Raw genomic sequence first — 101,132 nt, forward strand, 5'->3', positions numbered from 1 at the left:
TGGCCGACTGGAGCGCCCGCCTCGAGGCCGGCGCCCTGCTGCTGATCGACTACGGCTATCCGCGCGCCGAGTACTACCTGCCCAGCCGCAGCAACGGCACGCTGCTGTGCTACTACCGCCACCACGCCCACGGCGACCCGTTCATGTGGCCAGGCCTGAACGACATCACCGCTTTTGTGGATTTCACCGCCATTGCCGAAGCCGCCTTCGAAACCGGCTTGAGCATCTATGGCTACACCAGCCAGGCGAGCTTTCTGTACAACTGCGGGGTGCTGGAATTGCTGGCCGAGCGCGGCGACCAGACGCAACCGGACTACATCCGCGCCGCGCGTGCCGTGCAACGGCTGACCGCGCCGCACGAGATGGGCGAACTGTTCAAGGTGCTCGCTATCGGCAAGGGCCTCGCCGAACCGCTACTCGGCTTCCGTCGCGGCGACCGCCTGCACGGCCTGTAGGCCGCGCGGCATCAACTCTGATTGCGATACACCGTCTGCAGGAAGGCGTCGGCATCTTCGCGGGCCGCCGAAGGCGACGCAGGCGGATGGCTTTCGGGCTCCGGCGCGACCGACTCGGGCTGAGGCAGCCAGCCGGCGTCGAGAATTTCGTCTTCGTAGTCGGGGCCGGGTACGCCCGGCGCGGGAATCACGTCCATGTCATCACCTGTCCGGGCGGGTACTGCCACATTAACAACGACTTTATCTTGGCGCGCGGCAGCGCCGCATGCGAGGCAATAACGCACATTCGACAAAAACCTGAACGCTACCTGGCCTCAATCGGCCAAATTCTCCTGAAGCCAGTCGCGAATCCGCTCAGCCACCGGCTCCCAGCCATCTTCGAGCATCATGGCGTGACCCATGTCGTCGAAAATCTCGACCTCGACGCCATACGACGAACCGGTCGAGCGGACCTCGGCCGGCGGAATCAGCTGATCGTGCTCCGCGCCGAGCACCAGCAGTGGTGTGGGCGCCATGCGTGAGCGCATCGGCAGATTGAACAGGGTCATGTCCCAGATCGCGCGGTGGCTTTCGGGCTGCGAAGCGCGCAGATAGCGGCGCATGTCATCGGGCGGGACCGGTTTGTGAAACAGCGCGTCATGCAGGGTCGAGGCATTCGCCAGCCCGCCCTCCAGCAGCTGATTCAGATCGGCCAGCAGCGCCGGCTTGCGGAACATCAGGCCCACGGCCGAGCTCCACAGGCCTTGCGGCGGCACCGAGGCCATCAACACGGCCGCCGGCGCGTCGGCCTGCTCCAGATACTTCTGCACCACCATGCCGCCCATCGAGTGGCCGATCAACGCCGGCGTCACGGGCAAAGCGGTCACCACTTCGGCCAGATCATTGACGTAGTCGCTGATGCTGTAGCTGTCGAGCTGGCTGCGCTGACGGCTCTGGCCGTGGCCCGACAAGGACACCGCGTAGCTCGAAAAACCTGCCTTGGCGAACCAGGGCATGAAATGCTCTTGCCAGCACCACGCCGCCGTATACGCGCCGTGCACAAACAGCAGTGGCACCGGGTGCGCCTCGCCCTCGGGGGCACAGGCCAGCACTTCCAGTTCGCCAAATCGACTTCGGTTCATACGTCTGATTCCTGATTCCATCGTCGCAGCGTTGCGCGACACACCGGCACCACGGTAACGGATTCGCCGCGCCGCGACCATGCACAATTGCCATCCGGGTCGCAATCCGTTGTAATCGGCCCCTTATCCGAGGCGGACAGGCGGCATGCTGCTCAAATGGCTGGTTTCAATCGTGATCGTGGTGGCCTTGCTCGGCGGCCTGCAACCACTGGTGGCCCGCTACCTGCCGCTCGGCCGCCTGCCGGGCGATGTCACGATGGTGCGAAACGGCCGCACCTGGCACCTGCCCTTCACCACCACCGTGCTGATGTCGCTGCTGGCCTGGCTGATCCTGCGCTGGCTATGAGCGGCCGCGCGCTCAGCGCCCACGCACGGCCACACTGAGCCGATCCAGGCGCTCACCGCGCGCGTCGAACAACTCAATGATCCGCAGCCCCGGCGCCGGGTGCACCAGCACCGTGCCGCCGGTGCCCACCTCCCGCCCGTCCATGCGCCAGCGCAGACGCGCATCGTCAATCGTGGCGCGCAGCAACACCCCCTGACCCGGCGGGCGAGACCGCAGATCGATAATCTCGCGCACCGCGGGCGACGCGATCTGCGCGCTCGACTGCGGCGGCGACACCACCGCCACCGCCGTGCCGGCCAGAAACCATTCGTCCCGCGCGTTCTCGAGCGGCGGATCGAAGCGCACCGGGCGACGCAGCACGCCGGCCGGCACGATGCGTTCGACGGGCCATACGCCATCAGCGGCGAGCTGATCGACCAGCCAGGCGCGCACTTCGATCAGTGCCGTCGGCCCGGTTTCCATCCACACCGCGATGGTCACGCTGGCATTGGCACCGGCCGCCCAGGCGGCGCGCTCGGGGGTCACCATGGCGGCCATCACCGGCGGAAAGAAATCGCTGCCAATGAAGGCCGCCGCCGGCGACACGACCGGCTCGGGCGCGCGGCGGCCATCGGCCTGCCAGTGTGGCGCGCGCCATTGCCCGTCGACGGCCAGCATGCGGGTCAGCCCCGCCAGGTGAGGCAGGTCGAGCGCGTGCGCCGAAACCGGCAAAGCGGGCACATCGCCTTCGGGCAAGCGCCGCGCCAGATCGGCAACCGCGGCCGCCTCACCGCTCACCATCGCGTTGCGTACACTCAGCCAGCGCGGCGCCTCGGGCGTGCCGGCATTGAGCAGGCTGGCCGCCGTCACCACCCGCTTGTCGACCGCGCGGGCACAGTACAGCGGCCACAGCAGGCTGGCGGCGGGATACGTAAAACTCGTCGCATCGGCATGTTCGGCACGCAAACCGCCGACCTCGGCCAGCACCGCGCCGGTGGCGTTATCGAGCACCACCACCGCCGCCCGCGCCGGCGACGCGGCGCGCAGCGCGGCCAGCATGCGACGCTGCCAGCGCGCATCCAAGACCGTGCTCACCGTCGTGCCCGGTTCGCGCAGCACGCGGGCGGCCAGATGCGGCGCCAGCGTCCAGCGCGAGGTGAGCGTGACCGGGTCCAGCGCGGCGGCCAGCGCCTGCACCCGCTCGCAGGCTGCCGGACTGCCGATCCGGGCCACCAGGGTGCAGGCGCGCCGGGAGAGCACCGCCGGGCTGGCGCCGGGGCCACGCAACAGCGCCGCCAGCACCGCCGCTTCAGGCCGGTCCAGCGTGTCGGCCGTCTTGCCGGTCAGGGCCCAGGCGGCGGCCGAGATGCCGCGCAGGCGACCGCGAAACGGCGCCAGATTGAGGTAGGCCTCGAGAATCTGCGCCTTGCTCCAGCGCGCCTCGAGCGCCTGGGCGGCCAGCGCCTGATCCCACTTCTGTTCGAAACTGCGGCGCCGCTGGCCCTGACCGGCAGGCTGCAAGGCCGGGTCGAGCAAGCCGGCCAGTTGCATGGTCAGCGTGGAGGCCCCTCGCGCATGCTCGAACCACAGGTTCTGCACCGCGGCGGCGGCCACGGCGCGCCAGTCGACACCTTCGTGCTGGTAAAAGCGCCGGTCTTCGGCTTCGAGCAAGGCTTCGAGCATGGCCGGCGACAAGGCGTCCAGCCCGACCCAGTCGAGACGGTCGTCGTCGAAGCGCAGCTGGCGCTCGGCCAGCGGCTCGCCATGGCGGTCGACCAGCTGCGCGACGCTGCTCACATGCGCGGCGCGCACCTCGGCAAACGCCGGCAGCACCTGCGTTTCGGCCAGCGCGGGCGTGGCCACGGCGACCCCCCAGCCCAGCGCGCACAACAGGTTTCGAGCCCAGCGATTCATACCTGAAAGTGTGGCACGCGCGGCCGCCTGCGTCGTGTGAGGAAAGGTGTCAGCCACGGCCGGCTGTGACGTCGGCTGCCTCGATGGCGGCCAGTCGGGCGCTGCGGATGGCCGCAGGAATCGCGGATTTGTCGGCACACTGGCGCGCGACGCCGCCGCCATCGACCGATTGTGCCGCCGCCAGCGTAGCCAGCCAGCGGGCGACGGCAGCGCCGGGCACGGGGTGGGCACAGGGGGCCGCTTCGAGCAGCGTGCTGAGGCGTTCGGGGCGGCGGAAAGCGTCGCAGCGGCTGAGCAAGTCGAGCCGTGCCACGGCCGAGCTGGCGGTGGACAGGGTTTCGCCCTCGCGGGCAAGAATCACCGCCTGATCGCGGCAGGCCATCGGCACCTTGAGCCGGGCGCTGGCCGACTCGGCGGCCGCCACGTCGTGACCGACCAGCAGGGCCCAGCGATGGGCCAGCGGCAGATCGCGCGCCACCGCGCAGCGCAGCACGCCGGGCAGCAAGGGGTCGATCCGCCGGCGCGCCACCACCTCGGGCAGACAGCGCGCCAGCGCGCCGCAGGCGTCGAGCACCTCGATCATGCGCATCGGCGCGGGCGCCATCAGACCACGCGAGATTTCCTGCCAGACGCGCTCGGGCACCAGGTGGTCGGCTTCACCGCCATCCACCATCTGACACATCAGCGCCAGCGTCTCTTCGGCCACCGCGAAACCGTCAAACCGCGCCGCGAAACGCGCCACGCGCAGGATGCGTACCGGGTCTTCGGCAAAAGCAGGACTGACATGGCGCAGCAGCTTGGCGGCCAGATCGCGCTGGCCGCCGTAGGGGTCGACCAGCGTGCCATCCTCGCCGCGCGCCATGGCGTTGATGGTCAAGTCGCGGCGCAGCAGATCTTCTTCAAGCGTCACATCGGGCGCGGCATGCACCACGAAGCCGGTGTAGCCGTGCCCGCTCTTGCGCTCGGTGCGCGCGAGGGCATATTCCTCATGGGTGTGCGGGTGAAGAAAGACTGGAAAGTCCTTGCCCACGGCCGTAAAGCCGCGCGCCAGCATGGCCTCGGCCGTGCCGCCGACGACCACCCAATCCTTATCCTGCACCGGCAAGCCGAGCAGCGCGTCGCGCACGGCACCGCCTACGATATAAGTTTTCATCCTGGAAACCGTAGTTGGACGCGCAATCGGGCGCGTAGCGCGATCACCCACCGGGTGATCGGCCTCGAAGCCGAAGAGGTTCGCATGTTCAATACCTTGCTCATGGGCACAAGCGGCCAACTGCGGTTTCTAGGATCATGCGCCCGGTCAGCGTTGGCAAAGCGGCATTATCGCCGCTCGACCGCCTTCAGCGCACGAGCCGGCGTCGATTGACCACGAAACGGCGACGACCGGGGTGTGACCCGAGGTAGTTCGGCGCCACCGCTTCGAGCGGGGTCGGGTTCATGCCGAAGGGCAGCGGCGGGCCGTCGGTAATGTTATCGACCCGCATCGAGCGCACGTTGTCGCGGCTCATCATCGGATTCGGCGCCAGCTCAAGCAGCCGCGCCTGCAGCATGGCCAGGCCTTCGGGGATGGGTATGATCGGCGGCCGATGGCCGACCAGCCGGCCCACATAACGCACCAGATCGGCCAGGGTGTAGACGCCCGGCCCGGCCAGATCGCAAGTCAGTCCAATCGCATCGGCGCGGTCCAGGCAGGCGACGACGACCTTGGCCACATCCTCCACCCACACCGGCTGGAAGCGACAGGTCGCGCCACCGAGCGGCATCACCGGCGCGATACGCACCAAGCCGGCAAACAGGTTGAGGAAGCTGTCATCCTGCCCGAAGATCACCGACGGGCGCAGGATCGTCCAGTCCAGCGACGGGTCGGCATTGCGGATCACGGATTCACCGGCGGCCTTGGAGCGCTGGTATTCCGACGGCCCCTGGGCATCGGCGCCCAGCGCGCTGATATGCACCAGCCGCCGCACACCGTGACGCTGGCAGGCCGCCACCAGTCGGGCGGGCAACAGCACATGCGCCCGCTCGAACGCCGGCCCGTAAGGCGTGCCCGGTCGCGAATGCAGTACGCCGACGAGGTTAACCACCGCGCCCACGCCGTCCATCAGACCGCTGAGCACGCCGTCGTCGAACACATCGGCCTCAATCACCTCCACGGTCGGCAGCAGCAGCAAATGCCGCGCCCGGTGACGATGGCGCGTCGGCACGCGCACCCGATAGCCGGCGGCCACCAACTGCGCCACCACCGAGTGGCCGACATACCCGCTGCCGCCCACTGCCAGAATGACTTTCGATCGATCCATGCGTCTGCCTCCCAGGCATTGTTAGCGCGGCGCCACCTGCCCCAGGCGCGTCGTCAGCGACTGCGGCTTGCCCTCCATCAGGGCAGCGTAGATCACCGCATTGGCCATCACCTTCTTCACATAGTCGCGTGTTTCGTTGAAGGGAATGGTCTCTACATAGATTGCGCCTTCCAGCATGCGTTCATCGCGCCAGCGCTTGGCGCGCCCGGGCCCGGCGTTGTAACCGGCAGCGGCGAGCACCGGATGGTCGTCCAGATCGTCGAGCACGATGCGCATGTAGCTGGTGCCCAGCAGCACATTGGTGTCGGGCTCCTGCAGGCGGCTGCGGCGGTAGTCGGTCATGCCGATCTTCTTGGCCACCCAGCTGCCGGTGGCCGGCATCACCTGCATCAGGCCTTGCGCGCCCACCGGCGAGGCGGCGCGGGTGACAAAGCGGCTTTCCTGGCGCAACACGCCATACACCCAGGCCAGATCCAGATTCAGCGACAAGGCCTGCGGCTCGATCAGATCGCGGAACGGGGTGAGGTAACGCAGGCCGAAGTTGTCCTGCGGATTGACCGCTTCGGCGGTGTTGATGGCGCGGTCGTAAATGCCCTCGTCGAGCGCCAGTCGCGCGGCAGCCAGGCGGAAGCTGTCGTCGGCGCTGCGCAGGCGCCACAGCCACTCGCGCGTGCCCTCGGTATAGAGCGCCAATCGGTACAGCGCCAGCGCCCGCCGGATGTCCGGGTCGGCCGCCACATCCGCCTGCACCGCGGCCGTTTGTGGCGTGTCGGGCGGCGGCGGGGTAAAAGCGCGGCCGAGGCGCTCGTCGGCCAACATGCCATAGAAGTCAGGATGGCCGGCGATGCGCTCGAGCAGCAGACGGCCGCCTTCGGCCTCGCCCAGCGCCTGCTCGGCGCGGGCCAGCCAGTAGGTCCAGCTGCGCTCGGCGCGTTGCTCGGGCGACATGGCCAGAATCGCGTGGCGCACGGCTTTCCAGTCTTCCTGACGCAGCGCGGCGCGCACCTGCCAGGCGCGTTGCTCGTCGGGCATCTGCAGCTTGCCGGCCGCGCGGAACCAGCGCACTGACTCGGGCAGGTGGTCTTGCGCGGCGCGCCAGCCGAGCAACATGTAGCCATAGGCCTGATCGTCGGCCGACAAGCCATCGTTGAGCCGGGCAAAGCGGGCGTAGGCGGCTTTCGGGTCGCCCACGGCCAGCCGACCGAGCGCGGCGAGCATCAATTCGCTATCGGCGCGGCGCTGCGCAAAGCCGGGGCGCAGGTTGTCGAGGTAGCGCGCCGGGTCTTTGACCATCACCTTCAGGGCCGCGCTGGTTGGCGCCTCGCCGGCCGGCAGACCGCTGACGATCAGTTCCAGATCGCTCGGTCGGCGCGACATCATCTGTTCGCGAAAGCGCGCCCAGATGGCCTCCGGCGCCAAGCGGCCCGAGGCCGCCAGCTGGCCAACCAGCGCTTCGCAGGCCTCGGCCCGCAGGCTGAGCCCGGCCCACACCGCGGCCGCCTCGTCCAGCGCCGTGCGGTCCCCGATGCGCGCCCGCGCCAGCCAGTGCTGGCAGCGCTGACCATCGGTCGGCGAGGCCAGACCACCCCAGGCGCCGATAAAGCCGATCCAGTTTTCATCCTTGGCCAGCCGGTTCAACCAGGCGCCGCGCAGGCGGTCGGCCAGCACGCTGCCGGCGTAACGCGCCAGAAAGGCTTCAATGCGCGCCGTGTCGGGCGGCTCGCTGCGCGCCAGCTGGTTCTGCAGATGCCAGCATTTAACGTAGCGCTCCAGCAAATGCGGCGAGCGCCCCGCGGCGAGCTGGTCGAGCGTCGCCTGATCGCCGGTGCGCAGCGCCTCCCGCGCCGCCAGAATACGTTCGTCTCCGGTTGGCGTTTGCGCCCACACCGGACTCATGCACACCACGCCGAGCCACAGGACGACCCAGCCTTTTGCTACCTTCATCGCTTACTATTCCTTCGCGCCCATGTCTTGCCGGGGCTGTTTGATGTGATCCCGGCCTCGCTGGGCCGACCTGCTTACTCTACACGGCCCGTGCCGCAAAAACCTGCTCTGGATAGCGAAATGGAGATCGCCCGCAAACACCTGCGAGACACCGCCATCCGCGCCCGCGAAGCGCTCGGCCCCGACGCGCGCGCGCCGCTCGAAGCCGCGCTGCAAACGCATGTCGAGGCGCTGCTCGCGCGGCTCGCGCCAACCACGCTGGCCTTCTGCTGGCCGTATCGCGGCGAGCCCGATCTGCGGCCCGTCGTGCAACGCTGGCTGGCGGCCGACGCGGCCCGTTCGGCGGCCCTGCCCATCGTCATCGCGCCCGGTCAGCCCATGACATTCCGCCAATGGACACCGGCCAGCGAGATGGTTCCCGACCGCCATGGCATTCTCATGCCCGCCAGCGGTGCCACGCTGCACCCCGAACTGATCCTGATCCCGCTCAACGCCTTTGACGCCGCAGGCTATCGCCTGGGCTACGGCGGCGGCTACTTCGACCGCACCCTGGCCGCCCTCTCGCCCGCGCCGCAGACCATCGGCGTCGGCTTCGAACTCGGCCGCGTCGACACCACCCACCCCCAGCCGCATGACCACCCCATGCACTGGCTGGTCACCGACACCGGCATCCACCGCGTCGACGCGGCATGAACTGGCGCGCGCCGCTCGACGTGTATTGCGAACGCACCGATGCCAGTCTGTGGGCCGAACCGGTCAACGCGCTCACCAACCTCGCCTTCATTATTGTGGCCGCGTGGCTGTTGCGCCGCATGGACCGCCGCACACCCGCCGACCTGCGCGCGCTGGCCGGGTTGATCGGGGCGGTCGGCCTGGGCAGCGCGGTCTTTCACACCGTGGCGCAAACCTGGGCCGCGGTGCTGGACGTGGTCTTCATCGCGATTTTTGTGGTCGTGTTTTTACAGCGCGCACTGGTGCGACTGATCGGCTGGCGCAACATGGCCGCCAATGTCGCGGTGCTCGGCATGCTCCTCGTCAGCGCGGCCATCGCGCTCACCGTGACGCTCCCGGCGCTCAACGGCTCGGAGCTCTACCTCGGCCCTTGGCTGGCGCTGATCGCGCTCGCCGTGATCTGCCCCACGCCGCACGCCCGTCGCTGGCTCGCCGCCGCGGCCGCCCTGTTCGGTGTGTCCATGCTGTGTCGGAGCATCGATCTGGTGGTGTGCGACGCCTTCCCGCTCGGCACGCACTTTGGCTGGCACGTGAACAATGCTTTGGTCTTGTGGTGCGCCATGCGCGCCTTGCTGCTGGCGCCGCGCCTCGCACGCTGACCCCCCTGGCACACCCGCAGTTCAGCGATCGCCAAAAGCCTCGTCACTGCGCCCCCGAACCGCCGCGAGCATGACCTGCGCCAGTTCCTGGCGGCTCGCTTCGAGCAGCTGCACCGCCGCCGACCGCTCCGCCGGGTTGCGGGCACCCAGCGCCACCTGACCGACCCGGCGGATCGCCGCGTCGGAATCCATCCGGCCCAGCCCACGCAGCGCCTCCAGCCGGACGCCCGCGTCGGGGTCGCCCAGCGCCGCATCCAGCGCCCGCAGACTGGCGTCGTCGGACTCGCCACTCAGTGCCGCGACGGCCTCGCGCCGCGCCATGGTCTCGGCGTCTGGCGCCGGCGGGCTCTGCCACACTTCATCGATTCGGCGCGCCGAAGGCGCGGTGACGGGCGCCGATACTGGCTGGACATCGGCGGCACCAAAAACAACGATCTCGCGCACCCCCCGCGCACCGCCCGGCACCACCAGAATATTCCACGGCCTGGCAATCTGGACCACCGCCTCGGCCACCGGCACCGCGTGCAACTGCCATCGCCGCAGCTCGGTCGGCAACGGCCCGCGAATCGTCAGACGTGCGCCTGTCGCCTGCGCGACCTGCGCCAGCACCACCGGCAGCGACGCGGCGTCCGCACTCAAGCTCAGCCGGCCGGCGGCAATATTGAGATCGACACCATCCTCGGCCGACAGCGCCCCCTCGGCACCCGACAGCGCCACAAAAATGACCGCAAGAAGCGGGCTTCGCCACGGATTCATGCTTCATTCTGGCTCAAGTTGGTCGGAATTGCGCGCAGCCGACGCGCCACCGCGATCGCCATGGGCGCAGACCACCCGCCACGATCTCGTATCGCTATCGCAGCGCAACATCACCACGCCATGACGCTGTCGAGATTTTTTACGCATTACCGACACGCGTCGACACACTTTTTTTCAAACCGCTGATTGTTATACAAATATCTGTTTTGGCTTGAATGTTGCTCGACTCCAGGCGCTGGACATCACACCGACCGCCCGCCCCAAACGCTGCGCAGCACAACCCCCCCTCATTTTTGTCGCAAGCTCGTACCAGGCTTCACCCGCGCAGATCGCTTTGGCTGCTCACTCCAGGAGAGGCCCACCACATGAAGCATCCCCTCAGCGCACTGACTCTCGCCGCCGGCATTCTGGCGGCCTCCAGCGGGGCATCCGCAGCCGTCATGACCACCTCGCTCGGCAACACCGCCCCGGGGTTCAATGATGGCGACACGCCGGCATTGGTCCCCCAGATTCTTGCCGCGCAGTCAGGCCAACCCGCCCCATTCAACGCCGGCCTGGGCAATGAGGTCATCGGCCCCAGCGCCACCGGCGCCTGGACATTCACCTACGCACCAATCGCCGACCCGATCATCAGCGCCACACTCGACATCGGCCTGGTGGACCACGACTCGGCCGCCGCGGGCGATCAGGTACTGCTGTTCACCGTCGACGGCATCGACCTGACGAGCAACCTCAATACGCTGTTCAATGCCTCCGGCGGCAGCAACAACGAATACAACGTCTACCAGCTCGATCTGCTCAGCCTGGCCGGCGCCCTCGCCGACGGCAGCGCGTCGATCGTGCTCAATCTGCAAGGCCCCGGATTGCAAGAGTGCCTCCCCTTCCTGCCCGGCTGCGACCCCAACAATCCGGTCAGCGCCACCACCTTCAATGGTGCGCACTACATCTTCTCGATGCTGACCATCGAGACCCGTGAGGGCATGCCCCCCAACCCCAATGACGTGCCCGAACCGGCATCGCTCGTCCTGCTCGGCCTGGGACTGTCGGCGCTGGCATGGCGTCGGCGCCGGAACCCTTGATCCCCGCCGTCGAATAGACCAGAACCGGTCGCCGGGGAGCCTCCCTTCCCGGACGACCGCGGCAACACCGCTTCATTGACTGGTCAGGTTTGGCCATCGCAACACCGCTCGACCGGCTCCGCCGGCGAGGCGCTCGCCACCACCCCCACAGGAGAAGCACCATGTCCGATCCCTTCATTGCCGAAATCACGATGTTCGGCGGCAACTTCGCCCCCCGCGGCTGGGCCTTCTGCGACGGGCAGTTACTCCCCATCGCGCAGAATACCGCCCTCTTTTCCATTCTCGGCACCACTTACGGCGGCGACGGCCGCACCACTTTCGGCTTGCCCGACCTACGCGGCCGACTGCCCATGCATCCGGGCAACGGGCCCGGTTTGAGCCCCCGACGGCTGGGCGAGAAAGCCGGCGTCGAAAACGTTACGCTCAACGCAAACCAGATCCCTGCCCACAACCACGCCGCCAACGCCGTTGCGCCAGCGGGCAACAGCAACGATGCGGCCGGCAACTTCTGGGCCGACGACGCGGGCGCTGCCTCAGCCACCTACAGCAGTGGCCCGGCCACCACCGCGATGAACGCCGGCGCGATCGGCAACGCCGGCGGCGGCCAGTCTCACACCAACGTACAGCCCTTTCTGTGCGTGAGTTTCATCATCGCCCTGCAAGGCGTCTTCCCTTCCAGAAACTGAGTCGCGGCATGTCGCCGACGAACAGCCGCCCGGCTGTCGCATGACGCATCGAAACACGATGCCCACACGGAGAAGACTCATGAAAGACCGACGCGATTTTCTCAACACCTGTGCGCTGGGGGCGGCAGCACTGGTGGCGCCGACCCGCCTGATGGCGGCCGGCAGCAACGACGCCCATCCCTCACGCAAGCTGTCAAAAGCGGGCTTCGAGGCCCTGATGGACGCGAATTTTCGCTGTCTGTCGGGTCGCGGCGAAGCCCTGCGGCTCACCCTGGCCGAGGTCCGTGACGGGCCACAGAGCCCGGGGCTGGAGCAATTCGGCCTGCTGCTGCGCGGCACCGACGATCTGGCGGCCAATCCGCTCACGCCCGCGCTTTACCGCCTCTACCATCCTGAAACAGGCGCGATGCTGGTGCACCTGACACCCTCCGATTCGGTCGCGGGCAGCTATATCGCGCAGTTCGGCCTGATGGCCTGAGCCGCTGACATCGCTCAGCCCTTTCCTCGATTCACAGGAGCCAGAACATGTCTTCGCCCTTTGTTGGTCAAATCAAGATGTTCGGCGGCAACTTTGCCCCGCGCGGTTACGCCCTGTGCGATGGCCAGTTGCTGCCCATCAACCAGAACCAGGCCTTGTTTTCCTTGCTGGGCACCATCTATGGCGGCGACGGCCGAACCACTTTTGCCCTGCCCGACTTGCGCGGGCGCATCCCCATGCAGCCGGGCAACGGGCCCGGCTTGAGCAATCGCAGTCTTGGCGAGCGCAGCGGCGTAGAAGACGTTACGCTGACAGCGCAGCAGCTCCCGACCCACAACCACGCGGCCAACGCCGTGGCCCCGGCCGGGAACAGCAATGACGCCGCCGGCAACTTCTGGGCCGATGACGCCGGCGCCTCGTCAGCCACCTACAGCAGCGGCCCGGCCACCACGGCAATGAATGCGGGCGCCATCGGCAACGCCGGCGGCGGGCAGTCCCACACCAACGTACAGCCCTTTCAGTGCGTGAATTTCATCATCGCGCTACAAGGCGTTTTCCCCTCGCGCAACTAACTCAGCGCGGCTCACCCGCTACCGGACAGGCCGGCGTTCGATAGCCAGATACACGCCATCGTCGCCGACCGCGTCGAAACCCAGGCGCTGCCACAGCCGCCAGGCGCGGCCGCCCTTGGCCACGTGGGCGCTAAGGCACAGGCCGGCGGCGTCCGCCTCGGCGATCAGGGCGCCGACCACGCGGCTGCCAATGCCCTGCCCGCAGTGTGCCGGCAGCAAGGCCACATCAATCAGCGCAAAGTGCGACAGCCCACGCAGCGCATACACATACCCGACCGCCACGCCATCGACCATCACCAGATCGAAATCCGCACCGGGAAACTGCGCACGGTATTGCGATTGTTGCGCGCGATACTGCTGCTCAAGCAAGGGCCCGATCACGCTTTCAGGCAGCCCGGCCTGGCGAAACGGCGCCGCCCGCGTGGCCGAAAACACCTCGAAAACGAAGGCGTCGTCGGCCGCATCAATGGCCCGCAGCGCCAGCGTGTCAGTGCTCGATGGCGTCATGCGTGGCCTCCTCCTCCCGCAACCAGCGGATCATGTGGGGATACGGGGCGATGCCCAGCGCCTCGGCATGTGACGGATCGGCGCTCAGCCCGATCCACTGCAGCATCGGCAGCGCAATGAAGGTGCCCGCCGAGTAGGTATCGATCAACCACTGCGCGTCGCCCTTGTAGCCGTCGGCATGAAACACCACCTCGGGCGATAGCGCCAGGTGGGTCAGCGCCGCCCACGACCAGGCGATAGCCATCATCTCCTGCGCGGGATCATTCGACACCTCGGCGCCCTGTTGGCAGCGCTGGTCGGGCGGCAACACCGCCAGATGGCCGGCCTCGTGCAACAGATCGCCGGGATGCTGCAGGCGCGACGGATCGACCCGCAGCCCCCCGGCCTCGATCTCGATCCCCGGCAGGAAGCTTTTCCCGGGCAGATCCGCCGTGCTGACACGCACGCCGATACGGCGCAAGAAATCCAGAATCCGTGGCGTGATGTCGTCGGGCTCGTGTGACACCCTCGGCCAGCCCGCCATCGGCTCGGACACCGCCGGCGCGTGTGCGCTCTGGGCCGCCGCCGGTGCCGGCTCGGCCGCCTGGAGCTGCGCCTCCAGCCAGTCATTCAGGTGGCAATCGACCACCAGATGCACCCGCGCCGCCGCCCCGTCGTTGCGCACCGCGTGCGGCTCGCTGGCGTCGATGTACCACAGCTCGCCGGGGCGCATGACGACCCGCGCGCCAGCCACCCGGAAGTCCACTGCCGCATTGGTGACAATGGGCAGATGCAGTCGCACCTCGCCAAAGGCATGGCCCAGATCGTGATCGCGATGCTCGGCAATGCGCGCGCCCGGCGCCAGTCGCAGCAAGCGCACCGCGCTGACCTCACACGCCAGTGCGTCGACCACCGCCTTGAAGTGCGGACAGCGGGCCAGCACCGGCAGGTCGGCGAAATCGTTCAGGCCGGGGGCGTTATGCAATACCTCGACCGCATGTCTGGCGCCCGCTGGCGCACGCAGCGCCAGGCCGCTCCAGTCGCCGTGGTAAAGATCGGTATTGAAATGCGGGGTCCAGGGGCTGGCTTGCAGGCGGGCGAGATCCCGTGCGAGGCCTTCGGGCGCAAACTGCAGGCCCAGGCGCAAGGCAGGCCGCAGCGGCGGCCGCTTGCGTGCGGGCGCTTCCTGTGATGGCGTCGGATCTCGCATGGGCATACTCCCAGTCGCGGGCCGGGCAGCGTCGCAGGCACGGCCGGCGGGTCAGCGACGAAACCAGTTTAGCGTAAGCTGTCGTCATCGCAAGGCCAGCCGGCGCCAACACCGACATCGGCGCCGACAATCCACCGCACAGGAGACGCGCATGCCCACCGCGATCACACTCGCGCTATTCACCCCCCTGATCGGACAGCCGTTCGCGCTGGACGGCCCCCACGCCACGGCCAGCCTTGCGTTGGTCGAAGCCGCCGCGCTACCGACCCAGCCGGGCGCGCCGCGCGCCGACCCGTTTTCGCTGGTTTTTCGGGCGGCCCGCGAACTCGGGCTGACGCAAGGCCTGGTGCGACTCACGCATGCCCGCGTCGGCACACTTGAGCTGTTTCTCGTGCCGGTCGGTCAGGACGAACAGGGCCAACACTTCCAGGCGCTGTTCACCTAGTGACCTCAGCCGCGGATCACACGCGCAACAGCACGACCTTCAAGGGCGGATTGCCATCCGGGCTCGGGAAATCGGATTCCGGTTCGATCCATTCCACCGCATGCACCGGTCGGCCGATCTTTTTCGCGCTGCGCTGGAGTTGGTCCACCCAGTCCTCACGCGCCACCTGCGCCACGTTATTGCAGCAGATCAGCGTGCCGCCCTCGGCGGTGGTGCGCAGCGCCAGATTGAACAGCGCGGAGTAGTCGTTGACCAGGTCCACCACGCCGAACAGGCTCTTGGCGTAGCGCGGCGGGTCCAGAAACACCAGATCAAACTGGCGCCCCTCCAGCGGCGGGAAGGGCGGCATGCGCTTGCCCCGCACGACTTTGGACTGCCCCTGCCCCGCCAGCTGACGCAGCGCCGGGAACACATCGCTCTTCACGAAACGCACCCGGATCGGCAGATCATTCAGGCGGGCATTGTCTTTGCCCACGGCGAGGCTGGAGGCGGAAAAATCCACATTCACCACATGCTTCGCACCGGCCTTGGCCGCGGCCACGCCAACACCGCAAGTGTAGGCAAACAGGTTGAGCACGGACTTGTCCGCGGCCTCGGCCATGACCCGCCGCCGCGCCGCGCGCAGATCGAGAAACAGCCAGGGGTCCTGCCCCTCGTGGCGGCCCTGAAAGCGGTACTTGACGCCCAACTCGGAGAACTCGCGCGGCAAGGCCGCGGCTTCGGACTGCGCGGCATTCAGTTCATTTGACACCCGTGAATTGCCCGCGCTGCGGTCGTTCCAGATCACCGGCAGGCCGGGGTAGGCCTTGGCATAGAACGTTTCAATGGCTGCCAGATCGTCTGCGCTCAGCGCCTGATGAAAGGTCTGCACCAGCAGGGCGTCTCCGTAACGGTCTACCGTCAGCCCGGGCGCGCCCTCGGCGCTGCCATGAAACACCCGGTAGGCCTCCGTACCCTCTTCTGCCAAACGTTCGAAAAGCGGCGCACGCGCCGACAAGGCGGTCGCGAGTTGATCAGTCAGGGGGGAGGTCATGGCGGGCGCCGGAAGCAGGAAAGACGACCATCATAGCGCCTTGCACGTGACCGCCCGAAGGAATCGATCGCGTTGGCCGCCTCAGCGCTGCGACCGATACGCAACGAGGGCGGCTCGCGGGCGGCGGAGGCCCGCCGCCACCGCGACCACCTCTCGCCGCCTAGTGTCCACTCAAGCGCTTGCCAAAGGAAATGGCATAGGTGGGCGAACGGAACAGCAGCACCGGGTCGTTTGTCGGCGCGATCCCATCAGACATCACCAGCGGATCAAAGTTGATTCCCTCGCAAGCCGCGCCTTTTTGCGGGGTCGCCGCATGGAGACTCAGCGTCCCCACGCTCACCTCCGGGCGCTCAGAGGGCCAGGCCAGCGTCGGGTCGTCTTCCGGATCGCCCGGGACGCCAACTGTGAGCATCATGTCCCAGCGCACCGGGCCACGCCGGGTCCGCTCGATCAATGCCTTCTCCAGGAAGTTCGCGCCTGCGGTCTTCAATTCGTCCGCTGACAGCGCTTGTTCGCCGTCCTGCGGCACAAAGCGCCAGCGAACGATCGTGGTCTCATCCTTGGTATTGAGGAACTTGAAGCTGTGAATGCCCCAGAACGCGGCATTGGCGTAACTGGTCGGCGGATTGTGGCTGGCCATGTACTCGCCGAGCGGGCGCGCGTCCGGGTGGCTGGCCTTGAAGTCGCGCAGTCGGTCCGGGTCGGGTTTGCCCGTGGCGGGATCCGGTTTCATCGCTCGCATCAGATCAAGAAAGGTCTGCGGATGCGCGGCGCCAAACACCGGTACATTCAACATCGTCATATGATGCAGCGATCCGTCCGGCAACTTGAACTCCAGCGCCATCCCGCGACCGCTCCGTGCAGTATCCGGCGCCGCCGGATTCCCTCCGGAAAGCGAGAGCCGCGCAACCACGGGCACCGCCGCACCGGAGAACAGCGCCGACCGCGTGTAGCGGGAGGCTGCCGGACGCCCGACGAATTCGCCCACGGCGCAACTACCTTTCGTGTGGTTGCGGCGCTCGCCCGGCACCGCGCCAAACACCGCCTCGATGGCGGAAATCACCTCGTCCGCCGACACCACATTGTCTGAGGCCAAGGCCGGTGTCGCTGCGGCGACCATCAGGCCGGTGAAGGTAAGAAGGTTTACGGTATGTCGTCGCATGCGAGAGTCCTGGTTGATCCGAGTGGGGGCCGCGCCGCCAAGGACGCGGGCAAGGCCAAAATGTGGCGTGCGTTGTGTGACAACGCCAACTCGGAGCAAACACCGGGCGGTGCGAATTTATTCCATCCAGGCGGCGTTGACGCGCAACGCAACGCCCGTCGCGACCGGCGAAGTGATCAGGGCGCGACCACCTCCAAACCGCTCGCCATCGCCATCCGGACCGCCCCTGGAGACCGGCGCGCTTCACTTGCCGTCATCAGAGGGGTCCTTTACCGGCGTATCCACATCCAGCCCCCAATCGCCGTGCTCGTACCAGTCGTCGCCCAGCATCTCGGCCGGATGCAGCGTACGGCCCGCGCCGTTACCGCACATCAGCGCGTCGGCGGAGCAGTATTTGTCGCAGCCCCAGCAGATGCGCTCGGGACGCTTGGGATGGAGCGGGAATTTTTTGGCCATGTCGCACACCTTCACGCCGCAGTCTCGCTGCACGGCGTACTCAGTCTCGCGATGTAAAGTCGATCAATTTACTCTGGTATTACCACAAAGGCTTTGATTGCTATCAATGGGCGCGCCGTCGATGCCCCACGCCGCGCAGCCGCTACAATGGCCCAGACTGCCCATCCCGCTCTCGCCATGCGCCCCAAGCCCCCACCCAACTACCTCGCCGGCTACCCCGCCCATCTGGTCACGCAAGTCACCGACCTGATCGCGGCCGACACGCTGGGCGAGGTCTTGCGCCGCAAATACCCGGACGCACATGCCGTACGCACCGACCGCGCGCTGTACGACTATGTGCTGGACGTCAAAAACACCCATCTGCGCACGGCCGGGCCGCTGAGCAAGGTGGCCTACGACAGCAAGCTGCAGGTCATCGCGCATGCGCTGGGTACGCACACGGCGATATCCCGGGTGCAGGGGGGCAAGCTCAAGGCGAAGCGGGAGATCCGCGTGGCGACGGTGTTTCGGGACATGCCGCCGGCGTTTCTGGAAATGATCGTGGTGCACGAGCTGGCGCACATGAAAGAGCGCGAGCACGACAAGGCCTTCTACCAGCTGTGCCGGCACATGGCGCCGGCCTACCATCAGTGGGAGTTCGATCTGCGCGCCTATCTGGCCTATCTGGCCGCGGGCGGCGCGCCGCTGTGGGCGGGCGCCGGCACAGCCGATGACTGACTGGCGCGCCAACCCATCAAATCAATACACCGGTGGCACGAACATCTCGTCCGGCACCGGATGCCGGATGTAGTTGCTGTTGTACACCCGCGCCGGCAGCTCGACCGCAGAATGCGGAATTTCCTGGTAGGGAATCTGGCTGAGCAGGTGGTGGATGCAGTTGAGCCGCGCGCGCTTCTTGCCGCCGGGCTGGATCACCCACCATGGCGCCTCGGGGATGTGCGTGCGCTCGAGCATCACCTCCTTGGCAATGGTGTATTGCTCCCAGCGACGGCGCGACTCCATGTCCATGGGGCTGAGCTTCCACTGCTTGAGCGGGTCGTGGATGCGCATCTGGAAGCGGCGGTTCTGCTCGTCGTCGGTGACCGAGAACCAGTATTTGACGAGGATGATGCCCGAACGAATGATCATCTTTTCGAACTCGGGCACGTCGCGGAAAAAGGCTTCGTATTCGTCGTCCGAACAAAAGCCCATCACCCGCTCCACGCCGGCGCGGTTGTACCAGCTGCGGTCAAACAGCACGATCTCGCCGCCCGCCGGCAGATGATTCACATAACGCTGGAAATACCACTGGCTCTGCTCGCGCTCGCTCGGCGCGGGTAGCGCGGCGACCCGGCACACACGCGGGTTGAGGCGCTGGGTGATGCGCTTGATCGCGCCGCCCTTGCCGGCCGCGTCGCGCCCCTCGAACAGCACCACCAGCTTGAGTTTGTGGTGCACCACCCAGTCCTGCAGCTTGACCAGTTCGCCCTGTAGCCGGATCAGTTCCTGAAAATACAGCCGGCGATCCATGTCGCGTTCGGCGCTATCGGCGCCCCGCGTGTCGTGATCGAGCAAGGCCTCCATACGATAGTCGTCGAGTTCCATCTCCAGCTCTTCATCAAAGCTGTCGAGCAACTCGTCATGAAGATGGGGGTCACGGGCAATATCACGCGTGAAACTATCGGCACTCATCGAGCACATCTCCGGTCAGGGGATGGCTGAGATGATAACCGGATTAAGAAGTTCCGAAGATGACAGACGTGTGACTGCGACGGCGCACGGCGCTATCGCCGCAGCTTGCAGCGCTTGCCTTCGTACTCGTGGCGATGCAGGCCGTAGGCCTTGCCATTCCAGCGATGGACCGGAAAGCAGAAGCCCGGCCCGCCAATCTGGATGTCGGGCCAGCCATCCACGCCCCGGCTGGCGAGAAAGCCCGGCAGACCGACCGACGCGGTGATCTTCTGCCAGCCACCGCCGGCTTGCTGGCTGACGATCCAGAAGCCGCTGCCGGTCATGCCGTAACAGTAGGTACCGCCCTCGCTGATCACCGCTTCGGGCCGGCCGTCGCCGTTGAGATCGACAATCTGGTCGATTTGTCCGGGGCTGTAGCTGGGCGTGCCGGGGTCATCGCAGCCGCTGCGCCACTGACCTCCGCGCTGGGTGAAGCCGGCGGCCTTGAAGGCGGCGGCTTGCTCGGCCGCCGATAAACCCGTCGGTGCGCTGACCACCGCGCCCGCGCCGGCGAGCAGTGTCAGCATCATGAAAAAAACGGGTGTGCGCATGATGAGCTCCGTCGGCATCCGGCCGGGGTTTCGATCCCAGCCTAGACGCCGCCGCACGCCGCTTCAACAGGCATTTTCGGCCCCCGCTCAATCGGTCAGCGCACGCACCTTCACGGACTTGCCCTTGACCTTGCCGCGCCCCAACCGGCGCACCGCCTCGTCGGCAATCTCGCGCACCACGGCCACATAGGTGCTCTGATCGGTCACGGTGATCTTGCCGACCTGCTCGCGGGTAAAGCCGGCTTCGCCGGTGAGCGCGCCAAGCACATCGCCGGGACGGATCTTTTCCTTGCGCCCGCCGAGAATCTGCAGCGTCACCATCGGCGGCACCAGCGGCGCGTCGTTACCGCTTTGCAGCGAGCCCAGCGTATGCCACTCCGGCTCGGTATCCATCTGCTGCCCCAGCGCACCGACCCGGCGCTTGTCGGCCGGGCTGCACAGGCTCAGCGCCCAGCCGTCTTCGTCACCACGACCGGTGCGGCCGATGCGGTGGATGTGCACCTCGGGGTCGGGCGTCACGTCCACATTGATCACCGCTTCGAGCCGCGCGATGTCCAGCCCGCGGGCGGCCACATCGGTCGCCACCAGCACCGAGCAACTGCGGTTGGCAAACTGGATCAGCACCTGGTCACGCTCGCGCTGATCCATGTCGCCATTGAGGGTGAGCGCATGAAAGCCCTGAGCCTGCAGCACCTCGACCAGATCGCGGCACTGCTGCTTGGTGTTGCAGAAGGCCAGCGTGCTGACCGGCCGATAGTGCTTGAGCAGCACGCCCACGGCCTGCAGACGCTCGTCATGCTTGATCTCGTAGAAACGCTGGCGGATCTTGCTGTCGGCGTGCTGCTCGCGCAGCTTCACCTCCTGCGGATTGCGCTGGAAGCGGCTCGCCAGCGCGGCGATCGCCGGCGGATACGTGGCCGAAAACAGCAGCGTCTGGCGCTCGGCCGGGCAATGCTTGGCCACATACACGATGTCGTCATGAAAGCCCATGTCGAGCATGCGATCGGCCTCGTCCAGCACCAGCGTATTGAGCCCATCCAGAGTCAGACTGCCGCGCTCCAGGTGGTCCATGATCCGCCCCGGCGTGCCGACCACCACATGCGCGCCATGCGCCAGCGAGTCGCGCTGCGGGCGCATCGTCGTGCCGCCGCACAGCGTCAGCACCTTGATGTTGTCTTCGGCGCGGGCCAGGCGGCGGATCTCCTGCGTGACCTGGTCGGCCAGCTCGCGCGTCGGGCACAGCACCATCGCCTGCACCGCAAACCAGCGCGGATTCAGCTTGGTCAGCAGCGGCAGCGCAAACGCGGCGGTCTTGCCGCTGCCGGTCTTGGCCTGGGCGATGATGTCATGCCCCGCCAGCGCCACCGGCAGGCTGGCTGCCTGGATCGGCGTCATGTTGAGATAGCCGAGCTGCACCAGCGTCGCCTGCAAGGCGGGCGACAAGGGCAGTTCGGTAAACGGGGTGGCGGGCGCGGCTGCCGGCGCGGCAAGCGGCTCGGCCGCGGTATCGGGGGTCGGGACAATATCGGTCATGCCGAATTATCCCGCCTCGCGGGGACAACACCGAAAAAAACTTGTGCGCCGCGCCAGACGGCGGGAGGCACGAACGAGCCGCCTGAAAAAAACGAGTGACTCAGTCCCGGCCGCGATGCGTCTGCGTACTACGCTGCGCGGCCTGAATCACGCCTTCCGACGGCTTAGCGCGCCGCCTTGCGACGACGCGCGGCAGCCGCGTGGCGCCACTGACCGGCGCGTTTGGCGGCGGCTTCGGCGGCCTTGGTCTTGGGCATCAGCATGTTGCGGCCGGTGCCGGATTTCGACGCCCTGTGCGTCTTGATGGCCGCATGAATGGCCTCGACCGTCAGCACCACGGCCGGGTGGTCATCGGCTTGCGGATAACCGGCGAGATCCTCGCGAATGCTGTCGACCCGTTCGTCCGATATAGCCTTCTTGGGCAGGCCGACCACCATTTTCTCGCCCTCGGCGGTGAGCACATAGCCCCCGTCAAGCTCGGCGATCAGACCATGCGTGGACAGGCGTCCGAAAGAATCAATCAGCTTGGGCGAGGGCGGAATCGCGCCTTCGAGGATCAGATCCAGCGCGGCGATCACACCAACCAGATCGGCCGCGCGGCGCTTGGACGCCATCAGCGTGGCCAGTAAAAGCGGGGCGTCCGCATCACGAAAAATGTGCATCTGAAAAACCTTTGTTTGCGCGCAAGCGGCGCATTGAACATCGAAGCGCAGCGGCGCGCGGCATCAAAAACGCCGCGTTCGAACACCGTAAACCCCTCGGAAGACGCAGAGTGTAATGCTTTGCCGCGCAATTGCCTTGCCCCACAAGCGCTTGCAGGACCAACGGCGGCATCAACGCCCACCACCACACTGCCCAACACACGGCTTGCCAGTACCCGCACCGGGTCTATGCTGACACTACGTCATCGCAGGCTCAGCACCGCTTCGCCGCGACGCAGCGCCTGTCTGCCCACTCGCATCGGGCGCCACAGGTTCGAACCATCCCGCGCCCTGATTGAGAGGTGTCTCATGCGGCGAACCCCCGCTCTCCTCGTGCTGTCGCTGGCCTTGTCGAACGCATTTGCGCAAGACCCCGTCGTCACCGACGGTGACAAATACACGCTGGTGCTCGAGAACGAACAGGTCCGCGTCCTCGAATACCGCGACCTGCCCGGCGAAACCACCCACCCGCATCACCACCCCGCCTTCGTGCTCTACGCCGTCAGCCCCTTCAAACGCAGCATCACCCTGCCCGACGGCAAAGTCATCCAGCGCGAATTCAAAGCCGGCGACGTGATGTATTCGCCGGCACAGACCCACATCGGCACGAACACCGGCAGCACCCCGACGCACGCCATCATGGTCGAGCTCAAGGCGCCCGCCAAACCCTAGCGACTCACTCCCCCGCCAACATGGCGTCCTTTTCTGCCCGCACGGTGGGGTGGTAGCAGTCGGCGGGCTGGGCGCCGAGGTGGCCGACGCAGCCGTTGCAATCCACGCAGCGCGGGCCGGGGGTGTTGTCGTGCAGGTGGCGGAAGAAATAGGGATCGGCGATGAAAGGCCGGCCGGCTGAGACCGCGTCGCACAGGCCGTGCCGCAGCGCGTCTTCCATGGCGGCGCGGGTGCGGAAGCCGCCGACGCAGATCACGGGAATGTTCAGCGCGGCCTTGAAGTCGGGCGTGTAGTCGAGGTTGAAGCCTTCGCGGCCCGGCCACAGCACGTTGGAAGCCAGCGCCACCAGCGGGCGAAACACGCGCATGGCCCAACGCCGCAGCCACGGCAGGTGCGCCATGCTGCCCTGCACCATGTGGCGCAGGCAGCGGCCGAAGCTGCCGCACACCATGGGAAAGCCCGATTCGTAATGGCCGACTGAGATCTCGACCGCGTCGACGCCGGCCGCTTCCATGATCTTGGCGATCTGCACCAGCTCATGGGTTTTCAGGCCGTCGCGCAGGGGGAGCTTGTCGGCGCCGTTCATCTTGATGATGACCGGGAAGTCCGCCCCAACCCGCGCGCGGATGGCGGCCAGCACCTCGCGACCGAAACGGGTGCGGCGCTCGAGGTTGCCGCCGTACTCGTCCTGACGGCGATTGGTGTAAGGCGTCAGAAACTGGCTGAGCAGGTAGCCGTTGGCCGAGTGCATCTGCACGCCGTCAAAGCCGGCCTTCTGGCAGCGCTCGGCGGCGGCGGCAAAGTCGGCCACGATCTGGCGGATCTCGGCCACGCTCATTTCGCGCGGGCGGGTGCCGGTGAGCAGGTCTTTGGTGGCGGAGGCGGACACGACCTCGGTGGCGCCGACGAAATTGGGCACCACCTGACGGCCGCAGTGATTGAGCTGGGCAAACATCCGCCCGCCGTGGGCGTGCACCTCGGCCACCATCCGCGCCAGGCCGGGGATCTTGTCGTCATCATCGGCGCCGAGCTGAAAGGGCGCGGACTTGCCCTGCCGGCTGACGTAGATATTGCCGGTGATGATCAGCGGCGTGCCGCCACGGGCGATGGGCCGGTAGAAGTCGAGCACCGCGTCGCTCACAAAACCGTCGGGCGTGGCCCGCGTTTCGGCCGTGGCGGTCTTGAACAGGCGGCCCGGCAGGTCGAGCGTACCGATGCGGATCGGTGAAAACAGCCCGCGCTGATCGGTGTCCATGCAAATGTCCTCCCCGGTATCAAAACGGTGTTCAGTCACTGCGTTATAGCCCATGCGCATGACGAACACCGGGCCGCCGCGGGGCGGCCGATCGGAGCGGATTTAACGCGCGATGACGGTAAAGCGCCGGCTGGGGGCGCTGCCGAGCGTACGCACCGGCTGCGTATTGCTGACCAGCTCAAGCTCCGCCGTGTAGGCGCCCGCCGGCGGGTTCAACCAGACCTGCGTGCGGCCATCCGCCAAGGTGATCACCTCGGTCTTGCCCTCGGCGGTGTGCAGCTTGACGCGAAAATGACCGGTTTGCGCTTCCTTGATGTCGGTGTGCGAGACGTTGAAACCGGAGGCGTGCACGCCGAGCAAGAAGGGCGCCGTGACACGCGCGCCATCGTTCGGCGTCAAGATCTCGACCGACTTCGCCGTAAGCGCAGCCTTGTCGTGCCCGCTCGGCCCGCGCACTTCGATGTGCAGCACGTCGCTGTACACAAAATTGGGAATGTGCTTGTCATCCGCGAACACCAGCCGCAGCGCGTGCCTGCCGGCCGGCAGCTCGAGCACCACCTCCATCTGGCCCTTGCCGAAGTGCACATACTGGTCGTTGAAGGGCAGCGGCTGAGTGAAGTCGAGCGGCAACTCGCGATCGATCATCAAGTGATGGTGGCCGGTATGCGATACCGGCTTGCTGACCCCCGCGATGCCAATGCCGGAGAGCCCGAATTTGACCAGGAAAGGGCTGTCGACCACGTCGCCGGATGTCAGGTTTGAAAAATAGGCGTTCTTCTCCAGCCGGGGCGACTCGGTCACCCACGGGTGGACGGCCTCGGCCCCGGCGGGCAGGGCAAAAACGAATGCAGCCAGGGCCAGAGCATGGCGCAGTGCACTCGCGACCGCTGGCAATTGACTTGCTCTCATGGCGCGAACTCTCAGGGGGTTGGGACGCTGAGCGTAGAGCGGCGGCGGGGTGGCGTCAATCGCGATGTGGCGGCAATCTTTGCGTCGTCACCCGATCGGTCGCTTGACAGAGCCTGACGGGCAGCGCACACACTCCGACAGCGGCGAGCCGTTTTCGGGCGTGCCCGGCAGGCGACCGCCGACTCACACCATGGCGCCGCCGCCTGTCAGATATGCACCAACCCAAGTGGAATATTTCCTTACTCTCTTAACGCGATATGGGTAATATTCTCCAACCACTTTTCCTCTGACAGGACGTTCCACAATGCTGCTCCGCCGCCTCCGCACTCTGCTGGCAATCCTCGCCTTGGGGTGTGTCATCCCCAGCCTCGCTCAGGCCGACACGGCCAATGAGCTCGAAGCCGCGTCCATAGCCGCTACGGCGGCGCAGATCACCGGCCCGCAACACGTCATGCTCGGCAATCAGGCCCAGTTGGCGCTACCCAATGGCTTTGCCTTCATCCCGGCGGCCGAAGGTGCCCGCCTGATGCGCGCGATGGGCAACCAGACCGACGACGGCTTCATGGGCCTGGTCATCGGCGAGCAGATGGCGGGCTTCATGAGCGTCCGTTACGACGCCGCCGGGTACATCAAGGACGACGACGCCCGCGACTGGGATGCCGAGGCCCTGCTGCAGAATCTCAAGGACGGCACCGAGGCCGGCAACGAGATGCGTCGCCAGCAAGGTTTCCCGGAATTCGTGGTAGACGGCTGGGTCGAGGCACCGCGCTACGACGCCGCCCACCAGCGCCTGGTATGGTCGGCCCGCCTGCGCGACAAACAACCGCCGGCGGAGCAGAGCAGTCCGGGGGTGAACTACAACACCTACCAGCTCGGCCGCGAAGGCTATATCTCGATGAATCTGGTCACCGACCTGGCCAACGTGGAGAGCCAGAAGCCGATCGCCGGGCAGATGCTCGATGCCCTGAGCTTTCACGAGGGAAAGCGCTACGCCGACTTCAACGCCGACACCGACAGCGTTGCCGCCTACGGTCTGGCGGCGCTGGTCGGCGGCGTTGCCGCCAAGAAAATCGGCCTGCTGGCCACGGCCGGGCTGTTCCTCGCCAAATTCTGGAAGATCGCCGCGATCGCCGTGTTCGGGTTCGGCGCGGGCCTGCGCAAGCTGTTCAACAAGAAATCGGCCGACTGAATGAAGGCGCTGATCGCCCTCCTGCTGGGGGGCGCCAAACTGGCCAAATTCGGCAAGCTGCTGACCACCGGCGGCACCATGCTGCTGTCAGTGTTCGTCTATGCCGGCATCTACGGCTGGCGCTACGCCGTGGGCTTCATCGCCCTGCTGCTGTGTCACGAGATGGGGCACTACGTTGCCGCCCGCCAGCGCGGCCTCGATGTCGGCGCACCGACCTTCATCCCCTTTGTCGGCGCCTGGATCGAACTCAAGGAGCAGCCGATGAACGCCGAAACCGAGGCCTACATCGGCATGGCCGGGCCGCTGACCGGCACCGTGGCGGCGCTGGCCTGCTATTTTCTGGCGCGCAACGAAGGCAGTCAGCTGCTGCTGGCGGTGGCCTACTCGGGCTTCTTCCTCAATCTGTTCAACCTGATCCCGGTGCCGCCACTCGATGGCGGACGGATGACGGCCGTCATCTCGCGCAAGATGTGGCTGCTCGGCGCCCCCCTGCTCATCGGCCTGTTCTTCTGGCGCCCCAGCCCGATGCTGATCCTCATCGCATTACTCGCTGCACCGCAGCTTTGGCGCGCGCTCAAGGGTGAGGACGCGATGCCGGCCGACTACTACGCCGCCACGCCGGCCGGTACCCGCGCCGAGTACGCGCTGATCTACCTGGGTCTGGTCAGCTTTTTGGCGGTGATGTCACACGATGTCTACGAAATGCTCGGCGGCGCCTGACAGGCCAGCGTTCCAAAAAAAGCCGGCAGCTGCCGGCTTTCTTCCGGCGCACCGCTCAGCCGAGAAACATCCGATACGCCGGGTTGGCGGTTTCGTCGGCGTATTCGTAGCCGAGCCGGTCGAGGAAGGTCTGGAAGGCGGCCTTGTCGCCCGCGGGCACCTGCATGCCAACCAGCACCCGGCCGGAGTCGGAGCCGTGGTTGCGGTAATGGAAGAGCGAGATGTTCCAGTCCGAGCGCAGGTTGGTGAGGAAATTCATCAGCGCACCGGGGCGCTCGGGGAAGACGAAGCGATAAAGGACTTCGTTGTCGGCTTGCGGGGCATGGCCGCCGACCATGTAGCGCACATGGCTCTTGGCCATCTCGTCATCGGTCAGGTCCATGCAGGGCAGGCCTTCGGCAACCAGATTGGTGACCAGCGCGCGAGACTCCTCGCGGTTGTGCACCGACACGCCAACAAAGATGTGCGCCTCGCGGCTGTCGGCGTAGCGATAGTTGAACTCGGTGATGTTGCGGTTGCCCAGCAGGCTGCAGAAGCGCTTGAAGGAGCCGGGCTGCTCGGGAATGGTGACCGCCAGCACGGCTTCGCGCTGTTCGCCGACCTCGGCGCGCTCGGCGACGAAGCGCAGGCGGTCGAAGTTCATGTTGGCGCCCGAGGCCACCGCCACCAGCGCGGCGTCGCGCAGGCCTTCGCGCGCGGCGTAGGCCTTGGCGCCGGCCACGGCCAATGCGCCGGCAGGCTCAAGAATGGAGCGGGTGTCTTCGAACACATCCTTGATGGCGGCGCAGATGGCGTCGTTATCGACCCGGATCATCTCGTCCACATACAGCTGGCACAGGCGGAAGGTTTCTTCGCCCACTTCCTTGACCGCCGCGCCGTCGGCGAACAGGCCGACCTGATCGAGCACCACACGATGACCGGCCGCCAGCGACTGGGTCATGGCGTCGGCGTCGATCGCCTCCACACCGATGATCTTGATCTCGGGGCGGACGCGCTTCACATAGGCCGCGATGCCGGCGATCAGCCCGCCGCCGCCCACGCAGCAGAAGATGGCCTCGATCGGCTTGGGGTGCTGACGCAGGATTTCCATGCCGACGGTGCCCTGACCGGCGATCACTTCCGGGTCGTCGAAGGGGTGCACAAAGGTCAGGCCCTCGGCGGCTTCGAGTTCTTTGGCGTGGGTGTAGGCCTCAGAGAAGCTCTCGCCGGCCAGCACCACTTCGCCGCCGCGGCGACGCACCGCGTCCACCTTGATCAGCGGCGTGGTGGTGGGCATCACGATGACCGCCCGCACGCCCTTTTTCTGCGCCGACAAGGCCAGACCCTGAGCGTGGTTGCCGGCCGAGGCGCACACCAGCCCGCGCGCCAGGGCTTCGGGCGACAGTTTGCTGAGTTTGTTGTAGGCGCCGCGCAGCTTGAAGCTGAACACCGGCTGCAGGTCTTCGCGCTTGAAGTAGATGTGATTGCCGGTCCGGGCCGACAGGCTGGGGGCAAAATCGAGCGGCGTTTCAATGGCGACGTCGTACACCTGCGCGTTGAGGATGCGTTCAAGATAGTCAGGGTGCGCGGTGCTCATCGTAAAAGCCTGTAACTTCAAGGGAAACGTGCACGGTAGCAGGGCATGGCGCAGCGCGGCAAGACACAATCCGCCGCCAGATCGGAGACAATCTCCTCCCCCTTGATCCGCGAGTCCTCATGGAAGTGCTCACCTGGCTCGACCCCGGCCCCGACGCCGGCCTCGGTGCGGTGTTTGTCGCCAGCTTTTTGGCGGCCACGCTGCTGCCCGGCGGATCGGAGCTGGTGTTTGCCGGCTTTCTCCAATTGCATCCCGACCAGGCCTGGCCGGCGCTGGCGCTCGCCACCGTTGGCAACACCCTGGGCGGCATGACGACCTACGCCATGGCACGGGCCATTCCGCACGGCGCCACGCCACCGCGCGCGGCGTGGATCGAACGCCACGGCGCGCCGGTGCTGATCCTCGCCTGGGCGCCCGTCGTGGGCGATGCCCTGTGCGCCGCCGCTGGCTGGTTGCGTCTGCCCCCGATCGCCTGCGCGGCATGGATGGCGCTCGGCAAACTGCTGCGCTATGCGCTGATTCAGGCCGCCACACTGGGCTGAACACCCCCGCGCCACACAAATTCACACTTGTTTCGCCGATTCCGGGCCCGCCGTGCAATCGGTCATGCGCTTGGCGTAGTCCACTCCGTATACTCGGCAGCCCATCCTGCCTGAAAGCCAAACGATGCCCCGCGCGCTCGCCTTTCTGTTGTCTATGCTCCCCTGCCTCATCGGCATGACCGAGCTGCAGGCCGCGCCGTTCTCGATCGCCTTCCACTACGGCAGCACCCTGCCCGCCGACGGCCTGCGTGCGCACGACATCGTGGTGGTCGAAGCCGACCACGGCCACGCCCCCGGCGCACTCGGCCCGGACACCGAGCTGTTTGCCTATGTGAGCGTCGGCGAAGTCCATCCGCAACGCGCCTATCTGGCCGAATTGCCCGCCGCGCTCAAACGCCAGATCAACCCGGACTGGGGCAGTGTGGTCATTGATGTCAGCCAGCCGGCCTGGGCCGAGTTCATGGCCGAGCGCATCGTCGGCCCGCTATGGCAGCGCGGCTATCGCGGCTTCTTCCTCGACACGCTCGACTCTTACCGCCTGCTCGATGATGTCGACCCGGCCGCCGCCCAACGCGGGCTCGAACAGCTTATCCAGACGCTGGCCAAGCGCTACCCCGGCATCCGGCTGATCTTCAACCGCGGCTTCGAATTGCTGCCGGCCGTGCATTCGCAGGTGTTCGCGGTGGCCGCCGAGTCGGTGCATCGCGGCTGGCGGGCTGGGCAGTCGCGCTATGTGGCCGTGCCCGAGGCCGACCGCCGCTGGCTGCTCGACCGCTTCGACGAGGTGCGCCAGCGCTACGCCCTGCCGGTGATTGGCATCGACTACCTGCCCGCCACCGCGCTCGACGAAGCGCGCGACCTGGCCCGCCGCATGCTGGCCGAGGACATCATCCCGTGGATCGCCGAGCCCTCGCTCACCACCCTCGGCACCGGCGCCAACGAGGCCCTGCCGCGCCGCGTGCTGGTGGTCTATGACGCCAACGAAGCCAGCGCCATCAACTACACCAACGCCCACCGCTACATCGAGATGCCACTCAACTACCTCGGCTACGTGGCCGACTATGTGACACCCGACGACGCACTGCCCGAACGGCTCGACCCGCGCCTCCATGCCGGCATCGTGACCTGGATGACCGGCGGCATCAAAAGCGGCGAGCGCCTGCATCGCTGGCTGCAGACGCAGATCGACGCCGGCACCAAAGTGGCGATCTTCGACGACTTCGGCTTCGAGCTCGGCCACAGCGCCGCCGCCCGGCTCGGGCTGCGCATCGCCCCGCCGCCAACCGCCCCGCTTACGCTCAGCGCCAGCGATCCGCTCATCGGCTTCGAAATGCCGCCGCGCCCGCGCGCCAGCGCCTTGCTGCCGATCACCGTTGCCGCCCCCGATGGCGTCGCGCTGGCCACGCTGACCGACGCCAGGGGCCAGACCTACCACCCCGCGGCCATCATGCCCTGGGGCGGCTATCTGCTCGATGCCTTTGCCGTCACCGAGCTGCCCGGCGTCGAAGGCCAGAGCCGCTGGGGCGCCGACCCCTTCGCCTTCCTGCAGCGCGCCCTGCGCCTGCCCCCGCGCCCCGTGCCCGACCCCACCACCGCCAGCGGTCGCCGCCTGTTGATGGTGCACATCGATGGGGATGGTTTCCCGTCGCTGGGCGAATTCCCCGGCTCACCGCTGGCCGCGCAGGTGCTGCTCGACGACGTGCTCAAGCGCTATCGCATCCCGCACGCCATGTCGGTGATCGAGGCCGAAGTCAGCCCCCAGGGGCTCTACCCGGCGCTGGCCACACGGCTCGAAAACATCGCCCGCCAGATGTTCGCCCTGGAACATGTCGAGATCGCCAGCCACACCTACTCGCACCCCTTCAAGTGGCGCAAGGTGTTCGACGCACGCGACGACGACCGCGCCGCCGACTACCACCTCGACATCCCCGGCTACACGCCCAGCCCCGAGCGCGAGATCCTCGGCTCCATCGACTACATCCGAAGCCGCCTCGCCCCGGCCGGCAAACCCGTGCGCCTGCTGCTGTGGAGCGGCAATGCCGCACCCGACGCCGACACCCTCAAGCTGATCGCCGATCACAATCTGCTCGACATGAATGGCGGCAACACCACCATGAGCCGGCGTCGGCCCACCGTGGCCGCGGTGTCACCCATCGGCGTGCATCAAGGCCCCTACTTCCAGCCCTACGCCCCGGTGATGAACGAAAATGTGTACACCCGCGACTGGACCGGCCCTTTCTACGGCTTTCGCGATGTCATCGACACCTTCAAGATGACCGGCGAGCCACGCCGCCTCAAACCGATCAACATCTACTACCACACCTATTCCGCCAGCAAGGTCGCCGCCCTCAAGGCCTTGCACACCGTCTACGACTGGGCCCTCGCCCAGCCCACCCAGCCGGTGTTTCCGAGCGACTACATCGCCATGGCGCACAACTTCAACACCCTGAGCCTCGCCCGCGCACTCGACGACCCCGACACCCTGCATATCCGCAACGCCGATGCCCTGCGCACCCTGCGCCTGCCGCCCGATTTTGCCACCCCCGATCTGGCCAACAGCCCCGGCCTGGCCGGCACCGCCAGCGGGCCCGACGGCCGCTTCGCCACCCTCGCCGCCTCGCGCGCCAGCCTGCGCACCGGCAACACGGCGGATGATCTCCCGCATTTCATCTCGGCCAACGCGCGCCTCACCCGCTGGCAGCACCACCCAAAAAGCATTATTTTTGCCCTAAAGGCGTACAGCCCCTTATCCTTCACCCTGTCTCACCCGGCGGGCTGTCGTCTCCAGACGGACAAGACGCGCGTCCAGCCGGCTCGCCGCGATGGCCACGCACACCACTATCAACTCAACACCCACCATGCCGAACTCACCCTCCACTGCCCCGGCTGAGCGACCCCGCGTCGTCTCGCTGCGCGCGCTGGTGATCTTCGGCGCGCTGGCCACCGCCGGCATGGTGCTGCTGTTTCCGTATGAGACCCTGGTCAAGGCCTCGCTCGGCGCCCGTCAGGGCGACGTGCTGGCCGCCGCCTACCTGCACAATCTGCTGCGCACCGAAACCGACAACGCGCAGATGCGTTTCGCCCTCGCCGCGCAACACCAGGCCCGGCGCGATTACCCCGCCGCCCGCCAAGCCATTGCCCCGCTGCTCGGCCACCCCGACCCGGCCATCGCACACCGTGCCCGCTGGCTCGACTGGCGTTTCACCGTCGACGACGCCCCCGACACGCTCACGCCGCGCGCGCTCAGCCTCGCCCAAACCCACACCCTGAACGCCCTCGCCGACGAGGCCGCGCTGTCAACGCCCGACCGGCTCAGCCTCATCACCTACGCCGCCCGCCACGCGCAGCCCGAGATCGCCGCCCACGCCATCGACACCCTGGCCGCCGACGCCCGCCTCGATGCCGACACCGCCCAGACGCTCGCCGACACGCTGCGACGCGACGCCCACCCGCACCTGGCCGCCCGCGCCTACCTGCTCGCCCGCGACCGCAGCGAAGGGCTCGCCGCGCAACGCCAGCACTTCCTCGCCGCCCTGCGCACCCTGCAAGCGATCAGCGACTTCCCGGCCGCGCTGGCCATCGCCGACGAAGCGCTCGGTGCGCTCGAGACCGACGCCCCCACGCTCACCTATCTCATCGGCCTCGCCCGCGCCGCCAACCGGCCCGACCGCGCCGCCGACTACGCCCGCCGCCTGATCCGCCTCAGCCTGCGCGAACAGCTCGACGGCGGCCTGCGCCTCGTTGCCCTGAACAGCGACGCCGACCCCGCGCTGCCCTTCGACGACGCGCGCTACCGTCTCGCCTACGACACCTTCCTCGGTGCCGGCGCGCTCGAAGACGCCTATGTGCTCAGCCTCTCCGCCGTACGCCAGGCCCCCGACAGCGCCGACTGGCGCCGCCGCCTCGCCCAGGTCGCCGAATGGCACGGCAAACCGGCCGACGCGCTGGCCCAGTGGTATCACCTCGCCCGCCACGGCCACACCGACGCCTGGGCCCAGGTGCTGCGCCTCGCCCCCGGCCTGTTCGAACACCGCCCGCTGCTCGACGCCCAGAAATTTCAGCTGCGCCAGGATCCACGAAACACCACCTTGCTGCGCGACATCGCCGCGCTGTATGAACGCCTCGGCGAGCCCGACGCCGGCATCGCCTATCTGCAAGCGCACACCGCGCGCCACCCCTCCGACGCCGCCTTCGATGCGCTCGCCACCCTCGCCGAGCGCGCCGGCCAAGGCGCCATCGCCGACGCCGCACTGGTCATGTGGGAACAGCACGCCGGCGTCTCCCCCGCCCTTAGCCAGCGCCGCGCGGCCGGGCTCATCCCCCGTGGCCAGCTGGAAGCCGCCCTGGCCGCGCTCGACACCGCCCGCAGCCACACCCCCGACACCGCCACCGACTACTGGCAACTGCGCGCCTCGCTCGCCGGCCTGCTGCAGCATCGCGACGCGCAACGCGACGCCCTGAACCGACTGGTGCCCCAGCCCACGGCCCGGCCCGACGACTTCGCCGACCTGATCGAACTGCTGCGCCCGGCCCACCCCGACCAGGCCGCCCGCCTCGCCGCCCAAGCCTGGGAGCGCCTCGGCACGCCCGACTGGCTGCTGCGCAGCCTCGACCTTCACCTGTCCACCCGCAACTACGCCGCCATGGGCGTGCTGATCCGCGGCCTCGACGACACCCGGCGCCAGACGCTCGAACGCAACGCCAGCTTCCTGCGTCTGCGCGGGCAATGGCATCAGGGCCTCGGCGAGTTCGACGCCGCACGCGCCGACTTCGACGCCGCGCTGACCCACGAGCCGGCCAACACCGCCGCCCGCGCCTCGCTGCTGTGGCTGCTGATCGACGGCGGCAAGGCCGACACCCTCACCGCGCTGCTCGCCCGCCACGAAACCCGCTGGGCACGCGACGGCGACCTGCACGACGCTCTGGCCGCCGCCAACGCCCTGCTGTCTCGCCCGCAGCGCGCGCTCGACCGCTACCTGCTGCCGCGCGCCCGCGCCAACCGCGACGATTTCCTGTGGATGATGGGTCTGGCCGACACGCTCGAACAGGCCGGCGAGATCGACCGCGCCTGGCATCTGCGCGAACAGCAGTGGCAACAACGGCCACGCACTGCGCCCACCGACGCCGAGACCGAGCTGGCCCGCCGCGCCGCCGAGGTCCGCCTGGCCCGCCAGCAACGCCCCGGCGACGCCAGCGACCAACTGCTGCGCGCGCTGATGCGCCAGGACGGTGAGACCGACCCGCTCGACACCCCCCTGCTGCGCGACCTGGCCATGAGCTGGCTGCTCGACCAGGGCGACATCGACGGCGCCCGCGGCTTTCTGTGGGAGCGCTACGCCCGCGCCCTCACCCGCCCGGTGTGGGCCGAAGCCGCGATCGCGCTGGCCCGCGACGAACACGCCACCCTGGCCGACATCCTCGCCCGCCACGACACCGCCCTGCCCGCCGCCCAGCGTGGCGAAATCGCCGAACGCCTTGGCCGGCCAGACGTCTCCGCCAGCGTCACCCATGCCGCCGCCGACGACCAGCGCCACAACGACGCCCTGCATCTGCAACTAAGCGAGGTACTGCTCGACCAGGCCCACCGCCTGCGCCTGGACGCCGCCGCGCACAAACTCGACGCCTTCAAAGAGCGAACCCAGCACGCCGAACTGCGCCTGCGCCTCGCCCCCCGACTCAAGCTCAGCCTCACCCTGGGCAGCATCCAGCGCCGCCTGAACGGCAGCGGCGCGCTCGCCGCCGCGCCCAACGAACGCCAGGCCAGCGTCGAAATGGCGTGGACCACCGACGCCGGCATCACCCGGCTCGGCGTCGCCCGCCGCCACGGCCTGACCGACACCACCCCCGTCTGGGCCGGGCACGACCTCACCCTCGACCAGCGCTGGGCCTTCGCGCTCGAGGCCGGCCTCGCACTGCCCGCCAACGAAAGCGCGGCGCTGCGCGTGGCCGGCATGAAGGACGAGCTGCTCGCCAGCGCCGCCTACGGCCTCAGTTCGCGCGAGCGCATCGCCGCCCAGTGGGCGCACAGCCGCTACAGCAGCCAGCACGGACTGGCGCTGGGTCGCGCCGATCGCTGGCAGCTCGACTACACTCACCGCCTGACCCGCGGCCGCCCCGAGATCGAAGCCGGCGTGTATGTCGGCGGCTATCGCTTCCGCGCCGATATCGGCGACAACGCCGGCGACCGCGCCGCGCTGGCGTCAATCCTGCCCGGCGGCCTCGCCCCGCTGCTACCCGACAGCTACCTGTTTCGCGGCGCGCGAATGACGGTCAACAACCGCCAGCGCCACGGCCTGCAACGCGCCCTGGTGCCCTATGCCACGCTCGACCTCAACCATGTGAGCGGCCGCGGCTATGGCTATGGGGTCGAACTCGGCCTGAGCGGCCGGGTCTTCGGCGCCGACCAGTTCCTCATCGGCGTGCAGCACGACAAGGGCGGCGAAGGCGACGCCGGCCGCAATTCCGCCCTGTTTCTCGACTATCAACTGTTCTTCTGAGCCCACGGGATCGACATGAAAACCTTGCTTGCCCACCCTGTCCTGCGCCTGATGTGCCTCGTCACCGTCCTCAGCGGCTGCGCCGTCACCGACCGCGTGCCCGACCGCAGCGTCACGCCCGACGCGCGCTGGGCCGTGCTCACGCTCGAAAACACCACCACCACACCCATGGCCGGCGCCCGCGCCGAAGCGGTGGCCCGTGCCCTGCTGCATACGCTGGGCGTCAAGGAGGTGGTGCGCCCGCCGGCAACGGCGCGCGACGCCTTGTTCGACCCGGCCCCGGCCGCCGACACCGAGGCGGCCCTCGCTTGGGCGCGCAGCGCCGGCGTGCGCTATGTGCTCACCGGCACGGTGGACGAATGGCAATACAAGGTCGGCGTCGATGGCGAGCCGGCGGTGGGTCTGGCGCTGCACATCATTGATGTCGAGGACGGCAGCACGGTGTGGAGCGGCGTCGGCGCGCGCACCGGCTGGGGCCGCGACTCGCTGGCCGCCGTCGCGCAAACGCTAATCAAGTCGCTGCTCGCACCGGTCGTCCGCTAAGTCGTCGCATGCCCTTTCGTCATTTGCTCGCACCCCGTCAGGTAACAAGCTCCGCACTGGCTGAGACCGTCGTCCTGCCCCTGCTGCTGCTCGCGCTGGCCTGGTGGCTCAACCCGACCGACCCGCTGTTTGCCTGGGCCAGCTTCCCCTGGCCAATCCTCGGCCCGCTGCTGCTGGCGCTTCGCTACGGCCCAATGATGGGTGTGATCGGCAGCATCGTGCTGCTCGGCGGCTGGCTCGGCCTGACCGGCACCGGCAAGGTCAGCGCGGCCACCCCGCAGCTGTATTTTCTGGGCACCCTGGTGCTGGTGATGGTCTGCGGCGAGTTCGCCTCGATCTGGCGCAGCCGCGTGCGTCGCGCCGAAACCCATGCCCGCTACGTGCAGGAGCGGCTCGACCACCTGACCCGCCAGCACTACCTGCTGCGCGTCTCTCACGACCGCCTGGAGCAGGACTTGATCAGCCGGCCGGTGTCGATGCGCGACGCGCTCACCGGCCTGCGCGAGTTGCTCGGCACCGACACCGCCGGCCCCCTGCCCGGCGCCGAGGCGCTGCTCAAGCTGCTGGCCCAGTTCTGCCAGATCGAACGCGCCGCGCTGTATCCGCCCGATACCACCGACACCCCGGCCGGCCAGCTCGGCGCGCCCTTTGCCTTTGCGCCCAAAGACCCGCTGGTGCTGGCCGCTGCCACCGAGATCGGCCTGTGCCATGTCGCCAGCGACGCGCTACCCGAACACCACGGCAGCCAGTATCTGGTGGTCAGCCGCCTGCGCGATCTGCGCGGCACGGACCACGGCGTGCTGGTGGTCGAGTCGATGCCCTTTTTCGCGCTGAACGAAGACAGCTTGCAGATCATCAATCTGCTGGTCGGCTACTACGCCGACAGCCTCGCCAGCCGCGACATCGTCCGTCCGGTGCTCGCCGTGGCGCCGGCCTGCCCAACCGAGTTTGCCCTTGAATTGCAGCGCATGTGGCATGTCACCCGCGACAGCGGCCTGCCCAGCGCCCTGGTGGTGCTGACCTACCGAAGCCGCCCGGTGCTCGACGACCTGCCCCTGCAATGGCACCGCCTGCAACGCACGCTGGATGTCATCTGGCACACCCACGAGGACGACCGCCACGCCTTGCTGGTGCTCATGCCACTGGCCGGCCCGGCGGCCATCGAAGGCTATCTCGACCGCATCGACGCCTGGCTCACCCAGCACCTGGGCGCACCGCCGGGCGAATTCGGCATCGCCTTGCACGCCTATCGGCTCGACGCCACACCGGCCACCGAGTTGCTGTCCACCCTGCTTGAGGATTGCCATGTTCGCCCTGCTCAGCGGCCTGTCAGCACTGCTGCTTGAAGCGCTGGCGCTGTGGCTGCTCGGCACCGCCGACAGCCGCACGCACCCGCTGGCCGTGGTCTTGCTGCCGCACCTGGCCGCCAGCGCACTGCTCGCGCTGAGCGCGCTGGCCCTCATGCCCGCGCTCACCGCCCGCTCGCGACGCGCCAGCGGACTGCTGATGTTCGCCCTGTCGGCCTTCATCCCCGGTCTGGGCTTCGCCGGCATCATGGCCGGCTTGTGGATCGGCCGCTACCGCCTGGCCGCCCGCCGGCCGCGCGGCCTGCGCACGCTTGAATTGCCCGCACTCGACCCGCATCAACGCGAACGCAGCGGCTTTCACCAGACCGGCGCGGGCGGTTTTTTGCGCAATCCGCGCGCCCCCACGCCGCAGCGCCTCAAAGCGCTGGTCGCGCTCCAGCATGTGCCCGGCCGCGTCGCCAGCCCGCTGCTGCGCGACCTGCTCGGCGATGACAGCGAAGACCTGCGCCTGCTCGCCTACGGCATGCTCGACCGCAAGGAGAAAACGCTCAACGCCCAGATCCAGGCCGAACGCCAGCGCCTCGCCAGCGCGCGCAGTGCCATCACGCTGGCGCTCGCCCACACCCGGCTGGCCGGCCTGTATTGGGAATTGATCTACCAGCAACTGGCGCAGGGCGACCTGCGCACCCATGCCGCCGAGTCCGGGCTGCATCATGCCCGCGAGGCGCTCGCCCTGCGGCCGAACGGCGCGGGCCTCTACCTGCGCTGTGGGCAATGTCTGCTGGCGCTAGGCAACACGACAGAGGCCGAGGTGGCCTTCGAGGCGGCGCGCGCGGCCGGCCTGCCCGACCACCGCGTCCTGCCCCATCTGGCAGAGCTGGCCTTCTTGCGACGCGACTTTGCCGCAGTCCGGCGCCTGCTCGCACCGCTGGCCAGTTGGCGCGGCATGATGGGCGTGCAGAAAGTCGCGCAATTCTGGAGCCCACGATGAACGCCTTCCCCACCGCCGCCGACGCCGATGTGGCGTTGCTGCTCGAAGGCACCTACCCGTTTGTGTCGGGCGGGGTGTCCTCGTGGATGCATCAGATCCTGCTGGCCCACCCCGATGTGCGCTTTGCGCTGGTGTTTCTCGGCAGCCGCCGCGAAGACTACCCGGCCATGCGCTACGAACTGCCGGCCAATGTGGTACATCTGGAAACCCATTTCCTTCACGACAGCCTGTCCGACGCGCCCGACACCCCGCGCGCCCGCAGCGGCAACGCCGCCGCCTTTGCCGACATCGACGCCCTGCACATGGCCTTTCGCAGCGGCCAGGCCGTGTCGCCCAAGCTGATGCACGCCGCCTGCGCCCACATCAAGCCGGGCGGCGCCATCCCCGAGCACGATTTCCGCCACGCCGAAGCGGCCTGGCAGCGCATTACCGAGCACTACCGCAAGCACTGCTCCGACCCCAGCTTTGTCGACTATTTCTGGTCGGTGCGCATCATGCACCAGCCGCTGTGGCAACTCGCGCGCATTGCCGACGCACTGATCCCGGTGCGGGCCTACCACAGCATCTCGACCGGCTATGCCGGCTTTCTCGGCGCGCTGCTGGCGCAGGCCACCGGGCGCCCGCTGATCCTCACCGAGCACGGCATCTACACCAAGGAACGCAAGATCGACTTGTTTCAGAGCGAGTGGATCCACGACAACCGCAACGCCTTTCAGCGCGATCCGACCGAGCTGTCCTACTTCCGCCAGCTGTGGATCCGCTTCTTCGAGTGGATGGGCCGGCTGAGCTATGACGCCGCCGACCCGATCATCTCGCTGTACGAAACCAATCGCCGCCGGCAGATCGCCGATGGCGCCACCGCCGAGCGCACGCAGGTGATTCCCAACGGCGTGTCGATCGGCCGACTGGCGCCGCTGCGCGCCCAACGCGTCGACGAGATCCCGCCCGTGCTGTGCCTGATCGGCCGGGTGGTGCCGATCAAGGACGTGAAGAACTTCATCCGCGCCATGCGCACCGTCATCACCCGCCTGCCCACGGCCGAAGCCTGGATTGCCGGCCCGCTGGACGAAGACCCGGCCTATGTGGCCGAGTGTCGCCACCTGATCGACAGCCTCGACCTGGGTGACAAAGTGCGCCTGCTCGGCATGCAACGCATCGACGCGCTGCTGCCGAAGATCGGCCTGGTGGTACTCAGCTCCATCTCCGAAGCCCTGCCGCTGGTGGTGCTCGAAGGCTTTGCTGCCGGCGTACCCTGCATCAGCACCGATGTCGGCTCCTGCCGGCAGCTGATCGAAGGCGGTGACGCCGAGGACCGCGCCTTTGGCAGCGCCGGTGCGGTGGTCGGCATCGCCGATCCGCAAGCCCTGGCCAACGCCGCGCTCGAGCTGCTCGGCCACCCCGAGCGCTGGCGCGCCGCCCGCGACGCCGGTATCCGCCGCGTCGAAGCGCGCTACAGTGACGCCCTGATGTTCCAGCGCTACCGCGACGTCTACGATCGCGCGCTAGCCCCCTCACTCGCCAAGGAGCGCCAATCATGAGCCTGACCCGTTACGGCACCACCACCCGCTACTCCGACATCGTGGTGCACAACCAGACCCTGTACACCGTCGAAGTGCCCGCCAGCATCGACACCAACATCGAAACCCAGACCAGCGAAATCCTCGGCAGCATCGACCGCCTGCTGGCCCAGGCCGGCAGCGACAAGTCGCGCATCCTGATGGCCACCATCTATCTGGTCGACATGGACGACTACACCGGCATGAACGCCGTGTGGGACGCCTGGCTGGCCCAAGGCACCGCGCCCTGCCGCGCCTGCGTTCAGGTGGCCGGCCTGGCACAGGCCGGCTGGCGTATCGAGATCGCGCTAACCGCCGCGGTGGACTGAGGGGAATTCGTGGCCGGCATCGGTTTCGAGCTGCGCAAGCTCTTGCGCAAGGACAGCCTGCTCGGGCTGGTGCAGGCCTATGCCTATGCCGGAGTGATCGGTTCGGGGCCGTGGGTGCTGTCGATTGTCGGCATCCTGGTCATCGGCCTGCTCAGCGCATCACTGGGCGCGTCCAGCCATGGCGTCACGCAGTTTCAGGTGTCGGTCACCTGGCTGATCGCCAGCTCGCTGATTCTCACCGGCGGCGTGCAGCTGGCCTTTACGCGCTATGTGTCCGACCGCCTGTTCGAGCACAAGCACGACACCGTGCTGCCCAATCTGCACGGCGTGCTGTGTCTGGTGCTGGTGGCTGCCGGCACGCTGGCCACCGTGCTGGCCTTTACCGCCTTTGCCGGTGAGAGCGTGCTCTACCGGCTGCTGATGATTGCCGGTTTCACGCAGCTGTGTGTCATCTGGGTGCTGACCATTTTCCTGTCCGGCCTCAAGCGCTATCGCGCCATTCTGGCAATGTACGCGCTCGGCTACGGCATCACCGTCGGCGCCGCGCTGCTGGCGCGCAACTGGGCGCTCGAAGGCTTGCTCGCCGGCTTCGTGCTCGGTCACTTTGCGCTGCTATGCGGCATGTGGTGGCTGACGGTGCGCAGCTTCAGCGCCACCGAAGCGGTGCGCTTCGACTTTCTTCAGCCCCAACACCGCTACCCCAGCCTGCTGATCATCGGCGTGCTCTACAACCTCGCGGTGTGGGCCGACAAGCTGGTGTTCTGGCTCTACCCCGACACCTCGGCCGCCATCATCGGCCCGCTGCGCGCCTCGGTCATTTACGACCTGCCGGTGTTCATGGCCTACCTGTTCATCATCCCCGGCATGGCGGTGTTTCTGGTGCGCATCGAGACCGACTTCGTGGACTACCACGAGCGTTTCTACAATGCGGTGCGCGAAGGCGGCAGCCTGGAGACCATCGAATCCATGCGCGACGAGATGGTGCTCGCCATCCGCCAGGGCTTCGCCGAAATCGGCAAGATCCAGACCCTCGCCCTGCTCGCCGCCATCATCGTCGGCCCCACGGTGCTCGCCGCGCTGGGCATCTCGGCGCTTTACCTGCCGCTGTTCCACATCCAGACGCTCGGCGCCAGCCTGCAGGTCGGCCTGCTGGCGCTGCTCAATGTGTTCTTCTACCTCGACCAGCGCGCGCTGGTGCTGCGCCTGTGTGCGCTGCTGTGCGTCAGCAACCTCGCCCTCACCACGCTGTCGCTCCAGCTCGGCGCTGCCTTCTATGGCTACGGCTACGCCGCCGCCGTGCTGCTGACCCTGCTCTACGGCCTGTTCGCGCTCGACCGCAAACTGCACCGGCTGGAGTACGAAACCTTCATGCTGCGTTAGCCACGCACGCGGGCCACGGCTTGGAGTAAATTAGTCCATCGGACCTCAAGGCGCCGACATGACTTCACCGACCGTGCTCACCCCCGCGCTGGCCGATTTCGTGACCAGCCACCTGTCGATCCATCTCGCCGCCAGCGACGATCGGGGCATTGCCACGCTGGTGCGCGGCCTGGGCTGCCGGCGCGACCCGGCCGCCACCAACCGCCTGCGCCTGCTGATCGCCGCCCCGCAGGCCGAACCGGTGCTGCGCGCCCTGACCACCAACGGCCGGATCGCCGTGGTGTTCAGCGAGCCGGAAAGCCACCGCACCGTCCAGCTCAAGGGGCGTGACGCCCACCGGGTCGAGCGCGACCCCGACGATACCGCGCTGCTGGCGCCCTACATCAACACCCTGGTCGCCCGCCTCGCCACCGTCGGCACCCCCGAAGCCTTCGTGCGCGCCCTGCTGCATTGCCCCACCGAGGCGCTTTGCATTGTCCGATTCACACCGGATGAGGTCTTCGGCCAGACTCCCGGCCCCCAGGCCGGGCAGCGTCTGGCCACCGGCAGCGCCCTGCCATGAATCCGGAGCTGAGCCTCGACACCCTGCGCAGTTGCCTCGAGGGCATCCTGCCGGCCGGGCTGGCCACCTGTGCACCCGACGGCACGCCCAACGTCACCTATGTCTCGCAACTGATGTATGTCGACCCGGAGCATGTCGCGCTGTCCTTCCAGTTCTTCAACAAGACCCGCGAAAACATTCTCGCCAATCCGCACGCCACGGTGCTGATGATGGACCCGGACACCGCCGCCCGCTACCGGCTGAGCATCCGCTACCTGCGCACCGAAACCGCCGGCCCGCTGTTCGAACGCATGAAGGCCACGCTCGCCGGCATCGCCTCGCACACCGGCATGACCGGGGTGTTCCGGCTGCGTGGCGCCGATATTTACCGGGTACTGGCGATCGAGGCCGTGCCCGGCCACAGCCTGCCACCGCCGGTCGCTCGCGCGCCACTGCTGCCGGCACTGCGCCGCAGTGTCGACGCCTTGTCGGCGTGCCGCAGCCTGGAGCACCTGATCGACACGCTGACGATGCGCCTTGAACGACACTTCGGCATTGACCATCAAATGCTGCTGATGGCCGACGACGCCGCCCAGCGCCTCTACATCATGGCCAGCCGGGGCTATGCCAGCTCCGGGGCCGGCGCCGAAGTGCGCTACGGGGTGGGCGTGATCGGCGTCGCGGCACGTGAGCAAACCCCTATCCGCATCATCTTTCCGGCCGCCGAATATGCCTACAGCCGCGCCATCCGTGAGCAACTCGAAGGCGGCGAACTTGCCGGCCAGCTCGAAGCGGGCATCCCCCTGCCCGGCCTGCCCGAGCCGTCCAGCCAGCTCGCCGTGCCGGTGCGCGCAGGCGACCGCCTGATAGCGGTGCTGTATGTCGAAAGTGCCCAGCAATGCCGGTTCGACTACGACATGGAAGATGCGCTGGTCGCCCTGTGCGCCATGCTCGGCCCCTGCATGTGCGCGCTGCAAGGCGATGCCCTCGAAGACGACAGCCCCGCCGCCGCCCACGATCACCCCGCGCCGGATGCCACCGCCGAACCGCTGCGGGTGCATTACTTCGGCCGCGACGGCAGCGTCTTTCTGGACGACCACTACCTGATCAAGGGCGTTGCCGGCAGCATTCTGCGGGCCCTGCTCGAAGACCACCTCGCGCAGGGTCGCAGCGAGTTCTCGAAACGCGAAATGCGCCTCGACCCCCGGCTGCGCCTGCCCGAGGTGGTCGACAACCTCGACGCCCGGCTCATCCTGCTCAGCCGGCGGCTGGCTGACCGCAGCACCGAGGTGCGCATCGAAAAGGCCGGCCGGGGTCGCATCCGACTGGTGCTCACCCGACCGGTGGTCCTGATCACCGACTGATGCTGAGCACCCACACCGCGCCCGGCATCGATCAACGCGTCCGTGCCCCGAGCACCACCTGGGTGGGCGGCTGCGGAACGAACACGAAGTGCGGCGTCGGAATCGGCGCGCCCGGCGGTAGCGCCGCCGGCGCCGCCTCACCCGCGGGGCCCAGCGCGCGCAGATAGGCATAGATCGCGTTCAGATCGCCATCGGTCATGGTCTTCAACGCAGCCCAGGGCATGGGCGGCAAACCGCCGGCGCGGGCCCGCGTGCGCCATTCGCGCTCGCTCAGGGTGCTGACCGACAGGCGCAGATTGGCCGGATAGCTCACCCCCCAGGGACCACTGAAGCCGACGCCCAGACCGGTCAGCCGGGCCGCTTCGGGCACCGCCTCACCCGCCTCGGCAAAGCCGGCGGTATGACAGCCATTGCAATCGGCCACCGCGACCAGGTAGCGCCCGCGGGCGACCGGGTCGCGCGCCTCGGCCGCCTGCACTGACACGCTGGCGCCGAGCAGCGCGGCCAGGATCATTTTTTGGAACCGTTTCATTGCCCACTCCGATGAATGAATCGAGCCTCCAGCGTATGGGCCGCCGGCGCGCCTCGCCCTTAAGAGTTGCTTCAGCAAATCCTCAAAAAATACTAAGTGCGGAATTCGCCCGATGCGGGCAGATAAACGCCGAAAATCAAAGCCTTGTTGGGCTCAGGGTTTTTCATTGGGGCTGCATGGTGCACCGCAGTTCGATAGAATGCATCGTTTCCCCCAACGCAACCGCAAGACACGCCGATGACCCAGCGCCTGCGAGAGATCCCCTATAACTACACCTCGTTCTCCGACCGCGAGATCGTGATCCGCCTGCTCGGCGAAGAGAGCTGGCAGGTGCTTGACGCCTTGCGCAGCGAGCGGGTGACCGGCCGCTCGGCGCGCATGCTCTACGAGGTGCTCGGCGACATCTGGGTGGTGCAGCGCAACCCCTACCTGATGGACGACCTGCTCGGCAACCGCGACCGGCGCGGCGCCCTGGTCGGGGCCCTGCGTCACCGCCTGAACGAGATCGACAAGCGACGCCTCGATTCGCAGTCCGAAGACCAGGACCGCAGCGAGAAGGTCGAACTGCTGGTGCGCGCGGCACGCGAGGCGGTCGCCCGCTTTGAAGTGCAGTTCGAAGAAACCATCGATCTGCGTCGCCAGGCCACCCGGGTGCTGACGCGTCACACCCGCAAGGACAACATCTGCTTCGACGGCCATGCGCGCGTCTCGCATGTGACCGACGCCACCGACTGGCGGGTCGAGTACCCCTTCGTGGTGCTGTATCCCGACACCGAGGCCGAGATCGGCCCGCTGGTGCGCGACTGTATCGAGCTCGGTCTGACCATCATCCCGCGCGGGGGTGGCACCGGCTACACCGGCGGCGCCGTGCCGCTGGATGCGCGCTCGGTGGTCATCAACACTGAAAAGCTGATCGACATCGGCAAGGTTGAAGAGACCGTGCTGCCGGGCCTCGACGGCCCGATGGCCGAGCCCTACGCCACCATCCGCACCAGCGCCGGCGTGGTCACCGCCCGCGTGGCCGAAGCGGCCTCGGCCGCCGGCCGGGTGTTTGCGGTGGACCCGACCTCGGCCAGCGCCTCGTGCATCGGCGGCAACGTGGCCATGAACGCCGGTGGCAAGAAGGCCGTGCTGTGGGGCACGGCGCTCGACAACCTGGCGTGGTGGAAGATGGTCACGCCCGACGGCAACTGGCTGGAGGTCGAGCGCCTCAACCACAATTTCGGCAAGATCCACGAGCAGGACACCGTGCACTTCCGCCTCAAGCGCTTCGACGCCTCGGGCACCAAGTCGCTGGGCGAAGAGCTGCTATCCATGCCCGGCGCGGCCTGTCGCAAGGACGGCCTGGGCAAGGACGTCACCGACAAGTTTCTCGGTGGCGTGCCGGGCGTGCAGAAGGAAGGCACCGACGGCATCATCGTCGCGGCGCGCTGGGTGCTGCACAAGATGCCGCCGGTCACGCGCACGGTGTGTCTGGAATTCTTCGGCCAGGTGCGCGAAGCCGTGCCCGCCATTGTCGAAATCACCGACTACTTCAAACCGGGCGGCGAAGGCCACGCCCTGGGCGTGCAGCTGGCCGGCCTGGAGCACCTCGACGAGCGCTATGTGAAGGCCGTCGGCTACACCACCAAGGCCAAGCGCCACGGCCGGCCCAAGATGGTGCTGGTCGGCGACATCGTCGGTCTGGACGAAAAAGCCGTGATGACGGCCACCTCGGCCGTGGTCCGCATGACCAATGCGCGCGGCTCGGAGGGCTTCATCGCCGTCAGCGACGAGCAGCGCAAGAAGTTCTGGCTCGACCGCTCGCGCACCGCCGCCATCTCGCGCCACACCAACGCCTTCAAGATCAACGAAGACGTGGTCATCCCGCTGCCGCGCATGGGCGACTACTGCGATCACATCGAACGCATCAACATCGAGCTGTCGACCCGCAGCAAGCTGGAATTGTGCGACGCGCTGACCGAGGCGCTGTCGGGCGAGCTGCCGCTGCACACCCAGGACGCCGACATCGACGCCGCCGAGATCATCGGCGACCGCCGCCAAGCCGCGCTCGACTATGTCACCCGCATCCGCGCGCGCTGGCAGTGGCTGCTCGACAACCTCGACACCCCGCTGGCCGAGGCCGAAACCCGCTTTGCCGAGTTCGGCATCACCGCCGGCGAACTGACCAACACCGCCGCCAACCCGGTGCTCTTCCACCGCCTGCAGGACTACTCGGTGCGCACCTCGTGGAAGACCGAGCTGCGCGCGCGCCTGATCAAGATTTTTGAAGGCGACGTGTTCCGCCCGGTACGCGAGAAGGTCGACGCCACCCACGCCCAGGTGCTGCGCGGCCGGCTGTTCGTGGCCCTGCACATGCACGCCGGTGACGGCAACGTGCACACCAACATCCCGGTCAACTCCGACAACTACGCCATGCTGCAGACCGCCAACGAGACGGTGGACCGCATCATGGCCATCGCCCGCGCGCTCGACGGCGTGATCTCCGGCGAGCACGGCATCGGCATCACCAAGCTGGACTTCCTCACCGACGAGGAAATGGCCAACTACTGGACCTACAAGCAGAAGGTCGACCCCGAAGGCCGCTTCAACCGCGGCAAGCTGCAGCGCGGCGCCAACCTCGACCGCGCCTACACCCCCAGCTTCGGGCTGATGGGCCACGAATCGCTGATCATGGAACAGACCGAGATCGGCGAGATCGCCCACGACATCAAGGACTGCCTGCGCTGCGGCAAGTGCAAGCCGGTGTGCTCCACGCATGTGCCGCGCGCCAACCTGATGTATTCGCCGCGCAACAAGATCCTGTCCACCTCGCTGCTGGTCGAAGCCTTCCTGTATGAGGAGCAGACCCGCCGCGGCGTGTCGCTGGCGCACTGGGCCGAGTTCGAAGACGTGGCCGATCACTGCACCATCTGCCACAAGTGCAAGAACCCCTGCCCGGTCGACATCGACTTCGGCGATGTGTCGGTCAAGATGCGCAACCTGCTGCGCAACCAGGGCAAGAAGTCCTTCAACCCCGGCAAGGCGGCGGCCATGGCCTTCCTCACCGTCAAGGACCCGGCCACCATCAAGCTGATGCGCAAGGGCATGATCGAGTGGGGCTACAAGGCGCAGCGCTGGGCGCACAAGACCGCCAAGTCGCTCGGCCTGATCCAGGCCCAGGTCAAGCAGCCGCCGGCCACGCTGCGCAAGGCGCCGATCAAGGCGCAGGTGATCCACTTCATCAACAAGCCGATGCCGGGCAACCTGCCCAAGCGCACCAGCCGCGCCTTGATGGACATCGAGGACGACAAGGTCATCCCCGTCATCCGCAATCCGCAGATCAAGGCCGATCAGTCCGAGGCGGTGTTCTACTTCCCCGGCTGCGGCTCCGAGCGCCTGTTCAGCCAGGTCGGCCTCGCCACCCAGGCCATGCTCTATCACGTCGGCGCCACCACCGTGCTGCCGCCGGGCTATTTGTGCTGTGGCTATCCGCAGACCGCGGCGGGTGAGGAAGACAAGGGCCAGAAGATCACCACCGACAACCGGGTGCTCTTCCACCGCGTCGCCAACACGCTCAACTACCTCGACATCAAGACCGTGGTGGTGTCCTGCGGCACCTGCATGGATCAGTTGATGAAGTACCAGTTCGACAAGATCTTCCCGGGCTGCCGCCTCATCGACATCCATGAATACCTGATGGAAAAAGGCGTCAAGCTCGAAGGCATCACCGGCCAGAAATACATGTACCACGAGCCCTGCCACACCCCGATGAAGATCCATTCGGGTATCAAGGTAGCCAACGAACTGATGGGCACGCGGGTCGATCTCAACGACCGCTGCTGCGGCGAGTCGGGCACCCTGGCCGTGGCCCGGCCGGACATCTCCACCCAGGTGCGCTTCCGCAAACAGGAAGAAATGGAACAGGGCGCCGCGGCGCTGCGCGAAGGCGACGCCAGCACACCGGTGAAGATCCTCACCTCCTGCCCCAGCTGCCTGCAAGGCCTGACGCGCTACGCCAACGACGGCGGCGGCATCGAGGCCGACTACATCGTGGTCGAGATCGCCAAGCACCTGCTCGGCGACAACTGGCTGCCCGAGTATGTCGACCGCGCCAACCATGGCGGCATCGAGCGGGTGCTGCTGTAAGTGGTGGCTGATCGCAGCCGGGCGAGCCCTGCCCGGCTGCGATCAGGAGTGAATCAGCTTGCCGAGCAGCCAGCGCAACATCTGCGCGCGGGTGGCTCCGGGCTCGCTCGCGCCCTGAACAAAGCTCCCGCCCATTTCTTCGATCTGCCGGTCGCTCATCCAATACACGGTGTTCCACTGCAAGGGATTGAGATCCGGATCGCGGTTATAGAACACCGAGCCCTGCGCGAGCTGCCAGCCCTCGAGACGCTGATCGCCCGTCGGTAGAATCTGGCGCCCGGTCGGCCGACCATAGCGCTCGATCAAGCGTTTCTCCATGCCGGCATGCCACCACCACGGCACATCCACCTTCATGCTCGCCAGCTTGCCGTCGCGCAAGAAAAAAGCGACAAAGTGCGCGCCGTAGCCATCGAAGCGCTTCGCGTAGTTGTAGCAGACCCGATCGCCCAGGTTCTGGATGTCGGCCGGCGCCGACTGGCAACGCAATTCCAGTTCGGGGAATCGGCGCAGCACCCCGGCCTCGGTCAAGCGACCGGACAGCGTATTCAGGTCGAGCGAGAACGACGCCGTGCCCCGGCGCCAGCTCGCCACGTTGTCCAGAAACAGGTTCTTGTTCACCAGCAGGAACACCGAAATGCCCAGCAGAACCAGCAAGACCAGCAACCGAACACCGCCGGACGCGTTTGATGTCGCTGCCATTGCGACCTCCCCAAAAAGCCGAAAATATACCTCAGGCATTTGCATGAATGCCACATGGATTTATGCAGCTCGCCTTCCGCCCCCCGCCCCGGAATCGTATTTGACGCCGACGCGCAGCCACCTATTCTGAAATTCGGGCCCGGCGTGCTGTCGAAAAACCCCGAGCACCAACGACTAAGGGATGAGGCCAGCACGTCGCCACACCGGACAAGGAGATCTTCATGGCAAGCGCGCACCCCGTTCTACTCGTGGCCACCCGCAAGGGCGCGTGGCTGCTGCACGGCGACACCGGTCGCCAGCACTGGCGCCTCGACGGCCCGCACTTTCTTGGCCAGATCATTAACCACCTGGTGCTCGATCCGCGCAACGGGCGAACCCTGCTCGCCGCAGTGTCCACCGGACACCTCGGCCCGACCCTGTTCCGCTCCGCCGACCTGGGCGCAAGCTGGCAGGAAGCCGCCCGGCCACCGGCCTTTGCCACCACGGCTGACGGCAGCGGGCGCAGCGTCAAGCACACCTTCTGGCTCGAACCCGGCCCGGCCAGCGAGCCCGAGGTGTGGTACGCCGGCACCTCGCCGCAGGGGCTGTTCCGCTCCGCGGACGGCGGCGACACCTGGGCGCCGTTTTCCTGCCTCAATGACGATCCGACGTTCCGCGAGTGGATGGGCACCGAACAGGACGGCACGCCGGACGGCCCCAAGCTGCATTCGATCCAGATCGACCCGCGCGACCCGCAACACCTCTACATCGCCATGTCGGGCGGCGGCGTGCACGAATCCACCGACGGCGGGCGCAGTTTCACGCCGCTGCTCGATGGTCTCGCCGTGGTCGAAGGCTTCGACCGCAACACGCCGACCTTCCACGATCCGCACTGCGTGCGCCTGTGCCCCACGCTGCCCGACCGGCTCTACCAGCAGAACCATTGCGGCATCTACCGGCTCGACCGCCCCGCCACCACCTGGCAGCGCATCGGCGACAACATGCCGGCCGAGGTCGGCGATATCGGCTTTCCGCTGGTGCTGCATCCGCGCGACCCGGACACGCTGTGGGTCTTCCCCATGAATGGCGACACCGTGTGGCCACGCACCAGCCCGGACGGCAAGCCCGCGGCCTATCGCAGCCGCAATGGTGGCGCGAGCTGGCAACGGCAAGATCACGGTCTGCCTGCTGAGCAAGCGTGGTGGACGGTCAAACGCCAGGCGATGTGCGCCGATACCGAAGCCACGCTGGGGCTCTATGTCGGCACCACCAGTGGCGAGCTGTGGGCCAGCCGCGATGAGGGCGACAGCTGGCAGTGTCTGGCCCGGCATCTGCCCGAGATCTACGCCCTCAGCATCGGCTATCCGCAAACCTGATGCGCGTGCTGATCCCCTCCCCGCTGCATGACTACACCCACGCGCCGCGGGTCGACGCGAATGGCGACACGCTGGGCGCGCTGCTGGACGACCTGGATCGCCAGTTTCCGGGCATCCGCTTTCGCATGGTGGACGAGCAGGGGCAGATCCGGCGCCACATGCGCTGTTTCATTGGCGGCGTGCAGATTTTCTCGCTGGCGCACGCCCTCGATGGCGCCGACGAAGTGCTCTTCGTTCAGGCGCTCAGTGGCGGCTGAGCGACAACGCTCACTTGCCGTTTTCGAGCACCCAGTCGAAAGCCTGCAGATGCAGGCGGCCGGCGTCTTCCGGGGTCAGCCCGATCCGCTCGCAGGCGGCATGGATGGCGGCGGTGTCGCCGCTGTCCCAGGCGCGGGCCAGCACCAGATACGGGCCGTAGGGGTTGTCAGCCTCGGTGCCGGCCAGGGCCGCGCGAATGGTGTCGCTCATCGGCAGGGTGTCGAGCACGCGGGTGGCCGGCACCTGCAAGACGGTGTCGAGCAGCGACAGCATGCCGAGCACAAACAGCTCGTCACGCTGCGGCACGCTCAGGCTGGCGCCGAGCAACTCCATGAAGCGCGCACGCACCAGCGTGGCCTCGCCGCGCACTTCAGACAAGGTGCCCTTGGGCGCACCAGCGAGCAACAAGAGCATCAACCACCGGTACAGTGGGCGACGCCCGAGCATGAGCATGGCCTGTTCGATGGAGCTGATCGGATTGACCAGCCCCCAGGCCGCGGCATTCACATAGCGCAGCAAGCGGTAGGACAAAGCCACGTCCTGCTTGAGCACGCCGGCCATTTCGCGAATCTCGGCCCCCTGGCGCAACTTGCTGAGCAAGGAGGCCACACGCAGTCCGTTCGGCGAGAAGCGACCGCCAAGATTGGGCGCCCGTTCGCTCACGAAGGGACCCGTGATGGCGGCACAGCCGAGCCGATGGGGCAGCGCCAGATCATCAACGGTGGGCACATCGAGCGCACACCACGGCACGCCGGGGTAGGTGGTTTTCAGGCCGGCCACGAACTGCTCCATGCCATCGACCGACTGCCCCCCCAGGCTGATGGCGAAACCGCTCGCCTGCGGCGCCAGCGACGCCAGCCAGGGCGCGCTGTCGCAGGCCAGCAGCCAGACCCGGAAGCCCGCCGCACGCAACTGGGTGACGGCGGCGATGCACGCGTCGGAGGCGGGTTCGCCGCGCGCGTCGGAATCCAGAATCAGATGAACGCCATCGCCGCCGAGCGTCGCCAGCGCGACCGGATCGAGGGCGTCAGCATCCAGACGCAGGAAAATCTGGCGGTGGCTGCGCCAGGCAGGCGAAATGGTGGCGACATGGCTGACCAGCATCGCGTCCAGAAACTGCCTGACCCGCGCGCCGCCGCGCACACGCAAGCTGGCCGCCTCGGACAAGAAAAAGCGATAGCCCAGCGGCTGCGACTTGTCGCCCACCACGGCTTCCCACACCAGCACGCCAGCGGTCTGCGCAGACATCCCCGGCGGGACATCCACCGATGGCACGGGCCGCGCGTCAACAACCGCCGCCGGACCAGCCTTCTCTTCGGACGCCGCGACCTGCGGTTTTGCCGCCTCATCCGCCGCGCCCAGCAATCGACTTAACCAACCCACGGTGTCCCTTCCCTCAGTGATCGACGTGGTGACCACATGCTTTACGGCCACGCGGGAAAAAAATTGAGAACGGCCCTGTCGCCAGACCGACCGTCGGGCGCGGACTCGTCATAGCTTGTGTCATGCCCTATCCGGGTCCAGCCGGGCGCGCTACTGTCAGAGCATGAAGTGCGCGCAAGGCGAACCTCGATCGAATAAAGTACCGCCCCCGGCGCGCACGCCAGGAGCACACATGGGTTTTACGCTTTCCCTGTCAGCGTGCGGCCACTTTGTCCTTTGCCGGGTCAGCGAAGACGTGACACTGGGTCTGATCCGCCAGGCAACGCTCGACGCCACCGCGTTTGGCGATGCCCACGGCACGCAAGGGTTTCTGTTCGATGCACGCGGCACGCGCAATGTCGAATCGATCTTCCGCAACTACCAGTTCGCGCACGAAGAATTGCCGACGCTGGGGGTCAACCGTGCGGCCAGCTTCGCCGTTCTGATCGACCCGGACGACCGCTCGCAGGATTTTCTCGAGACCACCGTCCGAAACGCCGGCTTCGACATGCGCCTGTTCACCGACCCCGACAAAGCGGCGCAGTGGCTCGTGCTACGCCAGCCAGGCGCCACGCGCATGGGCAATGGCGTCTGACGCGTCATTGTTTTTGAGCGCCGACCGTAAGCATTGCCCCCTCAGCCGGGTCTATCTCCCTGACAGCGCCCTGAACGGACGCCCCAACACCCCGGCAGCCCCGCCTGCCCGATGTCCAGGAGACCCCGTCATGAAACACTTCCGCCTTCCCCTCACCGCGGCCCTGTTGGCGCTCGGCATGGGCACCGCCCAAGCGGCCGCAGAACCCACCGTGATCCACTTGAACCAGGTCGGCTGCCAGTTTCTGGAAAGCGAGCACGACATCAATCGCGGCTACACCCCCATGACCGCCGACGATTGCCGCAAGATCAACGCCGACACCGGCGACAAGCGCCTGGCCGAGGCCAAGGTGCTGAACCTCAAACCCGGCCGCTACGTCTTCCGGGTCAGCAACCAGAACGTGCCTTACGAGCTCGGCTTCTGGCTGCGCGGCGACGGGCTGGCTGCCCGCGCGCTGCTGCCCAGCGTGTCGGGCGGTGGCCTGGTGACCGGCAAGACGCAGGACTACGAGATCGAGCTCAAGGCCGGCGAATATGTCTATTCCTGCCCGCTGAACCCCACCCCCGACTACAAGCTGGTGGTGCGTTAAGTGCCTCGGCCACACGCAAAAACGGGCCGTCGATCGGCCCGTTTTACATGATTTGCGAGCGCAAGCTCAGCGCAGAGACTCGGTCAGCGCCGCGGCAAAGGTGTCGACCGCGATCGGCAGGTAGCCGATCACATCAATATTGCGATCTTCGTAGACATCGTCGCCCGGCCGGTCGCGCTGGCAATCGGACATGACCGCGTCTCGATGGCGCAACAAGCCCTCGATCTGCGGCCCGTACAAGCGCAGCAAGGCCGTCAGCCAGCGATTGGTCGGCCACGAGGGGAAGGCGTGATCGATCTCGAAGTGTTGCAGGATGGCGACGGCGTCGTCGGCGGCATACCAGGACTCGTCGGTCACCCAGCGGTTGGTGGTGAACAAGCCTGACGGATAGCCCCAGCCATCCATCGACACCGCGATCAGATGGCAGATGGCGTCGTCGCCCGTCGGACGCGGCTCACTGGCATGCGGCACCGCCAACGGCACTCGGCCGTCCGGCACGCCACCGGCGCGCACAAAGGTATGGAAATGGCCATGCTCGGCGTCGACGCCGCGATGGGCGTGATAGTAATACTGACCATGGGTGTCGCGGTCATACACATCCTCGGCCGGATAGTGCGCCAGCTCGACGAACTCGCCCCCGCCCCGCAGCACCTCGCCCACCACATTCAGACCGCCCTTGCGCAAGACCCGATAGCACTCATCAATGTCACGCGCGGCCGCCTGCATCTGCATGCGCCGGGCACGCGGAATGCCCGCCAGATCCGGCAGGTAATCATCCAGTCGAAGCGTAGAAGACATGGCGGCCCCTCCTCGGGCAAGCGTGCAGACAAGGCACCGGATCGCATCGCGCCAGCGCGCAGCCTCAATCCCGCCGCATGGTGCAAGCGGCTGGCACCACAAACCACGGGCGCCCTCAGGCGCCCATTTTTCAGTTCGCCGTCATGCCGACAATAGCGGCCACGGCGGGCGGGAGCAAGCTCAGTAGGCTTTGCAGGGGTTCTTCGCAGCGCACGGATTACGAGCAGCGCACGGGTTTTTCGCCGCGCAGGGGTTGCGGGCGGCGCACGGGTTGGCGGCGCACGGACTCTTTGCAGCGCAGGGATTGGGCTTGTAGCCCTTTTGCACCACGTTCACGTAGGCCACCAGATCGGCCAGCTCGCGCGACTTCCAGCCCAGCGGCTGCGCCGCCATCGGGCGCACCATGCACAGCTGCACCATCTCATCGAGGTGGATCTGCGTCATGCCGTAGTTGTCCATGGCCATCTGCACAGGGTGCGGATAGGGCTGGGCAAAGCTGGCCTTATAGGCGGCGCCACCGGTATGGCAGCTATTGCACGACAAGCCATTGGTAGACAGCTGGGTGTCCTTGAAGACCGCTTCACCACGCGTGGCATCGCCCTTCATCGGGACATAACCGGCCGGACGCGTGATCGCCTTCGCGGCGCAAGGGTTGGGGGCTTTGGCGGCCGCACACGGATTAGCGGCACACGGGTGCTTTGCCGCACAGGGGTTACGAGCGGCGCAGGGGTTTTTTGCGGCGCAGGGATTCTTGGTCGACCAGGCTTTGCGGTCACGGGCACTGCATGGACGGCACGGCGCGGCGGCCAAAGCGGCGCCACCCGCAGTCATCAAGCCCGTCGCCAGCATGGCCGCGACCAGGGTATGGGGTGTTGATACCTGAGCCATGAGTCTCTCCCGTTCTCTGTGGGGATGGTTCATTCGACGCCGCTTACGCCGGCATGGCCAACAGGCACCGAACAAGAACGAACTTGCCCCGGCGTGTTCGTGCGCCAGGGCAAGCGGCGAGGCCCGCCGAGCCGATCATGACGACCTTGGCGGGCGGCCTCATTACATCTTCTTGGCTGCGCAGGGGTTTTTCGCCGCGCAAGGATTCTTGGCAGCACACGGATTCTTCGCCGCGCAGGGGTTTTTCGCCGCGCAAGGATTGGCGGCGCAGGGGTTCTTTTTGGCAGCGCACGGATGCTGAGCCGAGCAGGCGCCTTTCTTCGGTGCGCAGGTGGCGTAGGCCATGCTGCCCGCGGCCATCAGACCAGCGGCGACAAAGGCGGTGGCGAGCTTGCGAGCGGTCGGGTTCTTGGTCATGGGAATCTCCAGGTCTCAAAATGGTGGTGTGCGGTTTGTGTGTGCCGCTTTCGCCCACTGCGAAAGCAGCGGACTCACCTGACAGACCGCCGCTTTTTCCGATTCCTTACACACGACCCGGCATTTCTTGTTCTAGCGCAAGAAATGCAGGACCACTACCTGACCATCGTCCAAGGGCATCCGCCAGCGATCCGGGCCATCCGGCACCAGATTGCCCCCGATGCGCCCGGGCAAGTCGACACTCGCCAGCGTCTGCCACTCGCCGGCCCAGCGCAGCACTCGCATGCGCCGCTGCGCCTGATCCGGCACCAGCAGCGCATCGCGATCACCCACGCGCAGCACCTGCCCGAGCCCCAGCGCTGTGCTGCCGATACGGTGCGTGCTGACATCGCCGGTGCGGGCAAACGGAACCAGCCGGGGCGGCGCCACCCGGTAGAGCGTCAGGATGCCGCCAAGGTGCGGGGTGAGCACGGCGGCCAGATCGACGTGGCCGTCACCATCGAAATCACCGACGCCGACGGGATTGAGCCAGCGGTTGGGCTGGCCGATGAACTCGCTGCTGGCGTGGCGCACCACGGCGCCGGCATCCACCCGCCAGACGCTCAGCGCGGCCCCGCGGTCGGCATCGCTCTCGACCACCACCACGGCGTCGTCGCCCTCGCCCAGTGCCATCAAGCGCGGTACGAGGTCTTCGAAGACGCGGGTCTCAGCCAGTGTCGCAATGTAGACCTGGCCGTCGACCGTTTCGATGCGCAACTGCCCGGCCTCCAGCGCATCGCCCAGCACGGCATGGCCGTAGCGGTCGGTCGGCGCGGCCAGCCAGGCGGCGCGAATCGGTCCGCGCCCGAGCGCAACGGTGCTGTGTGGCAACTGATCGGGGCGCGTGGCGGCGGTCACCGGGGCCACGGCTTTCGCTGGCGCAAGCCTCAGCTCAAACGCGCCAGCCGGCGCCAGGCAGCTCAGGCAGACCAGGCCCAACAGCAGATGCAACGCACGACGACGCATGAGGCCTCCTCAGGCGCGTCGGCTGGCCGGGCGCACCCACAATAGATAACTGAGCAGCGATCCGCCCATGCCAGCCGAGATGGCCGCCGCCATGGGCACGGTGGAATCGGTGAAGCTGTGACCGACAAAGATACCAAAGGCCGCGGCCAGCGCCATTTGTGAGAAGCCCATCAGCGAGGCCGCGGCACCGGCCATGGTCGGCCAGGGCGCCAGCGCGATGGCCGTGGCGTTGGGCATGATGAAGCCGATACCGCAGGTCACCAGCCACATCGGCACCATCACCGCCGCCGGGTGTTGCCAGCCAACCAGCGCCATGAGCAGCATCACCACGCCGCCGGCGCTGCCGACCCCCACCCCGGCGGTCAGGATCACATCCGGCCCGTGACGCGAGGCCAGGCGGCCGGACGACATGGTGCCGGTGATGAAGCCCGACACCATCAAGCCGAAGGCCAGGCCCATGGTCTGCGGGCTGAAGCCGAACAGGTTGATGAACACGAAGGGCGCGCCGGAGATGAAGGCGAACATCCCGGCATAGGCCAGACCATTGCACATCAGCACGCCGCGGTAGGTGGTGTCGCGTAGCAAGGTGGCGTAGTTGGCGAGGATGCGGCGCGGCTGGATGGCGGTGGGATCGGGGTGCCGGTTGCTCTCGGCGAGCAGGCGCCAGGTTGCGGCGGTCTGCAAGGCTGAGTAAATGATCAGGAACACGAAAGTAGCCCGCCAGCTGAAGGCCACCGACAGCCAGCCGCCGAACACCGGCCCGAGCAGCGGCGCCAGCGCCATGGCCGCCGAAATGTAGGACAGCATTCGCGCCGAGTCTTTCGGGCCGTAGAGATCGCGCACCACCGTGCGACCCAGCACCGGCCCGGCGCAGGCGCCAATGGCCTGCACGAAACGGGCGACGATCAGCGTCTCGATATTGGGTGCCAGCGCGCAGGCAATGCTGGCGACAAGAAAGATGACCAGCCCCGTCAGCATCAGCGGGCGCCGGCCGAAGCGATCCGACAGCGGCCCGTAGAACAGTTGGCCGATGGCAAAGCCACCGAGAAAGATCGACAAGGTGAGCTGGGTGCCGGCCACATCGGTGCCCAGCGCCGCCGTCATGGCCGGCAGCGATGGCAGGTAGAAGTCGGTCGACAGCGGCCCCAGCGCCACCAGCGTGGTCAGCAGGACGGCGATACCCAGGCCGGGCGCCGCCTGTGAGTCGGGCTTACTCGGCATCCGCCTGGGCGCCGGGCGACGCTGCCTGGAAGGCCGGCAAGCCCTCGCAGGCCTCGACAATGCGCATCACTGTCGGCACATGGTCAAGCCGGCTGTTGAAGCGCCGCGCGTTATACACCTGCGGCACCAGGCAGCAATCGGCCAGGCCCGGGGTGTCGCCATGGCAGAACACACCGGTGTCGGGGTGCTCGGCCAGCATGGCCTCGACCGCCGCCAGCCCGGTATCGACCCAGTGCCGATACCACTGCATCTTCTGGTCTTCACTCAGGCCCATTTCTCCGGTCAGGTATTGCAACACCCGCAGATTATTGATCGGGTGAATATCGCAGGCAATCGCTTGCGCAATCGCCCGCACCCGGGCCCGCGCGATCAGATTGCCCGGCAGCAAGGCCGGTTGCGGGCGGAGTTCTTCGAGGTACTCGATGATCGCCAGCGACTGGGTCAGCGTGGCGCCGCGGTCTTCGAGCGTGGGCACCAGTTCGGCGGGATTCACCGCCCGGTAGGCGTCCGAATGCTGCTCGCCGCCATCGCGTGCCAGATGCACCGCCGCCGCGTCCCAGGGCAGGCCCTTGAGATTGAGCGCGATGCGGACGCGGTAGGCCGCCGAGGAGCGAAAATAAGTGTAGAGCTTCATGTCAGTCTCCTGTGCCGGCCATCAGCCGCCTAACAGATGCACCAGCCACAGCGCCACGCCCGGGAAGAAGGCGATCAGCACGATGCGCAGCAGGTCCGAGGCGAGGAAGGGCAGCACGCCACGGAAGGTTTCCTTCATCGGCACATCTTTGGCGAGCGAGTTGATGATGAACACGTTCATGCCCACCGGCGGCGTGATCAGTCCGATCTCGACCACCATCAAGGCCAGAATGCCAAACCAGATCGCCTTGTCGCTATAACCCAGCCCCCAGTAGTCCAGCCCCATGATGATGGGCAGGAAGACCGGAATGGTCAGCAGGATCATCGACAGGCTGTCCATCACGCAGCCGAGCAGCAGATAGACCAGGATCATGGCAAACAACACCACCATCGGCGGGTAGCCGCTGGCCAGCACCCATTCGGCGATCGCCACCGGCATCTGCGACAGCGCCAGGAAGGCGTTGAGCACATCGGCGCCGAGCAGGATCAGGAAGATCATGGCGGTTGCTTCGGCCGCACCGAGCACCGCCGCCATGAATTCGCGCCAGCGCATCTCGCGCGAGGCCACGGCCAGCGCGGTGGTGGCAAAAGTGCCGACCGCCGCCGCTTCGGTGGGGGTGAAGATACCGCCGTAGATGCCGCCGATCACGGTGATGAACACCGCCAGAATCGGCCACACCCGGCCGACTGCGTGCAGGCGCTGCCGCCACGGCAGGGGCGCCGAGGCCGGACCGCTGCCCGGCACGAAGCGGGCGTACAGCGTCACCACCAGCATGTAGCCGAACATGGCGATCAGGCCGGGGATGAGCGCGGCCATGAACAGCGCGGCGACGTTCTGCTCGGCCAGAATGGCGTAGATCACCAGCACCACGGAGGGTGGAATCAGGATGCCCAGCGTGCCGCCGGCGGCCAGCGCACCGGTGGCCAGCGACGGCGAGTAATTGCAGCGGCGCAGCTCGGGCAATGCCACCTGCCCCATGGTGGCCGCGGTGGCAAGCGAGGAGCCGCAGATCGCGCCAAAGCCGGCGCAGGCGCCAATCGCGCTCATCGCCACACCGCCGGGGTAGTGGCCGAGGAAGGCGTTGGTGGCTTCAAACAGCCGACGCGACAGGCCGCCCTTGGCAGCGACGTTGCCCATCAGCAAGAACAGCGGCACCACTGACAGGTCATACACCGAGAAACGACCGTAAGCGAGGTGCTTGAAGTAATTCATCAGCGGGTCCCAGCCGGACACCAGGGTGTAGCCGATGGAGCCGCCGAGCAGCATGGCCATGCCGATGTGCACGCGGAAGGCGAGCAGCACCAGGGTGAAGGCGCCGATGGCGAAGCCGATTTCAACGGAGCTCATTCCATGCCCCCTTCGCTGTGCAGCGTGCCTTGCCAAGCGGTGTAGGCGGCAGTCAGCCCGAGCAGGAAGAAGCCGGGGCCGAGCGTGGTGTAGGACCACCACAGCGGCCAGCCGAGCAACATGGTGGTCTCGCCGGTCTCGTACGCTTCCCACGCGCCGACGAAGCTGCGCCAGGAGATGACGAAGGCCAGCACCATGAGCAGCACCGCGGCAATGCGGTCGAGCACGCCGCGCACGGCGGGCGAGGCGGTGTGGGTGAAGAAGTCGACGATCACGTGGGCGTTCTTCATCTGCGCCCAGGGCAGGAAGGCCGCCACGGCCAGCGCGCAACCCATCTGCACCAACTCGACATCGCCGAGCACCGGCTCGTCGGTCAGCCAGCGGCCGACCACGCTATACACCGACACGCCGCAGATCGCGAACAGGGTGAGGCTGCCGCCGATGGCGGAGAGCATCGACCAGTTGTAGAGAAAACGTCCGATCGGGTCGCGCGGACGCGGGTCCGGCATGTCGCCGGACCGGGGGATTGCTTCAGCCATGGGGAACTCTCTTGGTCAGAGGCGCGCCCGCAGGCGCAGTGGCGCTTCGTCCGCCGGGGCCGGCAGCGCCGGCCCCGGTGACACACCTTATTGTGCGTTGGCTTGCTTGATCAGGCTCTTGGCAGTGTCGAGCATGGCCTGGCCCTTGTAGCCCTTGCCATTCATTTCCTTGACCCAGCTCTCGGCCAGCTTGTCGCCCACCTTGCGCCACTTGGTCAGCTCCTCGACCGAGATCTTGGCAAACTCGTTGCCGTGCGCGACGGCCTTTTCGCGGGCCGGCGGGGCCGACACATCCCAGGCCTTGCCGATCGAGGCCGAGAAGTCGGCGCCGGAGTTGGCGTCGATGACCTTCTTCAGATCGTCCGGCAGGCTGTCGTACTTGGCCGGGTTCATCGCCACCACAAACAGCGTGGTGTAGAGCGAGGGCAGCGAGCCTTCGGTCTCGGAGTGGTACTTGGTCATCTCGTGCAGCTTGATCGCCGGGATCACTTCCCAGGGCAGCACATAGCCATCGACCACGCCCTTCGACACGGCCTCGGCCACGGCCGGCATCGGCATGGCCACCGGGGTGGCGCCGAAGGCGGCGATCATCTTGTTGGTCATGCGGGTCGGGGCGCGCATCTTGAGGCCGCGGAAATCCGACATCTTGGTGATCGGGCGCTTGTTGTTGTGCACATAGCCTTCGTCATGCACATGGAAGGCCAGCGGCTTCACGTTGGCGAAGTCTTCCTTGCCGAACTGCTCGTAGTACAGCCACGCAGCGCGGCTGGCCGGCTCGGCGCGGTTGGTCATGAAGGGCAGCTCGAAGGCTTCCATCGACGGAAAGCGGCCGGCGGTGTAGCCGGGCAGGGTCCACACGATGTCGGCCACGCCATCCTGCGCCTGCTGAATCAGTTGCGGCGGCGTGCCGCCGAGCTGCATGGCCGGGTAGATCTGGCACTTCATGCGGCCAGCCGACTCCTGCTCGATCTTGGCGCACCACGGCTCCAGCACTTTTTGCTGGCTCATCGCGGTGGGCGGCCAGAAGTGTGCCACTTTGAGGATGATCGGCTCGTCGGCCAGGGCGGCGGTGCTGCCAAGCAGCGCGATGGCTGCGGTGATCAGGGTCTTTTTCATGTCTCGTCCACCTTTTTTATGTTGGGTTGCTGCGGGGCTACGACGCGCGGGGCGTCACCACGGTGTTGTCGATGCTGCCAAAAATGCTGTGGCCGGCCGCGTCCTTCATCTCGATGCGCACCCGGTCGCCGGGCTGCATGAAGGGGGTCACCGATTTGCCTTGCTCGATGGTTTCGTACATGCGCACCTCGGCCAGGCAGCAATAACCGACGCCGCCGTTGTCGATGCTCGACCCCCACAGGTCGCCCTGCTTGTTGGAGACCGTGCCCGAACCGATGATCGAACCGGCTTCGAGCTCACGCGTCTTGGCCACATGCGCCACCAGCTGACCGAAGTTGAAGGTCATGTCGACGCCCGCATTGGGCTTGCCGAAGGGCTTGCCGTTCAGCTCGACCAGCAGCGGCAAATGCAGCTTGGCGCCCTGCCAGGCCGCGCCCAGCTCGTCGGGCGTGACCGCCACCGGGCTGAAGCTTGATGCGGGCTTGGACTGGAAGAAACCGAAGCCCTTGGCCAGTTCGTTGGGGATCAGGTTGCGCAGCGACACATCATTGACCAGCATCACCAGGCGAATCGCCTCGGCCGCTTGCTCGGGCGTTGCGCCCATGGGCACATCGCCGGTCACCACGGTCACTTCGGCCTCGAAATCGATACCCCAGGCCGGATCGGCCACCACGGTGTCGCGCGGGCCGACGAAGCTGTCGGATCCACCCTGATACATCAGCGGATCGGTGTAGAAGGACGCGGGCAACTCCGCCCCGCGCGCCTTGCGCACCAGCTCCACATGGTTGATGTAGGCCGAGCCGTCGGCCCACTGATAAGCGCGCGGCAGCGGCGAGTGGCAGGCGGCCGCATCAAAGGGCTCGGCGTGGCGGGCCGCGCCATTGTTGAGCGCCTCGTACACCGCGGCCAGCTGCGGCGCGGTGTCGGCCCAGTTGTCCAGCGCTTGCTGCAGCGTGGTAGCCACTTCCGGTACGCGCTGGCAACGGGTGAGGTCACGATTGACCACCACCAGCGTGCCGTCGCGTCCGCCCGCTTTCAGGGTTGCGAGTTTCACTTGAACATCTCCACATAACTGCCGTCGTGCATCCACGCGGCGTGTTTGGGCGCCTTCTTGGTCTTGGCCCACTCCTCGAGCATGTCCCACTTCACGGCGTCGAGCGCTTCGAGCATACCCGGACGCAGCGTGTTGGCGGCCAGCTCCAGACGGTGACCATTCGGGTCATAGAAGTAGATCGACTTGAACAGCGCATGGTCGGTCGGCCCCACCACCTCGATGCCGGCGGCCTCGAGCCGCGCCTTGGCAGCCATCATGGTATCTACCGAATCGACCTCCATCGCCAGATGCTGGGTCCAGTTGGGGGTGTTTTCGTCGCGGCCCATCGGCGAGCAGGTCGGCAGCTCGAAGAAGGCCAGCACGTTGCCCATGCCCGCATCCATGAAGATGTGCATATAGGGATCGGGGGCGCCAGTGGAAGGTACGGCGTCCTCGGCGATCGACAGCACCAGCTTCATGTCGAGGTGCTTTTCGTACCAGCGCGCCGTCTCCAGCGCGTCAATGCAACGGTATGCCACGTGATGGATTTTCTGGACCAAGCTCATTCTGCTGTCTCCTTTATGCGGACCTGACCGGTCTCTGCGCGTTTCGGGCCGATGCCACTGGCCGATGTGTCCATTACAGCCCAGAACGATCTATCATACAAACAGCTTTTTCAGATCAATTTATCGGATGAACTAATGAATATCACCCTGCGCCAGCTCCGCGCCTTTGTCGCCGTCTCGCGCACCGGCAGCTTCACCCTCGCCGCCGAGAGCCTGTTCATCACGCAATCCGCGCTGTCCGGCCTGATCAAGGAACTCGAAAGCTCGCTTGGCCTGCGCCTGATCGACCGCAGCACCCGCCGCATCCAGCTCTCCGACACCGGCCGCGAGCTCTACCCGCTGGTCGAGAAGATCCTCAACGACCTCGACAACGTCATCGACGAAGCCACCAAACTCAAAGCCCTCAAGAAAGGCACCGTGCGCGTCGCCGCCCCGCAGCTGATGGCCTGCACCCTGCTGCCCGAAGTCATCGCCGCCTACAGCGCCGAACACCCCGACATCCGCATCCGGCTGGTCGACTGCGCCGTCGAGAGCGTGGTCTCGCGCGTCTTCTCCGGCGAGGTCGACTTCGGCGTCGGCCCCGAACGCGACCCCAACTCCGACATCGACGCCACCACCCTGTTCGAGCTGCCCTTTGTCGCCGTCTTCCCCCCCGATCACGCCCTCGCCAAACAGAAAACCGTCGGCTGGACCGACCTCGAAGCTTGGCCCCTCATCGCCCTGCAAGGCCAGTTCACCGAACGCCTGTCGGTCGACCTGCACACCGCCATGCGCGAAAAATCCCTCGACCCCAACACCACCGTCGCCTTCATGTCCACCGCCCTCAGCATGGTCAGCTCAGGCCTCGGCATCACCGTCTGCATCCCCTACGCCGCCTCCCTCGTGCGGCTGTACGGACTGGAAATGCGCCCGCTGGTCGACCCGGTGGTCACGCGGCGCTTCTACACCTTCAGCCGCAATGGCCGATCACTCACGCCGGCGTCGCAGAGTTTTCGGGATTTTCTGTTTCGGTATATCGGGGAGCATGAGGGGTATGCACGGTAGAAACTGCCATTGGCATAACGCAGCCCGATCGGCATACTCACAAGCATGGAACGAACCACTTTTATCGCAATCGTCATACTCGCGTTTGCGCTCATACCGATCGCACTCATCGTTTTCGTCGTCGGCGCCACGCGACACAGCGAATCAGTCGCCCGCGGAGAGCGCAAATCACCGCTACTGGTCTGGTTGAGCTCACTAGTGATGCTGCCGCTAGCCGCGTTTGCCCTCATCACTGGGCATGGCCTTCTTGCAGTCAACGCTGCGGTGCTAAACGGACTTTTTGTCGCACTGCTGATGCGACAGGCCTACCAGTCCAGTTCAGACCCAAGGCATCTGGTGTTTTGGGAGCGCGCAACCGCAGTCATGCTGGGGATCGTCTTGCTCGGTGGCATCTGGAAAGCCGTGCAGAGCGCCGTTTCGGGCGAGCCCCTGTTCAGCCAGACCACGTTAAATACACTCGCACTCATCGGAATTGTCTGGATGTACCGCCGCGGCCGCGACGCAATCACCAACAGCGCGCGACAGCCCGGCAGAGTTCAATAGCGTGAATCGTGAGGCACGATGGTGGGCGGCAAGCCGCCCACCCTACGGAGTGACGCTTTTCCGAGCTGGCGATGGCGAAGCCGAGCCCGCACGCCGCACCCCTTCTGTACCGCCGAACGAAGCCCGTGACTGGCGGGAATTGTCGTGTCGCCTGTTTGAGCCCGCAGGGCGAGTTTGCGACACGACCCGCCGGGCGCGGGCGTAGTGAGGGAACCGGCGAAGCCGGCGGTACAGCGGGGGCGCTTCTTTGCGTCCTTTCTTGTCGCTACAAGAAAGGATGTCGCCCGCCGGGGCGAGACCCGGCCAACGGAAGATTGCAGCCGCGCAGCCCTCCGCCACGAGCAGATCGGCGACACGGAGCCCGCATGAAGGCGCATCCGCCAACGGTGCCGCTTCGGGGCGGTGTTCGGCGGATGCGCTGCGCTTATCTGCCCTACGCCACCGGTGAACGAAAAACGGCGAGCCGCAGCCCGCCGTTTTTCTCTTCGCGACAACGCTCGCCTCAAACCCCTTCGCGTGCCTTGTCCATCGCCTCGCGCAGCACGCTGATGTCGCCAATATGGTTCGACAACAGCAGAATCAGCCGCGCGTTGACCATGGCCGACTGTTCGTCGGTGAGGTCGCGGTGCATGTCGATCAGGGCTTCGTAGAAGTCGTCGCCGGGGCTGAAGGTCTGAAAGTAGCGCTTGCCCGGCTCGGCGAAATTGCTGGTGGTGATCAGGGACATGGTCGGTCTCCTCAGGCGTTGCAGGTGGCCACGGCCACGGCTTTCTTGACGGCGGCGGCGTTGAAGGCGCGCCAGCGGGCGGCGACATGCTGGTCTGGGCGGGCCAGATAGCAGGTGCCGGACTGGGCGTCGTAGCGTTCGGCAATGCGGCCGCGGGTGTCGATGACGGTTTTGAGGCCGGCCGGGGCGATGCCGGTCTTGGCAACGACAATGACCTGCACCGGCACGGTGTTGTTGGCCAGGTCAGCCAGCGCGGCGGCATCGGCCACCTGGCTGGCGTCATCGGCAAACACCAGCAGCTGGAAGCGGTTGCCGAGCACCTGCAGCAGCCACGGCTCGCCGCTGTCGGTTTCGATGGGCGCGTCGTCCATCGGCGCGCCCGGCACCATCTTGCCGGCGAACGTGTCGGTGTCTGCGGTGTTGAGCCGCGATTCGGTGAGGTAGGCAGGCACCGACAGTCGGCCGGAGTTCACCAGCGCACGGGCAAACGGGTAGTGCTCGGCGAGGCCCAGCACGGCATTGCGGAAGGTTTTGCTGGTGGTGCTCTTGGGGGTGATGAAGTCGGTGGAGCGGGTCGAGTTCATCAGATTTTCGTCGGCGGCGAACACGCGCTCTTCGGAATAGGTATCGAGCAGCGTGGGCGGCGCTTTGCCGTCCATCACCAGCTTGAGTTTCCAGGCCAGGTTGTCGGTGTCCTGGATACCGGAGTTGGCGCCACGCGCACCGAAGGGCGAGACCTGATGCGCGGCATCACCGACAAACAGCACGCGGCCGTGGCGGAAGCTGTTCATGCGGCGGCACTGGAAGGTGTAGACGCTGACCCACTCAAGCTCGAATTCGCGGTCCTCAGTTCCGTTTGCTGCGAGCATCGCCTTGATGCGCGGGACGACGTTCTCGGGCTTTTTCTCTTCCGCCGGATCGGCATTCCAGCCGAGCTGGAAGTCGATGCGGAACACGTTATCCGACTGGCGATGCAGCAGCACCGACTGGTTGCGGTGGAAGGGCGGATCGAACCAGAACCAGCGCTCGGTCGGGAAGTCGGCCTTCATCACCACGTCGGCAATCAGAAAGCGATCCATGAAGATCTTGCCGTCGATGTCCAGCCCCAGCATGGTGCGGATGCTAGAGCGGGCGCCGTCGCCGACCACCAGCCAGTCGGCCTCGATGTTGTAGACGCCATCGGGCGTCTCGACACGCAGGCCGGTGGTGTCTTCGCCGGGGTTCACCGCGATCACGGTGCTCTTCCAGCGCAGATCCACGCCGACTTCGACGGCGCGCTTCACCAGATACTCCTCCAGATAGTACTGCTGGAGGTTGATCATGCCCGGGCGATGATGATCCGGCTCGGGGCAGAGGTTGAAGTTGAACACTTCTTCTTCGCGGAAGAAGGTGCGGCCGACGTTCCACGACACGCCCTTGTTCACCATCTCGTCGCCACAGCCGAGGCGGTCGAGCACCTCCAGCGCGCGCTTGGCGTAGCACACCCCGCGCGAGCCGATCGACACGGTGTCGTCGTTGTCCAGCACCACCACTTTCTGGCCCTGAATCGCCAGATCGATCGCCGCCGACAAGCCCACCGGGCCCGCCCCGACCACCACCACCGGGTAACGCGCCGGTGCGCCATTCTCGCCAGCGGCCAGTTCAGCCGGCTTGCGGTATTCGTACTTTGGATACTGATAGGTACTCAGCACGTCGCGTCCTCCTTTGGACATTTTTGGGATCTCGCCCGGTCTGTTTGTTGTGCGCCGGGTTGGGGATCTGGCGGCCCCTTCGGGCCGCCTGGGGTTGTTCTTACAGCAACTGGTGCACTCGATGCGCTGTAGGGTCGGCTTCAGCCGACCATGGCGGGTTGAAACCCGCCCTACGCCCGCATCGCCAATCAGTCGGCCTGCAGCGCGTGCCACATTTCCTGGTCGCGCTCGGCGGTCCAGATGCGGGGATGCTTGATGCCGTTCGCCTCGTCCACCGCGCGGGTCACGTCAAAGGGCAGGCAGTGCTCATAGATGAACACCTGACCGAACTTCGGATCCATGTTCTTGCGCACCAGCGCCATCGCGGCTTTCAGGTCGAGGCCCTGCGCGGCAGCTTCTTTGGCCGAGCTGTACAGCGTGGTGACGAAGTCGCGAGTGTAGGCCAGACCTTCGGCCACTTTCTGCGGCGAGGTCAGCGCGGGGCCGCGGCCCGGCACGATGGCCTGCGGATTCAGCGCCGAGATCGCGTCCAGCGTGGCGGGCCACTCTTCGAGTTGCGCGTCGCCGGTGTAGCAGGCCGCATCGCACTCGACCAGATCACCCGAAAACAGCACCTGCTCGCTCGGCACCCACACCACCGTGTCGCCCTTGGTGTGGCCGGGGCCGAGGTGCATCACCTTCACTTCGAGGCCGCCCATGTACAGCGTCATCTCGTCCTTGAACACCATGGTCGGCCAGGTCAGGCCGGGCACGGAGTCAAAGTTCTGGAACAGGCGCGGGAAGCGCTCGTACTCGCTCTTCATGTCCTGCTCGCCGCGCTCGACGATCATTTCATACGTGCCCTGGCTGGCGATGATCTGCTCCATGCCCTCGGCCTTGTAGCCCGAGGCGCCCAGCACGCGCACCGCGTGGTAGTGCGACAGCACCACATACTTGATCGGCGCGGCGCTGACCTTGCGGATCTCGGCGATCAGGCTCTGCGCCATCAGCGGCGTGGCCAGGGTGTCGCAGATCAGCACGGCTTCGTCGGTGATGATCACGCCGGTATTGGGATCGCCCTCGGCGGTGTAGGCCCAGCAATGAGCGGAGAGCTGCTCGAAGGTGGTTTTTTTCACTTCCAGGTCGGCCTGGGAGGCAAAGACTTTGGTGTTCATTGGGGGCTCCGTGATCTTGGGGTGGGGCTGGGTCGCTCTCGAACGGATGCAGGCATCCCGGCAACCGCGACACCCTCATGCTAGTTTTTGATTTGTTAATCGTCAATCGTTTTGTTAATGGATAATTCGTCGCGCACGACGAACGGCGAGAAAGCCACAGGAAAACTGCTAACATCTGCCCAAAAAACCGAAAGGCAGCCATCCATGGAACGTGATCGCCGGGGCATCCAGTCAATTGAAGTCGGCGGCACGCTATTGCAGGCGCTGGTGCGCCACGGCACCCCCATGATGCTGCGCGACCTGGCCCGCGACGCCGGCATGCCGCCGGCCAAGGCCCATCCCTATCTGGTGAGCTTCGGCAAGCTCGGGCTGATCGAGCAGGACCCGGTCACCGGCCGCTACGGCCTCGGCCCCTTCGCCCTGCAGGTCGGCCTGTCCGCCCTGCAGGGGCTCGAGCCGCTGCGCGCCGCCACCCCGGCCGTCGCCCAGCTGGCCGACGACCTGCAGCTGAACATCGCCATCGCCGTGTGGGGCAATCGCGGCCCGACGGTCGTGCGCATTGAAGAATGCAGCCGCCCCATCCACGTCAACATGCGCCCCGGCACCGTCATGACCCCGCTCATGGCCTCGGCCACCGGCCGCCTGTTCGCCGCCTTTCTGCCCGAGCGCATCACCCGCCCGCTGGTCGAAAGCGAGCTGGCCCAGCTCGGCGGTGGCGAGCAGCCCGCCCTGCGCCAGTCGCGCCGCCATGTGGACGACACCCTCGCCGAAATCCGCCAGCACGGCCTCGCCCGCGCACTCGGCAACCCCATCCCCGGCATCAACGCCTTCTCGGCCCCGGTCTTCGACAGCGGCAACCACCTCACCCTGGCACTCACCGCCATGGGCCCGGCCAGCAGCTTCGACCCTGCCTGGGACGGCCCCATCGCCACCCGACTGATGGCCAGCGCCCGCGAGATCTCGCAGCGGCTGGGGCAGTCGCGCCCACAGACCTGATACTTTCGGCTTAGTCCACCTCGAGCATTTGCAGCAGATACAACCCGATAACAATAAATTCGGCTCCCACTGCGGCGCTTTGTGCGATAGTACTTTCGCCGCATTCGGGAAGCATCCCGACGCACAGCATCCAGAACAAGAACCAATAAATTCCGTCAGGCAAAAACCTGGCCGGTTTCCCGCTCGGGAAACGCGATTCGATGGAGAAAACTATGAAGCTTGGACGTATGGCAACCTTCGGCGCAGCGCTCACGCTGGCGCTGAGCTCCACCCTCGCAGCGGCAGAAACCCGCGTCACCCTCAAGGCGGCGAAGGCCGGCACCTCGTATTACCAGATGGCCGTGCAGATCGGTGAGTCCGTCAAAAAGGCCAGCGCCAGCGCCATCATCGTCACCGTGGAAGAGAGTCAGGGTTCGGTCCAGAACGTGATGGAATCCGCCGGTCGCGACGCCAACTACATGTTCACCTCGCCCCCGGCGCTGGTCGAAAAGGCCGTCGCGGGCGAGAAGCCCTTCGAGCCGGCCGATGAAGCCTTCAAGAAGATCCGCGCGATGTTCCCGATCCCCTCGCTGACCATGCACTACGTGGTGCGCGCCGATGCGGGCATCAACAGCTTTGCTGATCTGGCCGGCAAGCGCTTCGTGACCGGCAAGGGCTCGTTCGGCGCCACCGAGGCGGTGAAGAACTTCAAGCTCTTCGGCATTGAAGACAAGGTCGAGGTGATCGACATCGAGCTCTCTGGGGCCGGCGCGGCGATGAAAAACCGTCAGGTCGAGGGCTTTGCCACGGCCGGCTCGTGGCCCGCGCCCAACGTCGTTGAAGCGGCCGCCAGCTCGCCGGTCACCTTGCTGTCGATGACCGATGAGCAGGTCAAGGCCACCGGCCGCACCCGGCTGGTGATTCCGAAAGGCACCTATCCGGGCGTGGAGTCCGACGTGGTCACCACCTCGCTGCCGGTCATCGCCTACGCGCTGACCGACATGGACGAGGCGACCGCTTATCAGCTCACCCGCAGTTATTGGGAGGGCCTGGCCGAGATGGCCAAGTCCAACCCGTGGTGGAAGAGCATCGACGCCTCGCTGCTCGACAACATCAGTGTCAAGCTGCATCCGGGCGCGCTCAAGTACTATGCCGAAGCCGGCATCGCGGTGCCGGATCGGCTGAAGTAATCGGCCAGCCAACCCTGCGCGGCGTCTTCGGACGCCGCGTTGCTTTTGCCCACAACCAGACCTGCGACCACGCGGGCAATGTGCCACGATCCCCTCATGACCGACACCCCCGCCCCCGCCAATCCCCTCTTTTCGCTGCACACCCTCATGGTGGCGCTCGCCATCACCTCGGTGGGCTATCACCTGTGGCTGGTCATGGCGGGGCTGATTCCCCACCTCATCAGCCGCCCGCTGCACATCATTGCCACCATTCCCTTCGTGTTCATTTTCACCGCCCACCGCGCCACCGGTTGGCGCCGCGCAGTCGACGTGCTGCTGTGCGCACTGGGGCTGGCCGCCTGTATCTACGTGCTGATGCAGCATGACATGCTCGACAACCAGTACGGCCGGCTGCGCAGCACCACGCAATTCGTGGTCGCCTGGGGGCTGATCCTGCTGGCGCTCGAGATGGCCCGCCGGCAAGTGAAATGGGCCATGCCCATCACCGCCGGGCTGGCGCTGCTCTACGGCCTGTTTGGCCAGCACCTGCCCGGCGAGCTCGGCCACGCCGGCATTCCGCTGGCGAGCTTTCTGGGCACGCTCACCATCACCGAGGGCGGCCTGTGGGGCAGCCTGACCGGCGTCTCGGCCGAGGTGGTGGCGGTGTTCGTGATTCTCGGTGCCATCGTCAGCGCGGGCGAAGGCGGGCAAGGCTTCATGGCCGCGTCGGTGGCCGTGGCCGGGCGGTTGCGCGCGGGTGCGGCAAAGGTGTCGGTGCTGTCCTCGGCGCTGTTCGGGTCGATCTCCGGCTCGGCCTCCGCCAATGTGGCCTCCACCGGCGCCATCACCCTGCCCACCATGAAGCGCCTCGGCTATCCGCCGGCGCTGGCGGCGGCGGTAGAAGCGGTGGCCTCGTCGGGCGGGCAGATCATGCCGCCAGTAATGGGCGCCGGCGCCTTCATCATGGTCGAGCTGCTGCGCACCACCTACAACGAGGTGCTGATGGCCGCGCTGCTGCCGGCGGTGCTGTTCTTCTGGGGCGTGTGGGCCGGCTGCGATCTGTACGGGCGGCGCTACGGGCTGGAGCCGATGCGCGGCGAAGACATCCCGCCCTTTGCCAAGGTGGCGCGGCTGGTGCTGTTTTTTGTGATTCCGTTCGGGCTGTTGCTCGGCATCCTGTTCCTGTCGGGCAATACACCGCAATACGCCGGTGCCGCTGCGGCCGGCGCGGCGGCCGCGCTGCTGCTGTTCGACGAGCGCCTGCGCCCCTCGCTGTCGCGCTGGCGCACCCGGCTGATCGACGCGGCGGTCAGCGCCGCCCGCCAGATCGCCACCATCGCCGCCATCATCTTTTGCGCCGGGCTGATCATCGGCGTGCTCAACATCACCGGCCTGGGCGTCAAGATCACCTCGCTGATTCTCGGTTTGTCCGGCGGCAACCTGTGGGGCGCGCTACTGCTCACCGGTCTGGCCTGCCTGATTTTGGGCATGGAAGTGCCGACCACCGCCGCCTACGTGATCTGCGTGGCGGTGGCCGGCCCGGCGCTGATCGAGATCGGCGTCGAGCCGCTGCACGCCCACCTGTTCATCTTCTGGTTCGCGCTGCTGTCGACCATCACTCCGCCGGTGTGCGGCGCAGTGTTCATCGCCGCCGGCATGGCGGGCGCGCCATGGCTGAAAGTGGCTGTTCATGCGATGAGCCTGGGCATCGGCCTGTACATCGTGCCGCTGGCCTTCATCGCCAACCCCGCACTCACAGCGCTGGGCAGCACGCCGTGGTTGGCGCTGGCGGCGTGCGTGAAGATCGGCCTCGGGGTCTGGATGATCAGCCGCGGGCTGATTCACCGCGAAGCACTGCCGCTGCGCGGCGGGTGGATCGTGGCCGGCATTGTGGTGATCTTCTCCTTCGGCATCTGAACGCGCTCTCAGCGCAAGGCGTCGGCCAGCACCGCCAGCGGCTTGCCTTGCGCCTCGGCCACGCTCGGCTCGTACAGCCCGCCGGCGTGCACATTCAGCCCCATGGCCAGGCCCGGATCGGCCTCCAGCGCGGCGATCCAGCCCTGATCGGCGAGCTTTTGCGCGTAGGGCAAGACCGCGGCGGTGAGCGCCTGGGTCGAGGTGCGCGACACCGCCCCGGGCATGTTCGCCACGCAGTAGTGCACCACGCCATCGACGAGATAGGTCGGGTCTTCATGCGTGGTGGCCTGGCTGGTCTCGAAACAGCCGCCCTGATCAATGGCCACATCCACCAGCACGCAGCCCGGGCGTAGCGTGGCGAGGTCCTCACGCTTGATCAGATGCGGGGCCTTGGCGCCGTGCACCAGCACCGCGCCGATGATCATGTCGCTCTCGCGAATCAGCGAATGCAGCATGCCGGCGTGGGCGGTTTTCAGGCGGCCGCCAAACTGCGCGTCGAGCGCCTTGAGCCGGTTCAGATCGCGGTCGAGAAGCGTCACGTCCGCGCCCATGCCCAGCGCCACCTTGGCCGCATGCGTGCCGACCACGCCGCCGCCGAGCACCAGCACATCGGCTGGCGCCACGCCGGGCACGCCGCCGAGCAATACACCACGCCCGCCGCGCCAGGCATGCAAGGCACTGGCACCCACCTGCGGCGCGAGGCAACCCGCGACCTCGCTCATCGGCGCCAGCAGCGGCAGCCGACCCTCGGCGTCTTCCACGGTTTCAAAGGCGATGGCGGTGCAGCCGCTGGCCAGCAGGCCGTCGGTCTGCGGCAGGTCGGGCGCGAGGTGCAAATAGCAAAATAGCGTCTGACCAGGTTTCAGCCGGGCGATCTCGACCGGCTGGGGCTCCTTGACCTTGATCACCAGCGCGGACTGCCACACGGCGTCCACGGCCGCGATCTGCGCACCCGCGCGCTGGTACTCGGCATCGACATAGCCACTGCCCACCCCCGCGCCGGTCTCGACGAGCACCTGGTGCCCGGTCCGAACCAGCTGGGCCACCGCCTGCGGCGTCAGCCCGACCCGGTTCTCCTGCGTCTTGATCTCTTTGGGAATACCGATCTGCATGACGATCTCCTGTGTTGAGGCAGGTCATGACTTGAGTCTAGACAGCCTCTGGCAGGAGATTTACCGCAATTTCTGCCCCGCTTGTCTTCTCAGGCAGGGAGATTCCCTCGTGCACCGCCGCATCGTTCAAGCTGCCTCGCTGGCCGGACCGTGATTGGCCCGATGCAGACGCCCGGCGACCCGCTTGAGCCACTCCAGCAGATCATCCACATAGGTGAACACCACCGGAATCACCAGCAGGCTGAGCAGCGTCGAGGTGATCAGGCCGCCAATCACGGCGATCGCCATCGGCGAGCGGAAGCTCGGCTCGGCGCCCAGGCCCAGCGCGATGGGCAGCATGCCGGCGCCCATGGCGAGAGTGGTCATCAGGATCGGCTGGGCGCGTTTGTGGCAGGCGTCGATCAGTGCTTCGAAGCGGCCCATGCCATGCTCGCGCCGCGCCATCACCGCGTACTCCACCAGCAGGATCGAGTTCTTGGTGACAATGCCCATCAGCATCAGCAGGCCGATCACCGAGGGCATCGAGAAGCTGCTGTTGGTAATCAGCAAGGCCAGGAAGGCGCCGCCCACCGACAGCGGCAGCGCGGCGATGATGGTGGCCGGTTGCAGAAAGTCGTGAAACAGCAGCACCAGCACCACATAGATGCACAGCACGCCGATGAGCATGGCCGCACCGAAGCTGCCGAACAGCTCCTTCATGCGCTCGGCGTCGCCCGAGGCCGGTCGGCTGATGCCTGCCGGCAAGCTCTTGATGGCGGGTAGCTGGTCGACCAAAGCCACCGCTTCGCCCAGTTGCAGGCTGCCGAGTTCGACATCGATGCTCACATTGCGCTGGCGGTCGTAGCGGTCGATCTGTGCCGGGCCGCTGCCCATGCGCAGCTCGGCCACGCTCTCCAGCGGCACCTCGCCGCTATTGGCCGCCACGCGCAGCTGGCGCACGGCGTCGAGGTCGTGGCGCACCGATTCATCGAGCCGCACACGGATCGGAATCTGCCGCTGCGGCAGGTTGAGCTTGGGCAGATTGGCGTCGTAATCGCCGGCCGTGGCCACGCGGATCGCGCTGGCCATGGCGGTGGCGGTCACGCCGAGATCGGCCGCGCGGGCGAAATCGGGCGTCACATGGATTTCTGGCCGTTGCAGGCTGGCGCCGGAGGTCACGTTGCCGATGCCCGACAGCGTGCGCAGGTCGCGCGTCACGGCCTGGCTGGCCAGACGCAGCGCCTCGGCGTCTTCGCCGGCGAGCACCACTTTCAGGTTCTCGCCGGTGTTACCGGCGCCCACCGATACCCGCGCGCCGGGCAGCACGGCCATGCGCTGGCGGATATCGGCTTCGACCACGCTTTGCTTGGCACGGTCATGACGCGACACCAGATTCACCGTCAGCGTCGCCTTGCGCACATCGCTGGTGCTGCTGGCGCCAAACGGCCCGCTGCCGCCGCTGGTGCCGCTGCCGATGGCGCTGAACACGCGTGTCACTTCCGGCATCTCGATCAGCAAGCGGCGGGCCTGCTCGGCCACCGCGTAGGTGTCGCTCAGCGGGCTGCCGGGCTGCATTTCGATGCTGACCTTGGTCTGCGCGCGATCCGCCGCCGGCACGAAGCCGGTCGGCAAGAGCGGCACCAGCATCAGCGAGCCGGCAAAGAACAGCAGCGCCGCGAAGGCGGTGGTCTTGCGATGATTGAGGCACCAGTCGGCCCAGCCGAGGTAGCGCGTCATCAAGCGACTGTCGGCGGGCGCGCTGTCGTGCGCCTTGAGAAAATAGGCCGCCATCATTGGCGTGAGCAGGCGCGCGACCAGCAAGGAGGCGACCACGGCCACCGCCGCGGTGATGCCGAACTGCTTGAAGAACTTGCCCGGCACGCCGCCCATGAAGGCGGTCGGCAGGAACACCGCCACCAAGGTAAAGGTGGTGGCGATCACCGCCAGCCCGATCTCGTCGGCCGCTTCGGTGGCGGCCTGGATGGGCGTTTTGCCCATGCGCAGGTGGCGCACGATGTTCTCGATCTCGACGATTGCGTCGTCCACCAGAATGCCCACCACCAGCGCGAGCGCCAGCAAGGTCAGCGTGTTGAGGCTGAAGCCGAGGTATTGCATGACCAGAAAAGTGGGGATGATCGACAGCGGCAGCGCGGCCGCCGACACCAGCGTGGCGCGCCAGTCGCGCAGGAACCACCACACCACCAGCACCGCCAGCAGCGCGCCTTCGTACAACAACTCCATCGAGCCTTCGAAGTTGTCTTCGACCGGCTCGACCGTGTTGAACGCCTCTTCGATCACCACCTGCGACGACTTTGCCTGCAAGACCGTGACCGCCGCGCGCACCGCGTCGGCCACCGCCACTTCGCTGGCGCCCTTGATGCGCGTGACTTCAAAACTCACCGCCGGCTGGCCGTCGAGCAGCGTGATGCTGCTGCGCTCGGCGATGCCGTCACGCACCGTGGCCACTTCGTCGATGCGCACCCGCCGACCACCGGCCAGCGGGATCTCCAGCGCCGCGATGTCCGCCACCGTGCCGACGGCGCCCAGCGTACGCACCGATTGAATCGTGCCGCCGATGTCGCCACGCCCGCCCGAGGCGTCGACCTGCACCTGCCGCAAACGGCCGGAGACATCGGCCGAGGTCACGCCCAGCGCGGCCATGCGGTCGGGCAACAGGTCGACCTGCACTTCGCGGTCCACGCCGCCCACCCGCGCCACCTTGCCCACGCCCTTCACCGCCAGCAAGGCTTTGGACACATCGTTATCGACAAACCACGACAGCGCCTCTTCGTCCAGGCGATCGGAGCGCACCGCGTAGGTCAGGATCGCGCTGCCCGAGGTGGTGACTTTCGACACCACGGGGTTGCGCATGTCGGCCGGCAGATCGGCGCGCACGGTGTCGACCGCGTTGCGCACTTCATTCAGCGCGACTTCGGTGTCCTTCTCCAACTCAAACTGAATGCTGATCTTGGCCGAACCATCGGTCAGCGTGGTGGTGATGTGATCGATGCCGCCCAGCGTGGCGACCTGGTCCTCGATCTTGCGTGCCACCTCGGTTTCGAGCTGGCTGGGCGCCACGCCTTCGTATGTGGCCGACACGGTGATGGTCGGCAGTTCGATGTCGGGAAAATTCTGGATGCCCAGCGCGCGGAAGGCGCCCAGGCCGAGCACGGTGAGCAGCGCAAACAGCAGCAGCGCCGGCACCGGGTTGCGAATAGACCATGCCGAGACGTTCATCGCGCGGCCTCCGGGGTGGCTTCCGGCGCGGCTTCCGAAGCTGCCTCAACGCGTACCAGATCGCCATCGTTCAAGAAGGCACCGCCGCTGGCGACAATGCGTGCGTCGTCGGCCAGCGCGGTCAGCACTTCCACCTGCGCGCCGCGTCGGCGGCCGGTGTCCACCCGGTGCTGCGTCACGCCGCCCTCGGCGCTCACCTCAAACACATAGCTGTGGCCGTCGCGCAAAATCACCGCCGCAGCCGGCAACACCGTCGCCCGCGCCTCGCCGGTCAGGATCTCGCCGCTGGCAAACATGCCGGCCCGCGCCGCACTGCCGGCGGGCAGGTCGACATACACCAGCGCCTTGCGGCTGTCGGCGTTCAAAGTCGGCGCGATCATGCGCACCGTGCCCGTCACCGTGCTGCCATCGGCCAGCCGCAGCTGGGCGCCCTGCCCCGGTGCCACCGCCGCCAGTTGCTCGGCCGACAGCTCGGCCCGCCACTCCAGCCGGCCCTGGCGCACCATGCCGAACAGCTCCGTGCCCGATTGCACCACGCTGCCCAGCGTCGCGCTGCGGCGGCTGATGATGCCGTCGTCGGGCGCGGTAATGCGCGTCTGGCCGAGGCGGATCTGCTCGCTCTTGAGCGCCGCCTGGGTCGCCGCCAGATTGGCCTTGGCGCTTTGCTCGGCCACCAGATACTGCTGCACCTGCTGCGCCGACAGCGCACCGCTGCCGCTCACCTTGCGGGCGCGGTCGGCGTTGCCTTTGGCTTCGGCCAGCGCCGCGCGCGCCTGATCCACCAGGGCACGCTGCTGCGCTTCGCTGGCCAGCACGCTGTCACGCGACAACGCCACCAGCGTCTGCCCGCGTTTGACCACGTCGCCCACATCGGCCGCCACCTTGACGATGCGCAGCCCGCCGGTCTCGGCGGCGATCACCGCCTCCTGCCACGGCGCCACGCTGCCGCTGGCGCTGATCTGCCGCGACCAGCCGACCTGCGACACGCCAGTCACGCTGACCGCCATGGCCGCACGGGCAGCCGGTTTGGCCACGGCCGCCTCGGCCGGCTGACGGGTGAGTTGGTAGGCGCCGCCGAGCACCAGCACGGCAGCAATGGCAAAAGCGGTGAGTTGATGGGCGCGTTTCATGAGCGGTCTCCAGCGGGCGCGGTCCAGCCCCCGCCTACGGCTTTGTAAAGAGAAATCCAGTCCAGCACGCGGTCGCGCCGGAGGGTGATGAGTTTGCGTTGGGCGGTGGTCGCACTGCGCCGCGCTTCTTCGAGCGAGAGCAGGCTCACGCCGCCGGCCAGCCAGTGGGTTTCGGTGGCGGCCACAAAGCGTGTGTAGCCTTCCACCGCCGTGCGGGCATCGGCCTCGCGGCGCTGGGCGCTGTCGAGCGTGACCATGGCTTGCTCCACTTCGCGCACCGCGGTGCGCACCGCCGAGGTGTAGGCCGCCTGCTGTTGGGCCAGGCGCGCTTCGGCGGCTTTCACTTCCGCCGCGCGGGCGCCGCCATTGAAGATCGGCAAGGACAGCGCCGGGCCGATCGACCACGGCAGCGTCTCGGTGCTGGCGCCGCCGGTCAGCACGCTGGTGAGCGAAATGCTGCCCGACAGGCTCAGACGCGGGTAACGGTTGGCCTCGGCCACGCCGATATCGGCGCTCGCCGCGGCCAGCTCCTGCTCGGCGGCCGCCAGGTCGGGGCGCTGGCTGAGCACTTGCAGCGGCACCGCGTCCACCGCAAACGCCGCCGGCACCGGCAAGGCGTTGCCGCGCCCGTCCAGGCGTTCGCGCAGCGTGACTTCGGGCAGGCCGACCAGCGCCACCAGGGCTTTGATGTTCACCTCGCACTGGGCGCGCTGGTCTTCCAGGTCGGCGCGCGCATCGGCCAGACTGGCGCGGGCCAGCTCGCCGTCGGCCGGCGCGGTAAAGCCGGCGTCCATCGCCACCCCAGTCATGCGATCGGTTTCGGTGCGCGACACCACATCGTCGGCTCGCGCGGTCTGCAACTGGCGGCAGGCGCGGTAATTCACATAGCTGCTGGCCACCTCGGCAGCCAGCGACACACGCGCCTCGTGCCACTCAAACTCGCGCGCCGCCAGCCGCGCCTCGGCGGCCTCGGTGCTGCGCTGCACGCGGCCAAACAGATCAATCTCCCACGCCGAGTCCACCGCCACCGCGCCCGTCGTGCGCGCCGCCACCGGCGTGTCCCGCTCGGTGCCGCTGCGGGTCACGCTGGCGCCGCCATCAACCGCGGGCAGGCGATTGGCTTCGCTCACGGTGAGCCCAGCGCGGGCCTCGGCAATGCGGCCGGCGGCCGCGGCCAAGGTGGGGCTGGCGGCGTCGGCATCGGCAATCAGCCCGGTCAGCACCGGGTCATTAAACTGCGCCCACCAATCCACCAGCGCGGCCGGCGTGCCCTCGTGCGGCTGCGCCGCCTGCCAGGCCACGGGCGCGGCCACGACGGGGCGCTGAAAATCCGGCCCCACGGTGGCGCAGCCGACCAGAGTCAGCGCGCCGAGCAGCACGCCGGCGCGTTGAATCCAGCGCCGGTGCTGCGAGCCAGGGGGAAGCAATCGAGACATGACACACCGCCAAACATTATCGAGCGCTGATACTGCCTGACGTGCACGTAAATTCCAGTTTGGTGCGTGTAAAGTCGGGTAAAACCACGCCTGCGCAGCCCGACCATGACCGATCACGACACCCTCACCCCGCCCGGCGCCGCCCCCATCAAACTGTGGACCCACGGCGTGCCCGTCGAGCCCGAAGCCCGCGAGCAGCTCATCAACACCGCGCGCCTGCCCTTCATCTACAAGCACCTCGCGGTGATGCCCGACGTGCATCTGGGCAAGGGCTCGACCATCGGCAGCGTCATCCCCACCCTCGGCGCCATCATCCCCGCCGCGGTCGGTGTCGACATCGGCTGCGGCATGATGGCCGTGCGCACCACGCTCACCGCCGCCGACCTGCCCGACAATCTGCACGCGCTGCGCAGCGCCATCGAAAAAGCGGTGCCCCACGGCCGCGACATGCGCCGCGGCAAGCGCGACCACGGCAGCTGGTCCAAACCGCCCGCCGCCGTCGACGCCGCCTGGCGGCAGCTACTGCCCGGCTTCCGCCGCCTCGTCGAGAAGGCCCCCCGGTTGGAAAAGACCAACAACCACGCCCACCTCGGCACGCTCGGCACCGGCAACCACTTCATCGAAGTCTGCCTCGACGAGGCCGGCAGCGTGTGGTTCATGCTCCACTCCGGGTCGCGCGGCGTCGGCAACGCCATCGGCCGCCACTACATCGAACTCGCCCAGGCCGACATGCGCCAACACCTCGCCAACCTGCCCCACCGCGACCTCGCCTACTTCACCGAAGGCGCCCAACACTTCGACGACTACGTCGACGCCGTCGGCTGGGCGCAAGACTTCGCCCGCAAGAACCGCGAAGTGATGATGGCCCACGTGGTCGCCGCCGCCCGCGACGTCATCGCCAAACCGTTCGAGGCCGACGTAGAAGCCGTCAACTGCCACCACAACTACGTGCAACGCGAGACCCACTTCGGCCATGACGTGCTGGTGACCCGCAAAGGCGCCGTCTCCGCCCACAAAGGCCAGCTCGGCATTATTCCCGGCTCCATGGGCGCACGCAGCTACATCGTGCGCGGCAAAGGCAACCCGGAAAGCTTCTGCTCCTGCAGCCACGGGGCAGGCCGCACCATGAGCCGCAACGCCGCCAAAAAGCGCTTCACCATCGAAGACCAGATCAAGGCCACCGAAGGCGTGGAATGCAGAAAGGATCTTGAGGTGATTGACGAAATCCCCATGGCGTATAAGGATATCGACGCCGTCATGGCTGCGCAGGACGCGCTGGTGGCGGTGGTGCACACGCTGAAGCAGGTGGTTTGTGTGAAGGGGTGAAACAGTCTTCGCACAATTTTCTCGGAGATAGTTGTGGCTTTTACAAAAAAACTCGAGTTTTACAACTTCACATTGAAGTTTGGAGATGAAAAAGTACTACTGGACTTATTTTACGAAATAGTAATGCCTTCGTTTCATGAAATGAAGTACGTTAGAAAAATAAGGGAAAAAGGCGAATATTTTTTCTTAGACACCAAGTTGGTCGTAGTAGACCGGACACCTCCAATTCCTGTATTGGGAGTAGCGGGAAGGATAGTAAAAAATACTACCCTTAAGCGAGATCAGATATTTCGCAGTGGTGGCGGGCTCATTGAAAATAAAGGAGAGCTTGAAACCGCACCGAGCTCAACCTTCTTGTTAATACTAAATAATCACAGGCTTGTTTATTGCAAGGAGGTTGCTGGAGCTCCTACGATTAGTAATTTTCAAAGTACAAGTCAGAAGTTTATGAAACTCCGGCATGCTGAGTTTGTAAACGAACGCTACGAAGAGGCAAAGCTTGAACGAGTTTTGATTCCCGAGTCTGAGCGAGTTTCAAAGCGGGCGATTCTTGAGGAGTTTCCGTACCCAAAGCTGAGGGTTACTCCACTGTCGGACAAAGAGTCTCTAAAAGATTTCATAGCTAGACTGAAGCACATTGACAGCCTTGCAATAACGTTGCTTCCGACCAATGACGAAGAAATCGATAACGACGACTTTTGGACTGATTTAGGTCGTCGCCGTCGAGAAATGAACAGCAAGAATGCTAAGGTGAATTTTTCAAATTCAAGCGAAGGGCTGGACGGAGAGAAGGTATATGAGCAAGCCAAGGCGGCGTCAAATCTTGCTAATTCTGAAGTTCGATTAAAAGGCCACGATATCCTGGGCGATACGTTAAAAGGTACGAACGAGGATTTCAGTCTGACGGTTGAGCTGCAGGAACTACCGAGAGATACCGTTCTCGCGGCTGATGTCAAATATAAGCAATTCGATAGCTTGGTAAAAAAAGGAATTATTGTTATTCCTAAGCTAGTTGATGGAGTTGCAAAAAAGATAATGGCGATACTTGATGGTTTATAATATGCGGTATCGATTCAAAGAGTCCGATCTGACAAGTGAGAAGTCGCTTTGGGATGTCTACGTACTTTCTAGAAAAATTTTGCCAAATAGGTTTCAGGTGATATTTGTCATTTGCAGCATGTCACTCTTGGCAATAAATGCATTCGCACTAAATCCAAATAAAGCATATCTGCTTCATAGTGTTCGCAGATGGGCGGATTTTGGCTTCAATTTTTCAGTTACGACTTTGGGTTTTTTGATAGCCGGATTTACCATATTTGCAACGATATCGAAACCAACAATGATGCTTGCAATGATGGATCATGTGCACAAGGCATCGGGGCTTCCAACGCTAAAATATAATTTTTTCGCATTTATTGGCGTTTTTATTTCTTATCTATTTTTCTCCGCGGTGTATTTAATGATCATTTTGCTTGGTGAGCCTGGGGGAGTGTTCGCCTCGCTAGCATACAGGCTTCCCGCAAGCGAGTGCGTCGTAGATGCAGCAGCGAAAGTAGGCTATGTGATTGTCGGCGGAAGTCTGATTAGCCTCCTCCTATCACTAAAATCTTTTGTGTTTAATACATACGCAACAGTAATGAACTTTCTTAGATGGGAGTATCACGAAATGCACAATAATGATCAGAACTCGTAGGGCGCTTTAACCAAAACGGAATGCACCGTATGTGCTCACGATTTGCCCTGAAAGCCGGCCCAACAACCCACCCATGACTCCCCTCACCTCCGTCCTCTCCGACCACCCCATCGACTTCGCGGTACGCATCCGCGTCCTCGAAGCCCTCGACGCCATCGAACGCGAGCACGACGTGCGCGTGTTGTTCGCGTGCGAGTCGGGCAGTCGCGGCTGGGGGTTTGCGTCGCCGGATAGCGATTACGACGTGCGCTTTGTGTATGTGCCCCGGTTGCCCTGGTACCTCACCGTCGAAGCGGGGCGCGATGTGATCGAGCTGCCGATCAGCGACGAACTGGACGTGAGCGGTTGGGAGTTGCGCAAGGCCTTGGGACTGCTGCACAAGTCGAACCCCACCTTGCTCGAATGGCTCGACTCGCCGGTGATCTATCGCGAGCACGCCGCGCACCGGCAGGCCTTGCAGGCGCTGGCGACCGACTTCTTCCACCCGGTGCGCGGGCGCTACCACTACCTGTCGATGGCGAAGAAGAACTTCCGCGGCTACCTGCAAGGCGAGACGGTGCGCCTCAAGAAATACCTCTACGTGTTGCGCCCCCTGTTGGCGGTGCACTGGGTGGACGCCGGCCTCGGCCGCCCGCCCATGCGCTTCGCCGATCTGGTGGCCGGCACCGTGAACGACCCGGCGCTGCTCGACGAAATCAACGCACTGCTCAAGGTGAAGATGGCCGCCGACGAGGCAAAGGAAGGCCCACGCTTCGCGCGGATTCACGATTTCATCACGCAAGAACTGAACGCGGCGGAGAGCGTGCCGGCGGCGGCGGGGCGGCCCGACGGAGAGATCTCGGGGTTAGACGCATTCCTTTTCAAGTTGGTGACGGAAGACTGGACATCGTCGGTACAACGATGACGAAAATGGTCGATACGATGCCCTGCCCCAGCGAGCACAGCATGCGTAGGGCGGATAAGCGCAGCGTCATCCGCCAAGAACCTCATCCGGCAGAAGACGCTTCGCTTATCCGCTCTACCCCCCACCCAACGGACAAATCCTTCCCCATGCGCACCGAAGGCAAGCTGACCAAATGGAATGACGACCGCGGCTTCGGGTTTATTACCCCGAACCAAGGCGGGCCGGACGTCTTTATCCATATTTCGGAGTTCCCGCGCGATGGCGATCGGCCGAGCATCGGCGAGCGGATGAGCTTCGAGACGGACTTCAGCAAGGACGGCAAACCCCGCGCCGTCAATGTCCGCTGCCCGGATCGCGCGCCCGTGCGTCGGGCGTCGCGCAAAGACGCACGAGAGCCTGGGCGACCGGGCTTGTTCGGGAAGTTGGTCCCGCTGATGCTGGTGATTGCCATCGGCGCGTATGGCTACAAGGCCTTTAGCCGTTACGACGGCTCGTTTTCGGCGGCGCCGGAACCTATCGCCACAACGGATACACCCGCCGCGCCGGCAAGATTCCATTGCGACGGTCGAACGCACTGCTCGCAGATGACGTCTTGCGAAGAGGCGACCTTCTTTTTGCGCAATTGCCCGAACGTGAAGATGGATGGCAACCACGATGGCGTGCCGTGCGAAATGCAATGGTGCGGCCGATAACCGAGCGCATTCCGCTTCGCCGCAACTGCGCGACGGACGTGGCGCACCGCTCGAAACAGTCAGAAACATGCCCCGCCGTGTCGAAATCGTGGCGCACCGGTCGACCAGAAGACGGCAGCCCATGATGCTGCCGCTTGTTCAACCCCTCAGGAGCATGAACCATGGCCCGAATGATCTTCGTAAATCTGCCCGTCACCGACCTTGCCGCGGCGATGAGCTTCTACACGGCACTCGGCTTCAAGAACAACCCGCAATTCACTGATGAGACCGCCGCCTGCATGGTGTGGAGTGAGACGATCAACGTCATGCTGCTCACGCATGAGAAATGGCGCACGTTCACCCAGCGCCCGATTCCGCCGGCGAGCTCAAGCGAGGTGATGCTCGCGATCTCCTGCGACAGTCGGGAGGCGGTGGACGCCATGAACGCAGCGGCGGCGGCCAACGGCGGTACGGCAGACGTCAATCCGAAGCAGGATCTCGGCTTCATGTACAACCGCAATCTGGCGGACCCGGACGGTCACGTGTGGGAGGCGATGTGGATGGATATGAGCGCGATGGCGGCGGACTAAGCGAGGGCAGGGTGCAGTAGCCGAAGGGCATTGCATCGATCCACGGTTGAACGGTGCAATACGGCTGCGCCTATTGCACCCTACCGGCCGGCGCCCACCCCGCCCTACTTCCCATGATGCACAAACGGCGCATCCGCCCCCCACAACTGACTCACCCGCGCATCCCGACCGCAGCTCTGGCGGTAGAAGTTGTAGGCCTCGATCTGTGACTTCGGGCCGCGGCGGGTGAGCGTCCAGCCGCCGCCCTTGTAGTAGTCCTGGTGGTAGTCCTCGGCGACGGTGAAGGGCGCTGCGTCGAGGATGGGGGTGACGATGGGCTTCCCGAGTTCTTTCTGGGCGGCATCGAGCTCGGCCTTGGCGATGGCGCGCTGTTCGTCGTTGGCGACGAAGATGGCGGTGCGATAGCTGCTGCCGCGGTCGCAGAACTGGCCGCCGGCATCGGTGGGATCGATGGAGCGGAAGAACAGGTGGATGAGCCGCTGGTAGCCGACCACGTCGGCGTCGTAGCTGATCTTGACCGCTTCGTAGTGGCCGGTGTTGCCACCGGTGACCTGTTTGTAGGTGGGGTTCTCGGTATGGCCACCGGTGTAACCGGAGACGGCTTCGAGCACGCCGGGGACGGACTCGAAGTCGGATTCGACACACCAGAAGCAGCCACCGGCCACCACCATGGACTGGATGTCGCGGGCGTGGGCGGCGGCGGAAAGGCCGAGGGCGAGGGTCAGGCCGAGGGCCAGACGGCGCGTGTGGGTACGGGGTTTCGACATGGGCGTTCTCCTTGACCTATAAGACCGTCTGGCCTGTGCCGACCTTACAGCATCGCCCAATTCCACGTCCGCCAAGCGCGTACCTCCCGCCGGCCAGCGTCGCAGACTGATGCTTCCTCAACACAGCAGGGACACATCATGTTTTCGCTACAGGACAAGATCACGATTGTGACGGGCGCCAGTTCGGGCATTGGCCGGGCGGCGGCGCTGGCGTTTGCCGGGGCCGGTGCGCGGGTGGTGGTGACGGCGCGGCGGCAGGAGGTGCTGGATGCGGTGGTTGACGAGATCGGCGCGGCCGGCGGCACGGCGTATGCGCTGGCCGGCGAGGCGGCGGACGCGGCGTTTGCGCAGCAGTTGGTGGATGCCACGGTGGACCGCTTCGGCGGGCTGGACATCGCCTTCAACAACGCGGGCACGCTGGGCGCCATGGGGCCGACGCCAGAGCTGCCGCTGGCCGGCTGGCACGAGACGCTGACGGTGAACCTGTCGAGCGCCTTCTATGCGGCGCGGGCGCAGATCCCGGCGATGCGGCGGCGTGGGGGTGGCGCGCTGATCTTTACCTCATCGGTTGTGGGCAGCACGACGGCATTCGCGGGCATGGCGGCCTATGCGGCGAGCAAGGCCGGGCTGGTGGGCCTGGTGAAGGCGCTGGCGGCGGAATGCGGGCCGGATGCCATCCGCGCTAACGCAATTCTGCCCGGCGGCACGGACACGCCGATGGGGCGGACGGTGGCCAATTCGCCCGAGGCGCTGGCCCATGTGACCGGCCTGCACGCGCTGGGCCGGCTGGCGCAACCGGAGGAGATCGCCTCAGCGGCGCTCTACCTGGCCTCCGACGCGGCGGCCTTCGTCACCGGCTCGGCGATGGTTGTGGATGGCGGGGTGTCGGTGTTCCGCGGCTGAGCGTGGCGTGCGCCGACCCGGCGGCCGGCGCGCGCCAACGCCCTCACCACACCAGCCGCAGGCTGGCGTAGATCAACGGTTCGTGGCGGTAGCGCCCTTCGTGGAACTCGGTCGCGATCTCACCCAGGTTCTGCATCACCAGGGCGAATTCGTTCTCGGCCCCCGGCGGGCCGAAGCGTTTAGCGAGGCGCAGGTCAATGCGGTCGCGATTGGGCACGCGGTCGCCCTGGTTGAGCCAGTACATGTCGTCGTTGTGGTAGTAGCCGAGGCTGGCGCGCCAGCGCTCGGGCAGGTCTTTCATGAACAGCAGCGAGGTGGTCACCTGCGGTGCGCTCAGTTCGATGTCGCGATCGACCAGGTCATCGCTGGCGTTGAGCGTGATGTAGGCCTGCGAGAACACCACCCGGCCCCAGCCTTTCCGGCGCCAGTCGACGGTGTATTCGCCGCCCTTGGCGACGAAATTGCCCAGGTTGAGAAATCGCTTGGTCTTGGCGCTCTGGTAGGTCAGCGCGTTGGCGGCCGACCAGTCGGCCGGCGGGAAGACACCGACATCGCTGCAGCGCTCTTTGGACGGCACCGGCACCGCGGCCGTCGGCAGCCGGCAGCTCTGGCTGTCGAGATAGCCCGAATAGGCTTCGCGGAACACGCGCACATCGACCGACAGGCCTTTCATCGGCCGGGCCACGAGTCCGATCTCGAAGAAGCGCATCTCTTCGGGGTCGACCGGCTGCGCGGCGTTGTAGCCGATATTCACGATCGAGCCGTCCTCGCGCAGGGTCTCGAGGCCGTGCGATTCGATCAATGAGGGCGCCCGGTAGGCTTTGCCGGCGGACACGCGCAACCCGGCGGTCGGCGTGAGGGCGTAGTTGATGGCCACGCGCGGGGAAAACAACTTTCCGCTGTAGTCATGGTGCTCGTAAGTGCCGCCGAGGTTCAGCGCCAGGGCATCGGTCGCCTGCCAGGTGAGGTTGCCGAAGGTCTGCCAGTAGGTGGCAGTGAGTGCCGCATCGGTGTCGAAATAGGCGGCCGAGCGCACCCGCTCGTGGCGCGCGCCGGCACCGATCAGGGCCTCCACCGACGGCAGGATCTGGCCACTCAACTGGACTTCGAGGCTGTTGACGCTGACGTCGATGTCGCGGTCGGCATGGATCGTGCCGTCTCGCGCCTCGCCGACCTTGCGCACGTCAATCTCCCACGCCCGGCGGGCCTGCTGGCCCTGGTAGAAGTACTGCAGCGACAGTTCGGAGGTGGTGCTATAGCTGCGCGTCCAGGCGGCGTGCACCGTCTGGTTGCGGATGTCGCCATCCTGCACCGGGTCGAGCTGGAAGTTACGCAGCCGCGTACCCATCTCCGGGTAGCCCCGATTGTCCACCCCCTGGCTGACACCAAAATGCAGGCTGAGCCGGTCCTGCGGGTTGATCTGGCTGACCAGCTGGAGATTGAGAACTTCGCGCGAGAACGCTTCCTGCATCTCGTTTTCGCCATTGCTCCGGACAAAGGACTCGAAGGTCGCCGCGCTGCGGGTCGATGCCGACAGCCGCCAGGCCACGGGCGAATCCGCCGGCCCATTGACGCGCACGCCATGGTCGTAAAAGCCGTCCACGCCGAAACGGGAGATCACGCTGTAGCCGTCTTCGGTGACCGGCGAGCGGGTGATGATGTTGACCACGCCCTGGAACGCATTGGCGCCATAGGCGCCGCCGTTGGCCGAGCGCACGACCTCGATGCGCTCGATGTCGTCGACGCGAATGGTGAGGTTGTCCCACTGGGTGTCGCCCCAGATCGGGTTATTGACCGTCCGTCCATCGACCAGCACCTTGATGCGCCGATCGTAGGCATCGCCAATGCCATGGTTGGCCACCGTGGGCGAGCCTCCCGGCCAGTCGGCCACCTGGAAACCGGGCACCAGACGCAGCAAGTCGTGGATCTCGGTAAAGCCCGAGGCCTCGATCATTTCGCGGTCGATCAACGTGACCGGCGCGGGCGCCAGCATGGGCGACTGCGCCAGTCGCGACGCGGTGAGCACCAGTGGAACCTCCTCGAAAAAGGCGTCGGCCTCACTGGCCTCGACACGCCCTGCAAAGACGCACAACACCATTGCGCACATCGGCAGCACGCGGCGAAACCCCACGTCGCGCACACATTCAACAGCCACAAGCACTCCCTGATCGTATTGTTGGTATTTAGCGGGCGGCAAGGCTCTCACGCAGCCCCTTCAGGGTCAATGCGAAACCGAGCAAAGCTTGATTCAGGATAACGAACCCCCGCGGAACAACTGAAGCGCAGCCCGCCACGAACCGCCGAACGGCACCCTGTGGCATATCGTGCCCCCCGACCAAGCGGCCATTCGCCGCGGGTGAAGTCGTGCCCCCGTTCGCGTAGACTGCCCCCGGGCGCCCTTGCCCCACCCCCCGGACGCAGCGCATGCGCACTTTCAATCTCGGTATCGCCGTCGGCCTCTTCCTCGGCCTGAATCTGGCACTCACCCCCTCGCTTGGCGCCACCGGCGGCGGGCTGGCGCTGGTGGCGACCATCGCCTGGCTGTGGACCACCGAGGCGCTGCATGTGAGCGTCACCGCCGTGCTCGTGCCCTTGCTGGCGGCGGTGAGCGGCGTGCTGCCCTTCGACGGCGCACTCCGGCAGTTCGCCGACCCGGTCATTTTCCTGTTCCTCGGCGGCTTCGCCCTGGCTGCCGGCTTGCAGCGGCAGGGGCTGGATCGCTGGATGGCCGCGCAAGTCATCCGCCGCGCCGGCAACCGGCTGGATCACGCCGCGCGCTGGCTGTTCGGGCTCACCGCCTTTTTATCGATGTGGATCAGCAACACCGCCACGGCGGCCATGATGCTGCCGCTGGCGCTGGGTTTGCTGGCCTCGCTGCCCATCGAACGCTATCGCTCGGCCTATCTGTATGTGCTGCTCGGCGTCGCCTTTTCGGCCAACATCGGCGGTATCGGCACGCTGGTCGGCAGCCCGCCCAATGCCATCGCCGCCGCACAAGTGGGGCTGGGCTTTGCCGGCTGGCTGGTGTGGGGGTTGCCGCTGGTGCTGGTGCTGATGCCTTTGATGGAAGTCGCGCTGCGCTTTGCGCTCAAGCCCGATCTGAGTGCCGAAGTCGAACTGCCACCACCACAAGCCGCGTGGCCCCGGCCGCAAAAACAGATGCTGGCGCTGTTCGGCGCCACCGTGCTGCTGTGGGTATTTGGCGCGCCACTGAACGTCTGGCTGGAAATGGGGCGCGGCTACGATGCGGCCGTGGCCGTATTTGCACTGGTAATGCTGCACGCCCTGCGCCTGACCGAGTGGAAGGCCGTCGAGCGCAGCACCGACTGGGGCGTGCTGCTGCTCTTCGGCGGCGGCCTCACCCTGAGCCGCGCGCTGGCCGAAAGCGGCGCGGCGGCCTGGCTGGCGGCGCAACTGGGCGGCCCGCTCGAAACCCTGCCAGCCTTCGTCTGTCTGGCGCTGATGGTCCTCTTCGCGATGCTGATTACCGAAGTCACCAGCAACACCGCCAGCGCCGCGCTGCTGATCCCGTTGTTCATTGGCCTGGCACCGCAGATTGATTCCACCCCGCTCGCCGTGCTGGTGGCGGTGGGCACCTCCTGCGCCTTTCTGTTGCCCGTGGCCACGCCGCCGAACGCGATTGTGTTCGGCAGCGGTCATGTGCCACAACGGGTGATGATCCGCGCCGGATTGTGGGTGTCGCTGCTGATCTATCCAGTGCTGGTAGCAGTAGCGGCCGGGATGCTGGCGCTGGTGTGATGCGGCCTTGGTGGACGGCAAGCCGCGCACCCTACGACGGGGCACGCGCCAGCGCAGGCCTCACGCCGTCCTATCCTTCAATCAATTTTGTGTACGCACGCCGGGTGTCGGGCGACACGGCGGCCAGCACTTGCGCGTAAGCGGTTTTATGGCGCGCCATGAGCCGGGCGCTAGCGACTGTTTTCGAGCGGCAATACCAGTGGCAGGTGTGCTGAAACAGATACATCTCGGCCATCACCGTAAAGGCTTTGTCCTTGTCGCTGCGCGCCGGATAATCTTCAATCGCATTGGCAACGCCTTGCGCGTGAATGCTGACCGCCTTGCGCAGATCGAAGGTGGCCGTCGGAAACAGCCGATCGGCAAAGGGAACCGCCCAGGCCAGCTTGCTGATACGGACGGTATCGGCATCAGCCCGATTCAGGTCATTGGCGAGCCGGCCGAGCTGCTCGCTCAGTGCGGTTTCGTTGGCACGCATGAGGCCCCAGATCTGTTCGCGACGCTCGGCATCGTCTTCGCCCAGCGCGCGCAGATAGCCCTCGGTGAGGGTTTCCATGTGCTTTTCGAGGCTGTAGTTCTGGAGGTGGTTGCCCAGCAGGGCGATGCGCCGGCGCTGGTCCTGGGTTTTGAGGGCGTAGGCGGCGAGGCCGGCCATGACAAGCAATACGAGTGGGTCCATGCCGGCATTGTCCGGGGCTTTGACGGTGGCGGCAATGGCGGCGTGCGCGCGAACGTGCTCGCCTACCGTAGTCAGCCGTCGATGGTGTTTCGGAAACCAATTTGCCGAAAGTGCTCTGCTAGACTGAACGGCCCAATTTTTGCGGGGCGGGCAAAGCCGCACGGCCAGAAAACGCCCCGTGCTGCGGCCATCCAGCCCCCGCCATCCCCATCGGTCCTGCTGCGCTCGTGGCGCCTGCCGATGCCGCGCCCAGCAGGCCTGCCGCCTGGCGCGACGACCCGAATTCAGGAGAGTGCACATGAAGCCTTTTGCCATTGCCGGCATCCAGATGAATGTCTCGGCCATCGAGTCAAACGTCGAGCGCATGAAGCTCAAGCTCGACATCACCATGAATCTGTACCCGTGGGTGCAGATGGTGATGTTCAGCGAGCTGTGCGCCTTTGGCCCGCTGACCTATGCCGCGCGCGAGTTTCCGTGCGACTTCGAAGCCGAAATGCAGGAAATGGCCCGCAAGTACGGCATCTGGCTGCTGCCGGGGTCGATCTTTGAGAAGAGCGGCGACAAGATCTACAACACCGCCTCGGTCATCAACCCGCAGGGCGAGGTCGTCGCGCGCTACCGCAAGATGTTCCCCTTCTACCCGTATGAAGAGGGCGTGACGCCGGGGCTGGAATACTGTGTGTTCGATGTGCCGGACGTGGGCCGTTTCGGCGTGTCGATCTGCTACGACATGTGGTTCCCCGAGACCATCCGCACGCTGGCGGTGATGGGCGCCGAGGTCATCCTCCACCCCACGCTGACCGGCACCATCGACCGCGACAACGAGCTGGCCATCGCGCAGGCCATGAGCACGATCAACCAGTGCTACCTGTTCGATGTGAACGGCCTCGACGCCGGCGGCAGCGGCCGCTCGATCATCACCGGGCCGGATGGCCGGGTGCAGTATCAGGCGCAGAACAACGAAGAGATCATCCCGATCGAGCTGGACATCGACCGCGTGCGCCGCAGCCGCGAGCTGGGCACGCTGCGCCTCGGCCAGCCGCTCAAGAGCTTCCGCGACCACATGGGCGACTTCAGCATCTACTGGCGCGACCAGACCCACCCCTATCTCGACTCACTCGGCCCGCTGATCAAGCCGGGGCGCATGGACCGCATCGCCGAGCTCAAGCGAATCGAAGGCGGCATGTACCCGCACCCGCTGCCGAAACCGCCCGCCACGCAGTGAGGCGACACCAGCGAACGCCCGCCGACGCATCGTGCCGCGATCGCTGGCCTATGCCTCGGGCGCCACGCAGACGCGGTTCCGGCCTGCGTTCTTGGCCTGGTAGAGCGCGGCGTCGGCGCGGCTGACCGCCTGCTCGGTCGTCTCTCCGGCATGGTACGCGGCAACGCCGATGCTGATCGTGACCGGAATCGCCTGGCCATTGACGGCAAAGGCTTCCTCACCGATGCCCCGGCGCAGGCTCTCGGCGATCCGCAGAGCTTCGCTCAGGTCGCAGTGGCGCAGCAGGATAAGCAACTCCTCGCCACCCCAGCGCACCACCAGGTCGGATTCGCGCAGGGCGTCGAGCAGCCGTTTGGCGATGCCGGCCAGCACCTCGTCGCCGGCCATGTGGCCATGGCGATCGTTGATTTGCTTGAAAAAGTCGATATCGGCGAGCAGGAAGGCCATGGGCTGCGGATCGCGCTTGTGGTCGGCCAGCAGCTTCTTCATCAGCATGGTGAAGGCGTTGCGATTGAGCAGGCCGGTCAGCTTGTCGATGGTCGCCATCTCCTCGATGCGATGCTGGTAGTTCCTCAGCGCCACGTGGGCGAGGCTGATCACGACCGCCGTGATCAGCAGGCTGATCAGGATATTGATCCACAGCGTTCTCTGGATGCCGTCCAGCGCGGCATCCTGGCCCTGCTCGACGAACAGGTACCACTTCAGCTCCGGCAGGTAGTTCACCTGCAGGATCTGCGTGTTGCCGTCGGCGTCCGCATACTGGTAGGAGCCGCTCTCTGCGGCCAGGATGTGCTCTAGCTGCGGCCCGATGCCGGCGCCGTCGTGCAGATCGACGTTCAGCGCCTTGGTGCTGTTGCCCACCAGCACCACCTTGCCGGCCTTATTGACGAAGTAGATCTTGCGATTGAAGCGTTGCTGATGCTCGGTAACCAGCCGGCGCACGGCGTCTACCGTCAGGCCGATGCCGGTGGCGCCGATGTAGTTGCCGTCGAAATCGTAGACCCGGTAGTTGATGAAGATGGTCAGCGCATCCTGATTGGCCAGGTCGGGGTCGACGTTGATCTCGTAGTCTTCCGTCAGGGCGCGGGTGCGGTAATACCAGGCGTCGCGCGGCTCGTCGGGCGATATCTGCTTGAGAACGCCGTCGCCGGTGTAATAGATCCCGCTGCGTTCCGACACGAAGAAGCTCGCGAAAGCCCCGTAGCGCTGCCTGACCTCCCGCAGATAGTGCGTCATCTCCTCGACATCGGCCTCGCCCTGCAAGACCCAGCGACGCAGGAAGGTGTCGTGCGCCATGGTCGAGGAAATGAGCACCGGCCGCACCAGGTCCTTCTGGATCTCGGAGTAGATGTTGCTGGAGGTCAGCGGCAGGCTCTGCTCGACGATGGCCTCAAGAATGGAGCGCTTGGAGACTTCATAGCTGATGAACGAGGTCACCAGAAAACCGACGGTGAGCAGGAGCCCCAGGATCAGCAGCAGTCGGCTGTGGTTGAAGAGACGATGACGGTAGGGGGGCATGGCCGGACCACAACGGAGGGTAGGGCATCATACTATGCAGCGCCGCGACGCCACGCAGGCATGCGTCACGCGCGGCCGTCAGGGCAGGCGCTGGCACCGACAGGCCGCTCGACGCCCTTGCGCCCGAGCGGCCGGATGGCGGACGATGCCATCCATGCGACATCTGCCCCGCCTGCTCGCCGCACTGTGGCTCACCGCCTGCACCACGCCCGCCCCGCCCCCGCCGGCCGACACCCGCGCCGCGGAGACGCCACTGACCGAACCCGCACCCGACGCGGTGCGCTACCAGGTGGCGAGCGCGCGCTCGGACGTGCGCTTTGTGGTCTACCGGGCCGGGCGACTGGCGGCGCTGGGGCACAACCATGTGATCGTGGCGCGGCAAATCGACGGCGAGATCGCGCTGACGCCTGATCTAACCCGCACGCAGTTTTCACTGCGCCTGCCGGTGGCGTCTTTCGAGGTCGACCCGCCCGGCGCACGTCGCGACGAAGGCGAGGGCTTCGCGGTGCTGCCCTCTGCCGATGCCATCGCCGGCACCCGCCGCAACATGCTCGGCGCGCGGGTGCTTGATGCGGAACACCACCCCGAGGTCGCGATCGACGCGGTGAGCGTCCGCGGCGCCCTGCCCACGCCAACGGTCACGGTGCGCCTCACCCTGCGCGGCGTGGCGCGCGATGTGGACGTGCCGGTGACGGTGGCGCAGAACGGCAACACGTTAACCGCCAAGGCCAGTTTCGATATCCGTCAGCGTGACTTCGGTATCACCCCGATGTCGGTCTTCGGCGGCGCATTGCAGGTGGCCGATGCGGTCACGGTGCGCATGCGCGTCGTCGCAACACGCCTGCCGTAGGGCGGATAAGCCGCAGGCGGATGCGCTGCGCTTATCCGCCCTACGGTGCGATCTGCCGCGAGGCTTTCGGGTCGCGGAAAACCAGCGGCGCAGTGGTCACGGCGCCCGGCTGCTGGGCGCGGGCGACGGCGTCGAGCACCACCTGATGCGCCGGCGATTTGTCGCACACGGGGTCGGGCGCGGCGGCGTCACCGGCCAGCATGAAGGCCTGGCAGCGGCAGCCGCCGAGGTCTTTTTCCTTGTCCGGGCAGGTCTTGCAGGTATCGCTCATCCAGCCATCGCCGCGATAGCGGTTGAAGCCTTCCGAGTCATACCAGATCTCGCCCACGCTCATCTCGCGCACGTTCGGAAACGCCAGCCCCGGCAGCATCTTGGCGGTGTGGCAAGGCAACGCGGTGCCGTCGGGGGTGACGGTGAGAAAGACATTGCCCCAGCCGTTCATGCATTTTTTGGGGCGGGTTTCGTAGTAGTCCGGCACCACGAAGAAGATGCGGAGCTTGTCGCCAAGCTTGGCGCGGTATTCATTAGTGATGCGTTCGGCGCGCTCTAGCTGTTCGCGCGAGGGCAGCAGCTGGTCGCGGTTGAGCAGCGCCCACGAGTAATACTGGTTGTTGGCCAGCTCCAGATACTCGGCGCCGAGCGCCACCGCCATCTCGATGATCTCGCCGATGTGGTCGATGTTGAGCCGGTGGATGACGCAATTCATCACCATCGGCCAGCCGTTGGCCTTGATGGTGTGCGCCACTTTCTGTTTGAGATCGAAGGTGCGCGTGTGCGACAGAAAGTCGTTCAGCTCTTTTGTGGTGTCCTGAAACGAGAGCTGGATGTGGTCGAGCCCGGCGCGCTTGAGCGCCTCGGCGCGGTCTTCGGTGAGGCCGACGCCGGAGGTGAGCAGATTGGTGTAGTAGCCGAGGCGATGCGCTTCGGCCACCAGCACTTCGAGGTCGTCGCGCACCAGCGGCTCGCCGCCCGAAAAGCCGCACTGCACGCTGCCCAGCGCGCGCGCTTCGTTCAGCACGCGCAGCCAGGCTTCGGTGTCGAGTTCGTCTTCAGCGCTGGTGCGCGCGAAGTCCACCGGGTTGTAGCAAAAGGCGCAGTGCAGCGGGCAGCGGTAGGTGAGCTCGGCGAGCAGCCACAGCGGCGGGCCGGGGCGGTCGGTGGCGGTCATGGTGTCGTCCTCCCTCGAGAGGCGGCGGATGCGCTGCGCTTATCCGCCCTACCCAATCGCCGCCGTAGGGCGGATAAGCGCAGCGCATCCGCCATCCCCCGGTCGATTCGCGCAAGCATCACGCCACCCACTGCTGCTGTCGCGCCATATCGAGAAAGGCGCGTACGTCGGGCTCCAGCCCGGTGGCGTCAAACGCAGTTTCGAGATCGGCGACCAGCGCCGGCACGTCGCGGCTGCCGTCGCAGCGCTTGAGGATCTCGGCCGCGCTGGCGTTGAGCTTGACCATGCCCTCAGGGTAGAGCAGCACCCAGGCCTGCTGAGCGTCCTCCCACTGCATGCGGAAGTGGCTGGACAGACGGGGGTTGGCGTCGGCGTTCATGCTTTCGGCCCCTGGATCTCGATCTCGCAGCTTTGCAGCATGATCGCGTCAGCCAGCGACCACAGCACATCGAGCTTGAACTGCAGGATGTCGAGCGCGCGTTGCTGCAGGGCGCGGTTCTGGCCGAAGTAGTCGAGCGTGAAACGCAGGCCGTGGGCCACGTCGCGACGCGCCTGGGTGAGCCGGTTGCGAAAATACTGCAGACCCTCGGTTTCGATCCACGGATACTTCTCCGGCCAGGTGTCGAGGCGCTGCTGGTGAATGTGCGGCGCGAACAGCTCGGTGAGGCTGGAGGCCACGGCGTCCTGCCAGGGGCGCTGACGAGCGAACGTCACATAGGCATCGACCGCGAAGCGCGCCGCCGGCGACACCAGCCGCTCGGACACCACGTCGTCACGACTCAGGCCCACCGCCTCGCCGAGGCGAATCCACGCCTCGATGCCGCCATCGTCCTGCACGCCGCCGATGGCATAACCGTCATGATCGAGAATGCGCTGGATCCACTCGCGGCGGATGTCGCGGTCAGGGCAGTTGGCGAGGATGTTGGCGTCCTTGACCGGGATCGCCACCTGATACAGATAGCGGTTGGCCACCCAGCGCTGCAGCTGCGCCTGAGTCAGCTTGCCCTCGGCCATCATCACGTGGAAGGGGTGGTAGATGTGGTAGCTGGTGCCCTTCTCGCGCAGCCGGGCTTCGAAATCCTGCGTACTCCACGGTGCTTCGCCAGCGATGGCGGCCAGGTGCGGCGTGGGGATGTCGTCGTGTTTCATCGGGGCGTCTCCTCGAGAGTCGGGGCGGTGTCGCGCTCGTGTTGCAGGGACACGGCCTCGGGGTAGCCCGCCGCCACCGCCTTGGCCAGCCAAGCATCGGCGGCGGCCAGGTCCTGCGCGCGGCCAACGCCGGTACGCAGCATCACGGACAGGGCAAACTGTGCCTCGGCCTCGCCGCCGCGCGCGGCGGATTCGAACAGATCGGCTGCCCGTGCCAGGTCGCGGGGCACACCACGGCCCGCCTCATACAGCCAGGCCAGCCGGGTGCGGGCGCGCAGATCACCCGTATCTGACAAACGTGCATAGTGCTGCGCCGCCGTCGCCGCTTCGCCGGTTGATTCAAGCCGGCGCGCTGCCAGATAGGGGTCATCCGGCACACCGCGACGCAACGCCGCCAGTTGCGCGGCTGCGCCATCGTCGCCCAGCGCGGCGGCGCGAGCCAGCCAGTGTTCGGCACGGGCCGGGTCGGCGGCAACGAGGCGCCCTTCCAGATAGAGTTGGGCGAGCCGGTACTGCGCTTTGCTTGAGCCGCCCTCGGCGCCGCGGGTGTAGCACATCAGGGCGCGCACCGCATCTTGCGCCTCACCCAATCCGTCTTCGGCCAGCAAGCCAAGGTTGAACCACGCCTCGGCCACCCCGCGCTCCGCCAGCGCCGTCCAGATCTGCCGCGCCTCGGCATAGTGGGCCATCTTGAACTCGGCATAGCCCTTGTAGAGGCCCGTGCTCGGTCTGCTGACGATGTCGGCCAGCGTGTCTTCATCGAGCACGGCCGCCGCAGGCGCGCAGGCCAGCGCGAGGCTCAGCGCGGCGGCGCTTCTCACAGCGCGATCTCCATCCCGTCGAAAGCCACCTCGATGCCGTGACGCGCCAGCTCGGCGCGCTCGGCGCTGTCTTCATTGAGGATGGGGTTGGTGTTGTTGATGTGGATGAGAATCTTGCGCGTGCTCGCCGGCAGTCGGTCGAGCCATTCGAGCATGCCGTCCGGGCCGGACTGCGGCATGTGGCCCATGGCGCGCGAGGTCTTGGCCGAGGCGCCGAGGCGGATCATCTCGTCGTCGGTCCACAAGGTGCCGTCCACCAGCACCACGTCAGCGGCCTGCATGGCAGCCCACACCGCGTCTTCCATCTCGCCCAGGCCGGGCGCGTAAAACAGCCGGCGGCCGCTGCGGGTGTCGGTGATGGTCACGCCGATGTTGTCGCCCGGTTCGGGGCGGTCGCGCCGCGGCGAATAAGGCGGCGCGTTGCTGGTTAGCGGCAGCGCGCTAAAGCGCAGGCCGGTGATGGCGTCGATTACGAAGTCCTGCCCGAGGGCGATCTCGTGCCAGTCGATGCCGCAATAGTGTTCGAGCACGCCAAACAGCGGGTTGCCGGCGCTGAGGTCGTCGCGCACCGGGCGGGTGCACCACAGCGCATGCGGCTGGCGGTGTTCGCGCAGCATGTAGAGGCCGGTGGTGTGGTCGATCTGCGCGTCGATCAGCACGATGGCGGCAATGCCGGTGTCGCGTAGCGCCCGCCCCGGTTGCAGCACCGGGCAGCGCTGGATCTGCGTGAGGATGTCGGGCGAGGCGTTGAACAGCGCCCAGTGTTCGTCATCGCCGCTGACGATGATCGACGATTGCGTGCGCGCCGTGGCGCGGATGCTGCCGCTGCGCAGGCCCGCACAATTGGGGCAGTTGCAGTTCCACTGCGGAAAGCCACCGCCAGCGCCGGCGCCGAGAACGCGTAGTTTCATGATCGTTGATCAGCCGGTCCGCGAGCATCGCCCGCGGACCTCGCCGGCTTAGCGCGAAGCGATGTACATGGTGATTTCAAAGCCGAAACGAAAATCGGCGGCGGTCGGGGTTTCCCATTTCATAGTGTCTCTCCGGTGTTTGTGGGTGGATCGCGGCGACTAAGCGCCACGTGAGCCCAGCATGCCGGCACACGGCAAGCGACACATCCGTGGAATGTGGACTCGCGCCTACAGATTTTCATGAGGCCCGCCGCTCACACCGATGGCAGGTTGAAACCCGCCCTACGCAGCAGCGGCATCGCCCCGCAGGACCGGATTCATCCGGCCAATCATCCCGACCGTGCGTGGCGACCCTTCCTCGTAGGGCCGGATTCATCCGGCCAGCGACGGTCGAAGCTGGGTCACCGTGCCAAGACGCCAGCCCTTGGCGGGATCAATCCCGACCCACGCCAGTGCAGACAATCCCGCCACCACGCACTAGCATGAAGGCCATGCCTACCCCACCCGCCCCCTGGTCCGTCTTCTCGCTCGACGTCGGCGACGGCCACCAGCTGCATGTCGAACAAAGCGGTGCGTCCGATGGCCTGCCGGTGATCTGCCTGCACGGCGGGCCGGGCAGCGGCATGAGCGCCGGCCACCGGCAGTTCTTCGACGCCACGCGCTACCACATCATCCAGTTCGACCAGCGCGGCTGCGGCCGCAGCACCCCGCGCGGCGGCCTCGCCCACAACACCACCGGGCATCTGGTCGCCGACATCGAGCGCATCCGCCAGCACCTGGGCATCGACCGCTGGCTGATATTCGGCGGCTCCTGGGGCGCCACGCTGGCGATGGCCTATGGCGCCGCCCACCGCAGCGCCTGCCTCGGCGTCATCCTGCGCGGCGTCTTCCTCGGCTCGGCCGACGACCTGCGCCGCTTCTTCGATGACGGCCAGCCCCACGCCCCCGCCATTCACGCCCGACTCGCCGCCCTTGCGCCGCCGGGCGCGCGATCCAAGCTCGCCCATTGGCTCCCCGCCGCCCTGCTCACCGCCCGCCCCAACGAGCAAGCCGCCCTCACCACCGCCTGGATGGCCTGGGAAAACGCCCTCGACAACGGCCCCACCGCCCCCTTTACCCCACCCACCGGCGACGCACTGGCCGCCGCCATCGACAAATACCGCGTGCAGGCGCACTACCTGCATCACCACTGCTTTGTAGAAAACGATTGGTGGCGCGACGCGGCCACGACGCTGGCCGCGCTGCCGGTGGCGATTCTGCACGGCACGCAAGATCGCATCTGCCACCCCGACAACGCCCGCGCGGTGCACACCGCCTGCCCCGGCAGCGTGCTGCAACTGGTCGACGGCTGCGGTCACAGCCCGTTTGCGCCGGCCATGGCGGCGGCGTTACGTGAGGCGACGCGACGCTTCGACAGCGCGGATGGTTTCAAGCAAGCTTAAAGTTGCGAAAATCGGAAGGACAGCGACGAGCGCTCAGGGCTTTCTGATAGGCGTGATTTCCGCCTTGCATTGAAAAATGTCAGGCGCCAACCGGCCTCCCGCGCAACTCAAGCATGCGCCTTGCGCCGTGGCGCCCACGCCCCCAGACCCGCGCCGGCGGACACCACCACAATGCCTATGCCGGCCAGCAGCGAGATCGGTTCGTCCAGCAGCGCATAGGCGCCAACGGCCGACACCGCTGGCACCAGTGCCAGCGCCATTGAGGCGCGGCTGGCACCGATCCGGGCAGTGGCATAGGCATACATGCCGGCGGCCAGCAGCGCGGCCACGATGCCCTGGTAGATGCCTTGCAGCGCGAGGTCTCCCCAGCTGGCGGACTGGATCGTCTTGGGCAGCCAGAGGAAATAGATCGGCAGGTAGATCACACTCGAAAACCCGGCGATGCCGACCACCGCGTTGCGCGCGCCCGGTTGCCAGCGGCGCACCAGCAAGCCAAAGATGGCCCACGAGGCCGCCGCACACAAAAACAGCACATCGCCCAGCCACTGCCCCTGCGCCAGCGGCGCGAACAGGCTCTCGGCGCTGATCAGTACCAGCCCGGCGGTCGTCAGCACGAGCGACACCACGATCTTGCGCGAGCGCTGCAAGCCGGTGGTCAGCGCCAGCAGCACGGCCGTCCAGAACGGAATGCCGCCATTGACGAACACCCCGGCGTGCGTGCTTGGCGCCAGGGCAAAGCCCGAATAGGCGAACAGCGCATAGCCCAAGCCACCAAAGAGCGCCAGCGTGAGATAGCGCAGATAGTGCGCCACCGGAATGTCACGAATGAAGAACGGCAGCGCCAGCGTGCCCGACACGGCGTAGCGCAACGCCGCCATGTCGTACGGCGTGAACGCGCCCGTGCTGCCAAAGCGCGACACGATGTTGAACCCCGACCAGCACAGCACCACGACCGCCGCCGCTGCCAAGCCCCTCCAGGCATCGGCGCTGCTCGCGGTAGGGTCGTCAGACGGAGGGCCGGCGCGATGTTGGAGGGTTTGTGCCGCGGGTTGCGAAATTTTCGTCATGGCTGGCGCACCGTGTCGTGAGCGATGGCACCTGCGGTGCGCTGAGCCGCGCGCCCTGCAAAGACATGCGCCAACGACGACGTCGCCAGCATCGGATCACAAAAGCGCTGCCCGCACGCGACGGCCGGGGCGGTGTTGAAAGACGGCATGAAAGGTCTCTGTGGTGCGCCCGAGCCTCCGGGCTGTTCGACAACCCAGCCTGTTGCCACACACTGTCGACTCCTGGCGCATCCGGGGAAGCGGCAAGTAAATCACGCCACCACGGACCGCGACAGGCTCAGTCTGTCCGAACTTTTGGCAAAACAGTTCGGATGGGCGCAGATGTTGGATTTCTAGACCTGCCCTCGTGACCGGCATCGCCGACCTATCGCGGTGTCCGGGGAAAATGAGCCAGGACATACCCGGTGAGTTCCCGTTCGTCAGGCAGGCAGCGTATTGGAGACGTAAATGACAAATGTCGCTTGATGAGGTGACATTTTGCCTCTAGGGTCAAATTGACAGTTCAGGCGCGGCGAGAAATGGGAACGTAGCACCTCCATGCTTTTGTTTTATTTCATGATTTTACGTAAAAGATTTTCTTTTTGACCTGGCTTGTGAGGTGACCTCATGTGCATTCAACGTCGAAATATGCTGTCGTTACCGATGAAGTGCCTTAGCCGCGCCCTATTGATGCTCGTGTTGGACGAAGCCGCTACGCGGAGAAGCCGCCGCTGCCGCGACGGCGCAAGAGTGGTCACAATCGAGCCTCGCCCTTCCGTGTGGAGGGATCCTTTGTATGACAAACACGAGGCTCGCGCAAGATGACCGAAAGCATCAC

At 66.3% G+C, this 101,132-nt stretch carries 96 protein-coding genes (1 of these 96 only partly in view); 45 read left to right on the plus strand and 51 right to left on the minus strand.

Features of this window, described 5'->3' with window-relative positions; translation table 11 throughout:
• Positions 1–455 carry the end of a class I SAM-dependent methyltransferase gene (locus FHP89_RS12825; RefSeq protein WP_144177390.1) on the plus strand. It extends 706 nt beyond the left edge of the window, so the window shows 455 of its 1,161 coding nt (coding positions 707–1,161); its start codon lies off the left edge, out of view; the stop codon is at positions 453–455.
• A gap of 11 nt (positions 456–466) precedes the next feature.
• Here the strand turns inward: FHP89_RS12825 and FHP89_RS12830 are convergent, their stop codons facing one another.
• Together FHP89_RS12830 and FHP89_RS12835 are read right to left on the minus strand one after the other, a co-directional pair.
• Positions 467–652 carry a hypothetical protein gene (locus tag FHP89_RS12830; protein WP_144177392.1) on the minus strand — a complete coding sequence of 62 codons (186 nt, stop codon included), beginning with the start codon at positions 650–652 and terminating at the stop codon, positions 467–469.
• A gap of 117 nt (positions 653–769) precedes the next feature.
• Positions 770–1,576 (minus strand): alpha/beta hydrolase, encoded by an 807-nt coding sequence (locus tag FHP89_RS12835; protein ID WP_144177394.1) that lies wholly within the window; start codon positions 1,574–1,576, stop codon positions 770–772.
• A 145-nt stretch (positions 1,577–1,721) separates the two neighbouring features.
• Here FHP89_RS12835 and FHP89_RS12840 point away from each other — a divergent pair, with 145 nt between their 5' ends.
• The gene (locus FHP89_RS12840) at positions 1,722–1,922 is read left to right on the plus strand and encodes a DUF2905 domain-containing protein (RefSeq protein ID WP_260851591.1); all 201 of its coding nucleotides are present in this window, start codon (positions 1,722–1,724) and stop codon (positions 1,920–1,922) included.
• Positions 1,923–1,934: 12 nt separating this feature from the next.
• Here the strand turns inward: FHP89_RS12840 and FHP89_RS12845 are convergent, their stop codons facing one another.
• The 4 genes from FHP89_RS12845 to FHP89_RS12860 all read right to left on the minus strand — a co-directional run bounded on the left by FHP89_RS12845 (position 1,935) and on the right by FHP89_RS12860 (position 8,059).
• On the minus strand, positions 1,935–3,815 hold the full coding sequence (locus FHP89_RS12845; protein ID WP_186300289.1) for a transglycosylase domain-containing protein: 1,881 nt from the start codon (positions 3,813–3,815) through the stop codon (positions 1,935–1,937).
• Positions 3,816–3,864: 49 nt separating this feature from the next.
• Positions 3,865–4,968, minus strand: a complete 1,104-nt coding sequence (cca, locus tag FHP89_RS12850; protein WP_144177398.1) for a multifunctional CCA tRNA nucleotidyl transferase/2'3'-cyclic phosphodiesterase/2'nucleotidase/phosphatase — start codon at positions 4,966–4,968, stop codon at positions 3,865–3,867.
• A 187-nt stretch (positions 4,969–5,155) separates the two neighbouring features.
• Entirely contained in the window at positions 5,156–6,115 is a 960-nt protein-coding gene (locus FHP89_RS12855; protein WP_144177403.1) for a complex I NDUFA9 subunit family protein, read from the minus strand.
• 21 nt (positions 6,116–6,136) lie between these two features.
• The gene (locus FHP89_RS12860; protein WP_144177407.1) at positions 6,137–8,059 is read right to left on the minus strand and encodes a lytic transglycosylase domain-containing protein; all 1,923 of its coding nucleotides are present in this window, start codon (positions 8,057–8,059) and stop codon (positions 6,137–6,139) included.
• Positions 8,060–8,179: 120 nt separating this feature from the next.
• Between FHP89_RS12860 and FHP89_RS12865 the strand changes: the two genes are divergently transcribed.
• Together FHP89_RS12865 and FHP89_RS12870 are read left to right on the plus strand one after the other, a co-directional pair.
• Positions 8,180–8,752, plus strand: coding sequence for a 5-formyltetrahydrofolate cyclo-ligase (locus tag FHP89_RS12865; RefSeq protein WP_144177415.1), 573 nt, complete (start codon positions 8,180–8,182; stop codon positions 8,750–8,752).
• A complete protein-coding gene (locus tag FHP89_RS12870) occupies positions 8,749–9,390 on the plus strand; it encodes a ceramidase domain-containing protein (protein ID WP_144177417.1) in 642 nt (213 codons plus the stop codon). The genes FHP89_RS12865 and FHP89_RS12870 overlap by 4 nt, the downstream gene beginning before the upstream one ends.
• Before the next feature lie 21 nt (positions 9,391–9,411).
• On the opposite strand, the gene FHP89_RS12875 is transcribed toward FHP89_RS12870, so the two are convergent.
• The gene (locus tag FHP89_RS12875; RefSeq protein WP_144177419.1) at positions 9,412–10,146 is read right to left on the minus strand and encodes a HEAT repeat domain-containing protein; all 735 of its coding nucleotides are present in this window, start codon (positions 10,144–10,146) and stop codon (positions 9,412–9,414) included.
• 365 nt (positions 10,147–10,511) lie between these two features.
• Between FHP89_RS12875 and FHP89_RS21065 the strand changes: the two genes are divergently transcribed.
• The 4 genes from FHP89_RS21065 to FHP89_RS12895 all read left to right on the plus strand — a co-directional run bounded on the left by FHP89_RS21065 (position 10,512) and on the right by FHP89_RS12895 (position 12,961).
• Positions 10,512–11,225 carry a PEP-CTERM sorting domain-containing protein gene (locus FHP89_RS21065; protein ID WP_222105391.1) on the plus strand — a complete coding sequence of 238 codons (714 nt, stop codon included), beginning with the start codon at positions 10,512–10,514 and terminating at the stop codon, positions 11,223–11,225.
• A 161-nt stretch (positions 11,226–11,386) separates the two neighbouring features.
• Positions 11,387–11,911: a phage tail protein gene (locus FHP89_RS12885; RefSeq protein WP_144177421.1), complete on the plus strand. Its 525-nt coding sequence runs from the start codon at positions 11,387–11,389 to the stop codon at positions 11,909–11,911.
• Between the two features lie 79 nt (positions 11,912–11,990).
• Positions 11,991–12,389: a DUF6916 family protein gene (locus FHP89_RS12890; RefSeq protein ID WP_186300290.1), complete on the plus strand. Its 399-nt coding sequence runs from the start codon at positions 11,991–11,993 to the stop codon at positions 12,387–12,389.
• 47 nt (positions 12,390–12,436) lie between these two features.
• Entirely contained in the window at positions 12,437–12,961 is a 525-nt protein-coding gene (locus FHP89_RS12895) for a phage tail protein (RefSeq protein WP_144177425.1), read from the plus strand.
• A gap of 18 nt (positions 12,962–12,979) precedes the next feature.
• Here FHP89_RS12895 and FHP89_RS12900 read toward each other — a convergent pair whose 3' ends face one another.
• Together FHP89_RS12900 and FHP89_RS21070 are read right to left on the minus strand one after the other, a co-directional pair.
• Positions 12,980–13,468 carry a GNAT family N-acetyltransferase gene (locus FHP89_RS12900; RefSeq protein WP_144177427.1) on the minus strand — a complete coding sequence of 163 codons (489 nt, stop codon included), beginning with the start codon at positions 13,466–13,468 and terminating at the stop codon, positions 12,980–12,982.
• Positions 13,449–14,657: an aspartyl/asparaginyl beta-hydroxylase domain-containing protein gene (locus FHP89_RS21070; RefSeq protein ID WP_222105392.1), complete on the minus strand. Its 1,209-nt coding sequence runs from the start codon at positions 14,655–14,657 to the stop codon at positions 13,449–13,451. The genes FHP89_RS12900 and FHP89_RS21070 overlap by 20 nt, the downstream gene beginning before the upstream one ends.
• Before the next feature lie 151 nt (positions 14,658–14,808).
• Between FHP89_RS21070 and FHP89_RS12915 the strand changes: the two genes are divergently transcribed.
• On the plus strand, positions 14,809–15,102 hold the full coding sequence (locus FHP89_RS12915) for a DUF6916 family protein (protein WP_144177429.1): 294 nt from the start codon (positions 14,809–14,811) through the stop codon (positions 15,100–15,102).
• A gap of 16 nt (positions 15,103–15,118) precedes the next feature.
• Here the strand turns inward: FHP89_RS12915 and FHP89_RS12920 are convergent, their stop codons facing one another.
• The 3 genes from FHP89_RS12920 to FHP89_RS12930 all read right to left on the minus strand — a co-directional run bounded on the left by FHP89_RS12920 (position 15,119) and on the right by FHP89_RS12930 (position 17,753).
• The gene (locus tag FHP89_RS12920) at positions 15,119–16,135 is read right to left on the minus strand and encodes a class I SAM-dependent rRNA methyltransferase (RefSeq protein ID WP_144177431.1); all 1,017 of its coding nucleotides are present in this window, start codon (positions 16,133–16,135) and stop codon (positions 15,119–15,121) included.
• A 160-nt stretch (positions 16,136–16,295) separates the two neighbouring features.
• Positions 16,296–17,297: a catalase family peroxidase gene (locus FHP89_RS12925; RefSeq protein ID WP_144177434.1), complete on the minus strand. Its 1,002-nt coding sequence runs from the start codon at positions 17,295–17,297 to the stop codon at positions 16,296–16,298.
• 243 nt (positions 17,298–17,540) lie between these two features.
• Positions 17,541–17,753 (minus strand): DUF3079 domain-containing protein, encoded by a 213-nt coding sequence (locus FHP89_RS12930; protein ID WP_144177436.1) that lies wholly within the window; start codon positions 17,751–17,753, stop codon positions 17,541–17,543.
• A 177-nt stretch (positions 17,754–17,930) separates the two neighbouring features.
• Here FHP89_RS12930 and FHP89_RS12935 point away from each other — a divergent pair, with 177 nt between their 5' ends.
• Positions 17,931–18,470, plus strand: a complete 540-nt coding sequence (locus FHP89_RS12935; protein ID WP_144177648.1) for a M48 family metallopeptidase — start codon at positions 17,931–17,933, stop codon at positions 18,468–18,470.
• A 21-nt stretch (positions 18,471–18,491) separates the two neighbouring features.
• Here FHP89_RS12935 and ppk2 read toward each other — a convergent pair whose 3' ends face one another.
• The 4 genes from ppk2 to FHP89_RS12955 form a co-directional block, all read right to left on the minus strand.
• Entirely contained in the window at positions 18,492–19,424 is a 933-nt protein-coding gene (ppk2, locus tag FHP89_RS12940; protein WP_144177438.1) for a polyphosphate kinase 2, read from the minus strand.
• Between the two features lie 92 nt (positions 19,425–19,516).
• Positions 19,517–20,014, minus strand: coding sequence for a hypothetical protein (locus tag FHP89_RS12945; RefSeq protein WP_144177440.1), 498 nt, complete (start codon positions 20,012–20,014; stop codon positions 19,517–19,519).
• 87 nt (positions 20,015–20,101) lie between these two features.
• A complete protein-coding gene (gene dbpA / locus FHP89_RS12950) occupies positions 20,102–21,547 on the minus strand; it encodes an ATP-dependent RNA helicase DbpA (RefSeq protein ID WP_144177442.1) in 1,446 nt (481 codons plus the stop codon).
• A gap of 164 nt (positions 21,548–21,711) precedes the next feature.
• A complete protein-coding gene (locus FHP89_RS12955; RefSeq protein WP_144177444.1) occupies positions 21,712–22,209 on the minus strand; it encodes a hypothetical protein in 498 nt (165 codons plus the stop codon).
• 348 nt (positions 22,210–22,557) lie between these two features.
• On the opposite strand from FHP89_RS12955, the gene FHP89_RS12960 reads away from it, so the two are divergent.
• Positions 22,558–22,920, plus strand: coding sequence for a cytoplasmic protein (locus tag FHP89_RS12960; protein ID WP_144177446.1), 363 nt, complete (start codon positions 22,558–22,560; stop codon positions 22,918–22,920).
• A 4-nt stretch (positions 22,921–22,924) separates the two neighbouring features.
• Here FHP89_RS12960 and FHP89_RS12965 read toward each other — a convergent pair whose 3' ends face one another.
• Positions 22,925–24,175, minus strand: a complete 1,251-nt coding sequence (locus FHP89_RS12965) for an oxidoreductase (protein WP_144177448.1) — start codon at positions 24,173–24,175, stop codon at positions 22,925–22,927.
• Positions 24,176–24,277: 102 nt separating this feature from the next.
• A complete protein-coding gene (locus tag FHP89_RS12970) occupies positions 24,278–25,084 on the minus strand; it encodes a DUF4399 domain-containing protein (protein WP_144177457.1) in 807 nt (268 codons plus the stop codon).
• A gap of 304 nt (positions 25,085–25,388) precedes the next feature.
• Here FHP89_RS12970 and FHP89_RS12975 point away from each other — a divergent pair, with 304 nt between their 5' ends.
• Together FHP89_RS12975 and FHP89_RS12980 are read left to right on the plus strand one after the other, a co-directional pair.
• Positions 25,389–26,273 carry a DUF2167 domain-containing protein gene (locus FHP89_RS12975; protein WP_144177466.1) on the plus strand — a complete coding sequence of 295 codons (885 nt, stop codon included), beginning with the start codon at positions 25,389–25,391 and terminating at the stop codon, positions 26,271–26,273.
• Entirely contained in the window at positions 26,274–26,993 is a 720-nt protein-coding gene (locus tag FHP89_RS12980) for a site-2 protease family protein (RefSeq protein ID WP_144177474.1), read from the plus strand.
• A 55-nt stretch (positions 26,994–27,048) separates the two neighbouring features.
• Here FHP89_RS12980 and ilvA read toward each other — a convergent pair whose 3' ends face one another.
• Positions 27,049–28,569 carry a threonine ammonia-lyase, biosynthetic gene (gene ilvA / locus FHP89_RS12985; protein ID WP_144177479.1) on the minus strand — a complete coding sequence of 507 codons (1,521 nt, stop codon included), beginning with the start codon at positions 28,567–28,569 and terminating at the stop codon, positions 27,049–27,051.
• Between the two features lie 119 nt (positions 28,570–28,688).
• On the opposite strand from ilvA, the gene FHP89_RS12990 reads away from it, so the two are divergent.
• The 11 genes from FHP89_RS12990 (at position 28,689) to FHP89_RS13040 (ending at position 43,619) form a co-directional block, all read left to right on the plus strand.
• Entirely contained in the window at positions 28,689–29,111 is a 423-nt protein-coding gene (locus tag FHP89_RS12990; protein ID WP_144177481.1) for a YqaA family protein, read from the plus strand.
• A gap of 124 nt (positions 29,112–29,235) precedes the next feature.
• Positions 29,236–32,001: a bifunctional glycoside hydrolase 114/ polysaccharide deacetylase family protein gene (locus FHP89_RS12995; RefSeq protein ID WP_144177483.1), complete on the plus strand. Its 2,766-nt coding sequence runs from the start codon at positions 29,236–29,238 to the stop codon at positions 31,999–32,001.
• Positions 31,970–35,608 carry a tetratricopeptide repeat protein gene (locus tag FHP89_RS13000; RefSeq protein WP_144177485.1) on the plus strand — a complete coding sequence of 1,213 codons (3,639 nt, stop codon included), beginning with the start codon at positions 31,970–31,972 and terminating at the stop codon, positions 35,606–35,608. Before FHP89_RS12995 ends, FHP89_RS13000 begins: the two co-directional genes overlap by 32 nt.
• A 15-nt stretch (positions 35,609–35,623) precedes the next feature.
• The gene (locus FHP89_RS13005) at positions 35,624–36,151 is read left to right on the plus strand and encodes a penicillin-binding protein activator LpoB (protein ID WP_144177487.1); all 528 of its coding nucleotides are present in this window, start codon (positions 35,624–35,626) and stop codon (positions 36,149–36,151) included.
• Between the two features lie 8 nt (positions 36,152–36,159).
• On the plus strand, positions 36,160–37,497 hold the full coding sequence (locus FHP89_RS13010; protein WP_144177489.1) for a PelD GGDEF domain-containing protein: 1,338 nt from the start codon (positions 36,160–36,162) through the stop codon (positions 37,495–37,497).
• On the plus strand, positions 37,457–38,449 hold the full coding sequence (locus FHP89_RS13015) for a hypothetical protein (RefSeq protein ID WP_144177491.1): 993 nt from the start codon (positions 37,457–37,459) through the stop codon (positions 38,447–38,449). The genes FHP89_RS13010 and FHP89_RS13015 overlap by 41 nt, the downstream gene beginning before the upstream one ends.
• Positions 38,446–39,987 carry a GT4 family glycosyltransferase PelF gene (gene pelF / locus FHP89_RS13020; protein ID WP_144177498.1) on the plus strand — a complete coding sequence of 514 codons (1,542 nt, stop codon included), beginning with the start codon at positions 38,446–38,448 and terminating at the stop codon, positions 39,985–39,987. Before FHP89_RS13015 ends, pelF begins: the two co-directional genes overlap by 4 nt.
• Positions 39,984–40,334 (plus strand): RidA family protein, encoded by a 351-nt coding sequence (locus FHP89_RS13025; RefSeq protein ID WP_313792183.1) that lies wholly within the window; start codon positions 39,984–39,986, stop codon positions 40,332–40,334. The genes pelF and FHP89_RS13025 overlap by 4 nt, the downstream gene beginning before the upstream one ends.
• Before the next feature lie 9 nt (positions 40,335–40,343).
• A complete protein-coding gene (gene pelG, locus FHP89_RS13030) occupies positions 40,344–41,714 on the plus strand; it encodes an exopolysaccharide Pel transporter PelG (protein WP_144177508.1) in 1,371 nt (456 codons plus the stop codon).
• Positions 41,715–41,772: 58 nt separating this feature from the next.
• On the plus strand, positions 41,773–42,276 hold the full coding sequence (locus FHP89_RS13035) for a hypothetical protein (protein ID WP_144177510.1): 504 nt from the start codon (positions 41,773–41,775) through the stop codon (positions 42,274–42,276).
• Positions 42,273–43,619, plus strand: coding sequence for a pyridoxamine 5'-phosphate oxidase family protein (locus FHP89_RS13040; protein ID WP_144177512.1), 1,347 nt, complete (start codon positions 42,273–42,275; stop codon positions 43,617–43,619). Before FHP89_RS13035 ends, FHP89_RS13040 begins: the two co-directional genes overlap by 4 nt.
• 31 nt (positions 43,620–43,650) lie before the next feature.
• Here FHP89_RS13040 and FHP89_RS13045 read toward each other — a convergent pair whose 3' ends face one another.
• Positions 43,651–44,151 (minus strand): c-type cytochrome, encoded by a 501-nt coding sequence (locus FHP89_RS13045; protein ID WP_144177514.1) that lies wholly within the window; start codon positions 44,149–44,151, stop codon positions 43,651–43,653.
• A 237-nt stretch (positions 44,152–44,388) separates the two neighbouring features.
• Here FHP89_RS13045 and FHP89_RS13050 point away from each other — a divergent pair, with 237 nt between their 5' ends.
• Positions 44,389–48,279 carry a DUF3683 domain-containing protein gene (locus FHP89_RS13050; protein WP_144177516.1) on the plus strand — a complete coding sequence of 1,297 codons (3,891 nt, stop codon included), beginning with the start codon at positions 44,389–44,391 and terminating at the stop codon, positions 48,277–48,279.
• Positions 48,280–48,321: 42 nt separating this feature from the next.
• Here FHP89_RS13050 and FHP89_RS13055 read toward each other — a convergent pair whose 3' ends face one another.
• Complete coding sequence (locus FHP89_RS13055) at positions 48,322–48,978, minus strand: hypothetical protein (protein ID WP_144177526.1); 657 nt, start codon at positions 48,976–48,978, stop codon at positions 48,322–48,324.
• A 221-nt stretch (positions 48,979–49,199) separates the two neighbouring features.
• Here FHP89_RS13055 and FHP89_RS13060 point away from each other — a divergent pair, with 221 nt between their 5' ends.
• On the plus strand, positions 49,200–50,333 hold the full coding sequence (locus tag FHP89_RS13060) for a WD40/YVTN/BNR-like repeat-containing protein (RefSeq protein WP_144177535.1): 1,134 nt from the start codon (positions 49,200–49,202) through the stop codon (positions 50,331–50,333).
• Positions 50,333–50,590: a MoaD/ThiS family protein gene (locus FHP89_RS13065; RefSeq protein WP_144177544.1), complete on the plus strand. Its 258-nt coding sequence runs from the start codon at positions 50,333–50,335 to the stop codon at positions 50,588–50,590. The genes FHP89_RS13060 and FHP89_RS13065 overlap by 1 nt, the downstream gene beginning before the upstream one ends.
• Before the next feature lie 10 nt (positions 50,591–50,600).
• Here the strand turns inward: FHP89_RS13065 and FHP89_RS13070 are convergent, their stop codons facing one another.
• Positions 50,601–51,839, minus strand: a complete 1,239-nt coding sequence (locus FHP89_RS13070) for an EAL and HDOD domain-containing protein (RefSeq protein ID WP_144177546.1) — start codon at positions 51,837–51,839, stop codon at positions 50,601–50,603.
• 367 nt (positions 51,840–52,206) lie between these two features.
• On the opposite strand from FHP89_RS13070, the gene FHP89_RS13075 reads away from it, so the two are divergent.
• The gene (locus FHP89_RS13075) at positions 52,207–52,608 is read left to right on the plus strand and encodes a hypothetical protein (protein ID WP_144177548.1); all 402 of its coding nucleotides are present in this window, start codon (positions 52,207–52,209) and stop codon (positions 52,606–52,608) included.
• A gap of 130 nt (positions 52,609–52,738) precedes the next feature.
• On the plus strand, positions 52,739–53,197 hold the full coding sequence (locus FHP89_RS13080; RefSeq protein ID WP_186300291.1) for a hypothetical protein: 459 nt from the start codon (positions 52,739–52,741) through the stop codon (positions 53,195–53,197).
• Between the two features lie 66 nt (positions 53,198–53,263).
• Here the strand turns inward: FHP89_RS13080 and FHP89_RS13085 are convergent, their stop codons facing one another.
• The 11 genes from FHP89_RS13085 to FHP89_RS13140 all read right to left on the minus strand — a co-directional run bounded on the left by FHP89_RS13085 (position 53,264) and on the right by FHP89_RS13140 (position 62,761).
• Positions 53,264–53,995: a DUF6969 family protein gene (locus tag FHP89_RS13085; RefSeq protein WP_222105393.1), complete on the minus strand. Its 732-nt coding sequence runs from the start codon at positions 53,993–53,995 to the stop codon at positions 53,264–53,266.
• Positions 53,996–54,175: 180 nt separating this feature from the next.
• On the minus strand, positions 54,176–54,601 hold the full coding sequence (locus tag FHP89_RS21205; protein ID WP_260851592.1) for a hypothetical protein: 426 nt from the start codon (positions 54,599–54,601) through the stop codon (positions 54,176–54,178).
• A gap of 444 nt (positions 54,602–55,045) precedes the next feature.
• Positions 55,046–55,300 carry a hypothetical protein gene (locus FHP89_RS13100; RefSeq protein WP_144177550.1) on the minus strand — a complete coding sequence of 85 codons (255 nt, stop codon included), beginning with the start codon at positions 55,298–55,300 and terminating at the stop codon, positions 55,046–55,048.
• 132 nt (positions 55,301–55,432) lie between these two features.
• Positions 55,433–56,305 (minus strand): hypothetical protein, encoded by an 873-nt coding sequence (locus tag FHP89_RS13105; protein WP_144177552.1) that lies wholly within the window; start codon positions 56,303–56,305, stop codon positions 55,433–55,435.
• Between the two features lie 9 nt (positions 56,306–56,314).
• The gene (locus FHP89_RS13110) at positions 56,315–57,526 is read right to left on the minus strand and encodes a multidrug effflux MFS transporter (protein ID WP_144177554.1); all 1,212 of its coding nucleotides are present in this window, start codon (positions 57,524–57,526) and stop codon (positions 56,315–56,317) included.
• Positions 57,516–58,160: a maleylacetoacetate isomerase gene (maiA, locus tag FHP89_RS13115; RefSeq protein WP_144177556.1), complete on the minus strand. Its 645-nt coding sequence runs from the start codon at positions 58,158–58,160 to the stop codon at positions 57,516–57,518. The genes FHP89_RS13110 and maiA overlap by 11 nt, the downstream gene beginning before the upstream one ends.
• Positions 58,161–58,181: 21 nt before the next feature.
• A complete protein-coding gene (locus FHP89_RS13120) occupies positions 58,182–59,507 on the minus strand; it encodes a TRAP transporter large permease (protein WP_144177559.1) in 1,326 nt (441 codons plus the stop codon).
• A complete protein-coding gene (locus FHP89_RS13125) occupies positions 59,504–60,046 on the minus strand; it encodes a TRAP transporter small permease (protein WP_144177561.1) in 543 nt (180 codons plus the stop codon). The genes FHP89_RS13120 and FHP89_RS13125 overlap by 4 nt, the downstream gene beginning before the upstream one ends.
• Positions 60,047–60,133: 87 nt before the next feature.
• A complete protein-coding gene (locus tag FHP89_RS13130; protein ID WP_144177563.1) occupies positions 60,134–61,162 on the minus strand; it encodes a TRAP transporter substrate-binding protein in 1,029 nt (342 codons plus the stop codon).
• A gap of 37 nt (positions 61,163–61,199) precedes the next feature.
• A complete protein-coding gene (locus FHP89_RS13135) occupies positions 61,200–62,216 on the minus strand; it encodes a fumarylacetoacetate hydrolase family protein (RefSeq protein ID WP_144177565.1) in 1,017 nt (338 codons plus the stop codon).
• Positions 62,213–62,761 (minus strand): VOC family protein, encoded by a 549-nt coding sequence (locus FHP89_RS13140; protein WP_144177567.1) that lies wholly within the window; start codon positions 62,759–62,761, stop codon positions 62,213–62,215. The genes FHP89_RS13135 and FHP89_RS13140 overlap by 4 nt, the downstream gene beginning before the upstream one ends.
• Positions 62,762–62,896: 135 nt before the next feature.
• On the opposite strand from FHP89_RS13140, the gene FHP89_RS13145 reads away from it, so the two are divergent.
• Both FHP89_RS13145 and FHP89_RS13150 read left to right on the plus strand, forming a co-directional pair.
• A complete protein-coding gene (locus FHP89_RS13145) occupies positions 62,897–63,805 on the plus strand; it encodes a LysR family transcriptional regulator (RefSeq protein ID WP_144177569.1) in 909 nt (302 codons plus the stop codon).
• 45 nt (positions 63,806–63,850) lie between these two features.
• A complete protein-coding gene (locus tag FHP89_RS13150; protein WP_144177571.1) occupies positions 63,851–64,348 on the plus strand; it encodes a hypothetical protein in 498 nt (165 codons plus the stop codon).
• A gap of 502 nt (positions 64,349–64,850) precedes the next feature.
• On the opposite strand, the gene FHP89_RS13155 is transcribed toward FHP89_RS13150, so the two are convergent.
• The 3 genes from FHP89_RS13155 to FHP89_RS13165 all read right to left on the minus strand — a co-directional run bounded on the left by FHP89_RS13155 (position 64,851) and on the right by FHP89_RS13165 (position 67,920).
• Positions 64,851–65,075, minus strand: a complete 225-nt coding sequence (locus FHP89_RS13155) for a DUF2783 domain-containing protein (protein ID WP_144177573.1) — start codon at positions 65,073–65,075, stop codon at positions 64,851–64,853.
• Between the two features lie 11 nt (positions 65,076–65,086).
• Complete coding sequence (locus FHP89_RS13160) at positions 65,087–66,766, minus strand: FAD-dependent oxidoreductase (RefSeq protein ID WP_144177654.1); 1,680 nt, start codon at positions 66,764–66,766, stop codon at positions 65,087–65,089.
• 188 nt (positions 66,767–66,954) lie between these two features.
• Positions 66,955–67,920 carry an MBL fold metallo-hydrolase gene (locus FHP89_RS13165; RefSeq protein WP_144177575.1) on the minus strand — a complete coding sequence of 322 codons (966 nt, stop codon included), beginning with the start codon at positions 67,918–67,920 and terminating at the stop codon, positions 66,955–66,957.
• Between the two features lie 204 nt (positions 67,921–68,124).
• On the opposite strand from FHP89_RS13165, the gene FHP89_RS13170 reads away from it, so the two are divergent.
• The 3 genes from FHP89_RS13170 (at position 68,125) to FHP89_RS13180 (ending at position 71,981) form a co-directional block, all read left to right on the plus strand.
• Positions 68,125–68,916 (plus strand): IclR family transcriptional regulator, encoded by a 792-nt coding sequence (locus FHP89_RS13170; protein WP_144177577.1) that lies wholly within the window; start codon positions 68,125–68,127, stop codon positions 68,914–68,916.
• 212 nt (positions 68,917–69,128) lie between these two features.
• Positions 69,129–70,085, plus strand: coding sequence for a TAXI family TRAP transporter solute-binding subunit (locus tag FHP89_RS13175; RefSeq protein WP_144177580.1), 957 nt, complete (start codon positions 69,129–69,131; stop codon positions 70,083–70,085).
• Positions 70,086–70,181: 96 nt separating this feature from the next.
• Positions 70,182–71,981 carry a TRAP transporter permease gene (locus tag FHP89_RS13180; RefSeq protein ID WP_222105394.1) on the plus strand — a complete coding sequence of 600 codons (1,800 nt, stop codon included), beginning with the start codon at positions 70,182–70,184 and terminating at the stop codon, positions 71,979–71,981.
• Positions 71,982–71,989: 8 nt separating this feature from the next.
• On the opposite strand, the gene ald is transcribed toward FHP89_RS13180, so the two are convergent.
• The 4 genes from ald to FHP89_RS13200 all read right to left on the minus strand — a co-directional run bounded on the left by ald (position 71,990) and on the right by FHP89_RS13200 (position 78,875).
• Entirely contained in the window at positions 71,990–73,093 is a 1,104-nt protein-coding gene (ald, locus tag FHP89_RS13185) for an alanine dehydrogenase (RefSeq protein ID WP_144177582.1), read from the minus strand.
• A 126-nt stretch (positions 73,094–73,219) separates the two neighbouring features.
• Positions 73,220–76,309 carry an efflux RND transporter permease subunit gene (locus FHP89_RS13190; RefSeq protein WP_144177584.1) on the minus strand — a complete coding sequence of 1,030 codons (3,090 nt, stop codon included), beginning with the start codon at positions 76,307–76,309 and terminating at the stop codon, positions 73,220–73,222.
• A complete protein-coding gene (locus tag FHP89_RS13195; RefSeq protein ID WP_144177586.1) occupies positions 76,306–77,439 on the minus strand; it encodes an efflux RND transporter periplasmic adaptor subunit in 1,134 nt (377 codons plus the stop codon). The genes FHP89_RS13190 and FHP89_RS13195 overlap by 4 nt, the downstream gene beginning before the upstream one ends.
• Positions 77,436–78,875: an efflux transporter outer membrane subunit gene (locus tag FHP89_RS13200; RefSeq protein WP_144177588.1), complete on the minus strand. Its 1,440-nt coding sequence runs from the start codon at positions 78,873–78,875 to the stop codon at positions 77,436–77,438. Before FHP89_RS13200 ends, FHP89_RS13195 begins: the two co-directional genes overlap by 4 nt.
• A 105-nt stretch (positions 78,876–78,980) precedes the next feature.
• Here FHP89_RS13200 and FHP89_RS13205 point away from each other — a divergent pair, with 105 nt between their 5' ends.
• From FHP89_RS13205 to FHP89_RS13230, 6 genes are all read left to right on the plus strand, one after another.
• Positions 78,981–80,201, plus strand: coding sequence for an RtcB family protein (locus FHP89_RS13205; RefSeq protein ID WP_144177590.1), 1,221 nt, complete (start codon positions 78,981–78,983; stop codon positions 80,199–80,201).
• A gap of 33 nt (positions 80,202–80,234) precedes the next feature.
• A complete protein-coding gene (locus FHP89_RS13210) occupies positions 80,235–81,260 on the plus strand; it encodes a hypothetical protein (RefSeq protein ID WP_186300293.1) in 1,026 nt (341 codons plus the stop codon).
• Entirely contained in the window at positions 81,250–81,894 is a 645-nt protein-coding gene (locus FHP89_RS13215) for a hypothetical protein (RefSeq protein WP_222105395.1), read from the plus strand. Before FHP89_RS13210 ends, FHP89_RS13215 begins: the two co-directional genes overlap by 11 nt.
• A 73-nt stretch (positions 81,895–81,967) precedes the next feature.
• Positions 81,968–82,798: a nucleotidyltransferase domain-containing protein gene (locus FHP89_RS13220; RefSeq protein WP_144177591.1), complete on the plus strand. Its 831-nt coding sequence runs from the start codon at positions 81,968–81,970 to the stop codon at positions 82,796–82,798.
• Positions 82,795–83,490 (plus strand): cold shock domain-containing protein, encoded by a 696-nt coding sequence (locus FHP89_RS13225; protein ID WP_313792184.1) that lies wholly within the window; start codon positions 82,795–82,797, stop codon positions 83,488–83,490. The genes FHP89_RS13220 and FHP89_RS13225 overlap by 4 nt, the downstream gene beginning before the upstream one ends.
• A gap of 161 nt (positions 83,491–83,651) precedes the next feature.
• Positions 83,652–84,059: a VOC family protein gene (locus FHP89_RS13230; RefSeq protein WP_144177593.1), complete on the plus strand. Its 408-nt coding sequence runs from the start codon at positions 83,652–83,654 to the stop codon at positions 84,057–84,059.
• A 104-nt stretch (positions 84,060–84,163) separates the two neighbouring features.
• On the opposite strand, the gene msrA is transcribed toward FHP89_RS13230, so the two are convergent.
• A complete protein-coding gene (msrA, locus tag FHP89_RS13235; protein ID WP_144177595.1) occupies positions 84,164–84,826 on the minus strand; it encodes a peptide-methionine (S)-S-oxide reductase MsrA in 663 nt (220 codons plus the stop codon).
• Positions 84,827–84,964: 138 nt separating this feature from the next.
• Between msrA and FHP89_RS13240 the strand changes: the two genes are divergently transcribed.
• Positions 84,965–85,729 carry an SDR family oxidoreductase gene (locus tag FHP89_RS13240; protein ID WP_144177598.1) on the plus strand — a complete coding sequence of 255 codons (765 nt, stop codon included), beginning with the start codon at positions 84,965–84,967 and terminating at the stop codon, positions 85,727–85,729.
• A 43-nt stretch (positions 85,730–85,772) separates the two neighbouring features.
• Here FHP89_RS13240 and FHP89_RS13245 read toward each other — a convergent pair whose 3' ends face one another.
• Complete coding sequence (locus tag FHP89_RS13245) at positions 85,773–87,884, minus strand: TonB-dependent receptor plug domain-containing protein (protein ID WP_260851594.1); 2,112 nt, start codon at positions 87,882–87,884, stop codon at positions 85,773–85,775.
• Between the two features lie 269 nt (positions 87,885–88,153).
• Between FHP89_RS13245 and FHP89_RS13250 the strand changes: the two genes are divergently transcribed.
• Positions 88,154–89,488, plus strand: coding sequence for an SLC13 family permease (locus tag FHP89_RS13250; protein ID WP_144177600.1), 1,335 nt, complete (start codon positions 88,154–88,156; stop codon positions 89,486–89,488).
• 70 nt (positions 89,489–89,558) lie between these two features.
• On the opposite strand, the gene FHP89_RS13255 is transcribed toward FHP89_RS13250, so the two are convergent.
• Positions 89,559–90,164, minus strand: a complete 606-nt coding sequence (locus FHP89_RS13255) for a hypothetical protein (protein WP_144177602.1) — start codon at positions 90,162–90,164, stop codon at positions 89,559–89,561.
• 298 nt (positions 90,165–90,462) lie between these two features.
• Between FHP89_RS13255 and FHP89_RS13260 the strand changes: the two genes are divergently transcribed.
• Complete coding sequence (locus FHP89_RS13260) at positions 90,463–91,389, plus strand: carbon-nitrogen hydrolase family protein (protein WP_144177604.1); 927 nt, start codon at positions 90,463–90,465, stop codon at positions 91,387–91,389.
• A 48-nt stretch (positions 91,390–91,437) separates the two neighbouring features.
• Here the strand turns inward: FHP89_RS13260 and FHP89_RS13265 are convergent, their stop codons facing one another.
• Positions 91,438–92,907: a sensor domain-containing diguanylate cyclase gene (locus FHP89_RS13265; protein ID WP_144177606.1), complete on the minus strand. Its 1,470-nt coding sequence runs from the start codon at positions 92,905–92,907 to the stop codon at positions 91,438–91,440.
• A gap of 154 nt (positions 92,908–93,061) precedes the next feature.
• Here FHP89_RS13265 and FHP89_RS13270 point away from each other — a divergent pair, with 154 nt between their 5' ends.
• Positions 93,062–93,757, plus strand: a complete 696-nt coding sequence (locus FHP89_RS13270; RefSeq protein ID WP_186300294.1) for a YceI family protein — start codon at positions 93,062–93,064, stop codon at positions 93,755–93,757.
• 40 nt (positions 93,758–93,797) lie between these two features.
• On the opposite strand, the gene pqqE is transcribed toward FHP89_RS13270, so the two are convergent.
• The 6 genes from pqqE to pqqA all read right to left on the minus strand — a co-directional run bounded on the left by pqqE (position 93,798) and on the right by pqqA (position 97,929).
• Positions 93,798–94,925: a pyrroloquinoline quinone biosynthesis protein PqqE gene (pqqE, locus tag FHP89_RS13275; RefSeq protein ID WP_144177610.1), complete on the minus strand. Its 1,128-nt coding sequence runs from the start codon at positions 94,923–94,925 to the stop codon at positions 93,798–93,800.
• 118 nt (positions 94,926–95,043) lie between these two features.
• Positions 95,044–95,304, minus strand: a complete 261-nt coding sequence (pqqD, locus tag FHP89_RS13280) for a pyrroloquinoline quinone biosynthesis peptide chaperone PqqD (protein ID WP_144177612.1) — start codon at positions 95,302–95,304, stop codon at positions 95,044–95,046.
• Positions 95,301–96,074, minus strand: a complete 774-nt coding sequence (gene pqqC, locus FHP89_RS13285) for a pyrroloquinoline-quinone synthase PqqC (protein WP_144177614.1) — start codon at positions 96,072–96,074, stop codon at positions 95,301–95,303. The genes pqqD and pqqC overlap by 4 nt, the downstream gene beginning before the upstream one ends.
• Positions 96,071–96,895, minus strand: coding sequence for a tetratricopeptide repeat protein (locus FHP89_RS13290; RefSeq protein ID WP_144177616.1), 825 nt, complete (start codon positions 96,893–96,895; stop codon positions 96,071–96,073). Before FHP89_RS13290 ends, pqqC begins: the two co-directional genes overlap by 4 nt.
• Complete coding sequence (gene pqqB / locus FHP89_RS13295; protein WP_144177618.1) at positions 96,892–97,806, minus strand: pyrroloquinoline quinone biosynthesis protein PqqB; 915 nt, start codon at positions 97,804–97,806, stop codon at positions 96,892–96,894. Before pqqB ends, FHP89_RS13290 begins: the two co-directional genes overlap by 4 nt.
• 48 nt (positions 97,807–97,854) lie before the next feature.
• Entirely contained in the window at positions 97,855–97,929 is a 75-nt protein-coding gene (gene pqqA, locus FHP89_RS21360) for a pyrroloquinoline quinone precursor peptide PqqA (protein ID WP_144177666.1), read from the minus strand.
• A 368-nt stretch (positions 97,930–98,297) separates the two neighbouring features.
• Here pqqA and FHP89_RS13305 point away from each other — a divergent pair, with 368 nt between their 5' ends.
• Complete coding sequence (locus tag FHP89_RS13305) at positions 98,298–99,248, plus strand: alpha/beta fold hydrolase (protein WP_144177620.1); 951 nt, start codon at positions 98,298–98,300, stop codon at positions 99,246–99,248.
• Positions 99,249–99,355: 107 nt separating this feature from the next.
• Here FHP89_RS13305 and FHP89_RS13310 read toward each other — a convergent pair whose 3' ends face one another.
• A complete protein-coding gene (locus tag FHP89_RS13310; protein ID WP_144177622.1) occupies positions 99,356–100,315 on the minus strand; it encodes a DMT family transporter in 960 nt (319 codons plus the stop codon).
• Positions 100,316–101,132: the final 817 nt, after the last annotated feature.

It is taken from the genome of Denitromonas ohlonensis (assembly GCF_007625205.1).
Lineage (GTDB): Bacteria > Pseudomonadota > Gammaproteobacteria > Burkholderiales > Rhodocyclaceae > Nitrogeniibacter > Nitrogeniibacter ohlonensis.

What these genes read in the sequence shown, in the direction of transcription:
- FHP89_RS12860 (WP_144177407.1), bottom strand. Translation starts at nt 8,059, where the DNA reads ATGAAGGTAGCAAAAGGCTGGGTCGTCCTGTGGCTCGGCGTGGTGTGC.
- ald (WP_144177582.1), bottom strand. Translation starts at nt 73,093, where the DNA reads ATGCAGATCGGTATTCCCAAAGAGATCAAGACGCAGGAGAACCGGGTC.
- FHP89_RS13110 (WP_144177554.1), bottom strand. Translation starts at nt 57,526, where the DNA reads ATGCCGAGTAAGCCCGACTCACAGGCGGCGCCCGGCCTGGGTATCGCC.
- FHP89_RS13265 (WP_144177606.1), bottom strand. Translation starts at nt 92,907, where the DNA reads ATGCCCCCCTACCGTCATCGTCTCTTCAACCACAGCCGACTGCTGCTG.
- FHP89_RS21070 (WP_222105392.1), bottom strand. Translation starts at nt 14,657, where the DNA reads ATGCGAGATCCGACGCCATCACAGGAAGCGCCCGCACGCAAGCGGCCG.
- FHP89_RS13270 (WP_186300294.1), top strand. Translation starts at nt 93,062, where the DNA reads ATGCGACATCTGCCCCGCCTGCTCGCCGCACTGTGGCTCACCGCCTGC.
- FHP89_RS13005 (WP_144177487.1), top strand. Translation starts at nt 35,624, where the DNA reads ATGAAAACCTTGCTTGCCCACCCTGTCCTGCGCCTGATGTGCCTCGTC.
- pqqC (WP_144177614.1), bottom strand. Translation starts at nt 96,074, where the DNA reads ATGAAACACGACGACATCCCCACGCCGCACCTGGCCGCCATCGCTGGC.
- FHP89_RS13260 (WP_144177604.1), top strand. Translation starts at nt 90,463, where the DNA reads ATGAAGCCTTTTGCCATTGCCGGCATCCAGATGAATGTCTCGGCCATC.
- FHP89_RS13070 (WP_144177546.1), bottom strand. Translation starts at nt 51,839, where the DNA reads ATGTCTGCGCAGACCGCTGGCGTGCTGGTGTGGGAAGCCGTGGTGGGC.
- FHP89_RS12835 (WP_144177394.1), bottom strand. Translation starts at nt 1,576, where the DNA reads ATGAACCGAAGTCGATTTGGCGAACTGGAAGTGCTGGCCTGTGCCCCC.
- FHP89_RS12980 (WP_144177474.1), top strand. Translation starts at nt 26,274, where the DNA reads ATGAAGGCGCTGATCGCCCTCCTGCTGGGGGGCGCCAAACTGGCCAAA.
- FHP89_RS12925 (WP_144177434.1), bottom strand. Translation starts at nt 17,297, where the DNA reads ATGCGACGACATACCGTAAACCTTCTTACCTTCACCGGCCTGATGGTC.
- FHP89_RS12900 (WP_144177427.1), bottom strand. Translation starts at nt 13,468, where the DNA reads ATGACGCCATCGAGCACTGACACGCTGGCGCTGCGGGCCATTGATGCG.
- FHP89_RS12960 (WP_144177446.1), top strand. Translation starts at nt 22,558, where the DNA reads ATGCGGCGAACCCCCGCTCTCCTCGTGCTGTCGCTGGCCTTGTCGAAC.
- FHP89_RS13150 (WP_144177571.1), top strand. Translation starts at nt 63,851, where the DNA reads ATGGAACGAACCACTTTTATCGCAATCGTCATACTCGCGTTTGCGCTC.
- FHP89_RS13255 (WP_144177602.1), bottom strand. Translation starts at nt 90,164, where the DNA reads ATGGACCCACTCGTATTGCTTGTCATGGCCGGCCTCGCCGCCTACGCC.
- FHP89_RS13105 (WP_144177552.1), bottom strand. Translation starts at nt 56,305, where the DNA reads ATGCGTCGTCGTGCGTTGCATCTGCTGTTGGGCCTGGTCTGCCTGAGC.
- ilvA (WP_144177479.1), bottom strand. Translation starts at nt 28,569, where the DNA reads ATGAGCACCGCGCACCCTGACTATCTTGAACGCATCCTCAACGCGCAG.
- FHP89_RS12995 (WP_144177483.1), top strand. Translation starts at nt 29,236, where the DNA reads ATGCCCCGCGCGCTCGCCTTTCTGTTGTCTATGCTCCCCTGCCTCATC.
- FHP89_RS12955 (WP_144177444.1), bottom strand. Translation starts at nt 22,209, where the DNA reads ATGCACATTTTTCGTGATGCGGACGCCCCGCTTTTACTGGCCACGCTG.
- FHP89_RS13050 (WP_144177516.1), top strand. Translation starts at nt 44,389, where the DNA reads ATGACCCAGCGCCTGCGAGAGATCCCCTATAACTACACCTCGTTCTCC.
- pqqD (WP_144177612.1), bottom strand. Translation starts at nt 95,304, where the DNA reads ATGAACGCCGACGCCAACCCCCGTCTGTCCAGCCACTTCCGCATGCAG.
- FHP89_RS21205 (WP_260851592.1), bottom strand. Translation starts at nt 54,601, where the DNA reads ATGAAGGGCGATGCCACGCGTGGTGAAGCGGTCTTCAAGGACACCCAG.
- FHP89_RS13080 (WP_186300291.1), top strand. Translation starts at nt 52,739, where the DNA reads ATGAAACACTTCCGCCTTCCCCTCACCGCGGCCCTGTTGGCGCTCGGC.
- FHP89_RS13100 (WP_144177550.1), bottom strand. Translation starts at nt 55,300, where the DNA reads ATGACCAAGAACCCGACCGCTCGCAAGCTCGCCACCGCCTTTGTCGCC.
- FHP89_RS13010 (WP_144177489.1), top strand. Translation starts at nt 36,160, where the DNA reads ATGCCCTTTCGTCATTTGCTCGCACCCCGTCAGGTAACAAGCTCCGCA.
- FHP89_RS12840 (WP_260851591.1), top strand. Translation starts at nt 1,722, where the DNA reads ATGCTGCTCAAATGGCTGGTTTCAATCGTGATCGTGGTGGCCTTGCTC.
- FHP89_RS12895 (WP_144177425.1), top strand. Translation starts at nt 12,437, where the DNA reads ATGTCTTCGCCCTTTGTTGGTCAAATCAAGATGTTCGGCGGCAACTTT.
- FHP89_RS13125 (WP_144177561.1), bottom strand. Translation starts at nt 60,046, where the DNA reads ATGGCTGAAGCAATCCCCCGGTCCGGCGACATGCCGGACCCGCGTCCG.
- FHP89_RS13170 (WP_144177577.1), top strand. Translation starts at nt 68,125, where the DNA reads ATGGAACGTGATCGCCGGGGCATCCAGTCAATTGAAGTCGGCGGCACG.
- FHP89_RS13240 (WP_144177598.1), top strand. Translation starts at nt 84,965, where the DNA reads ATGTTTTCGCTACAGGACAAGATCACGATTGTGACGGGCGCCAGTTCG.
- cca (WP_144177398.1), bottom strand. Translation starts at nt 4,968, where the DNA reads ATGAAAACTTATATCGTAGGCGGTGCCGTGCGCGACGCGCTGCTCGGC.
- FHP89_RS12845 (WP_186300289.1), bottom strand. Translation starts at nt 3,815, where the DNA reads ATGAATCGCTGGGCTCGAAACCTGTTGTGCGCGCTGGGCTGGGGGGTC.
- FHP89_RS13085 (WP_222105393.1), bottom strand. Translation starts at nt 53,995, where the DNA reads ATGTCTTCTACGCTTCGACTGGATGATTACCTGCCGGATCTGGCGGGC.
- FHP89_RS12870 (WP_144177417.1), top strand. Translation starts at nt 8,749, where the DNA reads ATGAACTGGCGCGCGCCGCTCGACGTGTATTGCGAACGCACCGATGCC.
- FHP89_RS13145 (WP_144177569.1), top strand. Translation starts at nt 62,897, where the DNA reads ATGAATATCACCCTGCGCCAGCTCCGCGCCTTTGTCGCCGTCTCGCGC.
- dbpA (WP_144177442.1), bottom strand. Translation starts at nt 21,547, where the DNA reads ATGACCGATATTGTCCCGACCCCCGATACCGCGGCCGAGCCGCTTGCC.
- FHP89_RS13180 (WP_222105394.1), top strand. Translation starts at nt 70,182, where the DNA reads ATGACCGACACCCCCGCCCCCGCCAATCCCCTCTTTTCGCTGCACACC.
- msrA (WP_144177595.1), bottom strand. Translation starts at nt 84,826, where the DNA reads ATGTCGAAACCCCGTACCCACACGCGCCGTCTGGCCCTCGGCCTGACC.
- FHP89_RS13025 (WP_313792183.1), top strand. Translation starts at nt 39,984, where the DNA reads ATGAGCCTGACCCGTTACGGCACCACCACCCGCTACTCCGACATCGTG.
- FHP89_RS13000 (WP_144177485.1), top strand. Translation starts at nt 31,970, where the DNA reads ATGCCGAACTCACCCTCCACTGCCCCGGCTGAGCGACCCCGCGTCGTC.
- FHP89_RS13055 (WP_144177526.1), bottom strand. Translation starts at nt 48,978, where the DNA reads ATGGCAGCGACATCAAACGCGTCCGGCGGTGTTCGGTTGCTGGTCTTG.
- FHP89_RS13130 (WP_144177563.1), bottom strand. Translation starts at nt 61,162, where the DNA reads ATGAAAAAGACCCTGATCACCGCAGCCATCGCGCTGCTTGGCAGCACC.
- FHP89_RS13225 (WP_313792184.1), top strand. Translation starts at nt 82,795, where the DNA reads ATGACGAAAATGGTCGATACGATGCCCTGCCCCAGCGAGCACAGCATG.
- FHP89_RS13195 (WP_144177586.1), bottom strand. Translation starts at nt 77,439, where the DNA reads ATGAAACGCGCCCATCAACTCACCGCTTTTGCCATTGCTGCCGTGCTG.
- pqqB (WP_144177618.1), bottom strand. Translation starts at nt 97,806, where the DNA reads ATGAAACTACGCGTTCTCGGCGCCGGCGCTGGCGGTGGCTTTCCGCAG.
- FHP89_RS13015 (WP_144177491.1), top strand. Translation starts at nt 37,457, where the DNA reads ATGTTCGCCCTGCTCAGCGGCCTGTCAGCACTGCTGCTTGAAGCGCTG.
- FHP89_RS12935 (WP_144177648.1), top strand. Translation starts at nt 17,931, where the DNA reads ATGCGCCCCAAGCCCCCACCCAACTACCTCGCCGGCTACCCCGCCCAT.
- FHP89_RS13165 (WP_144177575.1), bottom strand. Translation starts at nt 67,920, where the DNA reads ATGAACACCAAAGTCTTTGCCTCCCAGGCCGACCTGGAAGTGAAAAAA.
- FHP89_RS13305 (WP_144177620.1), top strand. Translation starts at nt 98,298, where the DNA reads ATGCCTACCCCACCCGCCCCCTGGTCCGTCTTCTCGCTCGACGTCGGC.
- FHP89_RS12915 (WP_144177429.1), top strand. Translation starts at nt 14,809, where the DNA reads ATGCCCACCGCGATCACACTCGCGCTATTCACCCCCCTGATCGGACAG.
- FHP89_RS13060 (WP_144177535.1), top strand. Translation starts at nt 49,200, where the DNA reads ATGGCAAGCGCGCACCCCGTTCTACTCGTGGCCACCCGCAAGGGCGCG.
- FHP89_RS13200 (WP_144177588.1), bottom strand. Translation starts at nt 78,875, where the DNA reads ATGTCTCGATTGCTTCCCCCTGGCTCGCAGCACCGGCGCTGGATTCAA.
- FHP89_RS12975 (WP_144177466.1), top strand. Translation starts at nt 25,389, where the DNA reads ATGCTGCTCCGCCGCCTCCGCACTCTGCTGGCAATCCTCGCCTTGGGG.
- FHP89_RS13045 (WP_144177514.1), bottom strand. Translation starts at nt 44,151, where the DNA reads ATGAAACGGTTCCAAAAAATGATCCTGGCCGCGCTGCTCGGCGCCAGC.
- FHP89_RS13205 (WP_144177590.1), top strand. Translation starts at nt 78,981, where the DNA reads ATGACCGATCACGACACCCTCACCCCGCCCGGCGCCGCCCCCATCAAA.
- FHP89_RS13120 (WP_144177559.1), bottom strand. Translation starts at nt 59,507, where the DNA reads ATGAGCTCCGTTGAAATCGGCTTCGCCATCGGCGCCTTCACCCTGGTG.
- FHP89_RS12875 (WP_144177419.1), bottom strand. Translation starts at nt 10,146, where the DNA reads ATGAATCCGTGGCGAAGCCCGCTTCTTGCGGTCATTTTTGTGGCGCTG.
- maiA (WP_144177556.1), bottom strand. Translation starts at nt 58,160, where the DNA reads ATGAAGCTCTACACTTATTTTCGCTCCTCGGCGGCCTACCGCGTCCGC.
- FHP89_RS12865 (WP_144177415.1), top strand. Translation starts at nt 8,180, where the DNA reads ATGGAGATCGCCCGCAAACACCTGCGAGACACCGCCATCCGCGCCCGC.
- FHP89_RS12970 (WP_144177457.1), bottom strand. Translation starts at nt 25,084, where the DNA reads ATGAGAGCAAGTCAATTGCCAGCGGTCGCGAGTGCACTGCGCCATGCT.
- FHP89_RS13215 (WP_222105395.1), top strand. Translation starts at nt 81,250, where the DNA reads ATGGTTTATAATATGCGGTATCGATTCAAAGAGTCCGATCTGACAAGT.
- FHP89_RS12920 (WP_144177431.1), bottom strand. Translation starts at nt 16,135, where the DNA reads ATGACCTCCCCCCTGACTGATCAACTCGCGACCGCCTTGTCGGCGCGT.
- FHP89_RS13140 (WP_144177567.1), bottom strand. Translation starts at nt 62,761, where the DNA reads ATGAGCTTGGTCCAGAAAATCCATCACGTGGCATACCGTTGCATTGAC.
- pqqE (WP_144177610.1), bottom strand. Translation starts at nt 94,925, where the DNA reads ATGACCGCCACCGACCGCCCCGGCCCGCCGCTGTGGCTGCTCGCCGAG.
- FHP89_RS13220 (WP_144177591.1), top strand. Translation starts at nt 81,968, where the DNA reads ATGACTCCCCTCACCTCCGTCCTCTCCGACCACCCCATCGACTTCGCG.
- FHP89_RS13230 (WP_144177593.1), top strand. Translation starts at nt 83,652, where the DNA reads ATGGCCCGAATGATCTTCGTAAATCTGCCCGTCACCGACCTTGCCGCG.
- FHP89_RS13035 (WP_144177510.1), top strand. Translation starts at nt 41,773, where the DNA reads ATGACTTCACCGACCGTGCTCACCCCCGCGCTGGCCGATTTCGTGACC.
- FHP89_RS12990 (WP_144177481.1), top strand. Translation starts at nt 28,689, where the DNA reads ATGGAAGTGCTCACCTGGCTCGACCCCGGCCCCGACGCCGGCCTCGGT.
- FHP89_RS13155 (WP_144177573.1), bottom strand. Translation starts at nt 65,075, where the DNA reads ATGTCCCTGATCACCACCAGCAATTTCGCCGAGCCGGGCAAGCGCTAC.
- FHP89_RS12930 (WP_144177436.1), bottom strand. Translation starts at nt 17,753, where the DNA reads ATGGCCAAAAAATTCCCGCTCCATCCCAAGCGTCCCGAGCGCATCTGC.
- FHP89_RS13175 (WP_144177580.1), top strand. Translation starts at nt 69,129, where the DNA reads ATGAAGCTTGGACGTATGGCAACCTTCGGCGCAGCGCTCACGCTGGCG.
- FHP89_RS12890 (WP_186300290.1), top strand. Translation starts at nt 11,991, where the DNA reads ATGAAAGACCGACGCGATTTTCTCAACACCTGTGCGCTGGGGGCGGCA.
- FHP89_RS13310 (WP_144177622.1), bottom strand. Translation starts at nt 100,315, where the DNA reads ATGACGAAAATTTCGCAACCCGCGGCACAAACCCTCCAACATCGCGCC.
- FHP89_RS13250 (WP_144177600.1), top strand. Translation starts at nt 88,154, where the DNA reads ATGCGCACTTTCAATCTCGGTATCGCCGTCGGCCTCTTCCTCGGCCTG.
- FHP89_RS13040 (WP_144177512.1), top strand. Translation starts at nt 42,273, where the DNA reads ATGAATCCGGAGCTGAGCCTCGACACCCTGCGCAGTTGCCTCGAGGGC.
- FHP89_RS12855 (WP_144177403.1), bottom strand. Translation starts at nt 6,115, where the DNA reads ATGGATCGATCGAAAGTCATTCTGGCAGTGGGCGGCAGCGGGTATGTC.
- FHP89_RS13075 (WP_144177548.1), top strand. Translation starts at nt 52,207, where the DNA reads ATGGGTTTTACGCTTTCCCTGTCAGCGTGCGGCCACTTTGTCCTTTGC.
- FHP89_RS12830 (WP_144177392.1), bottom strand. Translation starts at nt 652, where the DNA reads ATGGACGTGATTCCCGCGCCGGGCGTACCCGGCCCCGACTACGAAGAC.
- FHP89_RS13065 (WP_144177544.1), top strand. Translation starts at nt 50,333, where the DNA reads ATGCGCGTGCTGATCCCCTCCCCGCTGCATGACTACACCCACGCGCCG.
- ppk2 (WP_144177438.1), bottom strand. Translation starts at nt 19,424, where the DNA reads ATGAGTGCCGATAGTTTCACGCGTGATATTGCCCGTGACCCCCATCTT.
- FHP89_RS12945 (WP_144177440.1), bottom strand. Translation starts at nt 20,014, where the DNA reads ATGCGCACACCCGTTTTTTTCATGATGCTGACACTGCTCGCCGGCGCG.
- FHP89_RS21065 (WP_222105391.1), top strand. Translation starts at nt 10,512, where the DNA reads ATGAAGCATCCCCTCAGCGCACTGACTCTCGCCGCCGGCATTCTGGCG.
- FHP89_RS13190 (WP_144177584.1), bottom strand. Translation starts at nt 76,309, where the DNA reads ATGAACGTCTCGGCATGGTCTATTCGCAACCCGGTGCCGGCGCTGCTG.
- FHP89_RS12885 (WP_144177421.1), top strand. Translation starts at nt 11,387, where the DNA reads ATGTCCGATCCCTTCATTGCCGAAATCACGATGTTCGGCGGCAACTTC.
- FHP89_RS12965 (WP_144177448.1), bottom strand. Translation starts at nt 24,175, where the DNA reads ATGGACACCGATCAGCGCGGGCTGTTTTCACCGATCCGCATCGGTACG.
- pelF (WP_144177498.1), top strand. Translation starts at nt 38,446, where the DNA reads ATGAACGCCTTCCCCACCGCCGCCGACGCCGATGTGGCGTTGCTGCTC.